This window comes from Rhodococcoides sp. S146-33 (genome assembly GCF_059489205.1).
Window position 1 is genome coordinate 112,899 of sequence record NZ_JCAJWY010000004.1, and the last position, 115,343, is coordinate 228,241.

The 115,343-nt window shown below is 64.8% G+C and carries 103 protein-coding genes, 2 tRNA genes and 1 pseudogene (2 of these 106 cut by a window edge); 37 read left to right on the forward strand and 69 right to left on the reverse strand.

Annotated features, from left to right (window positions below):
• The 5 genes from AC5WEY_RS18380 to hrcA all read right to left on the reverse strand — a co-directional run.
• Positions 1-325 carry the start of a PhoH family protein gene (locus tag AC5WEY_RS18380; RefSeq protein WP_057479915.1) on the reverse strand. It extends 719 nt beyond the left edge of the window, so only the first 325 of its 1,044 coding nucleotides appear in the window; its start codon is at positions 323-325; its stop codon lies beyond the left edge, outside the window.
• A 94-nt stretch (positions 326-419) separates the two neighbouring features.
• Entirely contained in the window at positions 420-1,175 is a 756-nt protein-coding gene (locus AC5WEY_RS18385) for an alpha/beta hydrolase family protein (protein ID WP_495646993.1), read from the reverse strand.
• Positions 1,172-1,945 carry a 16S rRNA (uracil(1498)-N(3))-methyltransferase gene (locus AC5WEY_RS18390; protein WP_495646994.1) on the reverse strand — a complete coding sequence of 258 codons (774 nt, stop codon included), beginning with the start codon at positions 1,943-1,945 and terminating at the stop codon, positions 1,172-1,174. Before AC5WEY_RS18390 ends, AC5WEY_RS18385 begins: the two co-directional genes overlap by 4 nt.
• A 3-nt stretch (positions 1,946-1,948) precedes the next feature.
• Complete coding sequence (gene dnaJ / locus AC5WEY_RS18395; protein WP_495646995.1) at positions 1,949-3,106, reverse strand: molecular chaperone DnaJ; 1,158 nt, start codon at positions 3,104-3,106, stop codon at positions 1,949-1,951.
• Between the two features lie 99 nt (positions 3,107-3,205).
• Positions 3,206-4,249: a heat-inducible transcriptional repressor HrcA gene (gene hrcA / locus AC5WEY_RS18400; RefSeq protein WP_032379171.1), complete on the reverse strand. Its 1,044-nt coding sequence runs from the start codon at positions 4,247-4,249 to the stop codon at positions 3,206-3,208.
• Positions 4,250-4,382: 133 nt separating this feature from the next.
• Between hrcA and AC5WEY_RS18405 the strand changes: the two genes are divergently transcribed.
• Positions 4,383-4,688 (forward strand): type II toxin-antitoxin system VapB family antitoxin, encoded by a 306-nt coding sequence (locus tag AC5WEY_RS18405; RefSeq protein WP_032379172.1) that lies wholly within the window; start codon positions 4,383-4,385, stop codon positions 4,686-4,688.
• Between the two features lie 11 nt (positions 4,689-4,699).
• On the opposite strand, the gene hemW is transcribed toward AC5WEY_RS18405, so the two are convergent.
• Entirely contained in the window at positions 4,700-5,911 is a 1,212-nt protein-coding gene (gene hemW, locus AC5WEY_RS18410; RefSeq protein ID WP_495646996.1) for a radical SAM family heme chaperone HemW, read from the reverse strand.
• Between the two features lie 352 nt (positions 5,912-6,263).
• Here hemW and AC5WEY_RS18415 point away from each other — a divergent pair, with 352 nt between their 5' ends.
• The 5 genes from AC5WEY_RS18415 to AC5WEY_RS18435 are packed head-to-tail and all read left to right on the forward strand — an operon-like array spanning position 6,264 to position 11,704.
• On the forward strand, positions 6,264-7,982 hold the full coding sequence (locus AC5WEY_RS18415; RefSeq protein ID WP_495646997.1) for a nitrite/sulfite reductase: 1,719 nt from the start codon (positions 6,264-6,266) through the stop codon (positions 7,980-7,982).
• Positions 7,979-8,689: a phosphoadenylyl-sulfate reductase gene (locus tag AC5WEY_RS18420; RefSeq protein WP_495646998.1), complete on the forward strand. Its 711-nt coding sequence runs from the start codon at positions 7,979-7,981 to the stop codon at positions 8,687-8,689. Before AC5WEY_RS18415 ends, AC5WEY_RS18420 begins: the two co-directional genes overlap by 4 nt.
• On the forward strand, positions 8,686-9,630 hold the full coding sequence (gene cysD / locus AC5WEY_RS18425; protein WP_057479973.1) for a sulfate adenylyltransferase subunit CysD: 945 nt from the start codon (positions 8,686-8,688) through the stop codon (positions 9,628-9,630). Before AC5WEY_RS18420 ends, cysD begins: the two co-directional genes overlap by 4 nt.
• Positions 9,630-10,934, forward strand: a complete 1,305-nt coding sequence (locus AC5WEY_RS18430) for a sulfate adenylyltransferase subunit 1 (RefSeq protein ID WP_495646999.1) — start codon at positions 9,630-9,632, stop codon at positions 10,932-10,934. The genes cysD and AC5WEY_RS18430 overlap by 1 nt, the downstream gene beginning before the upstream one ends.
• Positions 10,931-11,704, forward strand: a complete 774-nt coding sequence (locus AC5WEY_RS18435; protein ID WP_495647000.1) for a sirohydrochlorin chelatase — start codon at positions 10,931-10,933, stop codon at positions 11,702-11,704. The genes AC5WEY_RS18430 and AC5WEY_RS18435 overlap by 4 nt, the downstream gene beginning before the upstream one ends.
• Here AC5WEY_RS18435 and AC5WEY_RS18440 read toward each other — a convergent pair.
• From AC5WEY_RS18440 to AC5WEY_RS18465, 6 genes are all read right to left on the reverse strand, one after another.
• A complete protein-coding gene (locus AC5WEY_RS18440) occupies positions 11,632-12,681 on the reverse strand; it encodes a sulfate/molybdate ABC transporter ATP-binding protein (RefSeq protein WP_057479907.1) in 1,050 nt (349 codons plus the stop codon). The genes AC5WEY_RS18435 and AC5WEY_RS18440 overlap by 73 nt on opposite strands.
• Positions 12,681-13,481: a sulfate ABC transporter permease subunit CysW gene (gene cysW / locus AC5WEY_RS18445; RefSeq protein ID WP_495647001.1), complete on the reverse strand. Its 801-nt coding sequence runs from the start codon at positions 13,479-13,481 to the stop codon at positions 12,681-12,683. Before cysW ends, AC5WEY_RS18440 begins: the two co-directional genes overlap by 1 nt.
• Positions 13,478-14,371, reverse strand: a complete 894-nt coding sequence (gene cysT / locus AC5WEY_RS18450) for a sulfate ABC transporter permease subunit CysT (RefSeq protein WP_200936733.1) — start codon at positions 14,369-14,371, stop codon at positions 13,478-13,480. Before cysT ends, cysW begins: the two co-directional genes overlap by 4 nt.
• A gap of 6 nt (positions 14,372-14,377) precedes the next feature.
• Positions 14,378-15,400 carry a sulfate ABC transporter substrate-binding protein gene (locus AC5WEY_RS18455; RefSeq protein WP_495647002.1) on the reverse strand — a complete coding sequence of 341 codons (1,023 nt, stop codon included), beginning with the start codon at positions 15,398-15,400 and terminating at the stop codon, positions 14,378-14,380.
• A gap of 186 nt (positions 15,401-15,586) precedes the next feature.
• Positions 15,587-15,676, reverse strand: coding sequence for an Ms4533A family Cys-rich leader peptide (locus AC5WEY_RS18460; RefSeq protein WP_310180897.1), 90 nt, complete (start codon positions 15,674-15,676; stop codon positions 15,587-15,589).
• A gap of 176 nt (positions 15,677-15,852) precedes the next feature.
• A complete protein-coding gene (locus tag AC5WEY_RS18465; RefSeq protein WP_057479905.1) occupies positions 15,853-16,086 on the reverse strand; it encodes a hypothetical protein in 234 nt (77 codons plus the stop codon).
• Positions 16,087-16,179: 93 nt separating this feature from the next.
• Between AC5WEY_RS18465 and AC5WEY_RS18470 the strand changes: the two genes are divergently transcribed.
• Positions 16,180-18,225 carry a glycoside hydrolase family 15 protein gene (locus AC5WEY_RS18470; RefSeq protein ID WP_057479904.1) on the forward strand — a complete coding sequence of 682 codons (2,046 nt, stop codon included), beginning with the start codon at positions 16,180-16,182 and terminating at the stop codon, positions 18,223-18,225.
• A 13-nt stretch (positions 18,226-18,238) separates the two neighbouring features.
• On the opposite strand, the gene AC5WEY_RS18475 is transcribed toward AC5WEY_RS18470, so the two are convergent.
• A complete protein-coding gene (locus AC5WEY_RS18475; protein ID WP_495647003.1) occupies positions 18,239-19,246 on the reverse strand; it encodes a nitronate monooxygenase in 1,008 nt (335 codons plus the stop codon).
• A gap of 165 nt (positions 19,247-19,411) precedes the next feature.
• Between AC5WEY_RS18475 and AC5WEY_RS18480 the strand changes: the two genes are divergently transcribed.
• A complete protein-coding gene (locus tag AC5WEY_RS18480; protein WP_495647004.1) occupies positions 19,412-20,887 on the forward strand; it encodes an HNH endonuclease signature motif containing protein in 1,476 nt (491 codons plus the stop codon).
• Between the two features lie 120 nt (positions 20,888-21,007).
• On the opposite strand, the gene lepA is transcribed toward AC5WEY_RS18480, so the two are convergent.
• Complete coding sequence (gene lepA, locus AC5WEY_RS18485; RefSeq protein ID WP_371829190.1) at positions 21,008-22,855, reverse strand: translation elongation factor 4; 1,848 nt, start codon at positions 22,853-22,855, stop codon at positions 21,008-21,010.
• Between the two features lie 150 nt (positions 22,856-23,005).
• On the opposite strand from lepA, the gene AC5WEY_RS18490 reads away from it, so the two are divergent.
• Positions 23,006-23,575, forward strand: a complete 570-nt coding sequence (locus tag AC5WEY_RS18490; RefSeq protein ID WP_057479902.1) for a type II toxin-antitoxin system PemK/MazF family toxin — start codon at positions 23,006-23,008, stop codon at positions 23,573-23,575.
• A 48-nt stretch (positions 23,576-23,623) separates the two neighbouring features.
• Here the strand turns inward: AC5WEY_RS18490 and AC5WEY_RS18495 are convergent, their stop codons facing one another.
• Genes AC5WEY_RS18495 through AC5WEY_RS18505 form a run of 3 tightly spaced genes read right to left on the reverse strand, consistent with a single transcriptional unit; the run spans position 23,624 to position 27,132 of the window.
• Positions 23,624-24,466, reverse strand: coding sequence for a transglutaminase family protein (locus AC5WEY_RS18495; RefSeq protein WP_200936730.1), 843 nt, complete (start codon positions 24,464-24,466; stop codon positions 23,624-23,626).
• Positions 24,463-25,437, reverse strand: coding sequence for an alpha-E domain-containing protein (locus AC5WEY_RS18500; RefSeq protein ID WP_057479900.1), 975 nt, complete (start codon positions 25,435-25,437; stop codon positions 24,463-24,465). Before AC5WEY_RS18500 ends, AC5WEY_RS18495 begins: the two co-directional genes overlap by 4 nt.
• Positions 25,438-27,132, reverse strand: a complete 1,695-nt coding sequence (locus AC5WEY_RS18505; RefSeq protein WP_495647165.1) for a circularly permuted type 2 ATP-grasp protein — start codon at positions 27,130-27,132, stop codon at positions 25,438-25,440. It abuts the gene before it with no gap.
• Between the two features lie 215 nt (positions 27,133-27,347).
• Between AC5WEY_RS18505 and rpsT the strand changes: the two genes are divergently transcribed.
• Positions 27,348-27,608 carry a 30S ribosomal protein S20 gene (rpsT, locus tag AC5WEY_RS18510; RefSeq protein WP_027497522.1) on the forward strand — a complete coding sequence of 87 codons (261 nt, stop codon included), beginning with the start codon at positions 27,348-27,350 and terminating at the stop codon, positions 27,606-27,608.
• Positions 27,609-27,703: 95 nt separating this feature from the next.
• Here rpsT and holA read toward each other — a convergent pair whose 3' ends face one another.
• The 11 genes from holA to AC5WEY_RS18565 all read right to left on the reverse strand — a co-directional run bounded on the left by holA (position 27,704) and on the right by AC5WEY_RS18565 (position 38,394).
• On the reverse strand, positions 27,704-28,672 hold the full coding sequence (gene holA, locus AC5WEY_RS18515; RefSeq protein ID WP_495647005.1) for a DNA polymerase III subunit delta: 969 nt from the start codon (positions 28,670-28,672) through the stop codon (positions 27,704-27,706).
• A gap of 56 nt (positions 28,673-28,728) precedes the next feature.
• Positions 28,729-30,321, reverse strand: a complete 1,593-nt coding sequence (locus AC5WEY_RS18520) for a ComEC/Rec2 family competence protein (RefSeq protein WP_495647006.1) — start codon at positions 30,319-30,321, stop codon at positions 28,729-28,731.
• Positions 30,318-31,211: a ComEA family DNA-binding protein gene (locus tag AC5WEY_RS18525; protein WP_495647007.1), complete on the reverse strand. Its 894-nt coding sequence runs from the start codon at positions 31,209-31,211 to the stop codon at positions 30,318-30,320. The genes AC5WEY_RS18520 and AC5WEY_RS18525 overlap by 4 nt, the downstream gene beginning before the upstream one ends.
• Positions 31,212-31,311: 100 nt before the next feature.
• Positions 31,312-32,160 (reverse strand): DegV family protein, encoded by an 849-nt coding sequence (locus tag AC5WEY_RS18530; RefSeq protein ID WP_495647008.1) that lies wholly within the window; start codon positions 32,158-32,160, stop codon positions 31,312-31,314.
• Positions 32,157-32,927, reverse strand: coding sequence for a diglucosylglycerate octanoyltransferase (gene octT / locus AC5WEY_RS18535; RefSeq protein ID WP_495647009.1), 771 nt, complete (start codon positions 32,925-32,927; stop codon positions 32,157-32,159). The genes AC5WEY_RS18530 and octT overlap by 4 nt, the downstream gene beginning before the upstream one ends.
• Positions 32,914-33,567, reverse strand: coding sequence for a histidine phosphatase family protein (locus AC5WEY_RS18540; RefSeq protein ID WP_495647010.1), 654 nt, complete (start codon positions 33,565-33,567; stop codon positions 32,914-32,916). Before AC5WEY_RS18540 ends, octT begins: the two co-directional genes overlap by 14 nt.
• Entirely contained in the window at positions 33,564-33,953 is a 390-nt protein-coding gene (gene rsfS, locus AC5WEY_RS18545) for a ribosome silencing factor (protein WP_032379193.1), read from the reverse strand. The genes AC5WEY_RS18540 and rsfS overlap by 4 nt, the downstream gene beginning before the upstream one ends.
• On the reverse strand, positions 33,950-34,663 hold the full coding sequence (gene nadD, locus AC5WEY_RS18550) for a nicotinate-nucleotide adenylyltransferase (protein WP_235581867.1): 714 nt from the start codon (positions 34,661-34,663) through the stop codon (positions 33,950-33,952). The genes rsfS and nadD overlap by 4 nt, the downstream gene beginning before the upstream one ends.
• Positions 34,664-34,770: 107 nt before the next feature.
• A complete protein-coding gene (locus AC5WEY_RS18555; protein WP_495647011.1) occupies positions 34,771-36,186 on the reverse strand; it encodes a vWA domain-containing protein in 1,416 nt (471 codons plus the stop codon).
• A gap of 1 nt (position 36,187) precedes the next feature.
• On the reverse strand, positions 36,188-37,069 hold the full coding sequence (locus tag AC5WEY_RS18560) for an AAA family ATPase (RefSeq protein ID WP_057479893.1): 882 nt from the start codon (positions 37,067-37,069) through the stop codon (positions 36,188-36,190).
• Positions 37,070-37,113: 44 nt separating this feature from the next.
• Entirely contained in the window at positions 37,114-38,394 is a 1,281-nt protein-coding gene (locus AC5WEY_RS18565) for a glutamate-5-semialdehyde dehydrogenase (RefSeq protein WP_495647012.1), read from the reverse strand.
• A gap of 113 nt (positions 38,395-38,507) precedes the next feature.
• On the opposite strand from AC5WEY_RS18565, the gene AC5WEY_RS18570 reads away from it, so the two are divergent.
• Complete coding sequence (locus AC5WEY_RS18570; RefSeq protein WP_495647013.1) at positions 38,508-39,626, forward strand: NADH:flavin oxidoreductase/NADH oxidase; 1,119 nt, start codon at positions 38,508-38,510, stop codon at positions 39,624-39,626.
• Positions 39,627-39,630: 4 nt separating this feature from the next.
• Here the strand turns inward: AC5WEY_RS18570 and AC5WEY_RS18575 are convergent, their stop codons facing one another.
• The 9 genes from AC5WEY_RS18575 to AC5WEY_RS18615 all read right to left on the reverse strand — a co-directional run bounded on the left by AC5WEY_RS18575 (position 39,631) and on the right by AC5WEY_RS18615 (position 52,486).
• Positions 39,631-40,587 carry a D-2-hydroxyacid dehydrogenase gene (locus AC5WEY_RS18575; RefSeq protein WP_057479890.1) on the reverse strand — a complete coding sequence of 319 codons (957 nt, stop codon included), beginning with the start codon at positions 40,585-40,587 and terminating at the stop codon, positions 39,631-39,633.
• A gap of 2 nt (positions 40,588-40,589) precedes the next feature.
• Positions 40,590-42,017: an MFS transporter gene (locus AC5WEY_RS18580; protein ID WP_235581862.1), complete on the reverse strand. Its 1,428-nt coding sequence runs from the start codon at positions 42,015-42,017 to the stop codon at positions 40,590-40,592.
• Between the two features lie 114 nt (positions 42,018-42,131).
• Positions 42,132-43,394 carry a M20 family metallopeptidase gene (locus tag AC5WEY_RS18585; RefSeq protein WP_495647014.1) on the reverse strand — a complete coding sequence of 421 codons (1,263 nt, stop codon included), beginning with the start codon at positions 43,392-43,394 and terminating at the stop codon, positions 42,132-42,134.
• Positions 43,391-44,719, reverse strand: a complete 1,329-nt coding sequence (locus tag AC5WEY_RS18590) for an aminotransferase-like domain-containing protein (RefSeq protein WP_495647015.1) — start codon at positions 44,717-44,719, stop codon at positions 43,391-43,393. The genes AC5WEY_RS18585 and AC5WEY_RS18590 overlap by 4 nt, the downstream gene beginning before the upstream one ends.
• A 2-nt stretch (positions 44,720-44,721) precedes the next feature.
• A complete protein-coding gene (locus AC5WEY_RS18595) occupies positions 44,722-45,900 on the reverse strand; it encodes a M24 family metallopeptidase (protein WP_495647166.1) in 1,179 nt (392 codons plus the stop codon).
• A 224-nt stretch (positions 45,901-46,124) separates the two neighbouring features.
• Entirely contained in the window at positions 46,125-46,838 is a 714-nt protein-coding gene (locus AC5WEY_RS18600) for a GntR family transcriptional regulator (protein ID WP_235581861.1), read from the reverse strand.
• Positions 46,839-46,851: 13 nt separating this feature from the next.
• Positions 46,852-48,315 (reverse strand): NAD-dependent succinate-semialdehyde dehydrogenase, encoded by a 1,464-nt coding sequence (locus AC5WEY_RS18605; protein ID WP_495647016.1) that lies wholly within the window; start codon positions 48,313-48,315, stop codon positions 46,852-46,854.
• Positions 48,312-51,224: an FAD-binding and (Fe-S)-binding domain-containing protein gene (locus AC5WEY_RS18610; protein ID WP_495647017.1), complete on the reverse strand. Its 2,913-nt coding sequence runs from the start codon at positions 51,222-51,224 to the stop codon at positions 48,312-48,314. The genes AC5WEY_RS18605 and AC5WEY_RS18610 overlap by 4 nt, the downstream gene beginning before the upstream one ends.
• Positions 51,221-52,486 (reverse strand): aspartate aminotransferase family protein, encoded by a 1,266-nt coding sequence (locus tag AC5WEY_RS18615; RefSeq protein ID WP_057479886.1) that lies wholly within the window; start codon positions 52,484-52,486, stop codon positions 51,221-51,223. The genes AC5WEY_RS18610 and AC5WEY_RS18615 overlap by 4 nt, the downstream gene beginning before the upstream one ends.
• A 137-nt stretch (positions 52,487-52,623) precedes the next feature.
• On the opposite strand from AC5WEY_RS18615, the gene AC5WEY_RS18620 reads away from it, so the two are divergent.
• The 8 genes and pseudogenes from AC5WEY_RS18620 to AC5WEY_RS18655 all read left to right on the forward strand — a co-directional run bounded on the left by AC5WEY_RS18620 (position 52,624) and on the right by AC5WEY_RS18655 (position 59,936).
• The gene (locus AC5WEY_RS18620) at positions 52,624-53,451 is read left to right on the forward strand and encodes a ribokinase (RefSeq protein ID WP_495647167.1); all 828 of its coding nucleotides are present in this window, start codon (positions 52,624-52,626) and stop codon (positions 53,449-53,451) included.
• Positions 53,448-53,921, forward strand: coding sequence for a helix-turn-helix transcriptional regulator (locus tag AC5WEY_RS18625; RefSeq protein ID WP_495647018.1), 474 nt, complete (start codon positions 53,448-53,450; stop codon positions 53,919-53,921). Before AC5WEY_RS18620 ends, AC5WEY_RS18625 begins: the two co-directional genes overlap by 4 nt.
• Positions 53,922-53,931: 10 nt before the next feature.
• Positions 53,932-54,336, forward strand: a complete 405-nt coding sequence (locus AC5WEY_RS18630; protein WP_057479884.1) for a VOC family protein — start codon at positions 53,932-53,934, stop codon at positions 54,334-54,336.
• Between the two features lie 72 nt (positions 54,337-54,408).
• Entirely contained in the window at positions 54,409-56,526 is a 2,118-nt protein-coding gene (locus tag AC5WEY_RS18635) for a RecQ family ATP-dependent DNA helicase (RefSeq protein WP_495647019.1), read from the forward strand.
• 175 nt (positions 56,527-56,701) lie between these two features.
• A pseudogene (gene ectA / locus AC5WEY_RS18640) lies at positions 56,702-57,202 on the forward strand (diaminobutyrate acetyltransferase); the annotation flags it as partial.
• A 48-nt stretch (positions 57,203-57,250) separates the two neighbouring features.
• On the forward strand, positions 57,251-58,528 hold the full coding sequence (gene ectB, locus AC5WEY_RS18645; RefSeq protein WP_057479961.1) for a diaminobutyrate--2-oxoglutarate transaminase: 1,278 nt from the start codon (positions 57,251-57,253) through the stop codon (positions 58,526-58,528).
• Between the two features lie 40 nt (positions 58,529-58,568).
• The gene (locus tag AC5WEY_RS18650) at positions 58,569-58,967 is read left to right on the forward strand and encodes an ectoine synthase (protein WP_057479883.1); all 399 of its coding nucleotides are present in this window, start codon (positions 58,569-58,571) and stop codon (positions 58,965-58,967) included.
• A gap of 117 nt (positions 58,968-59,084) precedes the next feature.
• Positions 59,085-59,936 (forward strand): Sir2 family NAD-dependent protein deacetylase, encoded by an 852-nt coding sequence (locus AC5WEY_RS18655; RefSeq protein WP_495647168.1) that lies wholly within the window; start codon positions 59,085-59,087, stop codon positions 59,934-59,936.
• Here the strand turns inward: AC5WEY_RS18655 and proB are convergent.
• The 12 genes from proB to AC5WEY_RS18715 form a co-directional block, all read right to left on the reverse strand.
• Positions 59,909-61,048, reverse strand: coding sequence for a glutamate 5-kinase (gene proB / locus AC5WEY_RS18660; RefSeq protein WP_495647020.1), 1,140 nt, complete (start codon positions 61,046-61,048; stop codon positions 59,909-59,911). The two genes, AC5WEY_RS18655 and proB, sit on opposite strands and share 28 nt — an antisense overlap.
• Before the next feature lie 2 nt (positions 61,049-61,050).
• Positions 61,051-62,502 (reverse strand): GTPase ObgE, encoded by a 1,452-nt coding sequence (gene obgE / locus AC5WEY_RS18665; protein WP_032368196.1) that lies wholly within the window; start codon positions 62,500-62,502, stop codon positions 61,051-61,053.
• A 171-nt stretch (positions 62,503-62,673) separates the two neighbouring features.
• The gene (gene rpmA / locus AC5WEY_RS18670; RefSeq protein ID WP_032379202.1) at positions 62,674-62,937 is read right to left on the reverse strand and encodes a 50S ribosomal protein L27; all 264 of its coding nucleotides are present in this window, start codon (positions 62,935-62,937) and stop codon (positions 62,674-62,676) included.
• Positions 62,938-62,996: 59 nt separating this feature from the next.
• Complete coding sequence (gene rplU / locus AC5WEY_RS18675) at positions 62,997-63,308, reverse strand: 50S ribosomal protein L21 (RefSeq protein ID WP_027497555.1); 312 nt, start codon at positions 63,306-63,308, stop codon at positions 62,997-62,999.
• Between the two features lie 235 nt (positions 63,309-63,543).
• Positions 63,544-66,972, reverse strand: a complete 3,429-nt coding sequence (locus AC5WEY_RS18680) for a translation initiation factor IF-2 N-terminal domain-containing protein (RefSeq protein ID WP_495647021.1) — start codon at positions 66,970-66,972, stop codon at positions 63,544-63,546.
• Between the two features lie 502 nt (positions 66,973-67,474).
• Positions 67,475-67,888, reverse strand: coding sequence for a nucleoside-diphosphate kinase (gene ndk / locus AC5WEY_RS18685; RefSeq protein WP_057479881.1), 414 nt, complete (start codon positions 67,886-67,888; stop codon positions 67,475-67,477).
• Between the two features lie 67 nt (positions 67,889-67,955).
• Positions 67,956-68,345, reverse strand: a complete 390-nt coding sequence (locus tag AC5WEY_RS18690) for a DUF4233 domain-containing protein (protein WP_032379204.1) — start codon at positions 68,343-68,345, stop codon at positions 67,956-67,958.
• A complete protein-coding gene (folC, locus tag AC5WEY_RS18695; RefSeq protein ID WP_495647022.1) occupies positions 68,342-69,772 on the reverse strand; it encodes a bifunctional tetrahydrofolate synthase/dihydrofolate synthase in 1,431 nt (476 codons plus the stop codon). The genes AC5WEY_RS18690 and folC overlap by 4 nt, the downstream gene beginning before the upstream one ends.
• Positions 69,773-72,442, reverse strand: a complete 2,670-nt coding sequence (locus tag AC5WEY_RS18700; RefSeq protein ID WP_495647023.1) for a valine--tRNA ligase — start codon at positions 72,440-72,442, stop codon at positions 69,773-69,775.
• Between the two features lie 9 nt (positions 72,443-72,451).
• A complete protein-coding gene (locus tag AC5WEY_RS18705; protein ID WP_495647024.1) occupies positions 72,452-74,443 on the reverse strand; it encodes a prolyl oligopeptidase family serine peptidase in 1,992 nt (663 codons plus the stop codon).
• Positions 74,444-74,467: 24 nt separating this feature from the next.
• Positions 74,468-75,250, reverse strand: coding sequence for a SigB/SigF/SigG family RNA polymerase sigma factor (locus AC5WEY_RS18710; RefSeq protein ID WP_032379207.1), 783 nt, complete (start codon positions 75,248-75,250; stop codon positions 74,468-74,470).
• Positions 75,250-75,681 (reverse strand): ATP-binding protein, encoded by a 432-nt coding sequence (locus AC5WEY_RS18715; RefSeq protein WP_057479877.1) that lies wholly within the window; start codon positions 75,679-75,681, stop codon positions 75,250-75,252. The genes AC5WEY_RS18710 and AC5WEY_RS18715 overlap by 1 nt, the downstream gene beginning before the upstream one ends.
• Before the next feature lie 183 nt (positions 75,682-75,864).
• On the opposite strand from AC5WEY_RS18715, the gene malQ reads away from it, so the two are divergent.
• Both malQ and fdhD read left to right on the forward strand, forming a co-directional pair.
• Positions 75,865-78,015, forward strand: coding sequence for a 4-alpha-glucanotransferase (gene malQ, locus AC5WEY_RS18720; RefSeq protein WP_495647025.1), 2,151 nt, complete (start codon positions 75,865-75,867; stop codon positions 78,013-78,015).
• A 60-nt stretch (positions 78,016-78,075) separates the two neighbouring features.
• Positions 78,076-78,921: a formate dehydrogenase accessory sulfurtransferase FdhD gene (gene fdhD / locus AC5WEY_RS18725; RefSeq protein ID WP_495647026.1), complete on the forward strand. Its 846-nt coding sequence runs from the start codon at positions 78,076-78,078 to the stop codon at positions 78,919-78,921.
• Here fdhD and AC5WEY_RS18730 read toward each other — a convergent pair.
• Together AC5WEY_RS18730 and AC5WEY_RS18735 are read right to left on the reverse strand one after the other, a co-directional pair.
• Entirely contained in the window at positions 78,898-79,545 is a 648-nt protein-coding gene (locus AC5WEY_RS18730) for a CoA transferase subunit B (protein WP_495647027.1), read from the reverse strand. The genes fdhD and AC5WEY_RS18730 overlap by 24 nt on opposite strands.
• Positions 79,542-80,291: a CoA transferase subunit A gene (locus AC5WEY_RS18735; protein WP_495647028.1), complete on the reverse strand. Its 750-nt coding sequence runs from the start codon at positions 80,289-80,291 to the stop codon at positions 79,542-79,544. The genes AC5WEY_RS18730 and AC5WEY_RS18735 overlap by 4 nt, the downstream gene beginning before the upstream one ends.
• Positions 80,292-80,399: 108 nt before the next feature.
• On the opposite strand from AC5WEY_RS18735, the gene pcaH reads away from it, so the two are divergent.
• From pcaH to AC5WEY_RS18765, 6 genes are read left to right on the forward strand one after another with little or no spacing between them, the layout of a single operon-like run.
• A complete protein-coding gene (gene pcaH / locus AC5WEY_RS18740; RefSeq protein WP_495647029.1) occupies positions 80,400-81,116 on the forward strand; it encodes a protocatechuate 3,4-dioxygenase subunit beta in 717 nt (238 codons plus the stop codon).
• Positions 81,109-81,747, forward strand: a complete 639-nt coding sequence (gene pcaG / locus AC5WEY_RS18745; protein ID WP_495647030.1) for a protocatechuate 3,4-dioxygenase subunit alpha — start codon at positions 81,109-81,111, stop codon at positions 81,745-81,747. Before pcaH ends, pcaG begins: the two co-directional genes overlap by 8 nt.
• Positions 81,748-81,770: 23 nt before the next feature.
• Positions 81,771-83,120: a 3-carboxy-cis,cis-muconate cycloisomerase gene (pcaB, locus tag AC5WEY_RS18750; protein ID WP_495647031.1), complete on the forward strand. Its 1,350-nt coding sequence runs from the start codon at positions 81,771-81,773 to the stop codon at positions 83,118-83,120.
• Positions 83,117-84,286 carry a bifunctional 3-oxoadipate enol-lactonase/4-carboxymuconolactone decarboxylase PcaDC gene (pcaDC, locus tag AC5WEY_RS18755; protein ID WP_495647032.1) on the forward strand — a complete coding sequence of 390 codons (1,170 nt, stop codon included), beginning with the start codon at positions 83,117-83,119 and terminating at the stop codon, positions 84,284-84,286. The genes pcaB and pcaDC overlap by 4 nt, the downstream gene beginning before the upstream one ends.
• Entirely contained in the window at positions 84,283-85,104 is an 822-nt protein-coding gene (locus tag AC5WEY_RS18760) for an IclR family transcriptional regulator (RefSeq protein WP_495647033.1), read from the forward strand. The genes pcaDC and AC5WEY_RS18760 overlap by 4 nt, the downstream gene beginning before the upstream one ends.
• Entirely contained in the window at positions 85,097-86,308 is a 1,212-nt protein-coding gene (locus tag AC5WEY_RS18765; protein ID WP_495647034.1) for an acetyl-CoA C-acetyltransferase, read from the forward strand. The genes AC5WEY_RS18760 and AC5WEY_RS18765 overlap by 8 nt, the downstream gene beginning before the upstream one ends.
• Before the next feature lie 7 nt (positions 86,309-86,315).
• Here the strand turns inward: AC5WEY_RS18765 and AC5WEY_RS18770 are convergent, their stop codons facing one another.
• Both AC5WEY_RS18770 and AC5WEY_RS18775 read right to left on the reverse strand, forming a co-directional pair.
• Positions 86,316-88,148, reverse strand: a complete 1,833-nt coding sequence (locus AC5WEY_RS18770) for a sugar phosphate isomerase/epimerase and 4-hydroxyphenylpyruvate domain-containing protein (protein WP_495647169.1) — start codon at positions 88,146-88,148, stop codon at positions 86,316-86,318.
• Between the two features lie 56 nt (positions 88,149-88,204).
• A complete protein-coding gene (locus AC5WEY_RS18775; protein ID WP_495647035.1) occupies positions 88,205-89,098 on the reverse strand; it encodes a shikimate dehydrogenase in 894 nt (297 codons plus the stop codon).
• A 110-nt stretch (positions 89,099-89,208) separates the two neighbouring features.
• Here AC5WEY_RS18775 and AC5WEY_RS18780 point away from each other — a divergent pair, with 110 nt between their 5' ends.
• The 3 genes from AC5WEY_RS18780 (at position 89,209) to AC5WEY_RS18790 (ending at position 92,228) form a co-directional block, all read left to right on the forward strand.
• Positions 89,209-89,886, forward strand: coding sequence for a TetR/AcrR family transcriptional regulator (locus tag AC5WEY_RS18780; RefSeq protein WP_495647036.1), 678 nt, complete (start codon positions 89,209-89,211; stop codon positions 89,884-89,886).
• A gap of 179 nt (positions 89,887-90,065) precedes the next feature.
• The gene (locus AC5WEY_RS18785) at positions 90,066-91,424 is read left to right on the forward strand and encodes an MFS transporter (protein WP_495647037.1); all 1,359 of its coding nucleotides are present in this window, start codon (positions 90,066-90,068) and stop codon (positions 91,422-91,424) included.
• Positions 91,425-91,430: 6 nt separating this feature from the next.
• Positions 91,431-92,228 (forward strand): N-acyl homoserine lactonase family protein, encoded by a 798-nt coding sequence (locus AC5WEY_RS18790; RefSeq protein WP_495647038.1) that lies wholly within the window; start codon positions 91,431-91,433, stop codon positions 92,226-92,228.
• A 70-nt stretch (positions 92,229-92,298) separates the two neighbouring features.
• Here AC5WEY_RS18790 and clpX read toward each other — a convergent pair whose 3' ends face one another.
• The 5 genes from clpX to AC5WEY_RS18815 all read right to left on the reverse strand — a co-directional run bounded on the left by clpX (position 92,299) and on the right by AC5WEY_RS18815 (position 96,861).
• Complete coding sequence (gene clpX, locus AC5WEY_RS18795; RefSeq protein ID WP_032379220.1) at positions 92,299-93,579, reverse strand: ATP-dependent Clp protease ATP-binding subunit ClpX; 1,281 nt, start codon at positions 93,577-93,579, stop codon at positions 92,299-92,301.
• A 294-nt stretch (positions 93,580-93,873) separates the two neighbouring features.
• Positions 93,874-94,515 (reverse strand): ATP-dependent Clp protease proteolytic subunit, encoded by a 642-nt coding sequence (locus AC5WEY_RS18800; protein ID WP_008715342.1) that lies wholly within the window; start codon positions 94,513-94,515, stop codon positions 93,874-93,876.
• A 47-nt stretch (positions 94,516-94,562) separates the two neighbouring features.
• Positions 94,563-95,195 carry an ATP-dependent Clp protease proteolytic subunit gene (locus tag AC5WEY_RS18805; protein ID WP_495647039.1) on the reverse strand — a complete coding sequence of 211 codons (633 nt, stop codon included), beginning with the start codon at positions 95,193-95,195 and terminating at the stop codon, positions 94,563-94,565.
• Positions 95,196-95,295: 100 nt separating this feature from the next.
• The gene (tig, locus tag AC5WEY_RS18810; protein ID WP_495647040.1) at positions 95,296-96,675 is read right to left on the reverse strand and encodes a trigger factor; all 1,380 of its coding nucleotides are present in this window, start codon (positions 96,673-96,675) and stop codon (positions 95,296-95,298) included.
• A gap of 112 nt (positions 96,676-96,787) precedes the next feature.
• Positions 96,788-96,861: transfer RNA gene (locus AC5WEY_RS18815), tRNA-Pro, on the reverse strand.
• 170 nt (positions 96,862-97,031) lie between these two features.
• Here AC5WEY_RS18815 and AC5WEY_RS18820 point away from each other — a divergent pair.
• Together AC5WEY_RS18820 and AC5WEY_RS18825 are read left to right on the forward strand one after the other, a co-directional pair.
• A tRNA-Gly gene (locus tag AC5WEY_RS18820) sits at positions 97,032-97,105 on the forward strand.
• Between the two features lie 111 nt (positions 97,106-97,216).
• On the forward strand, positions 97,217-98,005 hold the full coding sequence (locus AC5WEY_RS18825; protein ID WP_495647041.1) for a DUF1542 domain-containing protein: 789 nt from the start codon (positions 97,217-97,219) through the stop codon (positions 98,003-98,005).
• On the opposite strand, the gene AC5WEY_RS18830 is transcribed toward AC5WEY_RS18825, so the two are convergent.
• Both AC5WEY_RS18830 and AC5WEY_RS18835 read right to left on the reverse strand, forming a co-directional pair.
• The gene (locus AC5WEY_RS18830; RefSeq protein ID WP_495647042.1) at positions 98,002-98,796 is read right to left on the reverse strand and encodes an Fpg/Nei family DNA glycosylase; all 795 of its coding nucleotides are present in this window, start codon (positions 98,794-98,796) and stop codon (positions 98,002-98,004) included. The genes AC5WEY_RS18825 and AC5WEY_RS18830 overlap by 4 nt on opposite strands.
• Positions 98,797-99,276 (reverse strand): ribose-5-phosphate isomerase, encoded by a 480-nt coding sequence (locus AC5WEY_RS18835; RefSeq protein ID WP_032379225.1) that lies wholly within the window; start codon positions 99,274-99,276, stop codon positions 98,797-98,799.
• Between the two features lie 16 nt (positions 99,277-99,292).
• Here AC5WEY_RS18835 and AC5WEY_RS18840 point away from each other — a divergent pair, with 16 nt between their 5' ends.
• Entirely contained in the window at positions 99,293-99,955 is a 663-nt protein-coding gene (locus AC5WEY_RS18840; protein ID WP_495647043.1) for a DUF429 domain-containing protein, read from the forward strand.
• Between the two features lie 61 nt (positions 99,956-100,016).
• Here the strand turns inward: AC5WEY_RS18840 and AC5WEY_RS18845 are convergent, their stop codons facing one another.
• A complete protein-coding gene (locus tag AC5WEY_RS18845) occupies positions 100,017-100,634 on the reverse strand; it encodes a mycothiol-dependent nitroreductase Rv2466c family protein (protein ID WP_057479859.1) in 618 nt (205 codons plus the stop codon).
• 157 nt (positions 100,635-100,791) lie between these two features.
• Here AC5WEY_RS18845 and pepN point away from each other — a divergent pair, with 157 nt between their 5' ends.
• Positions 100,792-103,365, forward strand: a complete 2,574-nt coding sequence (gene pepN / locus AC5WEY_RS18850; protein ID WP_495647044.1) for an aminopeptidase N — start codon at positions 100,792-100,794, stop codon at positions 103,363-103,365.
• 96 nt (positions 103,366-103,461) lie between these two features.
• On the opposite strand, the gene AC5WEY_RS18855 is transcribed toward pepN, so the two are convergent.
• From AC5WEY_RS18855 to AC5WEY_RS18865, 3 genes are all read right to left on the reverse strand, one after another.
• Positions 103,462-103,938: a DUF5130 family protein gene (locus tag AC5WEY_RS18855; protein ID WP_495647045.1), complete on the reverse strand. Its 477-nt coding sequence runs from the start codon at positions 103,936-103,938 to the stop codon at positions 103,462-103,464.
• Positions 103,925-104,176, reverse strand: a complete 252-nt coding sequence (gene ctaJ / locus AC5WEY_RS18860; protein ID WP_057479856.1) for an aa3-type cytochrome oxidase subunit CtaJ — start codon at positions 104,174-104,176, stop codon at positions 103,925-103,927. The genes AC5WEY_RS18855 and ctaJ overlap by 14 nt, the downstream gene beginning before the upstream one ends.
• Positions 104,177-104,258: 82 nt before the next feature.
• Entirely contained in the window at positions 104,259-104,921 is a 663-nt protein-coding gene (locus AC5WEY_RS18865) for an HNH endonuclease (protein WP_196249161.1), read from the reverse strand.
• 264 nt (positions 104,922-105,185) lie between these two features.
• Between AC5WEY_RS18865 and AC5WEY_RS18870 the strand changes: the two genes are divergently transcribed.
• A complete protein-coding gene (locus AC5WEY_RS18870) occupies positions 105,186-106,112 on the forward strand; it encodes a mechanosensitive ion channel family protein (RefSeq protein ID WP_495647170.1) in 927 nt (308 codons plus the stop codon).
• 44 nt (positions 106,113-106,156) lie between these two features.
• Positions 106,157-106,552 carry a globin gene (locus AC5WEY_RS18875; protein ID WP_495647046.1) on the forward strand — a complete coding sequence of 132 codons (396 nt, stop codon included), beginning with the start codon at positions 106,157-106,159 and terminating at the stop codon, positions 106,550-106,552.
• A gap of 13 nt (positions 106,553-106,565) precedes the next feature.
• Here AC5WEY_RS18875 and AC5WEY_RS18880 read toward each other — a convergent pair whose 3' ends face one another.
• On the reverse strand, positions 106,566-107,024 hold the full coding sequence (locus AC5WEY_RS18880; RefSeq protein WP_495647171.1) for a cupin domain-containing protein: 459 nt from the start codon (positions 107,022-107,024) through the stop codon (positions 106,566-106,568).
• Positions 107,025-107,236: 212 nt separating this feature from the next.
• On the opposite strand from AC5WEY_RS18880, the gene AC5WEY_RS18885 reads away from it, so the two are divergent.
• The gene (locus tag AC5WEY_RS18885; protein ID WP_495647047.1) at positions 107,237-108,820 is read left to right on the forward strand and encodes a glycoside hydrolase family 13 protein; all 1,584 of its coding nucleotides are present in this window, start codon (positions 107,237-107,239) and stop codon (positions 108,818-108,820) included.
• Here the strand turns inward: AC5WEY_RS18885 and AC5WEY_RS18890 are convergent.
• The 4 genes from AC5WEY_RS18890 to AC5WEY_RS18905 form a co-directional block, all read right to left on the reverse strand.
• Positions 108,817-109,506 carry a DUF8010 domain-containing protein gene (locus AC5WEY_RS18890; protein WP_495647048.1) on the reverse strand — a complete coding sequence of 230 codons (690 nt, stop codon included), beginning with the start codon at positions 109,504-109,506 and terminating at the stop codon, positions 108,817-108,819. The two genes, AC5WEY_RS18885 and AC5WEY_RS18890, sit on opposite strands and share 4 nt — an antisense overlap.
• The gene (locus AC5WEY_RS18895; protein ID WP_495647049.1) at positions 109,499-109,963 is read right to left on the reverse strand and encodes an acyl-CoA thioesterase; all 465 of its coding nucleotides are present in this window, start codon (positions 109,961-109,963) and stop codon (positions 109,499-109,501) included. The genes AC5WEY_RS18890 and AC5WEY_RS18895 overlap by 8 nt, the downstream gene beginning before the upstream one ends.
• Positions 109,964-110,018: 55 nt before the next feature.
• On the reverse strand, positions 110,019-114,845 hold the full coding sequence (locus AC5WEY_RS18900) for an NAD-glutamate dehydrogenase (protein WP_495647050.1): 4,827 nt from the start codon (positions 114,843-114,845) through the stop codon (positions 110,019-110,021).
• A 117-nt stretch (positions 114,846-114,962) separates the two neighbouring features.
• Positions 114,963-115,343, reverse strand: the 3' portion of a protein-coding gene (locus tag AC5WEY_RS18905; RefSeq protein WP_495647051.1) for an acyl-CoA thioesterase. Its footprint extends 36 nt past the window's final position; 381 of the gene's 417 nt are visible here — the last part of the coding sequence; its start codon lies beyond the right edge, outside the window; the stop codon is at positions 114,963-114,965.

The following is a 115,343-nucleotide window of genomic DNA, read 5'->3' on the forward strand; positions in this document are numbered from 1 at the left end:
CCAAGCTCAGCACCTCGGCCGGCGAGTCCGACACGCCCTCGGTGAGCATGGCGATCGAGCGGCGGACGGCGTCAGGAGTGAGCGGCTGGGCGCGCTTGGCCAGCGCGGCCAATTCGGAGATCACCCGTTCGGCGAGCGCCACGTCGGCCACTTTTCCGGTGAGCGTCACGGCGTTTCCTCGTACGTGGATGTCTGCCGTCAGCATCTGCTCGAGCGCCCGCAGGTTCTCGTCGGACTGTCCCAGCAGTGGCATCACTGCTTCGGGGGCGAGCTCCAAGGTGGACCGAACATCGCGCTCGGCGGGAAATTCGCTGTGTTCACTCACGTGGTGGCTATGGCCTGCTCTCTTGTTTCGACTCCGAAGACCTGGATCGGTGTTCGAATGAAGTTTAACGCCGCGACATCGATGCGCATTCCGATTACTCGCCGCTCCGGCCCAGCACGGCGTCGAGCGAGAGCACCCAACACCGCGAATCCGGATTCAGGAACGCGAAGTGGTCCTCGCCCGGGACGATGATCAGCTGCGCGTCGTCTCCGGCTGTTCTCGCCGTGTCGACGTACCGCTCGCTCTGCGCCGCCGGGACCTGGACGTCCTTCGACCCGTGCAAGCAGATCGTCGGGATACCGATGGGTGCGCGGGCAGCGGGCGAAGCCGATCGGTACAGCTCCGGGTCGTCCTCGTATCGAGCCTGCAGCAACGCCTCGACCGCCGGATTGGTGCGGCCCGATGCACCGCGTGGCTCGAGGTCGAGTACGCCGGCCTGCGAGACGATGCGCGACGGGCGGACCTTGGAGCCGGTTTCGCCGCCGAGCCACACCGCCAGGTGCCCGCCGGCGGAATGTCCGATGACGCGAACGTCGTCGATTCCGGCCGGGGCGTGGTGTTGAACCTCACCGGCAACCACGTCGAGAGCAGCGAGGACGTCGGACTGCATCTCGGGCCAATGCCCACCCGCGCCGACACGGCGATATTCGATGTTCCACGCCACCGCACCGGCTCCCGCGACCGCGCGCGCGAATTGGGTGCCCAGGTTCGATCCGTACTGCCCACTCCAGAATCCACCGTGTATCACCACGACGACCGGCGTCGACGCATCGACAGGCTCGGACGGGAGGTAGAGATGGCCGAATTGCTGCGCGTGATCGCCGTACGCAATCTTGATCCGTGCGCTCATGCGTTCCGAAAGTCCGGGGGCAGTTGCGTCCAGCGCGAGGTGAGTACTCCGAGGGCACCGAGGGCCACGGCTCCTGCCGTCGACGTCCTCAGCACCGTGGGTCCCAACACCACCGGGGTTGCCCCGGCCTCGGTCAGAGCAGCGACTTCCCGGTCGTCGAGGCCACCTTCGGGCCCGACGACGAGCGCGACCTCGGGAACCGAGTCGAACGGCAGTTCCCGAAACGCCGAGGTTGCACCCTCGTGCAGCACGGCGACGATCCCGCCGCGCGCAACGATCGCGCCGACCAGGGCGTACACGGCGATCGAATCGTGCAGCTCCGCAACGTCGGGGATGAATGCCCGACGCGACTGCTTGGCCGCTTCGGCAGCAGTGCTGCGCCACCGTGCAACGCCCTTGGTCGCTTTGGGTCCTTCCCAGCGGGCCACGCAACGCGCGGACTGCCACGGCACCACAGCATCGACACCGGCCTCGGTGGCCAGCTCGACGGCCAGTTCCGAACGATCTGCCTTGGGTAACGCCTGCACCAGCGTCACCATCGGGGTCGGCGGCGGCATCTCGCTGCGTGACTGCACGGTCAACTCGAGCCGATTCTTCTCCGCGGCGGCAACGACCGTGTCGGCCAAGCCGCCCGCTCCGTCACCGAGCAGCACCCGCTCGCCGACGCGAATGCGTCGCACCGTCGCGGCGTGATGCCCTTCCTTGCCGTCGAGCACGGCGAGCTCGCCGACGTTCGGCAACGGCGAGAGATAGAAGACCGTGGGGGCCATGGATCAACGACCGCTGAACGCTTCCCGCAACCGCGAGAACAGTCCACCGCTGTGTGCCGAACCGGTGGTGACGACCTCGGCCCCATCGCGGTCTCGCATCGACTTGAGCTGTTCGAGCAGATGGGTCTGCTTGCTGTCCAGCTTGGTCGGCACGATGACCTCGAGGTGGGCATGCAGGTCACCGCGAATACCGGAACGGAGCTTGGGCATTCCGTGCCCGCGCAGCACAGTCGTCGAATTCGGTTGTGTGCCTTGCTCGATCGAAATTTCGGTGGGCCCGTCGATGATTGCGTCGATGTTCACCGAGGTGCCGAGGGCGGCGTCCACCATCGGAACGCGCACGGTGCAGTGCAGATCGTCACCGTCACGGACGAACACCTCGTGCTGCTGTTCGACGATCTCCACGTACAGATCTCCCGCAGGGCCACCGCCCGGTCCGACCTCGCCCTGCGAGGCAAGACGGATCCGCATGCCGTTGCTCACGCCGACGGGGACCTTGACCGAGATGTCGCGACGCGAGCGCACTCGCCCGTCGCCGCCACACTTGCGGCAAGGATCGGGAATGGTCTCGCCCGCGCCGCGGCACGTGGGGCACGGCCGGCTGGTCATGACCTGGCCCAGGAACGAGCGTTGCACCGACTGCACCTCACCCGCGCCGCCGCAGGTGTCGCACCGGACAGGCTTGGAGTCACCGTTGGTGCCCGAGCCAGTGCACAGATCGCACAGGATCGCGGTGTCGACGGTGATGTGCTTGGTCACGCCCGTGGCGCACTCGTCCAGGGTGAGTTTGGTGCGCAGCAGCGAATCCGCTCCCGGTTGCACACGCCCCTTGGGACCGCGCTGAGACCCACCGGCACCGCCGCCGAAGAATGCCTCGAACACATCCCCCAGGCCACCGCCGAACCCGGCTCCGCCGAATCCACCGCCGCCGCCTCCGCCGCCCTGCTGCAGCGGATCGCCGCCGAGGTCGACGATGCGACGCTTCTCCGGATCGGAGAGCACCTCGTACGCGGTGGAAATTTCCTTGAACCGCGCCTGCGCGGCCTCGTCCGGGTTGACGTCCGGGTGCAGTTCTCGCGCCAGTTTTCGATAGGCGCGCTTGATCTCCTGGTCCGTCGCCTGCTGGCCGACGCCCAAAGTCCCGTAATAATCCCGTGCCACGTCGTCTCTTTCGTCCTAGAAGATGAATCTCGTTCGTTGCTGCTGCGTACCGGCGGCTCGTGCCCCCGCTGCCGGTTTTCGTTCGGTTCTCGCTCGTCTCTAGCGCTCGGCCAGGACCTCGCCGATGTACCTGGCAACCGCGGCGACCGACGCGATTGTTCCTGGGTAGTCCATCCGGGTCGGCCCCAGCACACCCATTCCTCCGAGGACCATGCCAGCCGACCCGTAGCCGGTGGAAATCACCGACGTTCCGCGCATCTCCTCGACCTGCGTTTCCTCACCGATTCGCACGGTCACGGTGCGAGTGTCCTGCGTCACTGCGAGCAGTTTGAGCACCACCACTTGCTCTTCCAATGCCTCGAGTACCGCTCGGAGCGATCCGGGAAACCCCGCGTCGCCGGCGAAGTCCGCGGCGTTGCGTGTCAGGTTGGCCGTACCGCCGAGTACCAAGCGTTCCTCGGGGTGCTCCACCAGCGATTCCACCAGCACCGTGGCCGAACGGATCATGGCGTCCCGTAGCCCGGCCGGAGCGTTCTCGGCGAGCTCGGCCACCGCTACGGAAGCCGCTGCCAGTCGCTTTCCTTCCAGGGCGCTGCCGAGCAGGCGGCGCAGCTGCGACAGGTTCTCGTCGTCGAGGACGTCACCGAGCTCGACGATGCGCTGATCGACGCGCCCCGAGTCCGTGATGAGCACGAGCAACAACCGAGCCGGGGTGAGCGCCACGACCTCGAGGTGCCGAACCGACGACGCCGACAGCGTGGGGTACTGCACCACGGCAACCTGCCGGGTCAACTGCGCCAGAAGTCGGACGCCGCGCCGCAGCACATCGTCGAGGTCGACGCCGTTCTCGAGGAATTCCAGAATGGCCCGGCGCTCGGCCGCCGACAGCGGCTTGACGTCGGCGATCCGATCGACGAACTGGCGATACCCCTTGTCGGTCGGTACCCGACCGGAGCTGGTGTGCGGTTGAGCGATGTATCCCTCGGCCTCGAGAACAGCCATGTCGTTACGCACGGTGGCACTCGAGACGCCGAGATTGTGTCGCTCGACCAGTGCGCGCGAACCGACGGGTTCCTGGGTGGACACGTAGTCCGCCACGATCGCTCGTAGAACCTCGAACCGCCTGTCGTCGGTGCTCGACATCGGTGCCCACCTCCGTTCTCGTTTCCAATCGTCGCTCGAGTCTAGTAGCCGAGGTACGCATGCTCGTGCAAGGCCTTACTGTGGTCCGAGTGGAAACGTTCTTTCGATTCGGTCCAGCGGCTCGGGGCTCGCGATGATCTTCAAGGGTGTTCGTGACGGTAAGCCGTACCCCGAGCACGGCCTGTCCATCCGCGACTGGTCGAGAATCCCGCCGCGACAGCTTCGCCTGGACGAAATCGTCACCACCACGAAGGTGCTCGAACTCGACCGATTGCTGTCCGAGGACTCCACCTTCTACGGAGACCTCTTCCCCCACGCCGTGCAGTTCCGTGGCGTCATCTATCTCGAAGACGGTCTGCACCGCGCCGTACGCGCGGCATTGCGAAATCGAACGGTGCTGCACGCCAGAGTGTTCGACTACGACGCTCTGAGTGCCTGAAGCCAGGTTTCTCAGGCGGACGCGATGCTGCGCACTACCGCGTCGGCGAGCAGTCGTCCTCGGTCGGTCAGCACGAGATGGTCGCCCTGCGCCGCCATCAACCCGTCTGCGACCGCCTGGTCGGCAGCGGCGCGCTCGGCCGGCGCGAGCACACTCACCGGCACGCCCGTGCGGAGTCGGACGGTCAACATCAGCTCCTCCAGGTGTCGGTCCTCGGCGCTGAGTAATTCGCTGCCGTGCACCGGTAGCACCCCGGTGGCCACGCGATCCGCGTATGCCGCCGGATGCTTGACGTTCCAGAACCGGGTCCCGCCGATGTGGCTGTGTGCGCCGGGCCCCGCGCCCCACCAGTCGCCGCCGTCCCAGTAGCCGATGTTGTGGCGACATTGCGCGGCCTCGTCGGTGGCCCAGTTCGACACCTCGTACCAGGACAGTCCTGCGGCGTTCAACGCCCTGTCGATGCGTTCGTACCGGCTTGCCAGCACGTCGTCGTCCGGGGCGGGCAGCTCACCGCGGCGCACTTTGCGGGCCATGGCCGTGCCGTCCTCGACGATCAGCGCGTACGCCGAGACGTGGTCGACGCCCGCCTCGAGCACGGCGGCAAGAGACTGATCGAGGTCGCTGTCCCGCTCGCCCGGAGTGCCGTAGATCAGGTCGAGGTTGACATGCTCGAACCCGGCCGCGCGAGCCTCCTTTGCTGCAGCGACCGCTCGACCCGGTGTGTGGGTGCGATCGAGAACTGCGAGCACATGCGGTGCGGCGGACTGCATTCCGAGAGAGACCCGGGTGAAACCTGCGGCGCGGAGTCGGTCGAAGAACTCCGGAGACGTCGATTCCGGATTCGATTCGGTGGTCACCTCGCCGCCGTCGGTGAGACCGAAACTCGACCGGACCGCACCCAGGACTTCGGCCAATCCGTCGCCCCCGAGTAGCGACGGTGTGCCGCCACCGACGAAGACGGTGTCGGCTGTCGGGACGCGGCCTGTTCCCGCTTCGATCAGAGCCGCGGCGATGTCGAGCTCACGGCGCAGGCCCTCCAACCAGGACTGCGGCGACGCCGACGTGCCCAGCTCCCCGGCCGTATAGGTGTTGAAGTCGCAGTAGCCGCATCGCGTGGCGCAGAACGGAACGTGCACGTAGATCCCGAACGCCCGGTCCCCCACGCCGTCGAACGCCTCGGTCGGCAACTCGAAGGTGGACGGGGCGGGTACGACGGTATTCACGGACTCCAGTCTCCCAGAGAGTGCGGGCCGTCTTCCCACCCGTCGCCGAGTGCACTGTCGACGGTCCTGCCAGCCTATTTACCCCGAAATCGGGGTAAATAGTCGCCGCAGTCTTCTGCCGCCCTGATGACGTGGCACAATGGCACCCGTGACCGACTCAGGAATTCGACTCGTGGCGCGCCGCCATGTCGATCTCGGCCGTGTCTGCAGCGCGTCGTGTCGACACACGACCGGCTGCTGACCCAGCCCTCCTTCGAGCACGTCCATTCGATCCACCGGTTCCGCACGTCTCGTCAGCGCACTACTGCGCCACGATCGGAGCCGGCCAGCACAGAAGATGCAGGAGCAATGCATGTCGTCGACCAGCGACGCGACCACCGACGCTGCCTCCGTCACACCACGGGAGCGCACGCCGCGGCCGACCAAGCGTCGTGCCGAGGGACAGTGGGCACTGGGTTACCGGGAGCCACTGAACGCCAACGAGCAGTCCAAGAAGGACGACAATCCGCTCAACGTGCGCGCCCGCATCGAGAACATCTACTCGAAGCAGGGTTTCGACAGCATCGACAAGGGCGACCTGCGCGGCCGTTTCCGCTGGTGGGGCCTCTACACCCAGCGTGAGCAGGGCTACGACGGAACGTTCACCGGTGACGACAACATCGACTTGCTCGAGGCGAAGTACTTCATGATGCGCATCCGGTGCGATGCCGGCGCTCTGAATCTCGAGCAATTGCGCACCCTGGCGCAGATCTCGAAGGAGTTCGGTCGCGACACCGCCGACCTGTCCGATCGTGAGAACGTGCAGTTCCACTGGATCGAGGTCGAGAACGTCCCCGAGATCTGGCGTCGGATCGAAGCAGTCGGGTTGAAGACCACCGAGGCGTGCGGCGACTGCCCGCGCGTCGTGCTCGGTTCTCCGCTGGCGGGTGAGGCCGTCGACGAGATCCTCGATCCCACCTCGGCCATCGACGAGATCGTCGAGCGCTACATCGGCAAGCCCGAGTACTCGAACCTGCCGCGCAAGTTCAAGACGGCGATCTCGGGCCTGCAGGACGTGGTGCACGAGATCAACGACTGCGCGTTCGTGGGCGTCGTACATCCCGAGCACGGACCGGGTCTGGACCTGTGGGTCGGCGGCGGGCTGTCCACCAATCCCATGCTCGCGCAACGCGTCGGGGTGTGGATCCCCCTCGCGGACGTACCCGACGTCTGGGAAGGCGTTGTCTCGATCTTCCGCGACTACGGATACCGCCGGCTTCGCACCAAGGCGCGCCTGAAGTTCCTCATCAAGGACTGGGGCATCGAGAAGTTCCGCCAGGTCCTCGAGGACGAGTACTTGCACCGGAAGCTCATCGACGGCCCGGCTCCCGAGAAGCCCGCTCGGCCCCGTGATCATGTCGGGATCCAGAAACTCAAGAACGGGCTCAACGCCGTCGGCGTGGCCCCCATCGCGGGCCGCGTCTCGGGGACAATCCTCGCCGCGGTGGCCGACGCAGCCGAGAAGGCCGGGTCGGATCGCGTCCGGTTCACGCCGTACCAGAAGCTGATCGTCCTCGACGTTCCGGACGACACGCTCGAGCAGCTGATCTCCGACCTCGATGCGCTGGGCCTGCCTGCCCGCCCCTCGCACTGGCGCAAGAACCTGATGGCGTGCAGCGGCATCGAGTTCTGCAAGCTCTCGTTCGCCGAAACCCGCAAGCGCTCACAGGTTCTCGTGCCCGAGCTCGAAGAGCGCTTGTCCGACATCAACAGTCGACTCGACGTTCCGATCACCATCAACATCAACGGCTGCCCCAACTCGTGCGCGCGATCGCAGATCGCCGACATCGGGTTCAAGGGTCAGTTGGTCGACGACGGGGACGGGAATCAGATCGAGGGTTTCCAGGTTCACCTCGGAGGCAGCCTCGGTCTGGACAGTGCGTTCGGCCGAAAGTTGCGCCAGCACAAGGTCAACAGCTCCGAGCTGGGAGATTACATCGACAGAGTGGTGCGCAATTTCGACAAGCACCGCGAGGACGGCGAACGGTTCGCTCAGTGGGCCGTGCGAGCAGACGAGGCGGATTTGCGATGAGTACCAGGCTGAATTTGACGGTAGAGGAATTGAAGGACATCGCCGAGCGCGGTGCCCGTGAGCTCGACGGCGCCAGCCCGCTGGAGCTGCTGCAGTGGACCGAGGACAACTTCGGTAACGACTTCATCGTCGCCTCCAACATGCAGGACGGTGTTCTCGTTCACCTCGCCGCACAGGTCCATCCCGGAGTGGACGTGCTGTTCCTCGACACCGGCTATCACTTCGCCGAGACCATCGGAACGCGCGACGCCGTCGAGTCGGTCTACGGCGTCAGAGTCGTCAACGCACGCGCCGAAAAGACTGTTGCAGAGCAGGATTCGATCGAGGGCAAGGACCTGTTCGCCCGCGAGCCCAATCGCTGCTGCGCGATGCGCAAGGTCGCGCCCTTGAAGAAGGAGCTGGCGAACTACAGCGCCTGGGTCACCGGCATCCGTCGGGTCGAGGCCCCCACCCGGGCCAACGCCCCGCTCATCTCTTTCGACGACGCCTTCGGCCTGGTAAAGATCAACCCGATCGCACCGTGGTCCGACGAGGAGATGCAGGCCTACATCGACGAACATTCGATTCTGGTCAACCCCCTCGTCGACGAGGGCTATCCATCCATCGGGTGCGCACCGTGCACCGTCAAACCTGCCCCCGGAGCCGACCCGCGTAGCGGCCGTTGGGCCGGCAAGGCCAAGACCGAATGTGGGTTGCACGCCTCATGACACTCGACCTCACCTCGGCCACCGTCGGTCGAACCCATCTCGATGCAGATCGGTTCGACACCCTCGACGCACTCGAATCCGAGGCCATCCATATCTTCCGCGAGGTGGCGGGCGAGTTCGAGCGCCCCGTCATCCTGTTCTCCGGTGGCAAGGACTCGACCGTTCTGCTGCATTTGGCAATCAAGGCGTTCTGGCCCGCTCCACTGCCGTTCGCGCTGCTTCACGTCGACACCGGTCACAACCTGCAGGAGGTGCTGGACTTCCGCGATCACGTCGTCGCGAAGTACAACCTGCGCCTGCACGTGGCCAGCGTCGAGGAGTACCTCGCCGACGGGCGCCTCACCGAGCGCCCCGACGGCATCCGCAACCCGTTGCAGACCGTGCCGCTTCTCGACGCGATCTCCGAGAATCGATTCGACGCCGTCTTCGGCGGTGCCCGACGCGACGAGGAGCGAGCCCGCGCGAAGGAGCGAATCTTTTCGTTGCGCAACGCATTCGGCCAGTGGGAGCCCAAGAAGCAGCGTCCCGAATTGTGGAACCTGTACAACGGCAGGCATTCACCGGGTGAGCAGGTACGCGTGTTCCCGCTCAGCAACTTCACCGAACTCGACATCTGGCGCTACATCGCCCGCGACGATGTGGAATTGGCGAGCATCTACTACGCCCACCAGCGCCCCGTGTACCAGCGCGACGGCATGTGGATGACCCCGGGAGTGTGGGGCGGACCGGCCGAGGGCGAAGAGCTGCAGACCCTGTCGGTGCGCTACCGCACCGTCGGCGACGGATCCACCACCGGTGCCGTGCTGTCCGAGGCCGCCGACAACCAAGCGATTCTCGCCGAGGTCGCCGCATCGAGACTGACCGAACGCGGAGCCACTCGCGGCGACGACCGCGTCTCCGAGGCTGCCATGGAAGATCGCAAACGAGAAGGATACTTCTGATGAGCAGCACAGGAACGCAGCTTCTTCGCCTCGCCACCGCGGGTAGCGTCGACGACGGCAAGTCCACTCTCGTCGGACGGCTGTTGTACGACACCAAATCCGTTCTGGCAGACCAGATCGATGCCGTCACTCGGGCTTCGGTGGACAAAGGATTGTCCACTCCCGATCTGTCGCTGCTCGTCGACGGCCTGCGTGCCGAGCGCGAACAGGGCATCACGATCGACGTTGCCTACCGGTACTTCGCGACGCCCAATCGCTCCTTCGTTCTGGCCGACACCCCCGGCCATGTGCAGTACACCCGCAACACCGTCTCGGGCGCGTCGACGGCGCAGTTGGTCATCCTGCTCGTCGACGCCCGCAAAGGCGTGATCACTCAGACCCGAAGGCATGCAGCGGTTCTGGCCCTCCTCGGCGTTCCGCGCCTGGTGCTCGCCGTCAACAAGATCGATCTGGTCGAGGACCCTGCGACCGTCTTCGCCGAGATCTCGGCAGAGTTCAATTCGCTGACCTCCTCGCTCGGCTGGTCCACCGAGGACGTCATCGAAATTCCGGTGTCCGCGCTGCACGGTGACAACGTCGCGGTCAAGTCCGACAAGACCCCGTACTACGACGGACCCACCCTCATCGAACACCTCGAGGCGGTACCGGTCGACGCCGAACCGCACCGCGTCGGTCTGCGATTCCCCGTGCAGTACGTGATCCGGCCTCGCACAGCCGACTTCCCCGACTATCGCGGGTACGCCGGGCAGGTCGCAGCAGGCACCGTGGACGTCGGCGACGAGGTCGTCATTCTGCCCTCCGGTACCAGAACCACGGTCGAGCGGATCGATACTGCGGACGGCGAATTGCGCACAGCTCACGCTGGACGCAGTGTCACGCTCGTCCTGGCCGACGACGTCGACGTCTCGCGCGGCGACACCATCGCCTCCCCGCAGGACGCACCGGAGCCGATCGGCGATTTCGAGGCCACCGTGTGCTGGCTGGCGGAGAAGCCGCTTCGCCCGGGGGCTCGCCTGCTGCTCAAGCACGGGACCCGCACCACGCAGGCCATCGTCGGGGCTTTGATCGAGCGATTCGACGAACAGCAGCTCACCGCACAGGAGAACCCGGAATCGTTGGAGCTCAACGAGATCGGCCGCATCTCGGTGCGGGTGGCCGAACCCATCGTGGCGGACGACTACGCCGTCAACCGACACACCGGCAGCTTCTTGCTCATCGATCCGGCAGGCGGCAACACACTGGCCGCCGGGCTCGTCGGCAACGCTCTGGCTGCAGTCGAGCTGGGGTCGGCAGTTCCGGCGTGACCGCACTGATCGCGGTTGCCCACGGCAGTCGTGACCCGCGCTCGAGCGCAACGGTCCTGCGCGCCGTCGACGTCCTGCGTCGGCGGCGACCGGATCTGGACGTCCGCGTCGCGTTCCTCGACCTCACCGAGCCCGGCGTCGGGCACGTCGTCGACGCGGTGGTCGACGACGGACACACGCGCATCGTGTGCGTCCCGTTGTTGCTGGGCAAGGCTTTTCATGCAAAGGTCGACCTCCCGGAGCTACTTGCCGACGCACGTGCCAGACATGCGCATGCGTCGATCGTGCAGGCCGACGTGCTCGGCGACGACAACCTGCTGATCGAGGCAGTCCGTGACCGCATCCTCGATACCGATGTCGCACTGAAGGATCCGACCGTGGGTGTCGCATTGGCTGCGGTCGGATCCTCGGTGGCAGCGGCGAATCAGCGAACCCGAGTGGTAGCCCAGAAATTGCTCGCCGGGACGAGCTGGGCCGGGGCCATCACCTGTTTCGCAACGTCCGTCGAGCCGTCTCCTGACGACGCCGTCGCGCAGTTGCGCACGATGGGTGCCACTCGCATCGTCGTGGCACCGTGGTTCCTGGCCCCGGGACTGCTCACCGACCGGATCGAAGCATCACTGTCGGATCGACCGGACGTGGTGCACGCCGACGTGATCGGAGCTCACCCAGCTCTGGCCGAGCTGGTATCGCGTCGCTACGACTCGGCCGTTGCCCGATCCACATCGGTGGCGTCGGCGATCGTCGGCACACGAGTCGCTCGCACGTAGACGGTCTCGCCCTCGCGAAGTCCGAGTGCTTCACTGTCGCCTCGGGTGATCTGCGCGGCGAACAGTTCACCGGTCGCCGCGTTCTTCAGCTCGACCTTCACCTCGAAACCGAGATGCACCACGCGCTCGACCACGGCACGCGTCACGCCGGCCGATTCTGCAGTACCGCTGGCCTGGGCCTGCGCCAACGACGGATCACGCCCGACGCGAATGTCGTGCGGGCGCACCAGAAGTCCGTTCAACTTGGCCACCTGCCCCAGGAACGACATGACGAAGTTGTTGGCCGGTCTGTCGTACAGATCCTCCGGGCTGCCGACCTGCTCGATTCGACCCTTGTTGAGCACCGCGATCCGATCCGCGACGTCGAGGGCCTCCTCCTGGTCGTGGGTGACCAGAACCGTGGTGACGTGCACCTCGTCGTGCAGGCGACGCAGCCACGTACGTAGATCGGCGCGCACCTTCGCGTCCAGCGCACCGAAGGGCTCGTCGAGGAGCAGCACCTGCGGGTCCACCGCGAGAGCGCGAGCCAGCGCCATACGCTGCCGCTGTCCACCGGAAAGCTGCGCCGGGTAACGACTCTGAAAGCCCGCCAGCCCGACGATCTCGAGCAGCTCGTCGACCTTCTTGGCGATCTCGGCCTTGGGGCGCTTGCGGATCTGCAGACCGAACGCCACGTTGTCTCGCACTGTGAGGTGCTTGAACGCCGCATAGTGCTGAAAGACGAAGCCGATCTCGCGGCGCTGCGGGCTGACCCATGTCACGTCCTGGCCGGCGAGCACCACCCGACCGGAATCGAGCTGTTCGAGGCCGGCGATCGAGCGCAGCAAGGTGGACTTGCCCGAGCCGCTGGGGCCGAGCAGCGCCGTCAACGAGCCCTTGGGGATGTCGATGCTGACGTTGTCGAGAGCAGCGAAATCGCCGTAGTGCTTGTTGGCACCGACGACGGAGATCTCGATCTCGGACGATTTCTCGGTCATTACTTCGTCCTCTTCTTGTCGAGAACCGTCATCAGCAACAGCACGATGACGGCGATCGCCATCAGCAGCGTGGACGCGGCGTACGCGCCCTGTTGGTTGAAGTCCTCGTACCGTGAATTGACCAGCAAAGTCAGTGTTTGCGAGATTCCGGGCAAGTTGGTCGAGACCATGATGACCGCACCGAACTCGCCGAGAGAACGTGCGACGGTGAGCACGACGCCGTAGGTCAGGCCCCACCGGATCGCCGGAAGGGTGATGCGCCAGAACGTCTGCCAGGAGCTTGCACCCAAGGTCGATGCTGCTTCTTCCTGCTCTTCGCCTATCTCGTACAGCACCGGTTCGACTTCGCGTACGACGAACGGCAGCGTCACGAAAATAGTCGCTATCACCATGCCGGGAAGCGCGAAAATCACCTTGAAGCCGAGACTTTCGACGCCTCCGAACCACCCGTTGGCACCCCAGAGAAGAATCAGCGCGACACCGGTGATGATCGGCGACACCGCGAACGGCAGATCGACGATCGCCTCGAGCACGCCTTTGCCGCGGAACCGCCCTCGTACCAACGCCAGCGCGGTGACCACACCGAAGACGACGTTGATCGGTACCACGATGGCAACGATCAAGAGCGACAGCTGCAAGGCCGATTGTGCCGCGGGAGTGGTGATCTGCTCGAAGAACGACACGACGCCGTCTTCGAACGTTCGGTACAGGATGGCAGCGAGCGGAAAGAGCACGAGTACAGCGAGATAGATCAACGCAATCAGGCGCAGCGACAGTTTTACGGGAAGACTGATCTTCACGAGAGCTGCTCCTCCCGTCTCGCCAGGCGGTTACCGATGATGCGAAGCACGAACAGCACAGCGAACGCAATAGCCAACAACACCACCGAGATTGCCGCGGCGTCGATCGGCCGGTCGTATTCGATCAGCTCGCGAATGTACTGCGAGGCAACCTGCGTGTCGTCGGGGATGTTGCCGCCGATGAGCACCACCGACCCGAATTCGCCGATCGCGCGGGCGAAGGCGAGGCCCCCGCCCGACAACACCGCGGGGAGCAGCACGGGCAGAACGATGCGCCGAAAGATAGTCCAGTTGTTGGCTCCGAGCGACGCGGCCGCCTCCTCGACGTCCTTGTCCAACTCGATCAACACCGGTTGCACCGCACGGACCACGAACGGCAAGGTGACGAACAACAGCGCAACGACGACCGCGGGCTTGGTTGCGTTGAACACCAAGCCGATCGGACTGGCCGGGCCGTACAGCGACAACAACACCAAACTGGCCACGATGGTCGGCAAAGCGAACGGCAGATCGATCAGGGCGTTGACGAATCGTTTACCCGGGAACTCGTCCCGAACGAGGACCCACGCGATGAGGGTGCCCAGGAACAGATTGATCACTGCGGCCGCGACGGAGACGACCAGCGTCACCTTGAACGTGGCGATGGCGCGGGATTCGGTGATCGCGTCCCAGAATCCGGCAAGGCCGGCGTCGAAAGACTGAACCGTCAACGCGGCCAGCGGAAGCAACACGATGACGCTGAGCCACAGCACGGCGACCCCGAGGCCGAGTGGTCCCACCGACCCGGGGCCCCTGAACTTTCGGCCTTCCCGCCCGGCACGATACCGAGGTCTCGTGCCGGGAGGGACGGGCGAACCCGCAGCTGCGGCTTCGGTGGTCGAAGATGACATCGATTTCTACCGAGTACTTTCCTGATAGATCGTCGCGATTGCGCCGTTGTCGCCGAACAGATCGGTGTCGACCTGAGTCCAGCCGCCGAGATCATCGATGGTGTAGAGCTTTTCGGGAGTGAAGAACTTGTCGGAGTACTCCGAGGCGATGTCCGGGTTCGTCGGGCGGAAGCCTGCCTCGGCCCAGATCTTCTGTCCCTCGTCGGTGTAGATGAAATCGTTCAGCGCATTGGCCCGATCGAGGTTGGCACTGCTGTTGATCACTGCCACCGGATTGTCGATGCGGAACGTGACAGGAACGTCCACGTGCTCCACCTGCTGACCCTGCTGATCGATGAGAAGTGCCTCGTTCTCGTAGCTGAGCAGCGCATCACCCTGCCCCTGCAGGAAGGCTTCTGTTGCCGCGCGGCCGGATTCGGGCTGAACCGGGAAATGATCGGAGACGAGGGTACGAACGAAATCGAGACCGGCCTGCTTGTCCTGGCCGCCGTTACTCTTCGCCGCGTACGGAGCGAGAAGATTCCACTTGGCCGAGCCGGAGCTGAGTGGACTGGGGCTGATGACCTGAACGTCGGGCTTTATCAGGTCGTCCCAGGTACGAATGTTCTTCGGGTTGCCCTCACGCACGACGATGGTGACCACAGAACCGAACGGCACGCCGCCGTAGGCATTCTGGTTCCAGTCCTCGTCGACCTTTCCGGCCTTCACGAGTCGAGTGATATCCGGTTCGACCGAAAAATTCACGATGTCGGCGGGTGCGCCGTCGGCCACCTTGCGGGACTGGTTGCCCGAGGCACCGTAGTCGGCGTTGATGGCGGTGCCCTCACCATTCTCGGTGGCCGCAAAAGCGGGACCGATTGCGTCCCAACCGTTCTTGGGGACGGCGTATCCCACCAGGGTCAATGCGGGACCGCTGGCGGTGTCCGATCCGCCGCCGACGACGTCACTCGATCCACCGCCGCACGCGGTGAGAAGAAGTGCTCCCACGGCGGCGAAGGTCGTCAGCAGGTAACGAGAGCTATGACTCATCGAAAGATGGCCTTTCATGAATGGTGTGTACGGAGAACGAAGTGGTCGAAGTAGTCACTCCCCGAGTCGAACCGGACACCACATCGGCAGCGCGACATCACCATGGCTGCAGCGGGAAACATGGACGACCCACGTCACGCGAGGCGGACACACGGATCGAGAAAACCGATTCGACGGAGGAAAGAATCAACAACAGTCGATATCGGCGACTGCCAACATGCCGACAGCAATCAACGCCAACTGATGGCGGACGCGGTACTCGGCGGCAGAAGACACGGTCAGAAATCTAGCAGAGGTTTCGGACGGACTCTAATTCAGCGGACGCGCCCGGCGACTAGACGGCGCAGCCGTCCGCCGAGTCGTTGTGACGGGGCCCTACCTCGTGAGCAGCCAGGCGATGACAACCAGCACCAGCAGCGCGATGAGCGCCAGCGTTACCCGAGACCGTGGCATTACTGTCCATCCTTCGTCGTGGTGGAGGCGGTACCCGTCGAATCCGCCTCGCGAGCAGCGCGAGCGTCGCGGCCGAGCAGGCGTAGGACCACCGCGAGCACTCGATCGAATACTCGCGCCAGCAGGAACGCCGTCGGCACGATGACCAGCAGCACGACAGTGGCCTGCGGTACGAACGGCAGGCCCGTCACCCACAGTTCGACGCCGTCCCACCATCGCGCAACCGGTTCCACCCTCGCAGCTTAAACCAGCACGTCCGGTGCTCACGCCACGCCGATCGACGACCAGCAGTGGACGACTGCCTTCGATAAGTCGATGATTACGCCATGACGGCATTCGAAGACGTTTCGCCCGTGCCTCCGGTGGCCGACGAGCCCGCGATGGGATCGGGCCATCCGGGGTTGGGCGGGATCGAAGTTCAGGGCGCATTGGGCAGTACCGATGCACCGGTGTCCACCCTGACGTCCTACCGCAGCGCCTTTCCGCCGATCGACGACTACGCGTTCCTCTCGGACTGCGAGACCACGTGTCTGATCGCGCGCAACGGATCCGTCGAGTGGATGTGCGTGCCCCGGCCGGACTCCCCCAGCATCTTCGGCGCAATTCTCGATCGCAGCGCCGGTCACTTTCGCGTCGGCCCCTACGGTCAGTCGGTCCCTGCGGCGCGCCGCTATCTGCCCGGCGGTCTGATCGTCGAGACCACGTGGCAGACCGAGACCGGTTGGTTGATCGTGCGTGATGCATTGGTGATGGGCCCGTGGCACAACACCGATCAGCGCTCTCGCACCCACAAGCGCGCACCGAGCGACTGGGATGCCGAACACATACTGCTGCGCACCATCAAATGTGTCAGCGGCACTGTCGAATTGGAGATGAGCTGCGAGCCCGCCTTCGACTACCACCGGGCACCCGCGAACTGGGAGTACACCGGCAAGGTGTACGAGGAGACCACCGCAACCTGTGAGGCGAGCGCGGACGGTGACCAGCCCACACTGAAGCTGACCACCAATCTTCGGATCGGGATCGAGGGCCGTGAGGCTCGAGCTCGAACCCGAATGACCGAGGGCGACAACGTGTTCGTCGCGCTGTCGTGGTCCGACCTCCCTGCGCCGCAAACCTTCGAGGAAGCTGCGAGCAAGATGTGGCGGACGTCGGAATGTTGGCGACAGTGGATCACGATCGGGCGGTTCCCCGACCACCCGTGGCGCGGCTACCTCCAGCGCAGCGCGTTGACATTGAAGGGACTGACCTACGCGCCCACCGGTGCCCTGCTGGCGGCATCGACCACGTCGCTCCCGGAAACGCCGGGTGGAGAACGTAACTGGGACTACCGCTACACCTGGGTCCGCGATTCGACGTTCGCACTGTGGGGCCTCTACACCCTCGGACTGGACCGTGAGGCCAACGACTTCTTCGCGTTCATGTCCGACGTGGCGACGACGGCGAACGGCGAGGTCAATCCGCTGCAGGTGATGTACGGCATCGGTGGCGAGAAGACTCTCGACGAGAGCGAGCTGACGCACTTGTCCGGATACGACGGCGCGCGGCCGGTACGCATCGGCAACGGTGCCTACGACCAAGAGCAGCACGATATCTGGGGCACCATGCTCGACTCCGTGTACCTGCACGTCAAGTCACGCGAGCACGTCCCGGAATTTCTGTGGCCGCTGCTCAAACGTCAGGTCGAGGAAGCGATCGCCAACTGGCGCAAACCGGACCGTGGCATCTGGGAGGTACGCGGCGAACCGCAGCACTTCACGTCCTCGAAGCTCATGTGTTGGGTCGCGCTCGATCGCGGCGCCAAGCTCGCCGACATCCACGGCGAGAAGGACTACTCGGACCAGTGGAACGAGATCGCGGACGAGATCAAGGCGGACATTCTCGAGCACGGCATCGACTCACGCGGAGTGCTGACCCAGCGCTACGGCGACCCGTCGCTGGACGCGTCGTTGCTACTGGCACCGCTGCTCCGGTTCCTACCGGCCGACGACGAGCGAATCCGTGCCACGGTGCTCGCCATCGCCGACGAGTTGACCGAGGACGGATTGGTTCTGCGCTACCGTACCGACACCACCGACGACGGCTTGGCCGGTGAGGAAGGAACGTTCACCATCTGCTCGTTCTGGCTGGTCTCCGCCTTGGTGGAAATCGGTGAACTCCCCCGTGCGAAGCACCTCTGCGAACGGCTGCTCGGTTACGCGAGCCCGCTCAAGCTCTATGCAGAAGAGATCGATCATCGCACCGGCCGTCACCTCGGTAATTTCCCGCAGGCATTCACGCACCTCGCTCTGATCAACGCAGTGGTCCACGTCATCCGAGCCGAGGAGGCACAGGCATCGGGCCACTTCCAGCCCGCTCACTCCAACCCTTGATCGAGTAGAGGTTTCAGCGGCCTAGCTGCTTCGCCCAGTCGGCGATCAGCTCGGCCGCGGGCTTTGCCTGAGCGCGGCGATGGCCGGTACCTGCCCACATCGACAGTCCCGACGGGTCGCCCACTGCTGCTGCCTTCGCGCGCATCGGCGCGGTCAGGTAGTGCAGATCGGGATACGCCAAGGGAGCGACGTCCGAGTTCGCCTGCATGAATTCGTTCACCAGACCCCGCGCGGGACGGCCCGAGAACGCCCTCGTCACTGCGGTGCCCGGAGCCAGTGTGAGCTGTTCGCGGTGCACCGGTTTGGTGCCGGCCTCAGGCGTGTTCAGGAACGCTGTCCCGAGCTGCGCGGCATGGGCGGCACCCGAATCCAGCAGTGGCGCAATGTCGTTGCCGTCCATCAACCCACCCGCTGCAATGCGAGGAAGTTCCGAGATCTCGCGGATCGCCAACAGCAATTCGGCCAACGGTTCGTCCGGGGACGACCCGTCGAACGTACCCCGATGTCCACCGGCTTCGGGCCCCTGCACAACGAGGGCGTCGACGCCGTTGGCGGTGGCCACCGACGCGTCGGACGCGGTGGCGACGGTGGCCCACACCTCGGTCCCGACGGCGTGCAGTTGGGCTACCTCGTCCGCATCGAACGTCGCGAACGTGCTCGAGACCAGCGGTACCGGGTGCTCGAGCAGCCATGCGAACTTCTCGGCGTAGAAGTCGTCTCGTCGCAGCAGCTCCCCTGGTTCGGCGTCGAACCGCTCGAACCACGGTGCCAGGTGCGCGGCGTAGCTGTCCACGTCGGCACCGGACGGCTCCTCCGGCAGAAAGAGGTTCACACCGAACGGCAGGCCCCGCACCGAATCGATTCGTGCGGCAAATGCTTCAAGTGTCAGCAAGGCGCCCGCGATCATGCCTATCCCGCCCGCCTCCGAGACCGCGCGAGCGAGCTCTGGAGTACTGGGGCCACCCGCCATCGGGGCACCGACAACGGGCACACGGAGCTGCTTCAAGATCGGCGTAGTCACAGGTTCGAAATGTACTCGCCGGCCACGGCCCCGTCTGTCGCACCCGACATGCGTCCGCTATCACACGCCACCGACAGAATCGCGGTATCGAATTCTTCTGCAGAGCAATAGTTTTCGATTGCAACATCATTGTGTATCGAATACATGTTCGATACACTTCACCCCATGACGACCGCGATCTGGCAACTGAGCGAAAGCGAACTCCTCGCGGCCGCCACCGCGGCGTCCCATGACATTGAAGTGCTCGAAGCCCACCGCATCGCCCTTGTCGCCGAAATCGACACCCGCGTCTCCCGCGAGAAACTCGGCTTCCCCGGACCCGCCGGCTGGCTCACCTCCACCACCCTGCTCTCCCCCGGCAAAGCCACCAAAATCGTCGCCCTCGCCCGCGGACTGAAGAACTTCCCCGATATCGCCGACGCCGTCGACACCGGCGGCATCTCCATCGACCATGCCGCCCTGATCCTCACCTTCGCCGAAACCCCACCGAAGAACCTCCCCCAAGAAGGCCAGGACCTCGCCCGAGCAGCACTGCTGACCGCCGCCACCGGACCCGAAGCCCGCACCGGACCACTGCGCGCCGCGATCACCACACTCCACGACACCTACGGCGACAAGAAACCACCCGACGACACCGACCGCAACGAACTCTTCGCCTCCACCACCCTCAACGGACGTCTCGTGGCGAAGATGGATTTCGACGCCATAACCGGAGAAAAGTTCCTCACCGCGCTCTCACCGTTGACCGAACCCCGCCCCGCCGCCGACGGCACCCCCGACGAACGCAGCCCCGCGCGGCGCAGAGCCGACGCCTTCGGACACATCCTCGACCGCTACCTCGCCTCCAGTAACCGACCGACCGAAGGCGGGGAAAAGCCGCACGTCAACCTGCACATCACCTTGCGCGACCTCACCAACCTGTGCCGCACCATGAACGCCGACAGCGACTCCGACTCCGACTCCGACTCCGACTCTGACACTGACACTGACACTGACACTGACACACCGAACTACGAGAACGGCAGCACCGCAACCGAATCCCACTGCAGCGGCGGTGGCGGCGACGGCAGCAGCAGCAGCAGCAGCGATGATTGCGGCAGCGGAAGCGGCGACGGGTGCGATAGTGGCAGCGGCGGGGGTTGCGACAGTTCGACCGGACCGGCCGCCGACCGCGGCGCGTATCGGGACCTGTTCGGTGACGGCACCACCGTCGGATGGCTCCCCTGGATGGGACCGCTCTCCCGCGAGACCTCCCGCCAACTGGCCTGCGACTGCATCCTGACCGCGATCGTCATGGACGAGAACGGTTCCCCGATCAACCTCGCCCGCACCGCCCGCACCGTGAACGCGAAACAGAAACGCGCCCTCACCGCCCGCGATCACGGGTGCGCGTTCCCCGGCTGCGGCAAACCCGCCGCCTGGCCAGAGGGACACCACATTTGGCATTGGACCGACGGCGGCCCCACGGACATGAACAACCTCGTGCTGCTCTGCGGATTCCATCACCGACTCATCCACCACAGCGACTGGGAAGTCTTCATCGGTACCGACAACCACCCCTGGTTCATCCCACCGGCCACCGTCGACCCCTACCGACAACCCCGACAATCCCACGCCCGCGCCGGCCCCCACATCGCCTGAGCACACATAAAAACAAGCCAGCCCCGCACCGAGAACACGGTGCGGGGCTGGAAAAGGTTGTGTCACAGCTACTTCGATACGAGCGAAGACACCTCGAAGTTGCCGGAGCGCATGCCTGCCCTACTTCTTGGGCTTGTCCGACGAAGACTCCGAGGACAGTGCGGCGACGAAGGCTTCCTGCGGCACCTCGACGCGACCGATCGTCTTCATCCGCTTCTTGCCCTCTTTCTGCTTCTCGAGCAGCTTGCGCTTACGGCTGATGTCGCCGCCGTAGCACTTGGCCAACACATCCTTACGGATCGCCCGGATGTTCTCGCGGGCGATGATGCGCGATCCGATGGCGGCCTGGATCGGCACCTCGAACTGCTGACGCGGAATCAGTTCCTTGAGCTTGGTCGTCATCTTGTTGCCGTAGGCCGCGGCATTATCCTTGTGCACGATTGCCGAGAACGCGTCCACGGCCTCACCCTGCAGCAAGATGTCGACCTTGACCAGCGCACCGGCCTGCTCGCCGATCTCCTCGTAATCGAGGCTGGCGTACCCGCGGGTGCGGGATTTGAGGATGTCGAAGAAGTCGAAGATGATCTCGGCCATCGGAATCGTGTAGCGCAACTCCACACGGGTCTCGGACAGGTAGTCCATGCCGCCGAGCTCGCCACGTCGTCCCTGGCACAGCTCCATGATGGAGCCGATGAACTCACTGGGCGAGATGATGGTGCACTTGACCATCGGCTCGAACACTTCCCGCGCCTTGCCCTCGGGCCAGTACGACGGATTGGTGACGATGTGCTCGGCACCGTCTTCCATCTCGACGCGGTAGACCACGTTCGGCGAGGTCGAGATCAAGTCGAGGTTGAACTCCCGCTCGAGTCGTTCGCGGGTGATCTCCATGTGCAGCAGACCGAGGAAGCCACAGCGGAATCCGAAGCCGAGAGCAACCGAGGTCTCCGGCTCGTAGGTCAGGGCCGCATCGTTGAGTTGCAGCTTCTCGAGAGCATCACGCAGGTCCGGGTAGTCCGAGCCGTCGAGTGGGTAGAGACCGGAGTACACCATCGGTCGAGGCTCGCGATAACCGGTCAGCGGCTCGGTTGCGCCCTTGCGGAAGGTCGTGACGGTGTCGCCCACCTTCGACTGACGGACGTCCTTGACTCCGGTGATGAGGTAACCGACCTCGCCGACGCCCAAGCCCTTGGTGGCCTTGGGATCGGGCGAGACGATGCCGACCTCGAGCAACTCGTGCGTCGAGCCGGTCGACATCATCGTGACCTTCTCGCGCGGGTTGAGCGCACCGTCGACCACTCGCACGTAGGTGACGACGCCGCGGTAGGTGTCGTAGACCGAGTCGAAGATCATTGCGCGGGCCGGGCCGTCCGGGTTTCCGACCGGAGCCGGGACCAGTTTGACGACCTCGTTGAGCAGTTCTTCCACGCCGACACCGGTCTTACCGGATACGCGCAGAACGTCGTCGGCCTCGCACCCGATGATGTGGGCGATCTCGGCCGCATAGCGATCCGGATCGGCAGCGGGGAGATCGATCTTGTTGAGCACCGGAATGATGGTGAGCTCTTTGTCGAGAGCCAGGTACAGGTTGGCCAGCGTCTGCGCCTCGATACCCTGCGCGGCGTCGACGAGCAGCACTGCACCTTCGCAGGCTTCGAGGGCGCGAGAGACTTCGTAGGTGAAGTCGACGTGACCGGGAGTGTCGATGAGGTGCAGCACGAACTCTTCGCCGTCGACAACCCACGGCAGCCGCACGTTCTGCGCCTTGATGGTGATTCCGCGCTCGCGCTCGATATCCATCCGGTCCAAGTACTGTGCGCGCATCGACCGGTCGTCGACGACGCCCGTGAGCTGCAACATCCGGTCTGCCAGCGTCGACTTACCGTGGTCGATGTGGGCAATGATGCAGAAGTTCCTGATCCTGGACGGATCGGTGAACGTCGTGTCGGCGAAGCTGGGCACTCGTATCCTTCGGCTGGCGTGTTCGAAATGAGCGAACGGGTATGTCCATCGTCCCACGCCGAGAACGGTGCGCCGTCCCCGGCTGTCCGAGTTCGGCTGCGAGGTCGCCACAGTCTGGGCTGTGAGCAGCAACGTGAGGGTGGCTACACTCGCCGCATGGCTGGCAACTGGAGCAGATTCGGCAAGGAACTGGGCAAGATCGCGATGCGTGAAGGCCCGCGACTGCTGCGTCAACTGCAGAAGTCCGGTGCCCTGCAGAAGGGCAAGGACGCGATCACTGGCACGACGACGAACACGTCCGCTCCGGCTCCTCGACCCGGCCGCCCGGTGGCGTCACAGACGAGGCCGACGGCCCAGCGCGCCCGCACCATCGAGTACTCCCCCGACCTGGACGGCAAGGCCGATCCGGGTGAAATCGTCTGGACCTGGGTGACCTACGAAGAAGACGCAAGTCAGGGCAAGGATCGCCCGGTGTTGGTCATCGGGCGTGAGGGCAACGACCTACTCGGTCTGATGCTGTCGAGCCAGAGCAGCCGGGACGGCGACCGCGACTGGCAATCGATCGGATCCGGTTCCTGGGATGCCGAGGGCCGACCGAGCTGGATTCGTCTGGACCGCGTTCTCGACGTGCCCGAAGACGGTATCCGCCGCGAGGGCGCGATCCTGGGCAAGTCCCAATTCGATTCCGTCGCAGCCCGATTGCGTCGAGACTTCGGCTGGAACTGACGTCGTGCGCGCTTTGCGTACCTACGGCTACGCAAAGCGCGCACGACGTCAGGCGAGTCGAGTGATTTCCACGACGACGTCGAGTGCCGTCGAACCGCCACCGGAGAAGATGCCCTTGAGCGGGGGCACGTCGGCGTAGTCACGGCCCAGTCCCACCGACACGTGCTGCTCGTTGACGGCGATCGCGTTGGTCGGGTCGTAGCCCCACCAGGCTCCGGTCCACGCCTCGATCCACGCGTGACTCTGCCCCTCGACGGTCGCGCCGATCGCAGCCTGCTTCTTCGGGTGCAGGTATCCCGACACGTACCGGCTCGGGATACCGATGCTGCGCAGCATCAGCAAAGTCAGGTGGGCGTAGTCCTGGCAGACGCCCTTCTTCTCCGACCACGCCTCGACCGCCGAGGTGTGCACCCCGGTGGTTCCCGGCACGTACGACATCTCCTGGTTGACCCAGTTCGAGATCTCGACCACCGATTCCTGCGGCGGCAGTCCCTTCGCCAGCTTCTTCGCCACCGAGGCGAGCTGACGATTCTTCGGTACGTAGACCGTGTTGTCGAGCACCTCGTTGAAACGGTCGGTGACCTGATCGCCGGCCAGTTCCTCCCACGAAGCGTTCTCGTCGGGATAGACGAACGGATCGGTCTCGACCACCGACGAACCGGTGACCTCGAGCTCGGTGTGCGGTGCGTGCAGGTCGAATGCCGTCACCGCCGTGCCCCAGTAATCGGTGTAGCGGTAGGAACGCGTCACCGGGTTGGTCTCCACCCGATTCAGAATGACGTTCTGCCGGTTGTCACTTCGCGGCGTCAACCGAGCTTCGTTGTACGACGACGTCACCGGTGCGTCGTACTGATAGCCGGTGGTGTGCACCACACGCATACGCCAGCTCACAGTTCACCTTCCAATTGATCTTCGTATGTGCCGGATCCGGCGTCCGTCCACGCCACCCAGGGCGCGGCATGGAAGTACTGCTTGGAGATGGCCTCGCCCAGTTCGCGGCAGGTTTCCTGCAGCGCCAGCAAACGATCCTGCAGATCGTCGAGAATCTCACCGGGCCGAAGGAATTCGAGTTCGCTGCGAGCGCGACCGAGTAGCCGCTGCGCTTCGGCACGAGCACCGACACGACTGTTCGGCTGATGATCGAGCTGATCGAGCGAGCGTTCCGCCTCGTTCAGTGCATAGAACACCGAACGCGGAAACAGCCTGTCCAACAACATGAATTCAAGAACTCGCTGGGCATCGAGCGCACCGCGGTAGGTACGCAGGTAGGTGTCGTGAGCACCTGCGGATCGCAGAACGGTGACCCAGGCCGGCGACGACGGTCGATCGCCCGCGCGCGAGAGCAGCAGCCGAACGATCATGTCGATGCGCTCCACCGAGCGGCCGAGCAACAGGAATCGATAGCCGTCGTCGTGACTGAGAGTCGAATCCGCGAGGCCGGCGAACATCGCGGCTCGTTCCTCGATGTAGCTGAAGAACTCGGCCGGACCGGTGCGCTTGGATGCTCGGATCCGTTCGTTCAGTCCGTTGTAGGTGGTGTTCAGGCACTCCCACATCTCACTGGACGTGACTTCGCGCGCGCCCCGGGCATTTTCGCGTGCGCTCGACAGCGAATCCACGATGGAGCCGAGGCCGTCACGGCTGAAGGCCACCAACTCGGTGAGCGACCACACGTCGAGCGAGACGTCCGGCTCGTGCTTGAAACCGAGCACTCGTAACAGCACTCGCGAGATGTGGTCGGGATCGACCGTGGCGTCTTCGAGAAGCTGGTGGACGGTGACGTCGAGAATGCGAGCCGTGTCGTCCGCTCTTTCGACGTACCGTCCGATCCAGTAGAGCGACTCTGCGTTGCGCGCGAGCATTTACTGTCCACCGCCGTTCGAGTCCGAGTTCGTTGCCTGCTGCTGTTGTTGCTGCTGTTGCTGATTCATCTGCTGGTCCATCGTCAGCTCCGGTCCCTGTTCGACCATCGGCGACTCGGGCGGAACGCTCACGATCTCCTCGCCTGCCAGTTCCTGCTCCTCCTGCGAGGTTCGGGTGGCGAGCACCCAGGTGTCCTTACTGCCGCCGCCCTGGCTCGAGTTGACCACCAACGAACCCTCCGGCAGCGCTACTCGGGTCAAGCCTCCGGGCAACACCCAGACGTCGTCGCCGTCGTTGACTGCGAACGGCCGCAGGTCCACGTGCCGGGGAACCAACCGGTCACCGATCTTGGTCGGCACCGTCGAGAGCTGCACGACGGGCTGCGCGATCCAGCCGCGCGGATCCGCGCGAACCTTCTTGCTGATGGTCGCCAATTCCTTCGGCGAGGCGTCCGGGCCGAAGACGATGCCGTAACCACCGGACCCTTCGACCGGCTTGATCACCAGTTCGTCGATACGGTCCAGGACCTCTTCGCACTCGTCGTCCAGCCAGCACCGGAACGTGTCGACGTTGGCGAGCAGCGGCTTCTCACCCATGTAGTAGTCGATGATCGTGGGCACGTAGGTATAGACCAGCTTGTCGTCGCCGACGCCGTTTCCGACGGCGCTGGAGATCACGACGTTGCCTGCGCGGGCGGCGTTGACGAGGCCTGCCACGCCCAGGACCGAATCCGGCCGGAACTGCATGGGGTCGAGGTAGTCGTCGTCGATGCGTCGGTAGATGACGTCGACCTGGCGCTCACCCTCGGTGGTGCGCATGTAGACGATGTTGTCCCGGCAGAACAGATCGCGTCCCTCGACGAGTTCGACGCCCATCAGCCGAGCGAGCAACGAATGCTCGAAGTACGCGGAGTTGGCCACACCGGGGGTCAGCACCACCACAGTGGGGTCGGCCTCGTTCAGAGCCGCGGCGGAACGCAATGCGCGCAGCAGGTGCGAGGCGTAATCGCCGACGGCACGCACGCGGTGACTGGCGAACAGATCCGGGAACACCCGGGCCATGGTGCGCCGGTTCTCCATGACATACGACACGCCGGATGGCGAACGGAGATTGTCCTCGAGGACGCGGAACGTGCCCTGAGCATCACGGACCAGGTCGATTCCGGCGACATGGATGCGCACGCCGTTCGGCGGTGTGATGCCGACGGCCTCGCGGTGGAAGTGCTCGCAGGAGGTGATCAGACGCTTAGGCACCACGCCGTCGCGAAGAATTTCCTGATCACCGTAGATGTCGGCGAGAAACATCTCGAGCGCTTTGACGCGCTGCTTGATGCCGCGCTCGAGCCGCGACCACTCCCCTGCGGCGATGACGCGGGGAACCTGGTCGAGGGGGAACGGGCGCTCCTGGCCGGACAGGGAGAACGTGATGCCCTGGTCGACGAATGCGCGTCCCAGTGCGTCGGATCTCGCGTCCAGGTCGGACGCGTTGGCCGGGGCAAGGGCTGTGTGAATGCCCTTGTAGGGAGTCCTGGTTCGCCCGTCCGAGTCGAACATCTCGTCGAAGGCGAGACTGTACTTTCCGACATCGGAGTAGCCCCCGAACACCCCGTCGACCTCGGGTTCGACGCGATCCGCTGACTTGGGTTTGGTCGCTTTGGCCTTGGTGGCGGCATGCGTTGCCGATCGCGGACTCATTATGGTCATGTTGCTACAGAGACTGGAGTTAGGCGCGGTAGAAGCGTTAATTTCTTGAAAAGCATCGTCACGCGTGCACCCAATTGGGTTTCGCCCCGCCGTGCTGGTATTCTCGATCTTCGGCGCAGGGCTCCAACGCTCTGCAGCAGACTTCGGGCATTCCAGCATGGATCGCCCTGACCGGAATACCGACGAAGACAAGAAGGATTTTACGCGTGGCCAATATCAAGTCCCAGAAGAAGCGGATCCTCACCAACGAGCGTGCACGCCTGCGCAACCAGTCGGTGAAGTCCTCCCTTCGCACCGTCATCCGCTCGTTCCGCGAGGCACAGGCTGCGGGCGACAAGGACAAGGCTTCCGAGATTCTCCTCGACGCCGGTCGCAAGCTCGACAAGGCCGCCAGCAAGGGCGTCATCCACAAGAACCAGGCTGCCAACAAGAAGTCGGCACTGGCTCTCGCAGTCAACAAGCTCTGATTCACCGCTGAGCTCGACCGAGCCCGCTGCATCCAACACGGAGGCAGCGGGCTTTCTCGTGCGCTGCACAGGTCACGATGCTGGAGCCGCGACTGCTACCGGCCGAGTCCCGCAACCTCCGACACCGCTTTTTCGACGGCATAGTCCGCGTCCGCTGCCTGTCCTTTGACGTCGGCGTTCAGTTGCGCCACAACCCGTAGTGCATGCGCGATGGATCGACCGTCCCAGCCTCGTGCCTGCCCCTGCGCCTTCTTGATCTTCCACGGCGGCATGCCCAGTTCGCCGGCCATACGGAACGGGTCGCCGCGACCGGCCGAACCCACCAGCGCGATGGTGCGTACGGCGTCGGCCAATGCGTCGGCCAGCAGCACGTGCGCGACTCCCCGATGCATCGCCCAGCGAACAGCCTCGAGCGCGCCGGCCCTGTCTCCGATCACCGCTTTGTCGGCGACGTCGAATCCGGATACTTCCGCCTTGCCCGAGTAGTAGCGGCGCACTGCGGCCAGATCGACCTTGCCGCCGGTATCGGAGACCAACTGTGAACAGGCCGAGGCCAATTCGCGGAGCTCGTTGCCGACCGATTCGACGACAGCCTCGATCACCTCGCCGCTCACGCGCACGTCGGCAGCGCGGAATTCACCGCGCACGAAGTCGATGCGTTCGGCAGGCTTGGTGAGCTTTACGCACTCGTGCACCTGAGCGCCGCACTTCTGCAGAGCACCGACCATGGCCTTGGCCCGACCGCCGCCGGAGTGCATGACCACCACGACCGCGCCCTCGGGCGGATCGGTTGCGGCGTCGAGTACGAGAGCGGCAGCGTCCTTGCCTGCCTCGGCCGCTGCCTCGAGCACAACCACGCGATCCTCCGCGAACAGCGACGGGCTGAGCAGTTCGGCGAGTTCCGGGGCACTGGCGTCGCCGGTACGCAATCGCGTGACCGGCAGGTCCTCCCCCGGAATCGCCGCATTGGCACGCACCTGGGCCACGATCGACGCCACCGCGCGATCCATCAGGAGTTCCTCGTCGCCGAGAACCAGATGCAGAGGAGCCACACTCGAAGTCACACCTGTGATCGTGCCATGTGGGGCAGACACGGCGAGCATCCGCTTCGACCGAACACTCACCACAGCACGTGCGCAGTCCACATGGCCAATGCCGCAATAGCCATCACCGCACCGAACCACCGCAGCACTCGACACCGCAACGCCACGAGCAGTGTGGCTGTTCCGAAAACCGCCAGTGCTGCACCCACGAGACCGTCGGGGACGACGAGGCCCGCAACCGGCACCGACGCGGCCCGCTCTGCCACCGTGATCAACCACCACAGCGGTGCCGACGCCAGCTGCGCCGTCAACTCCGCCAGTGACGTGCTGACGGTGGCGATCACGGCCGTCACGATGCCCACCACCGTGATCGGAGCGACGACCGGTGCGACCAGCACGTTCGCAACGATGCCCACCACACTGATCGTTCCCGTCATTGCCGCGACAACAGGTGCCGTCACCGCGTGCGCCGCTGCAGCGACGGCCACCACCTCCGCGGCTCCCCTGGGCCAGCCGCGGGCTCGGAGCCAGTCGACCCAGATCGGTCCGACCAGGACGAGTCCGGCGGTGGCGAACACCGACAGCACGAATCCGACGTCGACCGCCAGCCTCGGCCACCATGCGAGCAACCCCAGCACCGCGCCGCAGAGAGCCGGAACGGCCTGCCGCCGCCTGCCGGTGACGAGGGCCAACAACCCGATCGAGCCCATCACCGCCGCGCGAAGCACACTCGGCGACGGGCGGGCCACGATCACGAACGCAACGAGCACAATGAACGCGACTGCGACAGTCGCTCGGGGGCCGATCCCGATACTGCGCAACACCAACAGGACCGCACCGATCACAATGGAGAAATTGGCACCGGACACCGCCGTCAGGTGCGTCAGGCCCGCTGCCCGGAAGTTCTCGGCCACAGTTTCGTCCAATCGGGACACGTCCCCGACAACGAGACCGGGTAGCAGACCTGCGCGATCCGCCGGCATCGAATTCTGCGCCACCGCAGCCAAATTCGACCGAAAGGTGCCGGCCGTAGCAGAGATCGTGCCGGGCTCATCGACGGTGACCGGTGGTCCCGACACGCGGATCACCGCCACGGTCATGTCCGGCCGAATCGGTGTGCCGAGCCTGCCCCGGACGGTGATCTGTTGACCCGGCAGCAGTGCCGACCAGCTCGACTCCGGAGCGATGATCGACACGCGTCCGCCGACGTACAGCGCTTCGCCCCCGACGTCCACGCGAATCAGCTCAGCCTTCGTCATCACCATCGAGGGTCCTGCGGACGTCAGTCGGCGGGGGTCCTCTTCCAACCGCACCGACGCTGTGATCCACGCACGTTTGTCCGCGGCTGCTGCCACGGGATGATCTGCTACTGCGCACATCTGAAGCCAGATCGCTCCCCCGAAGCACAGTGCGAGCGCGATCACCGTGGCCACTCCCGCACCACTGGGACCGGATGCGGCGCATCGCCGCGCCAACCGCCGCAGCAGCAGCGAACCGAGCAACACCACCGCCGAGGTGGACACCGTGGCCGCCACCGCCGCGCCGGGGCCGCCGAGAATTCCGACCGCGGTGATCGACCAGCACACCACCACAGCCGGAACCAGCCGAATATCGAAGGGCAGAAACTCGTCGGTCTGCGCAGTGGCGGTCAGTACGGCGGCGGTGCTCATCCGATGTGCACGAGATCGCGGATCTTCGTCAGCCTTCCGGGCCCGATCCCGTCCACTTCGGCGAGCTGATCGACAGAGACGAAGCGGCCGTTGGTCTCTCGCCAACTCACGATCGACGTCGCGGTCACCGGCCCCACCCCGGGTAAGGCGTCCAACTCGGCCACGGTGGCGGCATTGAGGTCCACCGTCCCGCCGATCGGCGAACCCTCAGGCGGATCGGCCGCGACCCCACCGGCCACCATTCCACCGCCCGACGCCACGCCCTGCGTCGAGGACGTACCGCTCACCGGCGGGGGTGCCTGCGGTGGCACGACACCGACGACGATCTGATCGCCGTCGGCCACTCGCGCGGCCATGTTGAGTGCCAGGAGATCGGCACCCTCCACGGGTCCTCCCGCCGCGGCGATCGCGTCGGCGATTCGCGAACTCGGTTGCAGCCGAACCAGTCCGGGCTGTGTCACCAGGCCGACGACGCTCACGACCAGCTCGGCCCCCGCTGCCGGTACCGGTTCGGCCGGGACGTCCGGATCCCCCGTATCGGGAGCAACCACGGCCAGTGGCGGAGCGGGTGCAGGCGTCGGCGCATCTCGAAACACCGCGAACGCTGCGACGAGCACGACAAAAACTCCGGCTGCAGCCAGGGCGATGGCTCCCTGTCTTCCCGGGTCCACCCGCGCGGAACGCCATCGTTGCGGAAGTACGGACGACCACGGAGAACCGAGCCGCTGCGAGCTCGAGATGAGCCAATCCGGTTCCGGGGTCGTCACGTCAGGACTCGGTTGCTCCATCTCGACACGCGCGGGTATGCCATCCCGGCGTTCGAAATCAGGTTGTCTACGCACGGCATTCAGTCGCGCCACCGTGTGCGCCCGATCGTCGTCACCGCCCATGTATCAGGACGCTAGTTCCGGCGGCCGGGCTCACCCGCAACGAGACGCTGGTCGCGAATTGCCCTGTGCACAACCCGATACCTGTGGATGATCGGCGCGACTACCGGTTCGCCGGTGCCACCACGACGCCGACAGCACCGGGGCCGACATGCGCTCCCAGCACGGCACCGAAGGGATACACGTCGATGCTGGTGAGGCCTGGAATTCGAGAGACCAGCATCGCAGCGACGTCGTCGGCACGCTGCGCGCACGACATGTGGTGTACGGCCAGCGCAACCCCCGAATTGTCACCGACCTCGGCTGCGGCAGCGACGGCTGCGTCGACCAACTTGTTCAGCGCCTTGGACGAGGTCCGTGTCTTTTCCCTCAGCACGAGTGCGCCGCCACTGATGTGCAACACCGGCTTCATGGCCAGTGCGGTGCCGAGGAGGGCTGCGGCAGTGCCGATTCGACCTCCGCGCCGCAGATGGTCGAGGCGATCGACGACGATGAAGCATCTCGATGTGGTCGACGCAGCGACGGCGCAGTGGTAGACCGTGTCCAGGTCCGCTCCCCCGGCCGCCGCGCGAGCAGCAGCCAGCACGGCAAAGCCCAATCCCATTCCTGCAGACCCTGAATCGACCACTCGAACGGCAGGGCCGACCTCGTCTGCGGCCTGACGCGCTGCTTCCCACGTGCTCGAGAGCCCCCGGGAGATGTGCAGCGCCACCACACCGTCTCCTCGACTACGTTCGAAAGCCGCTGCGTATACGTCGGTCAGCTCGCCCGGTGACGCGCCGGCGGTGGTCACGTGATTCCCCGAGGTGGAGTGCTCGGGGATCTCGTCCACACCCTCGCGGTGGTCGACTCCGTTCACCAGCACGTGCAGAGGCACCAGGGAGATTGCCCGCTCGGCCGCAAGCGAAGCAGGCAGGCACGACGAGGAGTCGGTGACGACGGCGACGGTCATGGCTTCGGGGTCGCGGCGGGGATCTCGGTCGACGCCGAGACCGCCACCGGTCGCAACGCGTCGAGCATCGCCTTCGCCACCTCACGATGCGCGTCCCACCCCCAGTGGATGCCGTCGGGGTTCGCGTTCTCCGATTCGATGTTCGGGCGCACCGCGTCGGCGAGGTCGACCATCGGAACGTTCTTGTCCGTACTCCACGCCCGCAACGCGCGCACTGCGGGCTCACGGCCCGAGTGCACCCGCCCGTAAGCGTCGCAGCGATGCACCGACGGATAGGTGCCGACGACGGGAAGCTCGGGACGTACGTAGGCCAATGCGGCGCGGGCCTGCTCCAGATAGTCCACGCTCAGCCGCGGCGGCAGTGCAACGGGCCAACCCAGATGAGACAGAGCGGGTTGTACCGCCTGGTACCCCATGCGAACCACGCGTCGCAGCGCCGGTGGTCTGATGTATCGGATCTGCTCCCGCAGCGCGGTGGGCAAGGGCGAAGGTAGCGAATCCATGCCGCCGATGGCGAACACCACGGCACCGGCTCGGGGAATCGCGGCCCACACTCGCGGATCCTGGGTCAGAGCCCACCATGCGTCACGACTCGTCCAGCCGATGCGCGCCACCAATTCCACTGTCCAACCGAGTTCAGCGGCAACAAGATTGGGCCACAGCCGCGGGTCGTCGACCGGCAGCCCGCCCTCGGGTCCGTAGTAACTCAGCGAGTCCGCGAGCACGAGCAGCGCGGGGCGCACCGCCGTCCCGTCAGAGGACGTCACTGGCCACTCGCGCCGAGGCGTTCCACACGTCCAGGCGCCACGCGGGGTCAGCGCCGTCCCCGTGCGCGCCGAGCTGTACCCAGCTGGTGTTGGCCAGCCCACCGAGCACCGGCCAACGGTCTGTCGGCAGATCGAGCAACGCCGCCGTCAGTGCCGCGATCAGGCCCCCGTGCGCCACGAGTACCAGTGGACGCTGATCACCGTCGGCACCCCACTCGGCGACGCCGCTCAGAAGCTCGCGAACCAAGGGAATACTGCGACGGGCGACGTCGATACGGCTCTCCCCGCCCGGTGGAGCGATGGTGGCATCGGCCCGCCACGCCGGCCGAGCGCCGGGTGCGATGTCGTCGACCTCGGTGTGGGTGAGACCCTGCCACTCGCCGAGATGCGTTTCACGCAGACGCTCGTCCTGCGTCACCGAAACACCGGCAGCGTCGCCCAGGGCGACGGCAGTGTCGAGAGCCCGCCGCAGGTCGGACGAGACGATCCGAATCGGCTCACGCGTCGCGAGCTCGGCAGCGGCCGTCTTGGCTTGAGTGCGACCGAGCTCGGACAGATCGGTATCGAGCTGACCCTGCATGCGGTCGGTGGCGTTGTATTCCGTCTGACCGTGCCGAAGCAGGATGAGCCGTCGGATCATTGCTCCGATTCCGCAGCCGGGTGCTGTCCGAGACCGGGGACCTCGATGGTCGGGCAGTCCTTCCACAACCGCTCGAGGGCGTAGAAGTTGCGCTCTTCGTTGTGCTGGACGTGCACCACGATGTCGGAGTAGTCCAACAGAGCCCAGCGACCTTCCTTGGTGCCCTCGCGGCGGACCGGCTTGTGTCCGGCTTCACGCAGCTGATCCTCGATGTTGTCCACGATCGAGTTGACCTGACGCTCGTTGGGCGCAGAGGCGATCACGAAGCAATCGGTGATGTAGAGCTGGTCGGAGACGTCGAGGATCACCACGTCGCTGGCCAGTTTGTCGTCGGCTGCGAGCGCGGCGATACGCGCCATCTCGGCGGCTTCGGCTGTTGCAGTCACTTGGGTGTACTCCCACTCGTATGGTTCGGGTTCGCGGTCATTGCTCTGGTGACCGGCCCTTCCGGTTGCTTCTTCTGGGGTGCCGGCTCCGACATGGTGACGGATCCGTCGAGGCGCAGAGCGCCTCGTGGTCTGTAGAGATTCCTCTTCGAGATGTATTGCACGACGCCGTCCGGTACGAGGTACCACACAGGCCGATTCTCACCGGCTCGAAGTCGACAGTCCGTCGACGATATCGCGAGTGCCGGGATTTCCATCAATGTGAGGGTGCCGGCAGGCAACGACCGGAGGTGGTTGGCCAGATGTTCGACGCCCAGCTCGAACCCAGGACGCGAGACTCCGACGAACTTGGCGAGCTCGAACAACTCCTCCCAGTTCTGCCACGTCAGGATCGACTCGAGGGCGTCCGCGCCGGTGATGAAGAACAGCTCGGCATTGGGGTGCTGCGCCCGCAGATCGCGCAGGGTGTCGACGGTGTAGGTCGACTTCTCTCGGTCGACGTCCACGCGACTGACGGAGAACCGGGGATTGGACGCCGTCGCGATCACGGTCATCAGATACCGGTCTTCCGCCGGGCTGACCGTTGTGCCTTCCTTCTGCCAGGGGTTTCCAGTGGGGACGAAGATGACTTCGTCCAGACCGAACTTGTTCGCCACTTCGCTGGCAGCGACGAGGTGCCCGTGGTGTATCGGGTCGAAGGTGCCACCCATCACGCCCAAACGGCGAACGGACTGCTTCCCTGTGTCGTCACCGAGGTCGTATTCGTGCTGCACAACCGTCGATTCTACGTCCGGGCCGCTGCCGGGCGTCACATGCCTCACACCGGTAGCAGACGTGAGACCACGGTGGCGAGCTGCTGGGCGGATCGGCACTCGTGCATGGCGATCACGTCGGCGTACACCTTGGCTGCCGAATCGCCGGATCCCCACTGCGATTTCGGTTCGGGGTTGAGCCAGTACGCGTGCTTGGCCACCGAGACGATATGCGCCAACGCGGGCAGCTTGGGTTCGCGGTAGTTGGTGCGGGCGTCACCGAGAATCAACACCGAACTGCGACTGGTGACCGCATGCGCGTACTTCTCGTCGAATGTCGTCAGCGCATGACCGTAATCCGAGTGGCCGTCGTACGTCACCAGATCGGACTCCCGGACGATGCGGCTCATCGCAGCCCCGAGGTCGGAGCCGGAGTCGAAGAATCGCGTCACCTCGTCGGTGGAATCGATGAACGCGAAGATTCGAACGCGCGAGAACTGCTCTCGCAAAGCATGCACCAACAGCAGGGTGAAGTTACTGAAGCCCGCCACCGAGCCCGAGACATCGCACAGCACAACCAATTCGGGGCGAGCTCGACGCGGCTTGCGCTCCACCAAGTCGATCGGAATGCCGCCGGTGGACATCGACTTGCGCAGGGTGCGTCGCAGATCGATCGAACCGTGTCTGCTTCTACTGCGCCGCACTGCAAGTCGTGAGGCGAGCAGCCGAGCCAGCGGGGTGACGTTGCGTCGCAGCGCCACCATCTCCGCATCCGAGGCCCTCAGGAAGTCGACCTCCTCGGCCAGCTTGGGCACACCGTAGCTCGCCACTCGCTCACGGCCCAGCTTCTCGGCCGACCTCCGCCTCGTCTCGTTCTCGACCATCTTGCGAAGGTCGGCGATGCGCTGCGCTGCAGTACGTTTGGCCACTTCCGATTCGTAGTCGTCGGTGGGCCGATCCGGTGCGTCGTCGGCGCGGCCGAGCAGCCCATCGAGGATCTTGCGCAACAACGTATCGGGGGCAACGTCACGCAGGGCCTGATAGGCCGAGAACGACGGGCCGTTGGAGGACTTGTACTGGCCGAGCTCCTCGACCATCTGGGCTGCCAGCATCTGGGTCAGTTCGGCCGCCTCGGCCGAGTCGTCCGAGAGCAGTTCGACTATGAGTTCGCGCAACGCATCGATATCGACCTCGCCCGTGGCGGTGCGGGGAAGCGCGGTGTCGATCTGTCCCGAATCCCTGGTACCCGATGCCACCGGAAACCACAGGTCGAACAACGCGTCGAATACTCCGCGGTGCGTCGGTCGTCTCAGCAGCGCGCAGGCCAGCCCCTCACGGACCGCTTCCCGGTCCAACAGATCCAGCACGGACAGGACGCGTCCGGCATCGACGGTCTCCGATGGCCCCACCGAGATCCCACGCTTGCGTAACGCCTCGACGAAGCCGACCAGATGCCCGGGAATTCCGTGCGGGGCCAACATGTCAGTTCAACCGCAGTTCGGCTGCCGCGCGCACCTGGTCCGACTGATGTTTGAGCACCACGCCGAGAGTCGAGCGCACGGCATCCTCGTCGAGGGTGTCCATCCCGAGAGCCAGCAGCGTGCGACCCCAGTCGATGGTCTCGGCGACCGACGGCAACTTCTTGAGCTGCATCCCGCGCAGCACACGGACGGTCTTGATCAACTGCTCCGCGATCGCCTCGGGCAGTTCGGGCACCCGACTGGCCAGGATTCGACGCTCGAGGTCCGCGTCGGGGAAATCGAGGTGCAGGAACAGGCAGCGGCGCTTGAGGGCCTCCGACAGTTCGCGAGTGGCGTTGGAGGTCAGCACCACGAACGGAGTGCGCTCGGCGGTGATGGTGCCGAGTTCGGGGATGGTGATCGCGAAGTCGCTGAGCACCTCGAGCAGCAGTCCTTCGATCTCGACGTCGGCCTTGTCGGTCTCGTCGATGAGCAGCACGGTGGGGTCGGTACGCCGAATGGCCTGCAGCAGCGGCCGCGCGAGCAGGAACTCCTCGGAGAAGACATCGAGCTTCGTCGAATCCCAGTCGGCACTGGTCCCCGACTGAATTCGCAGAATCTGCTTCGCGTGGTTCCACTCGTACAGGGCGCGGGCCTCGTCGACGCCCTCGTAGCACTGCAACCGCACCAGCTCGGCACCCGTTGTCTGGGCCACGGCACGAGCCAGTTCGGTCTTTCCCACACCCGCCGGTCCCTCGATCAGCAGCGGTTTGCCCAGGCGGTCGGCGAGAAAGACAGAGGTTGCCGTGGCCTTGTCGGCCAGGTAGCCCGTTTCTGCCAGACGCTCGAGGACGTCGTTCACACTCGCGAACAGCGGCGGTGTCGTCGGTAGGGCGCGATCCACGTCACAACTCCTGATGATCGGGTCTGGTCGGTGCGGCTGAGGCGTCAGACATCTCGAACGTGCCCGTCGCCCCACACGGTCCACTTGGTCGAGGTCAGTTCGGGCAATCCCATGGGCCCTCGGGCGTGCAGCTTCTGAGTGGAGATACCGATCTCGGCACCGAAGCCGAATTGCTCACCGTCGGTGAAGGCGGTGGAGGCATTGACCATCACCGCAGCCGCGTCGACACGCTGGGTGAATTCGCGCGCGGCTCCGATATCGGCCGCGACGATCGCCTCGGTATGTCCGGTTCCGTATCGATCGATGTGCTCGATCGCCTCGTCGATGCCGCCCACGACCTTCAGCGCGATGTCGAGCGAGAGGTACTCCTGCGACCAGTCCTCGTCGTTCGCGGGCACCAGCCCGGGCAGGTCGCCGTGCACCGTGACGCTGTGCATCTGGAACGCCTGCAGCAGCCGCGGCACCATGGTGTCGGCGACCGCAGCGTCGACCAGCACGGTCTCGGCGGCGTTGCAGACACTGACTCGGCGGGTCTTTGCGTTGAGCACGATCTTCTCGGCAACGTCCGGATCGGCCGAGGAGTGGACGTACACGTGGCAGTTACCGACTCCGGTCTCGATGGTCGGCACCGTGGCATCGCGAACGACGGCAGCGATCAGCCCCGCGCCCCCGCGTGGGATGACCACGTCCACCAGACCGCGCGCCTGAATGAGATGGGTGACCGTGGCGCGGTCGGCACTGCCCAGCAGTTGTACGGCGGCCTCGGGCAGACCGTGTTCGCACAACGCCCCCTGCAGCGCGTCGACCAATGCTGCGTTGGACTGTGCCGCCGAGGACGAACCTCGCAGCAGCACCGCGTTGCCGGACTTGAACGCGAGACCGAACGCGTCGACGGTGACGTTGGGCCGCGCCTCGTAGACCATGCCCACCACTCCGAGAGGAACCCTCACCTGCCTGATCTCGAGGCCGTTGGGAAGGGTCGAACCGCGGATGACCCCGCCGATCGGATCCGGCAGTGCGGCGACCTGTCGCAGTCCTGCCGCGATGCCGTCGATGCGCGACGCGGTCAATTTCAGTCGATCCAACAGACCCTCGTCCGTACCCGCTCCTCGAGCGATCTCGATGTCGGCCGCGTTCGCAGCCAGGACCGAATCCGCAGCAGAAACCACGGCATCGGCGGCGGTATGCAGCAACGAGTCCTTCTCGGCGGTCGTCAGCAGTGCCAGCGCACGCGAAGCAATCCGTGCCCGACGAGCGGCCGCGTGCACGTTCTCACGCTCGTCGAGCGTCGTGGGCACCGATTCGGCCGAGACGGAAGCAGTCATGATCTACACACTAATAGGGCCCGGGAATGAACCTGCATCGCCGCGTCGTTGCAGCACGACGTGGAGATCACCGACGTCGACGGCGTCGATACCGACAGACCGGAGGAACACCTGTGAGTGCCTTGTTCGAGCCTCTGACCCTGCGCGAGGTCACCTTCCCCAACCGGGTATGGATGGCACCGATGTGCCAGTACTCGGCCGACGACGCGGGCGAGCACGTCGGTGCCGCCGGCGACTGGCATCGCACTCATCTGGTGAGCCGTGCGATCGGCGGTGCCGGCCTGATCATCACCGAAGCCACTGCAGTCAGCCCTGAGGGTCGCATCAGTCCATCGGACCTCGGCATCTGGAACGACACACAGGCAGACGCACTGGCCGAGATCGTCGCCGAGATCGCGTCCTTCGGGAGCGTTCCGGGCATCCAGCTGGCACACGCGGGCCGGAAAGCTTCCACAGCTGCTCCCTGGCTCGGCGGCAAGTCGCTGCCCGCCGACGATCCCCGCAGCTGGGAGACCATCGGTCCGAGCGCGATCGCCTTCGGCGATTACGCGACGCCCCGCGAGGCAACCGGCGACGACATCGCGAAGATCGTCGACGACTTTCGCTCTGCGGCGCAGCGCGCACTGAAGGCCGGATTCAAGGTGGCCGAGATTCACGGTGCGCACGGTTACCTGTTGCACCAATTTCTCTCGCCCGCCAGCAACACTCGTACCGACGCGTACGGCGGCGACTTCGCGGGCCGCACGCGGCTGCTAATCGAGGTGGTCGACGCAGTCCGTGAGGTGTGGCCGGCCGAGCTTCCGGTGTTCGTCCGTCTGTCCGCGACGGACTGGCTGGACGAGCCCGAGAACGAGGACCGCACAGCCGAATTGGAATCTCCGAGCTGGACGGCAGACCAGACGGTCGCCCTGTCGCAGATCCTCACCGAACACGGGGTGGATCTGGTCGATACCTCCACCGGAGGAAACGTGCACGCCAAGATCCCGGTCGGTCCCGGCTACCAGGTTCCGTTCGCACGGCGTACCCAGAACGAGACCACGATGCCCGCCGCTGCGGTCGGCATGATCACCGAACCCAAGCAGGCGGAGGACATCGTCTCGCTGGGCGAGGCGACAGCCGTGCTGCTGGCGCGCGAGCTGCTGCGTGATCCGTACTGGCCGCGGCGCGCTGCCCGCGAACTCGGTGTGGAGATGACTCCGGCCGTGGCACCGCAATACGAGCGCGCCTACTGAGGTCTCACGCCACGAATCCCAACTTCTTGTCCACGACGTTGATCAAGGGTTCGCCCCGAAAGTATCGACGCGCGTTGTCGGCGAACACCTTTGCGAGTTGCTGCTTCCACCCCGACGCGTCGCCGCTCATGTGCGGCGTGAGAATCACGTTCTCGGTCGTCCACAACGGATGGTCGGCCGAGAGCGGCTCGGTCTCGAACACGTCCAGCGCGGCACCGGCAATGTGGCCGGTGCCGAGATGCTTCAGCAGTGCCTCGGTATCGAGCAGCTCACCGCGGCCCACGTTGATCACCCGCGCGCCGGGCTTCATCGCGGCCAACACCGAATCGTCGACCAGACCCCTCGTCTGTTCGGTCAACGGGGCAACCAGAACCAGATAGTCGACCCGCGCTACCTGGTCCGCCAGATCATCACTGGCGTACACGGTGCCGAAATCTCGGTCGCCTTCTCGTGCAGTTCGACCCACGCCCGAGACCGACATCCCCACCGCACTCAGCAGAGTTGCAATGGCACGACCGATCGCTCCGGTGCCCACGATCATCGCGTGCGCGCCGTCGATACGTTCGGTCTCGCGGTGTTGCCAGATCTTCGAATGCTGCAGTGCACGTGAGCGTTCGGAATCCTTGGCGAACGCGAGGATCTGAGCCAGTACGAATTCTGCGATCGGTCGATCGAATACGCCACGCGAATTGGTCACGACCACATCGGATTCCACCAACTCGTCGAACATCAACGAGTCCACGCCGGCAGCGGCGATGTGGATCCACTTCAACGAACCGCACCGCGGCCAGGCGGATCGGACTGCAGGTGAGAAGAAATCCCACAGCAGCAACGCGTCGGCACCGTCGACCGCATCCGCAAGCGTGTCCGCCGTGGCATATCTGACAACGGCGACCTCCTCGACGGACTCGAGTCCGTCGGGAAGGTCGCCGGCATGCAGAACGACGAGAGTCGGTGCCACTGCTATTTCTTGTAGCCGACGAGTTCGACGCCGGATGCGGCAACCTCGTCGTCGTTGTCACCTGGGCACTGGGTTCCGCGCAGTGATCGTCCTGCCGTCTCGGGCATCAACAGGATCGGCACGAACGCGATGGCGGCGGCGATCATCATGTACCAACCCGGGACCAGGTTGGAACCGGTTCGGTCGATCAGGAACGTCAGGATCAACGGTGCCGTGCCACCGAAGAGCGCTGTCGACACGTTGTATCCGATTGCGAACGCTCCGTAGCGCACCTGAGTGGGGAACAGTGCGGGCAGTGTCGACGACACGCAGGAGCACATGATGACCAGCAACACCCCGAGACCGAGCAAGCCGATGCTCTGGCCGATCAGACCGGTGTTGATGATCAACAGGAACAGCGGAACGCTGAAGACGAAGTACCCCACGCACGCGACCAGAAGCAACGGCTTTCGGCCCACCCGGTCGGACAGAGCGCCGATGGGGTTGATGATCAACATCATGATGATCATGATGGCCACGAGGGTGAAGTTGGACTGAGTAGTGCTGTGCCCCAACGTGTCGCTCAGGTACGAGGGCAAGAACGTCAGCACCGTGTAGTAAGCGATGTTGAGCAGCAGCACGAATCCCATCAGGATCAGGATCCGCTGCCAGTACGTCATGGTGGCCTTGAGCGAGGTGACGGCTCCGCCTGCCCCCTCGTCGACCGTGCCTCCCTCCTCCTTCGCTTCGGCGAAGACCGGAGAATCTTCCAGCCGGGTCCGCAGCCACAGCGCAACGATGCCCAACGGCAGCGTCACCAGGAACGGAATTCGCCAGCCCCAGGCCTCCATGGTCTCGTCGCCGAGCCCGACGTTGAGCAGGGTGCACAGCGTTGCGCCGCCCACCGTGCCTGCGAGGGTGCCGAATTCGAGGAACGATCCGAAGAATCCGCGCCGCTTGTCGGGCGCGTACTCGGCCATGAACACTGCTGCGCCGCCGTATTCACCACCGGTGGAGAAGCCCTGCACCAAACGGCAGACGAGCAGAAGCAACGGTGCGGCGATGCCGATGGTGTCGAATGTCGGCAGCACACCGATCGCCGCCGTGGCCAACGTCATCATCGAGACGGTCAGTACGAGGACCTTCTGACGACCGATGCGGTCGCCGAGTGGGCCGAGCACGATGCCGCCGATGGGACGAATGATGAACGACGCGGCCAGCACAGCGAAGGTGGAGAGCAGGCTCGCTCCCCCGTCCTCGGACGGGAAGAAATTGGCGGCAATGTAGACGGCGAGATAGCCGTACACCGCGTAATCGAACCACTCGACTGCGTTGCCGAGTGCCGATCCGCCGATGGCGCGGTGGAGAATTTTGGTCTCGTCCGGGCTCAGGGTGTCGGTACTGGGGGGATATCCGGTCGGCGATGCTGCCGACCCTGAATTTTCGGTCACGGTCGAAATACCTCTCGCTTTTGTGGACAAAGTGGAGCGTCGGTGTGGTACTTCGCAGCATTCGACATTACGGCGATGCAGAACGTACGGTTCGGCCAACCCCCTCGTGCAGCGCTAAAGTCCTGGTAGTGCAGCAATTCTGGTGGCGATCAACGCGTACGCCCTTGCGCTGTCGGTCAATTGCCGCACGGCCACGGACTCGTCCGGTCGATGCGCCTGTTTTTCGATCTCCCCCGGACCGAGCACGACGGTGGGTATTCCCATCTGCTGTGCCACAAAACCACCATCGCACGATGCGGTCCAGATGTCAGTGAAACGCACAGGATTGGAGCCTGCGGAATGACCATCGAGCACAGGATTGGAGCCTGCGGAATGACCATTCGTTATGGATCCGTTGTCGATGACCGATTGCACTGCGGTAGTGACCAATCCGTCGTCGATGCTGGTCAGAAAGCCCGGCATCTCCATCGCGATACCGATCTCGACATCGATACCGGACCCGATGAGTCCCGCTGATTCGATGCGTGATCGCAGATCGCCGACGACGCCCGCGGCGCTCTCGCCCGGTAGGAGACGGCGGTCGACGGTGACGACACACCGGTCGGCGACCATCGACGTGCCCGTACCTCCCGCTATCGTCCCCACATTCCAGGTGGCCGGCCCCAGTTCGGGGTCGGGGTTCGCGTCGAGCTCGGCCTGGGAGCCGTCGATGATGTCGATGATGCGTGCTGCGGCCGAGATGGCGTTTGCGCCGTTGCGCGGTTGCCCCGCGTGCGCGGATCGGCCCCGAACCTCGATCTCCAGGTTCGCTGCTCCTCGGCATCCGTAGATGGTGACCAGATCCGTTGGCTCCGCCACCACGCAACAGCTGTACGTGCGGTGCTGCGGTTCGGCGACGAACGCTCGGATACCGAGTCCGGTGTCCTCCTCGTCGACCAGGCACGCCAACGTCATGGGGTACTCGTCCGCGAGACCGGAACGCAGCACAGCGGTCATGGCCGCCACCACCGCGGCCAGGCCGCCCTTCATGTCGCAGGACCCGCGGCCGACGATGCGGCCGTCCCGAACCACGGTGGAAAAGGGATCGGTGGTCCAGCCCGTACCAGCGGGGACCACGTCGGAATGGCCCACGAACAGCGCCCCGGGCCGCTCGTCGGATCCGATGGACACGAAAACATTGGGCCGACCAGGAGCGACCTCGACCGTCCGAACATCGAAACCCAGTGCGCGACAGTGTTCGGCAAGGACTTTTGCGGTCTTCTCCTCGGTATCCCCGGGATTCTCACCGCCCGCATCGATCAAAGCGGTTGTCAAACCGATGATGTCCGACTCATCGATCGAATCCAGAAGGGCACGTTCGGAACTCGTGACCGTCATCGAGTCGGGTCGGAGGCGAGCAGGTGCTTGGACTTCTCCACTGCCACCGCCAGTCTCCTGATTCCCTCGTCGATACGTTCGGGAGTCGACGAGGCGAAGCACAGCCGCAACGAATCGTGAAATTTTCCGCCCACAGACAATGCCGGTCCCGGAATGTAGGCCACTCCTTCTGCCAGCGCCGTCTCGAACAAGTCCTGAGTAGAGAAATCGACATCGTTGCCACGCAGCGTCGCCCAGAGAAAGAACCCACCCTCGGGGTCGGTCGTCGACATCGAGTCGCCGAAGTGTTTGTCGATGCTGTTCTGCATCGCGATCTTGCGTGGCAGATACACCGAGGCCAACGACCGAAGATGCTCGTCGAGCAGTCCGCGCCGGATGTACTCGGCCACCATCCGCTGGGCCGGCAGGTTCGTGCACGTGTCCATGGCCTGCTTGGCGTTGACGATCAGCTGCCGCGCCTCGGGGGCGGCGTCCACCCAACCCACCCGTAGGCCGGGCGCGATCATCTTCGAGAACGTGCGTACGGAGAAGATCAACGGATCGTCGGGACTGAGTGTGCCGAAACTGGGGATCGACTCACCCGAGAATCGGAGCAGACCGTAGGGATCGTCGTCGAGGATCACCGATCCCCACTTGTGCGCCAGCTCGATGAGCAGCTGACGACGCTCGAGCGACAGGGTCACCCCGGACGGGTTCTGGAAGTTGGGGATCACGTAGATCATCTTCGGCAACCGCCCGGCGCGCTCGACGAGCTCGGGCAATGCCTCGACGATGAGACCGTTACTGTCCATCGGGGCCTCGAGGATGTCGCCTCCGTAACTGAGTACGGTGGCGGTTCCATTGGTGTACGTGGGGCTTTCGACGATCACCAGGTCGCCCGGATCGACGAACAACTTGCACGCGATGTCGAGGCCTTGCATCCCGCCCGACGTGATCACCACTCGCTCTTCGGACGTGGGCTCGCCCACCGACTCCAGGTACGCGAGCAACGCGTCGAGCAGGCCCGGGTCACCCTCGGTGGCACCGTAGTCGAATGCGTCCGCGGTGAGCACGCTGCCGGCGATCTCGGTGAACGCAGCAGCCGGAACCGTCTCGGCGGCAGGAGATCCCATCGCGAAGCGCACGATGTCGTGTTTCTGCGCAGCGAGGAGCGATGTCGACGAATCGATCACCGATCCCACCAGCTTGTCGGTTCGCAGGGCCCAGGGAATGCTGGCAGGAGTGGAGCCTGCGGAACGACCTTGTGCGGCAGGAGTGGAGCCTGCGGAACGACCTTGTGCGGCAGGAGTGGAGCCTGCGGAACGACCTTGAGTAGATGCGGTCATGCTCACTCCTTCGTCAGTAGTTCTCGGGGGTACGCGGTGAAGGTTTCGAGGCCGGTCTCGGTGACGCGAACGGCCTCGGATACCTCGTATCCGTAGTCGTCCATCCACATTCCGCCGATGATGTGGAACGTCATGTTCTCGGCGAGCACCGTCTCGTCGTCGGTCCGCAGGCTCACGGTGCGCTCACCCCAGTCGGGTGCGTAGGCGATGCCGATCGAGTAACCGATGCGTGACGGTTTGTGCAGTCCGTGCTTGGCCAGGCTGGTGTTCCACACCTGCGCCAGCTCCGTGGCAGTGACGCCTGCCTGCACGGTTGCGAGCACGTCGTTCAATGCTTCCCCGGTGGACTTGGCAAGGTAATCCAAACGTGGACTTGGCTTTCCGAGCACAATCGTGCGTGCCATCGGAATGTGGTAGCGCCGAAACACTCCGGCCAGTTCGACAACGGTGGTCTCGCCCCGCACGAAGGGTTGATGCGACCACGTCAGGTGCGGGGTGTCGGCGCCGGCACCGGTGGGCAGCATCGGCACGATGGCAGGATGATCGCCGCCGAAGTCCGCAGTGCCCCGTACCTGTGCGTTCATGATGGCCGCGGCCGCGTCGCATTGCCGCTCACCCACCGAGATAGCCTGGTAGGCAGCCGACATCGCCGATTCACACACCTGTGCAGCACCGCGCATCAGGGCAATCTCCGCGGGTGACTTGACCACTCGCACCCAGTTGATGAGCTCGTAGGAGTCGGTGAATCGGTATTCGGGCAGCGACTTCACCAGAGCCTCGAATGCCTTGGGACTGAAATAGTACGAGTCCATTTCCAGACCCACCTGGCCGTGCTCGAAGTTGTTCACCAGTCCCAGTTCGCGCAGCTTCGCAGCAACCCATACGAACGGGTGAGTGTCCTTGCGCTGCACGAACGTTTCGGGGTAGCCGAACGTCCGATCCTGCGGCAGCCACGACGTGCGAAACGCGCCGTTGGCGTCCATTTCGCGGGCGAAGAAATACATGTCGCCCTCGAGCGGGACGTACAGCATCTGCGGGGTGTAGAACGAGAGCGCGTTGTAGCCGAGCAGGTAATAGAGGTTCGCGGGATCGGTGACTATGAGCGCCGTGAGGTTCTGCGCTGCCATCCGCTCTCGGACTGCAGCGAGCCGAGCGGCGTACTCCTCGTCGGTGAACGTGATCGGCGTGCTGTTCGGTACATCGGGGTACCGCGCCAGACCGGGAGCGGCCGGTCCATCGGTGTCTTCGGGTCCGATTGCGGTGACGTAGGCGGAGTCTGATGAGTCGTTCACGGGCACCCCCTTCGATGATGGAGATTTAGTAGATTGTTGACAATCAGGCTAGGCGCTGACGCCAGAGGTACGCAAGACTTCAGATGTAAATGCTGTGTTGCGCGCCGAGCGGTCTATCCCGGAGTGGCCAGAGCCGAGTGTTCGGCATGCTCCTCCACCATCGCCCGGGTCAAGTCGTGGATGGCGGTGTCCATGTGCTCGTGTACGCCCTTTTCCAGTGCGTCCCAATCGGATCCGAGAAGAAGATCGACGATCAGTTGATGTTCCTCCACCAACGCCTCGGGCCGGTAGTACGCGGTTTCGAGGTTGGCCATACAGATACGCGCCTCCGCGGCGAGGGTGGCGTACATCCGTGACATGCGGCTGTTGCGCGTCGCTGCGACCAGGGCGGTATGAAATGCGAGGTCTCGTTCGGCCAGACCTCGCCAGTCCGCCCGATCGATGAACGGTTGCATCTGCATCACGATGGCCGAGAGCTCGTCGGCGGCGGTGATCAGCCGGTCGCGATCACCGTGGACCAACGTCCACGCAGCACCGACCTCGATCGCCGCACGGGACTCGTAGATCTCGGTGACGTCGTCACTGCTCAGTTCGACGACGAATACGCCCCGGTTACGGTAGCTGACCAGCAAACCCTCTTGATTGAGACGCTGCAGTGCCTCACGCACCGGCCCCCGAGAAATTTCGAGTTCGGCGGCTACGTTGGCCTCGTTGATCTGCTCCCCCGGGGCATAGGAGCCATCGATGATGCGATCGCGAATCTGGTCGGCAATCACCATCGACGTGTTGCGTGCGTCGATGGGCGTCAGTCTTCTCGAACTGGGCATGATCGAAAGCCTCTCAGCCTCGGGGAATGGCAAAGTATTTGTACTCCAGGAATTCGTCTATTCCGACTTTTCCGCCCTCGCGGCCGAGTCCGGACTGTTTGACGCCACCGAACGGTGCCGCCGGGTTGGAGACCAGACCGGTGTTGAGACCGGCCATGCCCACCTCGAGCCTCTCCCCCATCCGTAGCGCCCGATCGATGTCCTGAGTGAAGATGTATCCGACAAGTCCCCATTCGGTGTCGTTCGCGAGGGCGATCACCTCGTCCTCGGTGTCGAACGGCACGATCGCCGCCACCGGCCCGAAGATTTCCTGCGACATCAGATCCGAGTTCGAGTCGACGTCCGTGAGCACTGTCGGCGGGTAGAAGTAGCCGGGCCCGTCCGGTGCCGCTCCCCCGACGATCGCACGCGCGCCACGACCGAGGGCGTCGTCGACGAGTCTCTGCACCTTCGAGCGACCCGCGTCGTCGATCAGCGGCCCCACCTGCGTGCCGTGTGCACTGCCTGCCCCCACTGTCAACGCACCCATGCGCTCGGCGAGCGTGTCCGCGAACTGTGCTGCGACACTGCGGTGTACGAAGAATCGATTGGCTGCGGTGCAGGCCTCGCCCATGTTGCGCATCTTCGCAACCATTGCTCCGTCCACGGCGCGTGAGAGATCTGCGTCGTCCATGACGATGAAGGGTGCGTTGCCGCCGAGCTCCATCGAGGTGCGCATCACCGTCGATGCAGCTTGCTCGAGCAGAATTTTGCCCACCGCAGTCGATCCGGTGAAGCTGATCTTGCGGGCCGCACCGCAGCTCATCCAGGAGCCCACGACACCCGCCGCATCGGTGGTGGTCACGACGTTGACGACGCCCGCCGGGACACCCGCGTCGTGCAGGATCCCCGCCAGCGCCAGCGCTGTCAGCGGCGTCTGCTCGGCCGGCTTGAACACCACGGTGCAGCCTGCCGCCAACGCCGGGCCGATCTTCCGAGTCCCCATGGCCAGCGGGAAGTTCCACGGGGTGACGAGGATGCACGGTCCCACCGGTGCACGAGTGACCACAATGCGGTTCTTGCCGTCTCCGGTGAGGGTGTGATCACCCGAGATACGCACGGCCTCCTCGGAGAACCACCGGAAGAACTCCGCGCCGTAGGCCACCTCACCGCGTGCATCGGCCAGCGGTTTCCCCATTTCCGCGGTGATGATCGCGGCGAGTTCCTCCGACCGCGCCATGATCAATTCGTAGGCCTTACGCAAGATTTCACTGCGTGCACGGGGCGCAGTGGCGGCCCACTCCGCAGCGGCATCGACCGCCGCAGCCATCGCATCCTCGGCTTCGGCGATGCCACCGTCGGCCACCGTGGCGATCACGTCACCGGTGGCGGGGTCTATCACATCGAACCTGGCAGCCGAGGCTGCGGCTGTCCAGGCACCTCCGATGAACAGGTCGGTGGGGGCCGTGATGGAAGGTCGAGTGAGACTGGTCGTCATTGCCGCGGTCCTTTCGTCGAACGTGGATCGAGTATCTGAGCCAGATGTACGGACGCATCACCGGTCAACTCACCCGTGAGTTGTCGCACCTGCATGTGGCAGCTGAATCCGTCCGTCAGAATCGGATCGTCGGGCTCGGTGGCACGAACAGCCGGTGCGAGAGCCTGTTCGGCGACCTTCATACTGAGCTCGTAGTGGCTTCTCTCGAAGCCGAAATTGCCTGCCACTCCGCAGCATCCGGTGGCTTCCCGCACTGCCTCGACACCGACGGAGGCCAGAGCGTTGCGTTGGGTCGCGTTGCCGAACACGGCGTATTCGTGGCAGTGGGTCTGGACCGTCACCGACGCAGGAACTTCGGCCGAGGGCACCCACCCCGCCGCGGCCTGATCGATCACCGCTCCCGCGAAGCTCTGTACCCGCGCCGCAACCCTTTTCGCGGCAGCCGTCGGTACCAACTCGGGCATGTCCTTACGGAATGCCGCCGCGCAACTCGGTTCGGTGACGACGATCGGCCGATCGGTACCGTCGTCGAGCTCAGCAACGGCTTTCGTGAGGTGCTTGCGGGCGGCCTTCAACTGACCCGTCGAAATCCAGGTCAGACCACAACACACGTCGGTACGACATTCGGTGCTGCGGCCGGAATCCTCGAGCACGCGCTGCGCCGCACCTGCGACCTCAGGGCGAAATCCCTGTGTGAACGTGTCGACGACCAACACCACGTCATCGGCGCGGCTTCCGCCGATCCGTATTTCGTGAGCCAGTTCCTTTGCCGACGCGAAGCGCGGCAAAGGCCGCTCGGTGGTCAGCCCACCGAGTCGAGCCGCCAGAGCCGCGATGCGCGGGGTGAGCAGACGGTTGAGCAGCGGTGCCGTTCGCTGCGTCACCTTCAGCCAGCGGGGCAACCAACCGAGCGAATAGTGCGACAGCGGCCGCAGTCGCCCCGCGTAGTGATGATCGAGGAACTCGGACTTGTACGTCGCCATGTCCACTCCGACCGGGCAGTCCGACGAGCAGGCCTTGCACGACAGGCACAGGTCCAGTGATTCTGCGACGTCCTTCGAGGCCCATCCATCGGCGACGGTCGGCGAGCTGCGCACCATCTCCTGCAGTACCCGGGCGCGGCCACGAGTGGAATCCTTCTCGTCACCTGTCGCGCGGAAGCTCGGGCACATGACGCCTCCGGAGGTGGTGCGGCACTTGCCGACACCGACACACGATTGGGTGGCGTGAACGAAAGGATCCAGATCCTCCCGCGTTCCGATCTGGTGCAGATCGAACGTCGTCTTCCATTCGCGCTGCGGAATACCCTGCAGCATCAGGTTGTCCATCATCGGCTCGGGCTCGGTGATCGATCCCGGGTTGAGAATGCCGCTGGGGTCCCAGATGCGCTTGAACCGCGCGAACGCGTCGAGCATGCGCGGCGAGTACATCACCGGCAGAAGTTCCGAGCGTGCCCGACCGTCGCCATGTTCGCCCGAGAGGCTGCCGCCGTGCTTGACCACGACTCGCGCTGCGGCGCGCAGGAAGTCGTACATCACCCGGCGCCCGGCGTCGGTGCGTTGATCGAACGTGATGCGTACGTGCATGCAGCCGGCACCGAAGTGTCCGTACATCACTCCGGTCAATTCGTGCTCGGCCAGTAGCGAATTCAGGTCGGCGAGATACGCCGACAGGTTTTCCGGTGCCACGGCGGCGTCCTCCCACCCGCCCCAGGACTCGACTCCGCTCGCCAGGCGGGTGGCCAGGCCCGCTCCGTCTTCGCGTACCCGCCACAGCGCTGTTCGATCGGCCGGGTCGGTGACGACGCGACCCTCCTTCAGTCGTCCGAGCCGGCCGAGCTCCTCGAGCAATCGGGCTGCTTTGTCCTCGACCTCGGCCGCGTCGGCCCCGTCGAGGTCGACGTACAGCCAGGCATTGCCCGCCGGCAAGCCTCGCACGGAGTCCGGTCCGCGCCGATGCTCCATCGTCCGCGCGATGTTGTCGTCGATCCCCTCCACCGCAGCCGGCGAGAATTCCAGAATCGACATGACGTCGGCGGCAGCTGCGACCACGTCCTGGTAGCCGAGGCAGAGCAGCAACGCGGCGGGCGGTACGGGCACGACCGTGACGGTGACCGAGACGATCACCGCACAGGTGCCCTCACTCCCGACGAGCGCACGCGCGACGTCGAACCCGTTCTCGGGCAGTAGATGCGACAGATGAAATCCGGAGACCTGCCGCGGAATGCGTCCCAACTCGACCCTGAACAGCGCCAGATTGTCGGCCGCAAGTGCGCGCAGCTCGTCCGAAATGCGTTCGGCCGCAATGACTGCTGCTGCGTCTTCGGTATCGACGGCCGACACGCCACTGCGGGTGACCCGCAATAGATGCCCCTCGGCTGTCACCACGTCCATCGCCACCGTGTGGTCCGAGGTACGACCGTAGCGAACCGAGTGATTACCGCATGCGTCGTTACCGACTGCACCGCCCACCGTGGCGCGTGTCTTGCTGGACGGGTCGGGGGCAAACGTGAAGGCCCCCGACGTGCGTGCCACGAGCTCACGCTGCAACTCCGATATCACGATGCCCGGTTCCACGACGGCGGTCCGTGAATCCGTGTCGACCGAGATCACCCGATTCATGTGACGGGAGAAGTCGAGCACGATTCCGCGGCCGATGGCGTTGCCCGCCATCGACGTTCCGCCGCCGCGGCCGATCACAGCGACTCCGGCCTCGGTGCACAGTGACACCACGGTGGACACCTCGTCGGCGCTGCGAGGGAACACGACCGCTGCAGGCGGAATTCGGTAGTTGGAGGCGTCGTAGGAATACTCGGCCACGCGCCGAGACGAGTCGTCGATATCGATCCCCGTCTCCCGCACTCGATGCACGAGTGCGGGGACATCGGATCGGATGGGCGCAGACGTCACAGCACGTTCTTCAGCGTTCGCGACAGCGCGTCGATACCCTGCCGCATCTCGTCGTCGTTCACGATCAGCGCAGGAATGATCCGGACCACGTTACCGAGCGCACCGCAGGTGAGCAGCAGCAGCCCTTCGTCGATCGCGCCTTGCTGGACACGGAGGGCGGCGGCAGCGTCGGGATTGCCTGCGCTGTCGACGAATTCGAGCGCCTGCATCAGGCCGAGTCCACGTGCGTCACCGATGGCCGAGTGCTCGGCCTTCAGTGCGAGCAGGCCGTCGAGCAGAACCTTGCCCTGCACGGCGGCATTGGCGACGAGACCCTCGTCGCGCACGACGTCGAGGGTGGCGACGCCGGCCGCGGCGGCGACGGCATTGCCACCGTAGGTTCCGCCCTGAGAACCCGGCCACGCCTTGCTCATCAGCTCGGTCGATGCCGCGATCGCAGAGATCGGAAATCCGCTGGCGAGCCCTTTTGCGGTGATGACGATGTCCGGCGTGATCGACGAGTGCTGGTGCCCCCAGAACTTTCCGGTACGCCCCACACCTGCTTGCACCTCGTCGACGATGAGGACGATGCCGTGGGTGTCGGCGCGTTCGCGCAGTCCCTCGAGGAATTCCGGCGGCGTGGGCAGGTAACCACCGTCACCGAGAACCGGTTCGATGATGAACGCGGCGGTGTCGGCGGGGCTCGACATCGTCATCAACAGGTAGTCGAGTTCCTTGAGCGCGAAGGCCACTGCGGTCTCGATGTCCCAGCCGTACCGAAACGCGTACGGGAACGGCGCGATGTGCACTCCGCCCATGATCGGCGAGAAACCGGAGCGGAATTTGGTTCCAGCGGTGGTCAACGATGCGGCCGCCACCGTGCGTCCGTGAAATCCCCCATGGAAGGCGATGATGTTGGGCCGGCCGGTTGCCATGCGCGCCAATCGAATCGACGCCTCGACGGCCTCGGAGCCGGAGTTGGCGTAGAACACGCTGTCGAGCCCGGCCGGCAATACCTCGCCGAGCTTGTCGGTCAACTCCAGTAGCGGTTGGTGCATGACGGTCGTGTACTGCGCATGGATGATCTTGCCCACCTGCTCGCGCGCGGCCTCCACCACGCGCGGATGGCAGTGTCCGGTGCTGGTGACACCGATTCCCGTGGTGAAGTCGAGGTACTTGCGCCCGTCCGTACCGATGATCCAGCTGCCCTTTCCGTGATCGACGACAATCGGGGTCGCCTGCTTGAGTGCCGGGCTGAGGTGGGTACGAGTCGACGCTGTCATGTCAGCCATCGTCACGCACGCGTTTCCGATTGTCAACAATCTGCAATTAGTATTTCCATCGACCCGGGCTCGTGGAGCGATACAGTTCGTTCGTGTCCGCCTCGAACCCGCGCATCGTCGTTCTCGGCAGCATCAACATGGATCTGATCACGCGCACTCCGTCCCTGCCCGATCCGGGCGAGACCGTGATGGGGACGTCCTTCACCACCACCCCGGGCGGTAAAGGGGCCAATCAGGCCATAGCTGCCGCGAAAGCCGGATCGTCGGTCATCTTCCTCGGAGCCGTCGGCGACGACGAATTCGGAGTGACGCTGCGCCACACGCTCACGGCCGCAGGGATCGACGACACTGCAGTGCGTACGGCTGCAGGTTCGAGTGGCATCGCCGCCATCACCGTCGACGACCACGCCGAGAACAACATCGTCGTCGTCGCTGGCGCCAACAGCACCGTGCGCGACCTCACCGACGACGACCGCGCCGCCATCGCCGGCGCGGATATCCTACTGTGCCAGTTGGAGATTCCCATCGATACCGTGGTCGCCGCATTCGAGTACGCGCACTCTCGCGGTGTGATCACGATGCTCAATCCCTCACCGGTACAGGTCTTACCCGATGCCCTGGTGGCAGCCACCGACATCCTCGTGGTCAACGAGGCCGAGGAAGCCCGAATCGGACACCGAGCGGGCGAGGTGAAACAGGTGGTCACCACGCTGGGAGCCAAGGGTGCTCGGTACCGCGGATCCGAATCGTTCGAGGTGTCGGCACCACGGATCGAGGCAGTCGACACCACCGGTGCCGGAGATGCGTTCGCCGGGGCGCTCGCTGCATCGTGGTCCGCCGGACCACGTGCGGCAGTCGAATGGGCAACCACTGCAGGCTCTTTCGCGGCCACGCGACCCGGGGCGAGCGCATCCTCGGGCACCCGGGCGGAGATAGACGCACTCCGCGATGCGGCGTCTCGATGAACGCTCCGGACGTGAACGAACTCCGACTGTTGCGCCGCGCACGTGATCGGATGGACCGCGACTTCGCCGAACCTCTCGACGTGCCGACCCTCGCCCGGACCGCACTGATGTCCACCGCGCACTTCAGCCGCCGCTTCCGCGAGGCGTACGGCGAGACGCCTTATGCCCATCTGATGACCCGAAGAATCGAGCGCGCAAAGGCCCTGCTGCGCCGCGGAGATGTGACCGTCACCGAAGCGTGCTTCGCGGTGGGATGTACCAGCCTCGGTTCGTTCAGTTCACGGTTCACCGAGATCGTCGGCGAGACGCCCAGTGCATACCGCGCCCGTGATCACCGCGACAGTCGAGCGGTGCCGAGTTGCCGAGCCATGATTCTGGGCCGGCCGATGCGTACCGCGGCTGCAACCGACACCGACACCGACACCGAACCGAGCAGAATCGGAGAAGCAACGACGGCTGGGGCGTTCTAGCCTGTGCTTCATGACACTCTCACTGAGTCACGTACACATCTACACCGATGACCCCGACGCCTCCTTGGCCTTCTATCGCGACGCCCTCGGACTCGAGGTGAAGAGCGAGGTCGCCAACGACGGTTATCGCTGGATCACGTTGTCTCCCAACGATCAACCCGAGATAGAGATCGTGTTGTCACAGCCGCACGCGGGCCGCTCGCAGGAGCTCGGCGACCAGATCGCGGCCCTGCTCGCCAAGGGCGAGATGCCGGGCTTACTCTTTCGTGCCGATGACCTGGACGCAGCGTTCGAGAAGATCCGAGCTGCGGGTACCGCCGAGATTCTGCAGGAACCGACGAGTCAGCCGTGGGGTGCGCGCGACGCGGCCTTCCGCGATCCCGCCGGAAACATGGTGCGTGTCAGCCAAGCCTGACTGGAGCCTGCGGAACGAACGACGAGCACGCAGCACCGTTCCTTGTCGTACCGATGCTGCACGATGGACGGTATGACGACAGCGACGCACGCGACCGTGGGCAACTTGCGCGATGACGCCGAGAGGTTGCTGCGCGAGCTCGCCGGGCCCGACGCTGTGCTTCGGGACGACCAGTGGACGGCGATCGAGGCCCTGGTGGTGCACCGGCGACGTGCCCTGGTGGTGCAGCGAACAGGCTGGGGAAAGTCTGCCGTGTACTTCATCGCCGCGAAGCTGCTGCGCGCTCAGGGACTGGGTCCCACGGTCATCGTCTCTCCTTTGCTGGCGCTGATGCGTAATCAGGTGGCCTCTGCTGAGCGCGCAGGCGTTCGAGCAGCCACGATCAACTCGGGGAACATGACCGAATGGGACGATATTCACCAGCAGGTCAATTCCGGTGAGCTCGACGTGTTGCTGGTCAGTCCCGAGCGTTTGAACAACCCCGATTTCCGCGATCAGGTGCTGCCGTCCCTGGCCGGGGACGCCGGCCTCGTCGTGGTCGACGAGGCGCACTGCGTCTCCGACTGGGGCCACGATTTCAGGCCGGACTACCGGCGTATTCGTACTCTGATCGCCGAGCTGCGCGACGGTATCCCCGTACTCGCGACCACTGCCACGGCAAACGACCGTGTGGTCGACGACGTCGCCGCGCAATTGGGCGTCGGCGGCGGTGACACCCTGGTGCTGCGCGGCGGGCTCGCCCGGGATTCGCTGCGCATGGCGGTGGTGAAGATCGACAACGCCACCGAACGGGCCGCATGGCTCGGCGACCATCTGAAGACTCTGCCCGGGTCCGGAATCATTTACACCCTCACGGTGTCGGCGGCCAAGGACCTCGCGGCGCTGCTGACCGATCAGGGCCACGTCGTCGCGTCGTACACCGGTCAAACGGACCCGACCGAACGCGAATCGCTCGAGGGTGATCTGCTCGCCAACCGAGTCAAGGCACTCGTCGCCACGTCCGCGCTCGGCATGGGGTTCGACAAGCCCGATCTCGGTTTCGTGGTGCACATGGGGGCTCCGTCGTCTCCGATCTCGTACTACCAGCAGGTCGGCCGTGCCGGACGCGCCACGGATCGAGCAGACGTGGTCCTACTCCCCGGCCACGAGGATCGACAGATCTGGAGCTACTTCGCCTCGGTCGCGTTCCCTCGCGAGCATTTGGTGCGGCAGGTCATCGATGCCTTGAACACCGAGAAGGCTCAGTCGACGCAGGCGTTGGAGCCCCTGGTCGAGCTCAACCGCAGCAGGCTCGAGATGGTCCTCAAGGTCCTCGACGTCGACGGAGCGGTCAGACGCGTTCGTGGCGGTTGGATGGCCACCGGTGAGCAGTGGACTTACGACGCGGCCCGCTACGAGCGCCTCGAACAAGCGAGAGACCGCGAACAACAAGCCATGATCGACTACCAGAGCACCGACGGGTGCCGGATGGAGTTCCTGCGTCGGCAGCTCGACGATCCCGACCTCGGCGCACCGGGCAGCGAGTCCGATCGTTGTGGACGGTGCGACAACTGCACGGGTGATCATCTGTCTGCTTCCGTCGACGCCGCCTCGGTCGATTCGGCGAGAGCACGGCTGGATCGGCCAGGCATCGACCTGCAGCCGAGAAAGCAGTGGCCGAGCGGCATGAAGAAGCTGGGGGTGTCTCTCTCGGGCAAGATCGCCGATCCGCATCAGCCGGGACGCGTCTTGGGTCGACTGACCGACCTGGGCTGGGGTAGCCGCCTACGGGCTCTGCTCGACGCGCCCGACGCCCCCGCCACCGAAGCTCTCGAGAAGGCCTGCATCACAGTGCTGGCCAACTGGGACTGGAAGCAGCGGCCCGCTGCCGTTCTCGCCCTCGACTCCCCCACCCACCCACTCCTGGTCCGGTCGATCGCCGCGCGATTGGCAACCGTCGGAAAATTACAGGATCTCGGGGTGATGCAGGTCAGGCCCGGTCACCCACCGGTATCGGCCGCGAATTCAGCGTTTCGTGTCGCCGGGCTGGTGGACTCGTGGGATGTTCCGGACGTATCGTCCGTGCCAGGGCCGATTCTGTTGATCGATCTGCTGACCGACACCGGGTGGACGTTCACCTGCGCCTCGGCTGCTCTGACATCAGCGGGCGCATCGGACGTGTTGCCGTTCGCCCTCGCAACGCCGAAATAGAGATACTCGGCGAGTCGAGGTTTGTACCGCGCATTTCTGGGTACCGCCTGCCGGGCACCGATTGTGTGAGCATCATCACATTCGGCGGTTAACCTGGGAAATTATGTCCGATTTCGGGGTCGATTTCCCGGGGCAGTCGATATGCCACGGCGACCTTGTTACGTTCGTATTTCCCATGAAGCCCGCATTGCTGAGAGGTACCCCGCTCACTGCGCCGGACGCAGTGAAGTTTCGTAAGCCACAGATTTCCGACGGAGTCCGGCTCTGGGAGATCGCAAGAGATTCGCGAGTTCTGGATCTCAATTCCAGTTACTCGTACGTGTTGTGGTGCCGTGATTTCGCGGCCACCACTGTCGTATCCGACATCGACGGCCGCGCAGTCGGTTTCGTCACCGGATACATCCGCCAAGACGCCCCGCGCACACTGTTCGTGTGGCAGGTCGCCGTGGATGCGGACCAGCGTGGCAAGGGACTTGCCGGTCGCATGCTGATGGAGCTGCTCGACCGCCTCGAACCACAGGGCATCACGCATCTGGAAACGACGATCAGCCCGGACAACGAAGCGTCCATCGCAACCTTCACCGGCCTCGCACGTAAGCGAGGCACCGACATCGTCAAGTCGGATTTGTTCGCGCCCAACGATTTCCCTGATAGCCACGAAGCCGAAGAGCTCTACACAGTAGGCCCCGACGCATCGCGGAATTACGAAAGGAACAAGCAGAACATGACCGAAAAGAACACCGTGACAACAGAGAAGCCCGATGTCTTCGAGACCGTCGAGTCCGGCGTACGTAGCTACAGCCGCCAGTGGCCCGCCGTGTTCACCACCGCGAAGAACTCGGTGATCACCGACGAGAACGGCAACGACTACCTCGACTTCTTCGGTGGCGCAGGAGCACTCAACTACGGCCACAACAACGACATGATCAAGAGCGCGTTGGTCGACTACATCACCAGCGACGGCATCACCCATGGGCTCGACATGTCAACCGTGGCGAAGCGGGAGTTCCTCGAGTCGTTCAAGAAGAACATCCTCGATCCCCGCGGTCTCGACTACAAGGTCCAGTTCCCCGGACCGACGGGTGCCAACACAGTCGAAGCGGCACTCAAGCTCGCCCGCAAGGTGACCGGCCGCGAAGCGATCATCAACTTCACCAACGCATTCCACGGCATGACACTCGGCGCGTTGTCGGTCACCGGCAACTCGATGAAGCGAGCTGGCGCCGGAATCCCGCTGGTGCACACCACTCCGATGCCGTACGACAACTACTTCGGCGGCGTCACCGAGGACTTCCAGTGGTTCGAGCGTGTACTCGACGACTCGGGCAGCGGATTCAACCGCCCGGCCGCGGTCATCGTGGAGACCATCCAGGGCGAGGGCGGCATCAACGTCGCGCGTCCGGAGTGGTTGCGCGCGTTGGCAGAACTGTGCTCGCGACGTGAGATCCTCTTGATCGTCGACGACGTGCAGATGGGCTGCGGACGCACCGGCCAGTTCTTCTCGTTCGAGGAAGCCGGCATCACCCCGGACATCGTCACCCTGTCCAAGTCCATCGGCGGCTACGGAATGCCTCTGGCGCTGACGCTGTTCAAGCCCGAACTGGACGTCTGGTCACCGGGTGAGCACAACGGCACCTTCCGTGGTTTCAACCCGTCGTTCGTCACGGCGAAGGCGGCCATCGACCACTACTGGTCCGACGACAAGTTCGAGAAGGAAACCCTCGCCAAGGGCGAGCACATCCAGGACCGATTCATCAAGCTGTGCGCCAAGTTCGACGGCATCTCGACCCGCGGTCGCGGGATGGTCCAAGCCCTGGCGTTCGATGACGCCGAGCTGGCCGGCAAGGTGTCACAGCTCTGCTACGACGAGCGTCTGCTCGTCGAGACCGCAGGCCCCAAGGACGAGGTTGTCAAGCTTCTTCCCCCGTTGACCACGACGATCGACGAACTCGATCGCGGCCTGGACATCATCGAAAGTGCTGTGGCAAAGGTCCTCTCCTAGAGACCCGTTCGCACGCACCGATATCGAAGGAGGACATCGCATGATCGTTCGCACCACAGAGGAAATCACCGGTACCGACCGCGACATCTCGAGTGAAGACGGCAACTGGCGCAGCAAGAGAATCATTCTCGGCGGCGACAAGGTCGGATTCTCGTTCCACGAGACCACGATCCAAGCCGGCACGGTGAACAACTTCCACTACGCCAACCACGTCGAGGCCGTCTGGCTGATCGAAGGCGAGGGAACTCTCACCGACCGCGAGACCGGAGAGACCTACGAACTCGGTGCGGGGTCGATGTACCTGCTCAACGGACACGAACGCCACACGGTCGAGCCGCGTACCCAGATGCGCATGCTGTGCGTGTTCAATCCTCCCGTCGTGGGGAACGAGACCCACGACGAGAACGGCGTGTACCCCCTCGTCGAGGTACCTGCGTAACACCGGCACCTCACATGGCCCGCACCGACGCTTCCGCGTCCGTGCGGGCCGTTTGCGTCGGCAAGGGTGCCCGTCACGCACTCGATCGCTACTCTGGACGAAGTGAACGTGCCACCGATGTCCGCGGCGACGACCGACCGACTGACGTCACTGCTAGGGGGTAGGACGATCACCGTGGTCAGCGGTGCAGGCATGTCCACCGATTCGGGTATTCCCGACTATCGTGGCCCGCAGTCGCCACCCCGCAACCCGATGACGTTCCAGCAGTTCATCGGGGACGCCGAGTTTCGTCGCCACTACTGGGCCCGCAACCACGTCGGATGGCGGCACATGGATGCCGCAGTACCCAACGATGGACACCGAGCGCTCGCGCGGCTCGAACACGCAGGCGTGGTGACCGGAATCATCACCCAGAATGTCGACATGCTGCACACCAAGGCCGGCAGCCGGAACGTCATCGACCTGCACGGCGTCTATGCCCGGGTGCGCTGCTTGAACTGCAACCGGTTGATCTCACGGTTCGAGCTGGCCCGAAGGCTCGATCGCGCCAATCCCGGCTTTCTCGAATCCGTCGCACCCGCCGACGGTGTCGAGATCGCTCCCGACGCCGACGCCATCATCTCCTCGACCGCACACTTCCGGATGGTCGATTGCGAAATATGTTCCGGCATACTCAAACCCGACATCGTCTACTTCGGCGAAAGCGTGCCCAAGCCGCGCGTTGCCGAGGCCTACGATCTGGTGGACCGAAGTGACGCACTGTTGGTGCTCGGCTCCTCGCTGACAGTCATGTCCGGCCTACGTTTCGTCAGGCACGCGTTCAAGACCGAAAAGCCGATCGTCATCGTCAATCGCGGGACCACTCGCGGCGACGAATTCGCCTCTCTCACAGTGCATGCGGGTTGCTCCGAGACCGCAACGGCGCTGGCCGACACCCTCGATCAGGCAGGAACCAGATCGTCGGCGTGAACCACCGGCCGCTGTAGCTCCGCGGCCAATTCACCCGTCGACCGGCCGAGCATTCCGGCCAGCTCGCCCGAGTCGTACGCGACGACCCCGCGGGCCACCAGTGTGCCGTCGGGGTCCACGAGCGAGACCACATCTCCACCGTGAAACGCTCCCGTCACCGACGTGACACCGGCGGACAGCAAAGACCTTCGACGCTCCACGACCGCTCGCACGGCCCCTGCGTCCAGGTGCAGTTCACCTGCTGCATCGGCGGCATGCCGCACCCAGAACTTGCGAGCGGACAACCGCGTCGGCCGAGCTGCGAATGCGGTACCCACCTCGGACGACGTCAGCGCGTGCGCAGCGTCGGACGCCGCAGCCAGCAGCACGGGAACACCCGCGTCGGCCGCCAGGCGGGCAGCGGACAGCTTGGAGGCCATTCCGCCGGTACCCAGCGCTCCCCCGGATCCGGCGACGACTCCATCGAGATCCTCCGGGCTCGACACGTCCGGAATCAGCGTGGCGGAACCCTTACGGGGATCGCCGTCGTACAACCCGTCGACGTCCGAGAGCAGGAACAGTGCGTCCGCACCGACGAGATGTGCCACCAGGGCTGCGAGGCGATCGTTGTCGCCGAAGCGAATCTCTGCGGTGGCGACGGTGTCGTTCTCGTTGACGATGGCGACCGCACCGAGCGAGCGCAGTCGATCCAACGTGCGCTGCGCATTGCGGTGATTGGTTCGACGCGCGATGTCCTCGGCGGTCAGCAGCACCTGCCCCACCGTGCGTCCGTACCGATGGAACGACGAACTCCAGGCGTTGACCAGAGCAAGCTGTCCTACGCTCGCCGCGGCCTGCTTCGTTGCGAGATCACGCGGGCGCCGGGTGAGGCCCAGCGGTGCCATTCCTGCACCGATCGCACCCGACGAGACGACCACCACGTCGGTGCCGCTCCGCATCCTCGACTCGATGGCATCGGCGAGCAGATCGAGCCTGCCCAGATCGAGACCGGTGTCGAGACTGGTGAGCGCCGAGGATCCGATCTTGACCACGATGCGCTTGGCGTCGGCAATCGTGCGACGGGTATCGGTGAGAGCCGTTACGGGCGAATCGGATTCACGCACCGACACCACGTCTACTCCTGTTCGGTATCGAGCCCGCGACGTACCTGGCGGGCATGCTTGCGTTCGGATGCGCCGATGCGCTCGACCTGATCGAGTCGAGCATCGGTGCCGCGGCCGGTCATGGTGATCTCGACACCGGCCGGAGTCTGCGGCTCCCAGTCGAACGAAACGTCGCCGATGGTGACCGAGGCACCCGGTTGGGCACCGGCCTTGATCAACGCATCCTCGACGCCGAGGCGTGCGAGACGGTCTGCGAGGTAGCCGACGGCCTCGTCGTTGGTGAACTGCGTCTGGCGAACCCACCGCTCGGGGCGCGTTCCCCGAACGATGAAGCCGTCCGGGATGTCCGGGTCCTTGACGACCTTGAAGCTGTCGTCGTTTCGAGCGACCGGACGCAGCACCTGACGACGCGGCTCCGGTGCCGGGTGGGCCGTGCGGTAGTCCTCGACGAGCTTCGCCAACGCGAACGTCAGTGGCTTGAGGCCGGCGCGCGTCACTGCGGAGATGGTGAACACCGGCCAGCCGCGGGACTCGAACTCGGCGGTCACCATCTCGGCGAGTTCCGCACCCTCTGGGATGTCGGCCTTGTTCAGTACGACGATGCGGGGTCGGTCGGCGAGGTCGCCGAGGCTGGCATCGCCGGACAGGGCCGGCTTGTATGCGGCCAACTCGGCTTCGAGAGCGTCGACGTCGGAGATCGGATCACGACCCGGATCCAGTGTTGCGCAATCGACTACGTGTGCGAGCACGGCGCAACGCTCAAGGTGTCGCAGAAAGTCCAGCCCGAGACCGCGCCCCTGACTCGCACCGGGAATCAATCCGGGTACGTCCGCAACGGTGAACGTGGTGTCGCCGCTGGAAACTACGCCGAGATTCGGTACCAGTGTGGTGAAGGGGTAGTCGGCGATCTTGGGCTTCGCTGCGGAGAGCACCGAGACCAGCGACGACTTGCCGGCCGACGGGAAACCGACGAGACCGACATCGGCGACGGACTTCAGCTCGAGGACGAGCTCGCGCTCGATGCCCTCTTCGCCGAGCAGCGCGAAACCGGGTGCCCGACGAGCCTTGGATGCGAGTGCAGCGTTGCCGAGACCACCACGTCCGCCCGGGGCCGCGTCGAAACGTGTTCCCTCACCGATCATGTCGGCGAGGACGTTGCCCTTCTTGTCGAGAACCACAGTGCCGTCGGGAACCTTGAGAATCAGGTCCTCGCCGTTGGCACCCTCACGGTTACCGCCCATGCCCTGAGTTCCGTTGCCCGCCTTGGCATGGCTGGAGAAGTGGAAGTCGAGCAGAGTGTGGACGTTGCTGTCGACGACGAAGATGACACCGCCACCCTGTCCGCCGTTTCCGCCGTCCGGACCACCGAGAGGCTTGAACTTTTCGCGGTGAACCGAAGAGCAGCCGTTGCCACCTTTGCCGGCGCTGACGTGCAGCACCACGCGGTCGATGAATCGTGACATAGCTGTCTTCGATCCTTTCTGAGAAAAAGCAGGAGAAAAAAGCGATAGGGGCGGACCGGTCTCGTGACCCTGGTCCGCCCCTATCGGGAGCTGTGAACGTACGCCGTGAGTGTCCGACCGAGCAGTTACAACTCGGATCGATCACCTACCAGCGCGAGCGCTGCAGAAGGACTAGGCCTCTACAGCGACCGGAACGATGTTCACGGTCTTGCGTCCGCGCTTGGCACCGAATTCGACTGCGCCGGGAGCGAGTGCGAACAGGGTGTCGTCGCCGCCACGGCCGACGTTGACGCCGGGGTGGAAGTGCGTGCCGCGCTGACGGACCAGGATCTCGCCTGCGCCGACGGTCTGGCCGCCGAAGCGCTTGACGCCGAGGCGCTGTGCGTTCGAGTCGCGACCGTTACGGGAGCTTGATGCACCCTTCTTATGTGCCATGTTGCATACCCTCCTCGGGGTGAATCAGCTGAAAAGAACTCGGGTCCGGTGAGACCTGGTTACTTGATGCCGGTGACCTTGAGGACAGTCAGCTTCTGCCTGTGTCCCTGACGCTTGTGGTATCCGGTCTTGTTCTTGAACTTGTGGATGCGGATCTTCGGGCCCTTGGTGTGCTCGACGATCTCACTGGCGACCGAGATCTTCGCCAGCTTGTCTGCATCTGTGGTCAGGTCGGATCCGTCTACGACGAGGACCGGAGCAAGCGAGACAGCAGTGCCGGGCGCTCCCTCGATCTTCTCGACCTTGACGAGGTCACCAACAGCGACCTTGTACTGCTTTCCGCCGGTCTTGACGATCGCGTACGTTGCCATCGGAGGGCTACCCCTTGCTTCTTCGAACTTGCTCGCGCTGCGCATGGCAACACGACTGGTCTGGTATTACGTGTTTGCTTGCTCCCACACGGCCGGTAGCGACGTTGACCATCACGACCGACCCGAGAACCGTTGTCACCTGCAGGACCACTACGGCACAGCAGAACGGTGTCACCGGGAGCGACTTTCCAAGGTTACGGCAGAGAGACGGCCAGGGTCAAACTGCCCTCTCCTGCTAGACGTCGATGTCCACCGGGGGCCCGGCGGGCCGTGCCGCGGCGCGCCGCCTGCGAGGTCGTGCTGTCGGCACCTCCACCGGCTCGACGGGTTGCTCGGCCGCCGACGTCAGCGGTTCCGACACCTCGGCTTCGGTGGCCTCTGCCCCACCGACAGAGGCGGCGTCGCTCGAAACCGGCACCACGAGAACCACACCGGCGTCCGGTGCCGCACTGGTCGGAGCAGCCGCCTTCCGCGCGACCCGGCGTCCACGCCGAGCCTTCGGTGCCACCGGTTCGACCTCGGCGGGCGGCTCGGCGGCAGTCCGGTCGGCTGCCGACTCGGTGGTCTCGGCAACGAGAGCGCCGTTCGACTCCGCATCGGCGACCGATGCGGCAGCAACGTCGACATCCTCGGCAGAGACAACCGTCACCTCAGCAGCTGCCTCCGGAGTCTCACGTGCAGGCGGTGTCTCGACATCGGCGGGGCTGACGTCGGCCACCACGTCGTCGTGGTGTGCCGCCATCGCCAGGGCGACAGGGTGCGCCCGCTTGATCGACGGGTCGACAACGGGATGCTCGGCCCCGTCCACGGCTCCCGACTGGGAGTTCGCGGTGGTGCGCTCGCTGCCGTCGTTCCCGTCGGCCTTGTTGTCCTTGCCTCGTCGCCGCCTGCTGCTCGTGCCCGAGCTGCTCGACTCCGAGCGCGACGAATTCGAGCGGCCGTCGTTGTCCGGCTTGGCGTCGATCGGGAACGGATGCACGATGATGCCGCGTCCCTGGCAGTGCTCACAGTTGGTGGAGAACGCCTCGACGAGCCCGGTGCCGAGCTTCTTTCGAGTCATCTGCACCAACCCGAGCGAGGTCACCTCGGAGACCTGGTGACGCGTGCGGTCACGACCCAGCGCCTCGGTCAGTCGACGCAGCACCAGATCACGGTTGGATTCGAGCACCATGTCGATGAAGTCGACCACGATCATTCCGCCGATGTCGCGCAAGCGCATCTGACGGACGACTTCCTCGGCCGCCTCGATGTTGTTGCGGGTGACCGTCTCTTCGAGGTTGCCGCCCGAACCGGTGAACTTGCCGGTATTGACGTCGACAACGGTCATCGCCTCGGTGCGATCGATCACCAGGGTGCCGCCGGAAGGCAGCCACACCTTGCGATCGAGGGCCTTGGCCAGCTGCTCGTCTATGCGGTGCGCGCCGAAGACATCGACCGAACTGCCGTTGGCCTCGTACCGATGCAGCCGCTCCATCATGTCGGGAGCGACGGTCTCGACATAGTTCGACGTGGTCGTCCATGCCTTGTCGCCCTCGATGACGAGCTTCGAGAAGTCCTCGTTGAACAGGTCACGAATGACCTTGACGAGCATGTCGGGCTCTTCGTAGAGGGTCTGCGGCTGCACACCCTTGCCGGTCTCGGCATTGGCCGAGCGCTCCTCGATGCTCGCCCACTGCGCCTGCAGTCGCGTCACATCGCGGGCAAGTTCTTCCTCGCTGACGCCTTCGGCCGCGGTCCTGATGATCACGCCCGCCTCGGGAGGAACGATGTCCCGGAGAATGTCCTTCAGCCGCTTGCGCTCGGTGTCGGGCAGCTTGCGGCTGATGCCGGTGGAGCTACCGCCGGGCACGTAGACGAGGAAGCGTCCTGCGAGGGAGAGCTGCGTCGTCAGACGAGCGCCCTTGTGCCCTACGGGATCCTTGCTCACCTGGACGAGAACCTGATCGCCCGGCTTGAGAGCCTGTTCGATCTTTCGCGAGTTGCCACCCAGGCCGGCGGCGTCCCAGTTGACCTCACCGGCGTACAGCACACCGTTGCGGCCACGGCCGATGTCGATGAAGGCGGCTTCCATGCTCGGCAACACGTTCTGGACGCGTCCGAGATACACATTTCCGACCATGGACGCGGTGGCGCTGCTGGTGACGAAGTGCTCCACGAGCACGCCGTCCTCCAGCACAGCAACCTGTGTGGTCAACGGGTGCTCAGGGGTGGCCTTCTCGCGCACGACCATGACCCGGTCCACGGACTCACGCCGCGCCAGGAACTCGGATTCGGTCAGAATCGGCGGTCGACGACGACCGGCATCGCGACCGTCGCGTCGCCGCTGACGCTTGGCCTCGAGTCGGGTCGAGCCGGTGATCCCCTGGACCTCGTCCCTGGGCGCGCGGCTCTTGTTCCGCGGCTCCCGCTCGTGCACGACGGTGTTCGGCGGGTCGTCCTCGGACGCTGCGGCCTCGGCCGCTACCTCGGCTCCGGTCTTACGACGACGGCGGCGACGGCGACGGCGGCTGGAACCGTCTCCTTCCGAACCACCGTTGTCGGCGTCGTCGTAGTTGTCCTGCGCATCCGAATCCGACTCGTCGTCCTTGTCCTCGGCCGAGGCATCCGCTGAGCGGGTGTCGTCCGCGGAATCGTTCGAGTCGGAGTTCTGGCGATCCGAGGATCGGTTTCGGGAGCGCGACCGACGCGAACGTCGGCCCGATCCCGACTGCTGGTCGTCACCGGCAGAGGACTCGTCCGTGTCCGCGTCGAGTCCATCGGTCGACTCTGCGTCGGCAGAGTCGGTGCTGTCGGTGCCGGTGTCGCTGCTGGAGTCGTCGTCCGCATTCTCGTCGGTCGAGTTCTCGTCCGAGAACTGTTCTCCACGACCACGCCCCCGGCCGCGACGCCCCCGCCGCCGGCGCCGTGGCTGCGACTGGTCATCGTCGCCGTCGTCGTCCGTGGAACTGTCGGACGCAGTCGACTCGTCGGTCTCGGTCCCGTCGGTCCGAGATTCGGCCGCCTGGACCCCGGCGGTCGTCTCGGCCGCGGAGGTCGTGTCGGCGGTCTCGGTGGCGTCGGCGTTGGCCGCCTCGTCCTTGGGCGCTGCCTTGCGACTGCGCCGACGACGTGCCGGGGGCTCTGCCGGTGACTCGACGGACTCCGGTGCCGCAGCATCCACGGCGGCGGGCTGCAGAAAGAGCGGGGTGGCAAACGTGGTTGCCGTGGGCTGGTCGGTCGTCGCCGCAGGCTGGGCAGCCCCGGGTTCGGCCGCGGCTGCGCTGGTGAACAGCTGGGGCTCGGACCACGAGGTCTCGGGCGACGGCACGTCGACGGGAGGGACCTCGGACGGAGCGCTCGACTCGGGCCGTTCGGCGGGCGAATCGACCACCGGTGCTGCGGGAGCGTTCACCGAGTCGCGGACGGACTCCGCAACGTCGCGGCTCAAGCTCGACTGGGCGCTGCGCGCTTCGATGCCGAGTTCACCCAGGGTGACGAGCAACTGCTTGCTGGTGACCCCGAGAATCTTGGCCAGTGCATGTACACGCAGCCTGGTGGGGAGCTCGATGGTGTCGGGTTGCGCCTGGGACGCCATGCCTGTTTCCACAGGGGGCACCGCATCGTCGCGCTCCGGACCTCCCACGTTCTCGTTCTGTACATCTTCGGGCGGGCTTTGATCGGCCACGTAGTCTCCTCGGGCCCCCGGGCGCGTTCATCCGATGACGGGTGTGACGCGGCCACGCGAGGGCAATCCTTGTGTACTCACGTCGGGTTGGACGTCAGCTGTTCTGTCTCGCTCCGCATTCGAGCCGATGACCACGTCGGAGTTCTCGGTGGTCGACGACAACGTGTGCAGTGCCTGGCTGGATGGTGGTGTCCCGGCGATCCGAGCGCCTGATCATCAAGCAAGAACGCGAACGAGCCTGTCTCTCGTTCGAGCATCTGCGATGACGGGCAGCGGATAGACGACAGTCATCCGATCGAATCCACGACACGGGTCTAGCGAACTTCGGTGAAGCCGTGACTTCGGTGGAGCGTGAAACCTGTACGTACTCGTGCTGTGGAGTCGATCTCCGTCGAGTATCCCATACGCGATGATGCGTACTCGCCACGCCGCACCGATCGGGTACCGAGCGGTTGCGGCGTGGCTGCGCGGATGCGTTGCTGTACTGCCGAGGATGGGACCGTCAGACCAGGCCTGGGAACCAGAGGGCGATCTCGCGTTCGGCCGACTCGACGGAATCCGACCCGTGCACCAGGTTCTGCTGACCGTCGAGCGCGAGGTCACCTCGGATGGTGCCGGGTACGGCCTTGGCCACCGGGTCGGTGCCTCCGGCGATCTGTCGGAAGGCGGCGATGGCACGGGGGCCTTCGAGAACGGCGGCCACGACGGGTCCGGACGTGATGAACTCGAGCAGATCGGGGAAGAACGGCTTGCTCTCGTGCTCCGCGTAGTGAGCCGAGGCCAGTTCACGGGAGACGGTCTTGAGCTCGAGTGCAACGATGCTCAGACCCTTCTTCTCCACGCGGCCGAGGATCTCTCCTACGTAACGCCGGGCAACTCCGTCGGGCTTGATCAGTACAAGGGTGCGGTCGGTCACGTCGACGACAGTAGTGGACCCGAGCCCAGCCGGACGCGGCGCATCGCCGAAACAGGTGCGATCCCTGTCAGTCCCGCTGCCCCGGCAGCATTCCGCGCCGGATCCGTTCGGTGATGTCGCGGCGCAGGTAGAGCAGATACAGCCAGACCGCGATGAAGATCAGGCCGACGGCTCCGATCGAGAGGTGGAACACGGCCCCGGCCAGCACGAACAGCTGAAGAATCAGATTGAGCTTCATCGCCCACGGCTCCCCCTGCTTGCCGGCCGCGAGAATCATCACGACCGCCAGCGCCACGATGTACGTCGTCGAGAACCAGGTCGCGCCGCCGCCGAGGGTCGCCACCACCGGCAACGCCAGCAGTGTGACGATGGCTTCGAGGACGAGGGTTCCCGCCACGACGCCGCGGAAGCCCTTCCACGGGTCGTTCGTGGGTGGTCGAAACTCTGGCTCGCTCACGCGGGGTCCTTTCCGAACAGAGTGCGAGCTGCGCCGACGGTCACCACGGATCCGGTGACGACCACCCCGGCACCGGAGACTGCTTCTCCCGGCTCGGCGACTTCCTCGGCCAAACCGATGGCTGTCTCGAGGGCGTCGGGCAGGGTCGATGCCACGACGACGCGTTCGTCGCCGAACTTGGCCACGGCGATGTCGGCCAGTGCGTCCACATCCATCGCCCGTGCCGACCCGTTGTGGGTGACGACGATGTCGTCGAAGACCGGCTCGAGTTCGTCGAGAATGGCTCCGACGTCTTTGTCCGCCATGACGCTGACGACGCCGACAAGTTTGCGAAAGTCGAACTCGTCGTTGAGGGCCGCTGCGAGGGCTGCGGCTCCGTGCGGGTTGTGCGCAGCGTCGAGGAACACGGTGGGGGCATTGCGGACCCGCTCGAGTCGCCCCGGATTGACGATTGTCGCGAATGCGGCGCGAACGGTGTCCTGATCGAGTTGACGATCCGGGCCGGCACCGAAGAACGCCTCGACCGCCGCCAGCGCGAGGGACGCATTGTGAGCCTGGTGTTCGCCGTGCAGCGGAAGAAAGATGTCGGTATACACCCCGCCGAGCCCCTGAAGTTCCAGTTGCTGACCGCCCACTGCGATCTGCCTGCCGAGCACGGTGAATTCCGATTCCGCTCGCGCTACCGCAGCGTCCGCTTGCACTGCCGCCCGCAACAGAACATCCGATACTTCGGGCTTCTGCTTCGCCAGGATCGCGACGGTGTCCCGTGGCACGAGCGACTCCGGTGCCTTCTTGATGATCCCCGCCTTCTCCCCTGCGATCGTCGCCAGGTCGTCGCCGAGGAATTCGACGTGGTCGAGCCCGATCGGGGTGATCACCGCGACCTCGCCGTCGACGACGTTGGTGGCGTCCCAGCGTCCGCCGAGCCCGACCTCGATGACGGCGACCTCCACCGGAGCCTCGGCAAACGCGGCAAACGCCATTGCCGTGACCACCTCGAATTTGCTCATTCGTGGTCCGCCCGCGGCCTCGGATTGCGCGTCGATCATCTCGACGAACGGTGCGATCTCGTTGTAGGTGTCGACATAGAGCCGCGGAGACACAGGACGCCCGTCGATACTGATCCGCTCGGTGGCCATCTGCAGGTGCGGGCTGGTGGTGCGGCCCGTGCGTCGGTGGAAGGCAGTGAGCAGGGCATCGATCATGCGCGTGACCGAGGTCTTGCCGTTGGTACCTGCCACATGGATCGACGGATACGCCTTCTGCGGCGAGCCGAGAAGGTCCATCAGCGCCGAAATCCGAGCCGTCGACGGCTCGATCTTCGTTTCCCCCCAGCGCTTGTCGAGCTCGGCCTCGACCAGCGCCAGTTCGGCGAGATCGACCGGACTCGGCGGCGGCGTCGGTAGGGCGTCGTCGGGCTCGGTCACTTAGTTCCCCATCGATTCGATGCGCGCGGTGATCCGGACGATTTCTTCCAGGGCGATGGACTGTCGCGTTCTGATCTTGTCCACCACCGCATCCGGGGCCTTCGCGAGGAACGCCTCGTTACCGAGCTTGCCGGTGGTCTGCGCCAACTCCTTCTCGGCGGCGGCGAGATCCTTCACGAGTCGAGCGCGTTCGGCGACCAGGTCGACGGTGCCCGAGGTGTCCAGCTCGACAACCACAGTCGCTTTGCTCAGTCGCACCTCCACCGACGCCGTGGCCGCGAAGTCCTCGGCCGGTTCGGTCAGTCGGGCCAGCGCGGTGACCGCCGAGATCTGTCCGTCGAGATCGGCTTCGGACACTCCGACGATGCGGGCCGCGACCTTCTGGGACGGCTTGAGTCCTTGATCGCTGCGGAATCGGCGAATCTCGGTGGTGAGTCGCTGCATATCCTCGATGCGTTGTGCTGCAATCGGATCCAGAGAATCGCCGGCAGGGCTCGGCCACGCCGCAATCACCAGTGACTCGCCGCCGGTGAGGACCTTCCACAGCGTCTCGGTGACGAACGGGATCACCGGATGCAGCAGGCGCAGCAACGCGTCGAGCACGTTCCCGAGCACTCCGCGCGTGGTGGCGGCGATGGCCTCGTCGGCGAACTGAACCTTGGCGATCTCGAGGTACCAATCGCAGACCTCGTCCCAGGCGAAGTGGTAGAGCGCCTCACAGGCCTTACTGAATTCGTAGCGATCGAACGCCGAATCCACTGCTGCGCGAACCTGTTCGAGCCTGTCCAGGATCCACCGGTCGGCGTCGGTCAGCTGGGCACGCGGAGGTAGGTCTGCCGGTGCCGCACCGTTCATCAGGGCGAACTTGGTGGCGTTGAAGAGCTTGTTCGCGAAGTTGCGCGAGGACTGCGCGTGGTCCTCGCCGACCGACATGTCCGCACCCGGGTTGGCACCGCGAGCGAGCGTGAAGCGCAGCGCATCCGCACCGAATCGGTCGACCCAATCGAGCGGATCGATTCCGTTGCCGCGCGACTTGGACATCTTCTTGCCGTACTGATCGCGAATCAATCCGTGCAGGAACACATCTCGGAACGGAACCTGCGGTCCCTGCTTGCCCGCGGTGATCGCATCGTCGGCTCCGACGTAGGTGCCGAACATCATCATGCGGGCGACCCAGAAGAAGAGGATGTCGTACCCGGTGACGAGAACACCGGTGGGATAGAACTTCTCGAGATCAGCAGTGGCTTCCGGCCACCCCATCGTCGAGAAAGGCCAGAGTCCGGACGAGAACCAGGTGTCGAGGACGTCGGGATCCTGCTCCCAGCCCTCGGGTGCACTCTCTCCCGGTCCGAGGCAGACGGTCTCACCGTCGGGTCCGTACCAAATCGGAATCCGATGCCCCCACCACAACTGGCGCGAGATGCACCAATCGTGCATGTTGTCGACCCAGGAGAACCAGCGCGGTTCCTGGCTTTTGGGGTGAATGACGGTATCGCCGTTGCGCACTGCGTCGCCGGCAGCTTTCGCCAGACCGTCGACCTTGACCCACCACTGCAAGGACAGACGCGGCTCGATCGGCTCGCCGCTGCGCTCGGAATGGCCGACGCTGTGCAAGTACGGACGCTTCTCGGCGACCACGCGGCCCTGTTCGGCGAGAGCTTCACGAACCTTGACGCGCGCCTCGAAGCGGTCCATACCGTCGAATTGTGTTCCGGTGTCCGTGATTCGGCCGGCCTTGTCCATGATCGACGGCATCGGCAGCGAGTGCCGCACACCCATCTCGAAGTCGTTGGGGTCGTGTGCCGGGGTGATCTTCACTGCGCCCGTGCCGAATTCGGGATCGACATAGTCGTCGGCGATGATCGGGATCTGCCGACCGGTGAACGGGTGCTCGAGGGTGGTACCGACCAGAGCCTTGTACCTCTCGTCGTCGGGGTGCACCGCTACCGCGGTATCGCCGAGCATCGTTTCCACTCGCGTGGTCGCGACGATCACATGCGGCTCGGAATCCTCGAGGGAGCCGTAACGGAGCGACACGAGTTCGCCCTCGACGTCCTCGAACTTGACTTCGATGTCGGAGATGGCCGTCTGCAACACCGGCGACCAATTGACGAGCCGCTCTGCGCGGTAGATCAAGCCGTCGTCGAACATCCGCTTGAACATGGTCTGCACGGCCTCGGACAGACCGTCGTCCATGGTGAACCGCTCGCGGCTCCAGTCGACACCGTCGCCGATGCGTCGCATCTGGCCGCCGATGGTTCCGCCGGATTCGCGCTTCCAGTCCCAGACCTTGTCGATGAACAGCTCGCGGCCGAACTCTTCCTTGGTCTTTCCGTCCGCTGCGAGCTGCTTTTCCACCACGGTCTGCGTGGCGATGCCCGCGTGGTCCATGCCCGGTAGCCACAGCACCTCGAACCCGAGCATCCGCTTGCGGCGGCTCAGCGCATCCATCAGGGTGTGATCCAGAGCGTGCCCCATGTGCAGGCTGCCGGTGACATTCGGTGGAGGCAGCACGATGGAGTACGGCGGCTTGCCGCTGGCGGCGTCGGCCTCGAAGTACCCGGCGTCGACCCAGGAACGGTACAGCTCGGCCTCTACTTCACTCGGGTCCCAGTTCTTGGGCAAGCGGTCTGCTGGATTGTCGGGTGTCTCTGGCACGGAACTGGTCACCGGGCGATTCTAGTGGCCGAGGATTCGCGGCATCGACGCGCTCTCACCCAGTACGTGCTGCGACAGGAATGCCAGCACCACCTCGTACCAGACCTTCGCATGCTGCGGGCTGAGGATCCAGTGGTTCTCGGCCGGGAAGTAGAGGAATCGGTGCTCGGTGTTGCCCTCGTCGTCGGCGGGCAGACCCGACTCGCTGAGCAGCTCGTACCACAACCGGAGCCCCTCACCGATCGGCACGCGATAGTCCTTGTCGCCGTGGATCACCAGCATCGGCGTCGCGATGTCCGCCACGAACAGGTGCGGGGAATTCTCCACGGCCATCTCCGGCGACATCTCCCGCGCCCAGTACCACGGTGCGTCCGTCGTCGGCCCGAATTGATCGAGTGCCCACAGACTCGCGTGGGTGACGATGGCATCGAACCGGTCGGTGTGACCCGCGATCCAGTTGGCCATGTATCCGCCGAAGGATCCGCCCATGGCAGCGGTGCGGGTGTGGTCGATGTCGGGCCGCTCGACGGTAACGTCGGTCAACGCCATCAGATCGGTGAACGGGGCTTTGCCCCACGCGCCCCACCCTCGCTGCACGAACTCCTGGCCGTAGCCGGTGGACAATGCCGGGTCAGGCAGCAACACCGCGTATCCACGGGCGACCATCAGCCACGGATTCCATCGCCACGACCACGTGTTCCAGGAACCGAGCGGGCCGCCGTGCACCCACAGCAGCAACGGGGCGGGTGCGGCCTCGGACGCGCCGTCCGGCAGCGCCAGCCAGCCGCGCACTCGGGCGCCGTCGGCGACGATCGTGTCGATCTCCGTGAGAGTTCCGGGCAACGGGCCGTGATCGATGCCTATGTCGAATGCACTGACGGTGCCGTCGGAGAAGTCGATCGACACCGGATGCGGCGCAGCCAGATACGAGGCGGCCAGCGCCAACACCCGGGTGCCGTCCGAGGACACGTGCACATGTGTGTAGGCATCGTCCGTCTGTGTGAGCCGACGCGGTTCCGCGCCGTCGCGTACGACGAAGATCGGCGACCGCCCGTCGTCGTCCGCAGTCACGAGCAAGCCCGATCCGTCCGGGAGCCACACCGGGTCGCTCGGCCAGCGATCCCAGCCGGGTGCCAGATCCGACACCGAAGAGTCCCCGAAGTCGTATCGATGAACAGTCAGTCGAGGAGCATCCTCGGGGGTGGACATAGATTCGCGCACGAACGCCACGGACGATCCATCGGGTGAAATGGCCGGGGCACCGAGATCGGCCGCGGCGTCGTCGACGATCGTGGTTCGCTCCCCCGTCTCGGTGTCGATGCGCACCAACACGGTTCGCACCGTCGCCAAGGCACCGGGTACCGACCAGGTGGACACGACGAACGAACCGTCGGCACTGACATCGAACGCCGCCTCGTGCAGGCCGGTCCGCGCATCGGGGGTCAGGTCACGAAGTGCCGTCGCACCGTCCGCCGATCCAGCGAACAGATGTGGAGTCGCCGGACCCAGATCGTGATCCCAGTACCGCACCGGAACGCCGGTGTGCAGAATGGCATCCACCTTGTTCGCCGTCCGCTCAGTACGCAGAGCGTCGTCGTCCTCCTCGGTGGACGACGAGCCGAACACAGATGAGAATCCGACGACGCCGGCCCCCGTAGCAACGGCCCGAATTCCGCTCACTCCCGCAGATCGAGTCTCGAGCACTCTCGCCTCGCCCCCTGCTGCGGGCAGAATCCACAACCGAGCCGGATCGTCCTTGCTCGTCTTACGCGAGAACAACAGGTCTCCGCCAACGGTGAACACCGGTGCGCTCTCGCCTAGCTCGCCGTGAGTGATGCGTCGAGCAGGCTTCCTGCCGTCGACATCGAGCTCCCACAACGACGTCCGACATGCCGTACGCGAATCATCGAGTGCAGCAACAGCTATCACCGCTCGCGAGAAATCAGGGCTCACCGCCAGATCGGTCACTCGCCGAGCACCGATGTAGGAGTCGACGTCGTCGTAGATACTCATGCACCGAGCCTAGCCAAGGCAGACTCAGTCCTCGCCGAGATCCTCGCGAAGCTGGGCGAGAGTACGAGCCAGAATCCGCGAGACGTGCATCTGCGAAATTCCCACCTTCTCCGCGATCTGCGTCTGGGTCATCGACCCGAAGAACCGGAGCACCACGATGCGCCGTTCCCGCTCGGGCAGCTTCTCCAGGGCTGGACGAACGGCAAGATAGCTCTCCATCTTTTCCAGTTCGGGATCGTCCGCGCCGAGGGTGTCCATCAACGGGAGGCGGTCCTCGCTGACCACCGAGTCGACCGACACGGTCTGGTACGCGCTGCGCGCAAGCAACGCCTGTGACGCTTCTTTGACGTCGATTCCGAGTTCGACGGCGATCTCACTGGCCGTCGGTGCTCGACCCAATTTCTGCGACAGCGATCCCACCGCCTGCGAGATCATCGAGTTCAGTTCCTTCATGCGCCGCGGCACCCGAACCGACCATCCCGCATCGCGGAAGTAGCGACGAGCTTCGCCCATGATGGTGGGCACGGCGAACGAGACGAAGTCCGATCCGCGCTCGATGTCGAATCTGTCGACAGCGTTGACCAAACCGAGACGGGAGACCTGCAGCAAGTCCTCGTGGGCCTCACCGCGACCCCCGAAGCGGCGTGCGATGTGTTCGGCGAGCGGGAGGCAACGGGTGATGATGCGATCACGCAGTACCCGACGCTGCGGCGAGTTCTCGTCGAGCGCCTGCATCTGCTGGATCAGGGCGACCACATCGCTGTAGTCGTCGGACTCTCGCCGCGTGCTTCGTTCGTGCACCGGCACTAGATCGTGCTCCTCCGCTTGACCACGTCGATGGCAACCGTTCGAGCCGCATCGCTGTCGTCTGCGTCGTGTGCGCGCAGCTCGATGGAATCGGTCAGGGTTTGCAGAACGTGCCAGCCGAAGCTGTCCTTCTTCGGCACCGACGCGGCCGCCACCGTGGACGTGACGACGATCCGGATCCCGGAGTCACTCACCGAGAACAGGCACGAGAGCTCGGAACCATCCACCGAACCCTTGATCAGCTGCGAACACACTTCGTCCACGACCAGCTTGACGTCGGCGATGTCGTCGAGCGTGAAGTCGCTCAGTACGACGAGAGTTTCTGCGACGGCGCGTACCACGGGTAGCTGATCGGCCTCGGCGCGCACCCTCAGCTCGACCGGTGCACCGGAACCTCTCTCCAGTTCTTCGATCTTGCTGACCCCAGCCATCCGCACTCCCCATCGTCGCCGCGCACTGTTTTACCGTTTGCCGGGCAAGACTACCCAGCCGACCAGGTTTCAATCCTCACGGTTCGGGAATCGGATCGTCCCGCGCCGCAGCCGGACGAACGATCGATGAACGACCCGGCGGCCCGGGTGACGCATGGGCGGCGAACTGGCACGATCGACATCGTGGATCACTCGCAGGCACTTCGCACTCTCGCCCGACGTCTCGGCACTTCGACCTCGTACCGAGGCTGGGACGACACCGAACACGAGGTGAGCGACGACACGCTGCAACAGGTGCTCACCGCACGTGGCTACGCCACCGAGTCGGCCGAGGACGTCGACCGAGCACTGGCCGATATCGACAACGCACCGTGGCGACGGCTGCTACCTCCGGTGGTCGTGGCCACGCAGGGAACCGATGCCGTGGTGTGGGTACATGTGCCGCACGGCAATCCGGTGGAGGTCTCGATGGTCTCCGAGGACGGCGAGACCATCGCCGTGCCGCAAGCCGATGTGTGGGTCGATCCCCGCGACGTCGACGGCCGCCTGATCGGTCGGGCCACGTTCGTGATTCCCGGCAGCGCACCCCTCGGATGGCACACTCTGACGGCGACGACGATCAGCGAGGACAACACGGTCCGAACATCGGAAGCCGTTGTAGTGGTCACACCGAAGTCGTTGTCACCCAACGCCGAACTGGCGGACCGTCAGCGAACGGGGCTACTCACCCAGCTGTACTCGGTGCGATCGAGACGGTCGTGGGGAATCGGCGATCTCGGTGATCTCGAGGACATGGCCGAGATCGCCGGCCGCGAACACGGATTCGACTACCTTCTCGTCAATCCACTGCACGCCGATCGACCCACCACCCCGGTGGAGGCTTCGCCGTACTTGCCGACCACGCGCCGATTCTTCAACTCGCTCTACATTCGGGTCGAGAACATTCGCGAGACCGCACAACTCTCGCCGAAGCAGTTCGGCAAGGTGCACGACGCAGCGAGACGGTTCGACAAGGCGAACACACGAACCAAGAAGCTGAATCGAGACCGGACGTTCACGGCGAAACTCCGTGCCCTGGAACGCGTTCACAAGGTCGAGCGCAGCCCGGCTCGCGAATCCGCGTACCGTGCATTCGTCGAGCGCGAGGGCAACGGTCTCCGCGACTTCGCAGTATGGAGTGCGCTTGCGGAGAAATTCGGCCCGCAGGATCCGATCTGGACCGATCGAGCGGCGCATCCGCGAACCGACTTCGTCCGAGAGCAACGCGCGAAGCTGGCCGATCGCATCGATTTTCACATGTGGCTGCAGTGGATCTGCGACGAGCAACTCGCCGCCGCGCAACGCGGTGCGCTCGACGCGGGGATGGACATCGGCATCATGCACGACCTTGCGGTCGGTGTGGCCCGAGGCGGAGCCGACGCCTGGGCCCTCGGCGACGTGCTCGCCTCGGGCGTCACGGTGGGCGCGCCGCCGGACAATTTCAACCAGCAAGGCCAGAACTGGAACCAGCCGCCGTGGGACCCGGACCGCCTCCGAGAAATGGCGTACATCCCGTATCGAGACATGCTGCGCACGATCCTTCGTCACGCCGGCGGCATCCGCGTCGACCACATTCTGGGCCTGTTCCGACTGTGGTGGATTCCGCAGGAGGCCGAGAATGCCGGTGGCGGAACGTATGTCGAGTACGACCACGAAGCACTGATCGGCATCCTGGCGCTGGAGGCAGAGCGGGCCGGCGCGGTGGTGGTCGGTGAGGATCTCGGCGTCTTCGAACCGATGGTGCAGGAATATCTCACCGAACGCGGCATTTTCGGCACCTCGATCCTGTGGTTCGAAGCCGACGATTCCGGACCGATCGCGCCCGAGGAATACCGCAGTCTCTGCCTGACCTCGGTGACCACGCACGACCTACCACCCACGGCCGGGTATCTCCGAGGTGAGCACATCGACCTGCGATCACGCCTCGGCCTGCTCGAGCGCGACATCGAGGCCGAGAAGGAGGTCGACACACGCAAGCGCGAGGCGGTTCTCGATCTGGCGCGCGATCGCGGGTTGCTCGACACCGACACCGCAGCCGACGATCATCGAACGGTGGAAGCGCTGCACCGACTGGTCCAGCGCAGCCCGTCACTGTTGATCGGTGTTGCTCTGGTCGACGCCGTCGGCGAACATCGCATCCAGAACCAGCCGGGTACCGACGAAACCCAGTACGAGAACTGGAAGGTTCCGTTGGCCGACGCAGAGGGCAGGCGTGTGCTGGTCGAGGATCTCGTCGACCATCCCCGGATGGTGTCGTTGACGGCGGCTATGGCCACCGAGTCGACGGACCGATGACACCGAGGTCCACAATCGAAGAATGAACTACCGCATTCGCCACGAAGACAGCCGGTACTGATGGGGCGCATCACTGCTCGCAGGCCGGTGGTCCGCCTCCGGAACGGACACCGCGTCGAGCGCCCGGACACCCTGGTGGTGGAAGAACCGCTCGAGTTGCGGGTCGACGGCAAGGCATTGGCCGTGACCATGCGCACCCCCGGACACGATGTGGAGCTGGCACACGGCTTCATGCTGACCGAAGGCGTGATCGCCTCGGGAGCCGACATCGCGGCAGCTCGTTATTGCGACGGGGTCGACGACGAGGGCGCGAACACGTACAACGTCCTGGATCTCACGCTGGCCCCGGGCGTCGCGCCCCCGGAGACCGGAGTCGAACGGAACTTCTACACGACGTCGTCGTGCGGGGTGTGCGGTAAGGGATCCTTGGATGCAATTCGACTGCGCACCAAGCACTCCCCCGCGGCCGACACGGTCGTCGTCACCTCGGAGACCCTCGCCGGGTTGCCGGACACCCTGCGCGCTGCGCAGAAAGTCTTCGATGCGACCGGAGGTCTACATGCCGCGGCACTGTTCACCGCCGACGGCGAGATGTTGGTGTTGCGGGAGGACGTCGGACGCCACAACGCCGTCGACAAGGTCGTCGGCTGGGCCGTGACCAACGATCGAATTCCCTTGCGCGGCACGGTACTGATGGTCAGTGGCCGCGCCTCGTTCGAACTGGCACAGAAGGCCGTCATGGCCGGCATACCGATCCTCGCGGCAGTCTCGGCACCGTCGTCGCTGGCGGTGGACCTCGCGACCGAGTCGGGTCTGACGGTCATCGGATTTCTCCGAGGTCGGTCGATGAACCTCTACTCCCACACCGACCGCGTCGAGGTCTCAGACGGTGCTGTCGACCAGTAGTTCGGCCGCAGTAGCGTTCACGACGTCGTTCACGGACACACCCGGTGCGGTCTCGACGAGACGGAGACCGTTCTCGGTGACGTCCAGGACGGCCATGTCCGAGATGATCCTGTGCACGCAGCCCTTACCGGTCAACGGCAAGGTGCACTGTTCGAGAATCTTCGGTTCGCCCTTGCGCGAGACGTGCTCCATCATCACGATCACGCGCCGCGCTCCGTGCACCAGATCCATCGCGCCGCCCATACCCTTGACCATGTGCCCGGGGATCATCCAGTTCGCCAGATCGCCGGTGGCACTGACCTGCATCGCACCCAGCACTGCGACGTCGACCTGGCCACCGCGGATCATTCCGAACGACTGCGCGGAGTCGAAATAGGAGGCACCGGGAAGGACGGTGATGGTTTCTTTCCCTGCATTGATGACCTCGGGATCCAGTTGGTCCTCGGTGGGGTACGGGCCGACTCCGAGGACTCCGTTCTCGGAGTGCAGGATCACCGAGATGTCGGTGGCGATGTAATTGGGTACGAGCGTGGGCATGCCGATGCCCAGGTTCACGTACTGTCCGTCACCGAGTTCCTGTGCCACCCGAGCGGCCATCTGTTCGCGGGTCATCTTCTCGCTCATGCTCGTACCGTCCTCTGCTCGATGCCGACCTGGACCGGGCCTACGTGGACCACCCGCTGCACGTGGATACCCGAAGTGTGCACTTCGTCCGGCCCGATCTCGCCGGGCTCGACGAGATGCTCGACCTGCGCGATGGTGATCCGACCCGACTCTGCGGCAGGTGGATTGAAGTTCCGCGCGCTGGCGTGGAACACCAGGTTTCCGTGCCGATCGCCCTTCCAGGCGTGCACGAGCGCGTAGTCGGCGACGATGCCGCGCTCGAGAACGTAAGTGAGGCCGTCGAATTCGCGCGTTTCTTTGGGCGGACTGGCCAGGGCGATACCTCCGCTGCCGTCGTAGCGCAGCGGGAGTCCACCGTCTGCAACCTGCGTCCCGACGCCTGCCGGGGTGAAGAAGGCCGGAATTCCGGCACCGCCGGCGCGCAATCGTTCGGCAAGAGTGCCTTGGGGTGTGAGTTCGACTTCGAGTTCGCCGGACAGATACTGCCTCGCGAACTCCTTGTTCGACCCGACGTAGGAGCTGATCGTTCTGCGAATACGGTGCTGTGCCAACAGAACTCCGAGACCGAATCCGTCGGTTCCACAGTTGTTGCTGATGGTCTCGAGGTCGGTGGCACCCTGCGCGAGTACTGCGTCGATCAAGATCTCGGGCACTCCGACCAGTCCGAATCCGCCCACGGCAAGCGAGGATCCGTCCGGAATGTCCGATACGGCTTCGGTGGCGCTGGCCACGACTTTGTCCAACATGAGATCCACGCTACCCGAAAACGTGCGTTATGTGAACACCTTGCCACCATGCGAACACCACCGTAGGGTGGCTATCGCGTAGATCACCACGATCGTGAGGAACCCTCGATGCTTCATCTCCCGCCCGAGTATCGGGATCAAGCGGGCGTCAACGCCCCGCGAGACTTCGCCGAATACCGCACCACGGCTCTGCGACACCCAGCGCAGCCCTTGACGCTGCTCCCCCAGCGACTCACCGAGATCACCGGACCGGTACTGGGAGAAGGCCGGGTCACCGTGGCCGATGCCGATCTGACTCTGGCGAACGGCGGCGAAGCTCAGGGTCAGCGCATCATCGTGCACGGCCGAGTACTCGACAGCGACGGCAAGGCAATCCCGAACACTCTCGTCGAGGTGTGGCAGGCCAACGCGGGCGGGCGATACCGGCACTCCGGTGACCGTTGGCCGGCACCCCTGGATCCGCATTTCGACGGAGTCGGCCGAGTGCTCACCGACCAGCAGGGCCGCTACCGATTCACCACGATCAAGCCGGGTGCGTACCCCTGGGGCAATCATCACAATGCGTGGCGTCCCGCCCATATCCACTTCTCGTTGTTCGGGCAGGCGTTCACCCAACGGTTGGTGACTCAGATGTACTTCCCGGACGACCCGATGTTCTTCCAGGACCCGATCTACAACGCGGCACCCGAGGACGCTCGTGCTCGCATGATCGCCGCGTTCGACTACGAAGCAACGCAGGAGAACTGGGCCCTCGGCTTCAGGTTCGACATCGTGTTGCGCGGCCGAAAAGCCACCCTCTTCGAGGAAGACGACCACGATGACTGACCCCGAGTTCGCGCCGCGCTATCCCGTGGTCGCCGGAGCCGATTTCACCACCGCGTCCTTCGGACAGACCCCCTCGCAAACGGTGGGCCCGTACGTCCACATCGGACTGCTGTGGCCCGACGGTGAACACGTTGTGCCGCCGGGTACGGACGGAGCTGTCACGGTGACGTTCACTCTGATCGACGGCTCGCGAACACCCATGTCCGACGCCATGATCGAGACCTGGCAAGCCGATGCCGACGGCCGGTTCGATCACCCCGACGACCCGCGGGGCGCGGTTGCGCCGCGCACCGACGGCTTTCGCGGATTCGGGCGCACGTTCGCCGACGAGACTGGGACGATGTCCATCACAACGATCAAGCCAGGACCGTTACCGGCCGAGAACAACGCCGTCGAGGCCCCGCATATCGATGTCGGAATCTTCGCCCGTGGGATGCTCGAGCGAGTCGTGACGCGGGTGTACTTCCCCGACGAAGCCGAGGCGAATGCCGTCGATCCGGTGTTGTCCGCCTTGCCCGAGCACAAGCGTGTCAGACTCGTTGCACGGTCGGTCGACGGCGGCTATCACCTCGATATCGTGCTGCAGAACACCGACCCGGACGGCGACGAGACCCCGTTCTTCGAGCTGTGACAATCGATTCACGAAGGAGGACAATGACATCCGAGCGAGGTGCACTGTTCGACCCGACGTTCGGTAGCGCCGTCGTCGCGCCGCTCGTCGGCGACCGCGCCTGGGTGACAGCGATGCTCGATGTCGAAGCTGCGCTCTCACGCGCCGCGGCCTCGGTCGGACTGGTGGACGCCGAACATGCGGACATCGTCACCGCAGCCGCCGGAGAACTCGGGACGACCCTGGACATCGCACAACTCGGAGCCGACGCGGCCGCCGGTGGAAATCCGGTCATTCCGCTGGTGACGATGCTTCGTGAGGCGGTGTCCGCGTCCGCAGTTCCCGGGAGTGCAGTGCATCCCGGTGCCACCAGCCAGGACATCATGGACACGGCACTGATGCTGATCTCGCGAAACGCGCTCACCGTGATCGAGAACTCGCTCGGCGACGCGTGCCTCGCTGCACGCGATCTCGCGCTGGCGCACCGGACCACACCCATGGCAGCGCGCACGCTCGGGCAGCAGGCCCTGCCCACCACCTTCGGCCTCGTCGCCGCGAACTGGACGGCGGGACTGCATCGTGCGCGCACCCGCCTGACGGCCGTTCGGCAGGCCTGTTCGGTTCAATACGGAGGAGCCGCAGGCACTCTCGCGGCCGTGCATCCGTACGGCCCGTCCATCGCGGCCGCGCTGGCTGCCGAACTGTCACTGGCTCCGCAGGTCGCGCCCTGGCACACCGAGCGCACGGCAATCGCGGATCTGGCCTGCGCTGTGGGCACGGCCGCCGGGGCGATCGGGAAGATCGCCGGGGACATCGTGTCGATGTCGGCCACCGAGCTCGGCGAGGTATCCGAGGACGCGCCGGGAGGATCCTCGGCGATGCCGCACAAACGAAATCCTGTTGCTGCCATCACTGCTCGCGCCGCAGCCCGTCGGGTACCGGGGGCGGTGTCCACGGTGCTCTCGAACATGGATCACGAATACCAGCGCGCCGCGGGAGCCTGGCACGCCGAGTGGGAGACGATCACGGACCTGCTGCGTCTCACCGGCGGCGCAGCACATCGGATCGCCACCAGTCTCGGCGGACTACACATTCATCCCGAGGTGATGGGTCGTAATCTCGATGCGACGGGCGGAGCCCTCCTCGCCGAACGGGTCACAGCAGCCCTGGCGCACCATACGAACGATGCCCGGGACATCGTGACCGCTCGATGCGTTGCCGGAGCACCGTTGGACACCGATCCGGCGATCACCGAATTTCTCACACCGTCGACGGTCCGCGAGTTGCTCGACCCAGCCGCGTATCTCGGCCACGCGTCCGATCTGGTCGACACCATCCTGGCCGAGCTCACCCTCGACACCGACACCACCTCAGAATCGAAGGACTCACGATGACCGTCGCACTGGCACACCAACTCGTCGACGGACCGAGCGCCGACGCCGAGACCGTCGTGCTGATCGGTTCCCTCGGCTCCGATCGATCGATGTGGAACCCGCAAGTCGGCCCGCTCTCCGCCTTGTTCCGGGTACTCGCCGTCGATCTCCGTGGGCACGGGGCGTCACCGGTGCCGTCCGGCCCGTATTCCGTCGCGGATCTGGCCGAAGACGTGCTGGCTCTCCTCGATTCATTGGACCTGAAACGCGTTCACCTGGTAGGTCTCTCGCTCGGAGGTGCCGTCTCGCAGTGGATCGCCATCCACCGACCCGAGCGAGTGCGCACTCTGACCCTGCTGTGTACCTCGGCCAAGTTCGGTGAGCCCGCGCAGTGGCTCGATCGCGCGGCCTCGGTCCGCGCGGCCGGAACCGCCTCGTTGGCCGACGCCGTTCTCGACCGGTGGTTCACTCCCGAACTCGCCGCTCGCGACACCGATCTCGTCGACCGGCATCGGCAGATGATCGTCGAGACGTCCGACGAGGGCTACGCAGCATGCTGTGAGGCGTTGTCCGACTGGGACTCTCGCGCCGACCTCGGCCGAATCAGCGCCCCGACCCTTGTGATCGCAGGCCGTCAGGACCCCTCGACCACGCCGGAGGATCTGAAGATCATCGCCGACGGCGTCGCCGATTCGACGTTCCGAGTGCTCGACCCAGCCGCACACCTGGCCAACGTCGAGCAGGCCGGACCCGTCACCACAGCGATTGCCGCACACATCGGATCGGCTCCCTACGCTGCCGGCCGAGCCGCGGCCCACGAGACCGGCATGGCGGTGCGGCGCAGTGTCCTCGGCGACGCTCACGTCGACCGAAGCATCTCCGCGCGAACCGAATTCACCGCGCCGTTCCAGGATTTCATCACCCGCACCGCATGGGGTGACATCTGGAATCGTCCCGGACTCGACCACCACACCCGCAGACTGCTGACCCTGGCGATTCTGACGGCCGTAGGCAACCAGCACGAGCTCGACATGCACATTCGCGCGGCGCTGCGCGCGGGGCTGGCACCGGACGAGCTGGGCGAGGTGTTTCTGCACACCGCGGTGTACGCGGGAGTTCCGAACAGCAACAGCGCATTCGGCCTGGCGAACGCGGCCATCGCCGAGACCGATTCGGGTACCTCGTGAACTCCGGGGAATCGCCGGCACCGTCCTCGGACTACGTCCAGTCACTCGGCCGCGGTCTTGCGGTGATTCGAGCGTTCGACGCCGAACATCCGCGTCGGACGCTCTCCGATGTCGCGAGAGCAACCGAACTGACCCGAGCCACGGCCCGACGGTTTCTGCTCACGCTCGTCGAGCTCGGCTACGTCCGTACCGATGGTTCGATGTTCTGGCTCACTCCGCGGGTGCTCGAACTCGGGTACAGCTATCTGTCCAGCCTGTCCCTGCCGGAAGTCTCGGGACCGCATCTGGAGGCTCTCGCAGAACGGGTACGAGAATCGTCCTCGGTGTCCATTCTCGACGGTGACGATGTCGTATACGTCGCCCGAGTACCGGTGAGCCGCATCATGACTGTCGGAATCAACATCGGAACGCGATTTCCTGCGTTCGCCACCTCGATGGGCCGGGTACTGCTCGCAGGCCTTCCGGCCGACGAGCTCACTGCCTATCTCGATCGAGTTCGACTGACCCCGCTCACCGGCAAGACGATCATCTCGTCCGACGCCCTGGCACGCGAACTCGAACGAGTGCGGACCGAGGGCTTCTGTCTGGTGGACCAGGAACTCGAAGAAGGACTGCGATCGATCGCCGCACCCATCCACGACGGTAACGGGGCAGTCGTCGCCGCGGCGAACGTCTCGACTCAAGCCGCGCGTCATTCGGCGGATGCAGTGCGCACCGAACTGCTCCCGGCCTTGCTCGACGCAACCCATGCCATCGAGACCGACATGCTCCGGGTCACTACCGGACCCAACGACAAGCGAGGAAACACCCATGCCTGACGCCGTGATCTGCGAACCCCTGCGAACCCCGGTCGGCCGCTTCGGCGGTCAGTTCCGCGACATCTCCGCCCAGGCTCTCGCCGGCACCGTCATCGCCGAACTCGTTGCCCGGACGGGCATTTCCGGTGCCGACATCGACGACGTCATCCTGGGTCAGGCGTCCCCCAACGGTGATGCACCGGCGATCGGACGCGTCGCCGCGCTCGATGCCGGCCTCGGGATCGACGTCCCCGGAATGCAGATCGACCGCCGTTGCGGCTCCGGCCTGCAAGCGATATTGCAAGCCTGCATGCAGGTGCAGTCGGGGGGCAACGATCTGGTTCTGGCCGGCGGTGTCGAGAGCATGAGCCAGACCGAGTTCTACGCCACCGGTATGCGGTGGGGCGTCAAGGCGGAGTCCGTGGCCCTGGCCGACCGACTCGCGAGAGCACGAGTGACCGCAGGCGGCAAGAATTTTCCCGTTCCCGGCGGCATGATCGAAACAGCAGAGAATCTTCGCGCCGAGTTCTCGATCAGCCGTGCTGATCAGGATGCGTTGGCGGTCCAATCCCACCAGCGCGCGGTCGCCGCGCAGAACAGCGGAGTGTTCGCCGAGGAGATCGTCGGAGTATCCGTGCCCCAACGTAAGTCGGACCCACTGCTCGTCACCACCGACGAACATCCTCGTGCCGACACCACCGTGGAGTCTCTGGCGAAGCTGAAGGCGATTCGCGCGTCGATCGATCCCGAGTCGACGGTCACGGCCGGAAACGCCAGCGGACAGAACGACGGTGCCGCGCTCGCGATTGTCACCACTCCGGAAAAGGCTGCTGCGCTGGGCCTTCGACCACTGGCCCGACTGGCAGGATGGGGTGTCGCCGGTGTCGCTCCGCGCACCATGGGCATCGGGCCGGTACCCGCCAGCGCGAAAGCGCTCGGACGCCTCGGCCTGACCCTCGCCGACATGGGAATCATCGAGCTCAACGAGGCTTTCGCGGCCCAGGCCCTCGCCGTCACCCGGTCGTGGGGAATCGAACCCGACGACGCGCGGCTGAACCCGCACGGTTCCGGCATTTCGCTCGGCCACCCGGTCGGCGCCACCGGTGCCCGAATTCTTGCCACTGTGCTTCGTGAGATGGACCGCCGGGAGGTTCGGTACGGACTCGAGACGATGTGCATCGGTGGCGGCCAGGGATTGGCTGCTGTGTTCGAGCGAATCGGCTGACCAGCTGTCAGTTCTGCAGTTGCGCCGCCAGTCGCACAGCCGAATTGGTCTCCCCGTAGCCCTCGTAACCGCCCACGCGCTGAACCACCTCGAAGAACAGGTCGTCACCCACGGTTTCGGTGAAGAAGTGGAAGAACTCACCGCCTGCGGCGTCTGCATCGTACAGGATTCCCAGGCGCTGCATCGCGTCGAGCACAGCGGAGTCGAGGCCGAATCGCGCGTCGAGATCGCGATAGTAGTTCGGAGAGATGCGCAGGGGCGTCAGCCCACGTTCGGTCATCGCCGTCGCGGCGGCATAGATGTCCTCGCACCCGAACGCCACATGTCCGACGCCACCGCGGCGGGCGGCAGGCAGTGGATCCGCGTCGGACGGGCGGCCGGGAACCATGTTGAGTGAGAGACGAATCGTGCCGCCGTCGGTAGCCAGGGTGAGGGCCTGGCTTCGCACCAGGCCGATCGCGTCGACGACGTCCTGTCCGTCGCGAGGAACCATGCCGAAGACCGAGCGCAGCAGCAGCATCACCCCGTCCCAGCTCTCGGCCGGTACGGCGAGCGCGATGTGGTCCACTCCCGACACCACTGCGGTGTTCAGCCTCGACTCCGTTCTGGGGACCAGATCGAACGCGGACTGCCAGGCGCCCGCACTGTCTCGGTTGCGCAGGTCGAGTGATGTCGCACCCGTCACGGCCAGACGCACCACCGCGTCGGTCGCGTCGGCAACACCGGGCATGGTGACGGTGGATGCGGTGACGCCGAGGGCGCGGGCCCGCGTGAGCCACAGATCGGGCCGCTCACTACGGACGCCGATCTGAGCCAGCGCGGGCAGGTGGGCCGGGACGCCGGGCGCAGTCCACAGCGTGTCCACGGTGGTGTCGACCGCCACCGCAAGTGGGCCCTGGGTGAACAGCGACAGTCCGTGTTCGCTGTGTGCGGCGGTCAGGTCGAAACCCAACTGGCGCAGGACGGTACCCAGCTGCGCTGCCTTCGCCGGCCCCGCCGCTATCCGGAGGGATACGACATTCTCGATCGGACCGGGCGGCGGAGGCGAGAACAGATCCGTTTCTACAGAGGGTGTTTCGACACCGCGTACTTGCTCCTGCAGGTACAGCAGGGAGCGATGGGCGTCGGATGCCGTTCTCCCGGTATCGGAATGCCGAAAGACGTCGTTGAAGATCTCGAGCGACCACGGGCCGGTGTATCCGGAGGCGACCACGTCCGCGCCGAAGCGAGCAAGATCGAAGTTGCCCTGCCCGGGGAAACACCGATGGTGGCGGCTCCACTGCAGCACATCCATCACCAGGTGAGGTGCATCGGCCAGCTGGAGGAAGAAGATCTTCTCGCCCGGGATGTCGCGAATTCCCGCGGGATCGTCACCGCGGGAGAGGATGTGGAAGCTGTCCAGGCAGGTTCCGAGGGCCGGATGGTCGACCTGTCGAACGATGTCCCAGGCATGACCGTAAGTATCGACGTGAGTGCCCCACGCGAGCGCCTCGTACGCCAGTCGCATTCCACGCCGGTGCGCACGCTCGGCCAGAATCGCCATCTGTTCGATCAGAACGCCGTCCTCGCGCACCGCTCCGGCCAGCGGCGAGGAGCACACCAGGAGTAGATCGCATCCCAGCTGTTCCATCACGTCGAACTTGCGCTCGATGCGAACGAGGTTGCGGACGAACTGATCCGGGTCCGCCGAGTCGGCGTCTCGAAAAGGTTGATAGAGATCGAGTGTCAGCCCCAGATCGGCGGCCTTCTTCGCGATGTCCTCGGGGAGGTCGGGTGAGCTGATGAGATCCGGCTCGAACACCTCGAAGCCGTCGAACCCGGCCTCGGCGATGGCACGCATCTTCTCGTCCAGGGATCCGCTGAGCGAGACCGTGGCCACGGATGTGGCGATCGCGTTCACGCGAGGGCCCCGGCAGTAGCAGCAGCACGATCCTCGTGCTCGATCAACGAACGCATGTGGGCGATCATGCGGTCCGCATCGGCGGTTCGTCCGGTAAAGATCTCGAAGGCATCGGCGGCCTGAAAGACTGCCATGCCGGTGCCGCTGAGCGTGCGACAGCCCACGCCGGCTGCAGTCGAGAGCAGTTCGGTCTCGGCCGGTCGGTAGACAACTTCGGCGACCCACATGCGCGGGTGCAGGAGGCGCTCGGGCACGGCCGATCCCGGATGTTCCACCATGCCGATCGGAGTGGCGTGCACCAGGCCGGTCGCGGTGTCGAGGACGCGTCCGAGGCTGTCGAGGCCGGACGCGAACATCTCGACAGAGGGAAAAAGAATCGACAGAGAATCCCGGAGCTGTTGTGCTCGAACAGGTTCGGCGTCGACCAGGGTGAGCCTGGCTGCTCCGCGGCGCGCCATCGCATACGCAACTGCCGCCCCTGCTCCCCCGGCACCGAGTTGGACCACGTCGGCCAGGTCGGCACCCGGCAAGCCGCGGCCGAAGTTGCGATCGAATCCGGACCAGTCGGTGTTGTGGCCGATGGCTCGGCCGTCCGCGAACACCACGGTGTTGACGGCTCCCAGCCGAGCAGCGTCTTCGGAGAGCTCGTCGAGGCAGCCGAGGACGCGTTGCTTGCACGGGTGGGTGATGTTCAATCCGCGAAACCCGAGGTCGGCCGCGGTCTCCACCAGACGAGGCAGGTCGTCGACGGTCAACCCGCGGCGATCGAGGTCGATGATGCGGTACTGGTAGGTCAACCCCTGCTCCATCCCCTCCTTCTCGTGCATCGCAGGCGTGAGCGACTTGCCTATACCCGTCCCGATCAGCCCGCAGAGCAGGGATTCCGGCATGTCGATCTCCTCGAGCCTTAATGTACGAATTGGTGAGTTAGCTCGACGGTACTACTCCATGGGCCCGCGCCCAACCCTTTCCGCACAATCGACGGCGATAGAGTTGATCCATGCCTGCGCGCGCACCCGATCCGTCCGACGACGGCAGCGGACCCACCGTCAAGCGTCGACGCAACAGCGACCTGACCCGTCACAACATCCTCGAGGTCGCGACCGAGGAGTTTGCAGACAAGGGTTTTGCCGGAGCACGAATCGACGAGATCGCCGAGCGAACGCACACCACCAAACGAATGTTGTACTACTACTTCACCGACAAGGAAGGGCTGTACAAGGCAGTCCTGGAGCGGTCGTACCTGCGCATCCGCGAGCGGGAACGAGCGGTGGACGTCGAGGGACTCGGGCCGGTGGAGGCCATTCGGGCCATCGCGTCGCTCACCTTCGATCATCACGAGCAGAACCCCGACTTCATCCGGTTGGTGTCCACCGAGAACATCCTGCGCGGCGAGCACATCACCACCTCGGAGGCGTTGAGCAATCTCGGCAACCCGGCCGCCGAACTGTTGGGCGACATTCTCACCCGCGGGCAGGCCCAGGGGCTCTTCCGCACCGATGTCGATGCCCTCGACATCCACATGGCGATCAGCAGCTTCTGCGTGTTCCGACTGTCCAATCGCTACACGTTCGAGGCCCTGTTCGGCCGAGATCTGACCGATGTCGCACACCGAGAACGCCTGCGCTCCATGCTCGGGGACATGATCATCGCGTTCCTGACCTCGCCTTCTCGTTGATATTTGCGCTCTCTCGGTAGGTCTCGTCACTTCAGGGGTTGACACGTGGCATGGATCACGTTCACTATTCAGAGGCACCCGGTGTTAACCGTTTAGTACATTAGCGGTCCGATCGCCGTAGAACGCGTCGTCGACCAGCGCCTGAGCTCCCCCGCCTCACGAAGAGAGACACGAGAACGATGGATTCGCACACCCCTGGTACCCACCCGACGCCACTTCGCCCCGGGGCGAACCCGCGCAAAGCGGCGACCGCCGCGTGGGTCGGAAGCGCCCTCGAGTACTACGACTTCTTCATCTACGGCACCGCAGCCGCCCTCGTCTTCGGCCGCGTGTTCTTCCCGGGCTCCGACCCGGCGACCGGAACTCTGCTGGCCCTGGCCACCTTCGGCGTCGGCTACCTCGCACGTCCGCTCGGCGCCCTGGTCCTCGGCCACATCGGTGATCGTTACGGTCGCAAGAAGGTCATGGTCGCCACCGTCCTGTTGATGGGTATCGCGACCCTCGGTGTCGGCGTCCTGCCCTCCTACGAATCCATCGGAATCGCCGCGCCGATCATCCTCGTCCTGCTCCGACTCGCGCAAGGATTCTCCGCCGGCGGCGAGCAGGCGGGTGCCAACTCGATGACACTCGAGCACGCTCCGGACAACCGGCGTGCGTTCTTCACCAGCTTCACTCTCAGCGGTACTCAGGGTGGCCAAATCCTCGCCACGGCGGTGTTCCTGCCCGTCGCCATGCTTCCCGAGGACCAGCTGCTCAGCTGGGGTTGGCGAATCCCGTTCTTCCTCAGTGCTTTTGTCGTCGTGGCCGCGTTCCTCATCCGTCGTTCCCTCGACGAGACCCCGGTGTTCGAGGAAGAGGTCGCATCCAACGAACCGCAGCGCCTGCCCTTGGCCGAACTTCTGGCCGACCATTGGCGCGCCGTTCTTCGCGTCATGTTCGCCGCTGTCATCGCCTCTGTCAGCACCATCTTCACCGTCTACGCGCTGTCGTATGCCGTCAATACCGTTGGCCTCGAACGCACTCCGATGCTGTGGGTCGGCGTACTCGCCAACGTCGTCGCACTGTTCGCGCTGCCCTTCTTCGGTTCGCTCTCCGACCGCATCGGCCGCAAGCCGGTGTTCCTCTTCGGATCGATCGGCTGCGCCATCCTCATGTTCGGCTACCTCTGGTCCATCTCGATCGGCAACTACGCACTGATCTTCGTCCTCGGCATCGTGATGTTCGGATTCGTGCACAGTGCCACCGGTGGCGTCTGGCCCTCGTTCTACGGCGAGATGTTCCCGGCTCGGGTGCGTCTGACCGGCACCGCTCTCGGTACCCAGATCGGTTTTGCCATCGCAGGATTCGCGCCGACCATCGCCGGAGCGATCGCCGGTGCCGAGATCAGCGCCTGGCTACCGGTCGCCATCGTTACCGCGGTGTTCTGTGCAGTCAACGTCGCCATCGTCTCCACCTCCAAGGAAACGTTCCGGACCCCGACCGAGGAGCTCGGTACGAAGCCTCGTATCGCGGATGCCGCTACCGCGAACTCGCACTGACCATCGATGATCGACGACGTGCGGCCTGACACGGCAGGCCAGTGGCGGGTGTTCGCTGTGCAGTACGCGAGTCGAACCGCAGTGCGCAGCAGCCACTTCCACTATGCCGACGACCGTGGCGGCGAGCCACACCCCACCGCCTACTACGTGTGGCTCGCCGTATCCCACACCGACACTGTTCTGATCGACGCCGGTATTGCACCGTCCACAGCGAGTGGAATGCCCGGGCTCGAGTACTTCGGCTCCCCGCTCGACATCATCGGTCGCCTGGGCATCGCGCCCGGCGACATCGATCTCTGTGTGTTGACCCATCTGCATTACGACCACACGGGAATCGTCGCCGACATGCCGCGAGCCCGCTACGTCCTGCAGCAACGCGAACTCGAGTACTGGAACGGTCCGTGGGCCGAACGAATCGGCCAAGAGCAGTGGTTGCACTCCCGACCGGATATCGATCACGTGGCCGCGAGCTCGCGACTCGACCTCGTGGACGGCGACAGTGAGCTGCTCCCCGGCCTGTCGGTGCACTCCGTCGGCGGCCATACCGCGGGAATGCAGGTCGTTCGACTACGTACCGCGCGCGGGAACGTCGTGCTGGCCTCCGATGCCAGTCACTTCTACGAGAACATCGAGTCCGACAGCCCATTCGCGATACTGCACTGCCTACCGGACATGTTCGGGGCCTTCGACAGAATCAAGGAACTGGCCGATGGTCCCGAGCACATCGTGCCCGGTCACGACCCACTGGTGTCCGCGCGATTCACGTCGATCGAGCGTCATCCATACGTTGTGAGAGTCGGCTGAACAGGCCACAGACGACACGAGCCCCGATCATCGTTTCGATGATCGGGGCTCGTGGTGTTCAGTGGGACCGTCAGGCCGACTTGTCGCGACGCTCCGGTCGCTCGGGCTTGCGCGGCACGATGGTCGGCAGCACGTTGTCGTTGACAGTCTCCGCGGTGACAACGACCTTCTCGACGTCGTCCCGGCTGGGGATGTCGTACATCACCGGCAGCAGAACTTCTTCCATGATGGCGCGCAGTCCACGAGCACCGGTACCGCGAAGAATCGCCTGATCGGCAATTGCGTCCAGGGCCTCGGCAGTGAACTCGAGCTCGACGCCGTCCATGTCGAACAGGCGACGGTACTGCTTGACGAGCGCGTTCTTCGGCTCTGACAGAATCGTGACGAGCGATTCCTTGTCCAAGTTCGTCACCGACGCGATCATCGGCAGTCGGCCGATGAACTCGGGGATCAGTCCGAACTTGATCAGATCCTCTGGCATGACCTCGGCGAAGTGATCCTGGGTGTCGATCTCGGCCTTGGAGCGAACCTCGGCCCCGAATCCCAGACCTCGCTTGCCGACACGATCGGACACGATCTTCTCGAGGCCGGCGAAAGCACCGGCGACGATGAAGAGAACGTTCGTGGTGTCGATCTGGATGAATTCCTGATGCGGATGCTTGCGACCGCCCTGCGGCGGCACACTGGCCTGAGTTCCCTCGAGAATCTTCAGCAGAGCCTGCTGAACGCCCTCGCCGGACACATCTCGCGTGATCGACGGGTTCTCGCTCTTACGAGCGATCTTGTCGACCTCGTCGATGTAGATGATGCCGGTCTCGGCCCGCTTGACGTCGTAATCGGCGGCCTGGATCAGCTTGAGCAAGATGTTCTCGACGTCCTCGCCCACGTACCCGGCCTCGGTGAGCGCGGTGGCGTCGGCGATGGCGAACGGCACGTTGAGCATCTTGGCCAACGTTTGCGCAAGATATGTCTTTCCGCAGCCGGTCGGTCCGAGCATCAGAATGTTGGACTTGGCCAGTTCGACCGACTCGCCCCGCACATCACGGGCCTTGTCGCCGGCCTGGATGCGCTTGTAGTGGTTGTAGACCGCAACGGCCAGCGTGCGCTTGGCAGCGTCCTGACCGATCACGTAGTTCTCGAGAAAATCCTTGATCTCGGAGGGCTTGGGTAGGTCGTCGAGCTTGACTTCGCTCGATTCGGCCAACTCCTCCTCGATGATCTCGTTGCACAGGTCGATGCACTCATCGCAGATGTACACCCCTGGTCCAGCAATGAGCTTCTTGACCTGCTTCTGGCTCTTGCCGCAGAACGAGCACTTCAGCAGATCGCCACCGTCACCGATGCGTGCCATTCGGAGGTTCCTACTTCCTTGTCCGCGTACGCCCCACGCCGTCCGACAGTGCCGAGACGCCGTGGGCTACTTCCCGGGCTTTCGTGATGCCGATATCGCTCGCCCAAGTTCTTGGGTGCGACGCTACCCGTGTTCGCCGAACATGGGCGGGTTGTTTCCGGTGATTCGCCACCCGATTTCGTCTGTTCCGACATTCGGGCCGTAGATCACGATCGCCGGGCGGAGTTTTTCACTCACACCCGGCGCCGGAACTCGAGCCGGACCGTCACGGCCCGACCGGTGAAACTCGCTGTCCTACTTCTGTGCGGACAGCTTGCGGTACTCGAACACGGTGTCGATGATGCCGTAGTCCTTGGCCTGCTCCGCGGTGAGGATCTTGTCGCGATCGGTGTCCTTGCGGATGACGTCGGGGTCCTTGCCGGTGTGGCGGCCGAGGGTGGTCTCCATGAGTCGACGCATGCGTTCGATCTCGGCGGCCTGGATCTCGAGGTCCGAAACCTGGCCCTGGATTCCGCCGCTCGAGGGCTGGTGGATCAGCACTCGTGCGTTCGGCAGAGCTGCGCGCTTGCCGGGGGTGCCGGCGGCGAGTAGTACCGCGGCAGCCGAAGCCGCCTGGCCGAGGCACACTGTTGCCACGTCGGCGCGGACGTACTGCATCGTGTCGTAGATGGCCATCAGCGAGGTGAACGACCCACCGGGCGAGTTGATGTACATCGTGATGTCACGGTCGGGGTCGAGGCCCTCGAGCACCAGCAGCTGTGCCATGACGTCGTTGGCAGACGCATCGTCGACCTGGACGCCGAGGAAGATGATGCGCTCCTCGAACAGCTTGTTGTACGGGTTCGACTCCTTGACGCCGTAGCTCGAGTGCTCGACGAAGGACGGAAGGATGTACCGCGAGGACGGCAACTGATTGGGATCGAACAGGTTTGTCATCGTTTCTCCAAGATGTGAGTGATCGAGGGTCGCCGGTAGCGGCCGAATTACTCGCCGACTCCGCCGGCCTGCCGCGCGCGGCTGACGACGTGATCCACGAACCCGTATTCCTTGGCCGCCTGTGCCGTGAACCACCGGTCACGGTCGGAATCCTCGGTGATCTGCTCGACGGTCTGGCCGGTGTGCTGAGCGATGAGCTCGGCCATCTCACGCTTGGTGTGCGCGAACTGCTCGGCCATGATCGCGATGTCGGAAGCGCTGCCGCCGATACCGGCCGAAGGCTGATGCATCATGATGCGCGCGTGCGGCAGGGCGTACCGCTTGCCCTTCGCACCGGCCGAGAGCAGGAACTGGCCCATCGAAGCGGCCAGACCCATCCCGTAGGTGGCGATGTCGCACTCCGCGAATTCCATGGTGTCGAAGATCGCCATGCCCGCGGTGACCGAACCACCGGGCGAGTTGATGTACAGCGAGATGTCGCGAGTGGCATCCTCGGCAGAGAGCAACAGGATCTGGGCGCACAACTTGTTGGCGATGTCGTCGTCGACCTGGGTACCGAGGAAAATGATGCGGTTTTGAAGCAGACGCTCGTACACGGAGTCGCTGAGATTCAACCCTGCTGCGGCCGAAGTCATGACGGGACTCTGCTCGTGCGAAGCCGCCGGATTCTGAACAGTCACGGTACCTGCCTTTTCATAACAAATCGTTGGTTCCTGACACAGACACTAACGAAAGACGGCGGCCCCGGAGTCCCGGAACCGCCGTCGTTCGCTGTGAGCGTTACTTCTCTTGTTCGCCCTCGGAAGAATCAGCTGCTTCGACCTCGTCGGGAGCATCGGCAGGGCTGCCGAACAGCTCTGCCGTGTCGACGCTGGCTCCGTTGGTGTCGGTCACCGTGACACGCTCGACGACCGAAGCAAGAGCCTTGCCGCGCTTGACGTCGGCGAACACGGCACCGAGCTGGTTGGCCTGCTGCACCTGCTGGATGAACTGCTCGGGCGGCATGCCGTAGCGCTGCGCCTGGAAGATGATCCGCTCGGTCAGCTCGTCCTGGCCGACCTGAGTGTTCTCGGCCTCGGCGATGGCGTCGAGCAAGAGCTGAGTGCGTACCGACTTCTCGGCACCCTCCTTGACGTCCTTGTCGAACTCCTCGCGGCTCGAACCCTGCGACTCGAGCAACTCGGCGAGCGCTTCCTCGTTGTGATCGAGACCGTGAATGGCCTCGTGCACCTGGGAATCGACCTCGGCCTTGACGACGGCCTCGGGAGCCGGAATCTCGAGCGTGTCGAGCAGCGTCTCGAGTACCTTGTCGCGGATCTGACCGGCCTGCTCGACCTTCGCGACCCGCTCGACACGCGTCTTCAGATCGGCGAGCAACTCGTCGAACGTATCGAACTCGCTGGCGAGCTGGGCGAACTCGTCGTCGGCCTCGGGCAGCTCGCGCTCCTTTACGGACACGACCTTGACCGTGACGACTGCTTCCTTGCCTGCGTACTCCCCGGCGACCAGGGTGGAGGTGAACTCCTTCGACTCGTCCGCGGAGACGCCGATGATTGCGTCGTCGAGTCCTTCGATGAGCTGGCCGGAGCCGACCTCGTGGGACAGTCCGCTCGCGGTTGCCTCTTCGACGTTCTCGCCGTCGACGGTGGCCGAGAGGTCGATCGAGACGAAGTCACCGGACTGGACGGGACGATCGACACCGGTCAGGGTGCCGAAACGCTGGCGCAGCGACTGCAGCTGCTCGTCGACGGCCTCGTCTTTGACCTCGAGCGGGTCGACGACGACGCTGATGGTCGAGTAGTCCGGCAACGCGATCTCGGGACGCACGTCGACCTCGGCCGTGAACGTGAGCTCGGTGCCGTCTTCGATCTTGGTGATCTCGATCTCGGGCTGGCCGATGACCTTGACCTTCTCGTTGGTCACGGCCTCGGAGTAACGAGCGGGAAGAGCGTCGTTGACGACCTGCTCGAGTACCGCACCGCGGCCGACGCGCGCTTCGAGCAACTTGGCCGGAGCCTTGCCGGGACGGAATCCGGGGAGGCGGATCTGCTGAGCCAAAGCCTTGTACGCGCGGTCGAAATCAGGCTTGAGCTCCTCGAAGGGCACCTCAACGTTGATACGGACTCGCGTCGGGCTCAGCTGCTCGACGGTGCTCTTCACGGGACATGCTCCTTCTGGTAATTCTTGCTTGCTGGTGGTGCGTACGGTGCTGGCTTGCGGTCTTACCTCGCTCACCGCGAACACGGCGAACCGTGCCTGCGGCCCTCATTTGTCGGGGTGACAGGAATTGAACCTGCGACCCTCCGCTCCCAAAGCGGATGCGCTACCAAGCTGCGCCACACCCCGTCGTACCCACACCATTGAACAGCAACCGATAGTAGCCCCTCATCGGCGCCCCACCGATGGCGTTCGAGCGAACCCGGCGCGGCATGCCGGTTTGGAATCCGGCAATGGCTTTGGGTACAGTCTTGAAACGCAGGCGACGGAACTGGCGATCCCACGACTGTTGTTTGCATGCCGATGTAGCTCAATGGTAGAGCCCCTGTCTTCCAAACAGGCTACGCGAGTTCGATTCTCGTCATCGGCTCCACCGAAAAAGCCCCGCACTGTCAGTGCGGGGCTTTTTCGTGTCCGCGTACCCTGAAACGGAGTCCGAATTGTCCGAACGAACCGGACATGCACCGTCGGCGGAAGGCCCGAAATGGAAATAGTCCTGATCGTCCTCGTCATCGCCGTAGTGGCCTTCTTGGTGCTGCGAAGCAAGAAGAACGCGGCTGCTGCGGCCGAGACTGCGCTGGCCGACGCCAAGGCCGACGCCCGCCAGTCGATCGAACGCCTCGGCGGCCAGGTCTACAACCTGGTCGGCACCGACACACCGTCCAAGCAGGCCCTGGCCGACGCGTCCGAGCGCAACATCGCCGCCGGGTCGCAGATCGACCAGGCCACTACCCCCGAACAGGCCCGACTGGCCAAGCAGACGGCGCTGGAAGGGCTGTACTACATCCGCGCCGCGCGCCTGGCGATGGGCATGGACCCCGGCCCGGAGGTGCAGGGCATCGACGGCCAGCAGCAGGCGGGTCGAGTCACCGAGGAGCGCAAGGTCGACTTCGAGGGCCGGGAGATCGCGGCTTCACCGGATCCGTCGGACCGCACCCCGAACTACTATCCAGGCGGCCGAGTTGCAGGCCGTCCGGTCCCTGCCGGCTGGTACTCCGAGCCGTGGTGGCGGCCCGCCCTGGTCGCCGGCGCGTGGGGAATGGGCTCGATGTTCCTGTTCTCGGCGATGTTCTCCGGCATGGCCGGAGTTCCGGACGAGACGGCGGCGGGCGGAGACATCGGAGCCGACGGCTCCGGCGATGGGTCCGGCGGCGACGACTACACCGGCGACGATGCGGGAGCGGGTAACGACGGCGGCGGATTCTTCGACGGCGGAGACAGCGGTGGCTTCTTCGACGGCGGCGGAGGCGGAGGCGATTTCGGCGGGTTCTAGGTGGCCTGACACACGGGGCACCAGAACAGGTTTCGCGCCTGCATCGTCGAGTGCAGGATTTCCGTGCCGCACACTCGGCACGGAAGGCCCTGCCTGCGGTAGACGTACGAGCGGGGTCGACGGGCACCGTAGGTGTCTCCGTGATCGTCCTCGGGCCGGATGGTGATGATGCGACCGCGTCGAACACCGATCTTCATCAGCTCGACGAGGTCGAACCAGATCGCGTCCCACTCTCCACGATCGAGGTCCTTCCCCGGTCGCATCGGATTGATCTCATGACGAAAAAGGATCTCGGCGCGATAGACGTTCCCGACACCGGCCAGCACCTTCTGATCCATCAGCAGAGTGCCGATTGCGGTGCGCGACTTGGAGATTCGTACCCAGGCGGCGTCGGAGTCGGCGTCCTTACGCAGCGGGTCCGGCCCCAGGCGCGCCACCAGGGCGTCGACCTGCTCTTCGGTATAGATCTCACAGGCGGTGGGACCGCGAAGATCGGCACCGAACTTCTCCCCCACCATGCGCAGACGCACAGCACCCACCGGATCGTCCAGTGGCACTGCATGTTCGGTGAACTTTCCGTACAGGCCGAGGTGAATGTGCACGATCAGATCGGTCTCGTAGCGGTGCAGCAGATGTTTGCCCCAGGCCTCGGCACTCTCGAGCACGAGTCCATCGATCAACGCGGCACCGGAGGTGAACCGTCCCTGAGGACTGCTCGCCTCGACCGGTGCCCCGCCGAACCGTCGTTGATGCAGCCGAGCGAGTCGGTGCAGGGTATGACCTTCGGGCACCTAGGCGGGCTTTCCCGGAACCTCGGGTGCCTCGCCACTACGCTCGTACTCGGACAGGATGTCGATGCGGCGCTGGTGGCGCTCTTCGCCCGAGAACGGAGTGCCGAGGAAAGCGTCGACGATGGCGAGCGCTTCGGGCAACGTGTGCATGCGGCCACCGATGCCGATGAGCTGAGCATCGTTGTGCTCGCGAGCCAGCTTCGCGGTCTCGACGCTCCACGCCAGTGCGCAACGAGCGCCCGGCACCTTGTTCGCAGCGATCTGCTCGCCGTTTCCGGATCCGCCGAGCACGAGGCCTCGGCTGCCCGGGTCTGCGACGACGCGACGTGCCGCGTCGATGCAGAAGGCCGGGTAGTCGTCGACGGGGTCGTAGTCGAAGGCACCGCAGTCGACGGGCTCGTGCCCGGTTGCCGTCAGGTGTTCGATGATCTGATTCTTGAACTCGAGGCCGGCGTGGTCGGCACCCAGGTATACGCGCATGCCTAGAGTCTGACAGGTGAACTCACGAGCCGAGAAATTCGCCGGTGTCGACGGTGCGAAGGGCGCGTGGGTCGTTGCGGTCTTCGACGGCGCGAGGCTGACGTGGAACGGGTGCACCTCTGTGGCCGAGGTACTGGAGCACACCCGAGACTGCGCGCGAGTGGGCGTCGACATGCCACTGTCTCTGCCTGCGGACGGGTATCGGATCAGCGAGCTGGAGGCGAAAGCGTTTCTCGGCCCGGCACGAAGCTCGATATTCCACACGCCCGTCGCCGGCGTTCTCGACGCTTCTACATACGAGCAGGCCTGCGCACTCTCGCGGAAGATCACCGGCAAGGCGATCAGCAAGCAGACCTGGCACATCCTGCCCGCTGTACAGGCATGGCGCGACGCGGAGTTCGATCCGGACATCTACGTCGAGGTACATCCCGAATGTTCGTTTCGGGCAATGTCACCGGCGACGACGTTCACATCGAAGAAGAGCGGCCGCGGCGTCGGACAGCGTTTGGCTGCGCTCGCGCGGTGGATCGAGCACCTCGACCTGGCAGATCTGCCGGCAGGACCCGCCGTCGACGACTTTCTGGATGCCGCCGCAGCCGCGTGGTCGGCCAGACGATTCCACGTCGGCGAGCACCGAGTGTTCGGTACCGCCGACGCGTCGGATCGAATAGTCGCCTGAGTCCCTCGTGCGTGAAAATTCGACTCCTGCTACGAATTTCCGCGCACGTGGGTGTGCACCCTCAATCGAACTGCGGGTCCTCGTCACGGGTGCGCTTGAGCTCGAAGAAGTGCGGGTACGACGCGAAGATCACCGAGGCGTCCCACAGCTTGCCCGCCTCCTCGCCCCGCGGGATGCGCGAGATCACCGGGCCGAAGAATGCGACTCCGTTGACGTGGATCGTCGGGGTGCCCACGTCCGGGCCCACCTTGTCCATTCCGGCGTGATGGCTGGTGCGCAGGTCCTCGTCGTAGTCGGTGCTCTCGGCTGCCTTCGCGAGATCGGCAGGCAGGTCCAGTTCGGCCAACGACTCCGCGATGACGACGTCGAAATCCTTGTTGCCCTCGTTGTGGATTCGCGTACCCATGGCGCTGTACAGCGGGGAGAGGATCTCGTCCCCCTTCAGCTTCGCGGCGGCGATCGCCACTCGAACCGGACCCCACGCCTTCTTCATCATCGCGGCGTATTCCTCGGGCAGATCGCGACCCTCGTTGAGCACGGCCAAGCTCATGACATGGAAGTTCACGTCGATGTCTCGTACCTGCTGCACCTCGAGAATCCAGCGCGAGGTGATCCAGCACCACGGGCACAGTGGGTCGAACCAAAAATCCGCGGTGTCTTTCTGTCCTGAACCGGCCACTGTCTACTCCTTGGAAGTCGAGGTCAACATCTCTTCTTGCGATAACAACCGCCCACCGCGCATACATTCCGCCCTACCGGTCGGCCAGCGCGAGCCACTCGTGACGTGATGGGATGGACGGCACTACCCATAACTACACGAAGAGGTGTCGACTGAAGTGGTTGCTCCCAACCTGACGCGTGACCAAGCCTCCGAACGTTCGGCGATCATCGGGGATACGAAGTACGCGATCGTTCTCGATCTCACCGACGGCGAAGGCAATCCGGGCGAGAAGACGTTCCGCTCGCTCACCACCATCACGTTCGCGGCCACCGCCGGATCGTCGACTTTCGTGGACATCGTTGCGGGCACGATTCGCTCCGCGACGCTCAACGGCACCGCCCTCGACACTGCGAACTACGACGAGTCGACGGGAATCGCCCTCGACGATCTGGCCGAACACAACGAACTCGTGATCGACGCGGACTGCCTCTACTCGCATACCGGCGAAGGCCTGCACCGATTCGTCGACCCGTCGGACGGTTCGGTGTACCTGTACTCGCAGTTCGAGACCGCCGACGCCAAGCGCATGTTCGCCTGCTTCGATCAACCCGATCTCAAGGCCACCTTCGACCTGAAGGTCACCGCTCCCGAGAGCTGGACCGTGATCTCCAATGCCGCGCACGGTGCCGAGCCTGCCGCCGGAGAGCACGTATTCGACACGACCCCGCTGATGAGTACCTATCTCGTCGCGCTGATCGCGGGACCCTACGCGGAGTGGACCGACTCCTACACCGACGAGCACGGCACCATTCCGCTCGGAATCTACTGCCGCGCAACGCTTGCCGAACACATGGACGCGGAGCGCCTGTTCACCGAGACCAAGCAGGGCTTCGGTTTCTACCACGAGAACTTCGGCACCCCGTACGCCTTCGGCAAGTACGACCAGCTCTTCGTGCCCGAGTTCAACGCCGGTGCCATGGAGAACGCCGGTGCCGTCACGTACCTCGAGGACTACGTCTTCCGGTCCAAGGTGACCCGCGCCTCCTACGAGCGTCGCGCCGAGACCGTGCTGCACGAGATGGCCCATATGTGGTTCGGTGACCTGGTGACCATGACCTGGTGGGACGATCTGTGGCTCAACGAATCGTTCGCCACGTTCGCATCGGTTCTCTGCCAGTCCGAGTCCACCGAGTACACGAACGCATGGACCACGTTCGCCAATGTCGAGAAGGCGTGGGCGTACCGCCAGGATCAGCTGCCCTCGACGCATCCCATCGCTGCAGACATCCCCGACCTCGCCGCGGTGGAGGTCAACTTCGACGGCATCACCTACGCCAAGGGCGCGAGTGTGTTGAAGCAATTGGTGGCCTACGTGGGCAAGGAAGACTTTCTGGCCGGGCTGCGGGCCTACTTCGTCGACCACGCCTTCGCCAATGCCACCTTCTCGGATCTGCTGTCCGCCCTGGAGAAGTCGTCGGGGCGCGACCTGTCCGACTGGGGCACACAGTGGCTGCGGACCACCGGCCTCAATACCCTGAGCCCGGACTTCGACGTCGATGCCGACGGTAAGTTCACGCGCTTCGCGGTTCGGCAGAGCGGTGCCGCACCGGGTGCAGGCGAGCATCGAGTGCACCGCATCGCCGTCGGCATCTACGACGACGTCGACGGCAAGCTGGTGCGCACCGACCGAGTGGAACTCGATCTCGATGCAGCCGAATCGACGAATGTCGATGCGCTGGTCGGCGTCTCGCGAGGCAAGCTGGTTCTGGTGAACGACGACGACCTGACGTACTGCGCGGTACGTCTGGATCCGGACTCGCTCGATACGCTCCTGTCTCGGATCGGCGACATCGCCGAACCACTCCCCCGCACCCTCGCGTGGTCGGCAGCGTGGGAGATGACTCGATCGGCCGAGATGAAGGCCCGAGATTTCGTTGCCCTCGTCCAGCGCGGGATCGGCGGCGAGACCGAAGTGGGTGTGGTGCAACGCCTTCTGCTGCAGGCACAGACCGCCATCACCAGCTACGCCGACCCGGCCTGGGCAGCCGAGCACGGCACCCCCGAGTTCGCCGACGCACTGCTCGAACTGGCCCGCACGGCCGAGGCAGGCTCGGATCATCAACTGGCCTTCGTCAACGCCCTCACCGGTATCGAACTCGGTGACCGCCACATCGAGGTGCTTCGCGCGCTCCTCGACGGCGATGTCGACGGGCAATCCCTGTCCGGCCTCGACGTCGACACCGATCTGCGGTGGCGAATCCTCACGGCGCTGGCCGGGGCCGGGGCGATCGACTCCGACGGGCTTGATTCGCCGGTCATCGATGCGGAAGCGAGCGCAGACAACACGGCCGCCGGAGCGCGGTCGGCTGCGGCTGCGCGAGCCGCGCGACCGAGCGCAGAGGTCAAAGAGCAGGCCTGGGCGACGGTCGTCGACGACGACTCGGTGCCGAACATCACGGCGCGCTCGATCATCGGTGGCTTTGCGGGACCCGGCCAGGGTGAATTGCTCGAGCCCTACGTCGCCCGCTACTTCGATGCCATCGAGGGGGTCTGGTCTCGTCGATCCAGCGAGGTTGCGCAAACCGTCGTGATCGGGCTGTACCCCTCCTGGTCGATCAGTGAACAGTCACTGGCGGCCGCAGACGGGTTCCTGGACGGCGAACTGCCTCCGGCGCTCCGTCGTCTGGTGATAGAGGGACGGGCAGGGGTCGTTCGGGCCCTTGCAGCGCGGGAGTTCGACGCGAGCTGATCGCTCCCACAGACGCGACCAGGGCCGGTCGCTTCACCTCGAGGTGAAGCAACCGGCCCTGGTCGTCAGAGCGCGCTCAGGAGTTGAGTGCGAACGCTAGGGACTGAGGATCGACGCAGCCATCACCCGCACGGAGGCAACCAGACCGTCGATCAGGTTGCCGTCGCGGAACGGGCCGAGAGCGGCGGTCACACCCAACTGCGCAACCCGGTCGGTCGCGCGGTTCGATACTCGCTTACCACTGCGAATCTCGAGGGCGTGCCGGTTGGGGTCGACGGCGATCAGAATCGATCGAACGGCGTCGGGTGTTCCCGGAAATACCGACTCGACACCTGCGGCCGGATCGTCTCCGAGATCACCGATGTAGATGTTGAACCGAATCTTGGTCTGCCGAGTCGCCTCGGTCAGCGCGTCGTCGAGGGCCACCAACTCCTGCGTCGCGAAAGGCAGGTGCTCCGGATTGACCGTCCCGAACTCGTGAGCAGCCGAGACGCGACCGCTCGCGGTCACAGCAGCCCCGAACGGCAGATCTTCTTCCCTGATGTCGCTGCGGACGAGTTCACCACTTGCCACTTGCAGCACCTCCGATCGAGTCGGCTGCGTCGGCATCGTGCGATCCGTGGCCTCCGAAGGGAGTCACCTCGTCCGTTGCGCTCCACAGCAATGGCTCGCGCGTCCACTCGTCCGTCAGTCGGTAGGGAGGAACATCCATACCGGGCTGCTTGTCGGTCAGGTAGGACAACGCGCCGATGATTCCGATCACCGCAGCCGGAATCACCCCGAAAATCAGCGTGGTCTCAAAAATGCTCACAGGGTGTGACGTTAGTCGACAATTGCGCGTCGGACCACGTCGGGCCCGGTGTTGTGACCGAAATGGTCACACCGGTCGACCGTCAGGCCGCACCCTCGCCGAGATACGCCAGCCAACTAGGGTCCAACTCCTTCGTCGTCGCCAACAGACGCCAGTGCGGGCCCTTCGGTGGCACCAGCTGCGCGCGCAGCGTCCACCCGATCTCGCTGAGGAGTTTGTCGGCCTTGCGGTGATTGCATGACGCGCAACACGCGACACAGTTCTCCCACGAGTGACCGCCCCCGCGGCTGCGCGGTACCACGTGATCGACGGTCTCGGCCTTGCTCCCGCAGTACGCACACCGGAAGCGGTCGCGATGCATCAGCGCGGCCCGAGTCATCGGCACTCGGGCGCGATACGGAACGCGAACGAAGGTCCGCAGCCTGATCACCGACGGCACCTGCACCGAGAACCCGGCCGATCGAATGAACGGTCCTTCCGGATCGTCGTGCACCACGTCGGCCTTGCCACAAACGAGAAGAACCACCGCCCGGCGCATCGGAAGCGCGGTCAGTGGTTCGAATGTGGCGTTGAGGAGCAGCACACGGCGCTTGACCCACGCCGGCACGGCGTCGTCGCCCGTGGCATCGTGGGCCGTCGGCACCACGCGCAGCGGAGAAGCCCCCGAGGCCGTCTCACGCTGGTCGTGCGCGATGCGGCCCTCAGTGGGCGGGAGTTGTCGGTGGCGATGTTGAGAGTTCTTCATGCGTTACTCCAGAAGCAGTCGGCGCCCGCGCATGGCTTGCGTGGAACACGATTCACAGTGGAACACGAATGCACCGCCCGCGCACAGCCTTTTTCTTCGCATTTCCTGTTGCCGATCGGTGAACATTTCGCATCGCCCCGCACGCGGCGGCCGAACGACACCGCCATGCGCTGCACGACTGGCGAGAATTCTGGGTCTCCGTAGACTTTTCGGGTGTCTGCATCAACCCTTCTGTCCGCATCACCCCTTTCCGAACCGTCGCTTCTGCGGGAGCTCGACACCCGAGCCTTCGAGCTGACCGATACCGGACGGGACTGGCTGGTGGATCGTCCGCTGCAAATTCTCGGCTACTTGATCCTGGCCGTCGTTCTTCGTCTCGTGCTGCACCGGATGATCGCGCGCTTCACTCGCAACGAAGTCGGTAAATCACCGATGCTGCTGAGGCCACTGCGGGACCGGTCATCCAGCTCCGTCCAGGGCGCGATCCTCAACGAGCGGCGAAAGCAACGCGCCAGCACGATCGGCTCGGTGCTCAAGTCCGCAGTCTCGGTCATGATTCTCACGTGGTTCGTGCTCTCGGTTCTCGACGTTGTCGGCGTCAACGTGGCACCGTTCATCGCGTCCGCGGGCATCGTCGGCGTCGCACTCGGATTCGGTGCCCAGAACCTGGTGCGAGACTTCCTGTCCGGAATTTTCATGCTGCTCGAGGATCAGTACGGAGTGGGCGATGTCGTCGACCTCGGTGAGGCCACCGGCACCGTCGAGAGCGTGGGTCTGCGGGTCACCACGATCAGAGATATCAACGGCACGGTGTGGTACTGCCGAAACGGCGAGGTTCTGCGCGTCGGCAACATGAGCCAGGGCTTCGCGGTCGCCGTTCTCGATCTACCCGTATCGCACACGGCGAACATCGAGCAGGCGTGCGAAGTGGCCGAACGCACCACTGCGTCGATGGTCGAGTCCGGCGATTTCGACAACGACATCCTCGAACCGCCCGAGCTGCTCGGAGTCAACGCGGTCACCGCAGACACCGTCACCATCCGCATCACGATCAAAACGCGTCCAGGACGCCAGTGGGCCGTCCAGCGTCGCCTTCATCAGGACATCCTCGAAGCATTCGACGATGCCGGCATCAAAGCGCCGTATGCGTTGGGCCGTCCGGGTGGGGTCGCGGCCGACTCCGGCTCCTGAGGGACAATGGTCGGTAGAAACGACGAGAAACAAGAAAGAGTGTGATGACCGAACCGCAGCAGACGTTCTACGACGCGGTCGGCGGGGCCGAGACGTTTCGCTTGCTCACAGCCAAGTTCTACGAGGAAGTCGCCAAGGACGAGATCGTGCGCCCGCTGTATCCCGAGGAGGATCTCGGGCCGGCCGAACGGCGGATGCGAATGTTCCTCGAGCAGTACTGGGGTGGTCCGCGCACCTACTCGGACGAACGTGGGCATCCTCGTCTGCGGATGCGGCACAACCCTTTTCGTATCGGACCGATGGAGCGAGATGCGTGGCTCCGATGCATGCACATCGCGATCGCGTCCATAGACGCGACGGTGTTGGACGCAGCACACCGCGCGCAGCTCATCGATTACATGGAGATGGCCGCGAATTCGATGGTCAACTCGGCGCTGTAGACAAAGCGGCCGGTTACAGCGATCCGACCCGCTGTGTGTTCGCTCCCGTCGAGCGGCTACCGAGTCGGGCACGCAGGCCTCCTGCAACCTTGAGCGCAAAGCTCAACGGCCGGGGCAGATGTTGCCGGAGGATGGCGTGTTTGCGCACGTAACTCTCCACGTGCCATTCGGTCCACGTGCCCGCGCGAAAAAGCGCCGCATCGCCCGCGACCAGGGTGCGCGGTGCGTGATCGTCACTCGAGACGGTCACCGAACCGTCCATGATGTGCACTATTTCGTCGACCGCGAAGAACCAGCGGAAGCGGCCGGCCGTGCAGTCCCAGACATTGGTGGTCGTCGTGCCGTCGGTGCTCTTGGACCACTCGGCGACGCGCGCGTGGGGACTACCTTCGAGAATCCAGGTCGGTTCGATGGGGCTGTCGGCGAGCGCAATATCTCCGAGCCGTACGGCTTCGATGGTCGACATCGTCATGGCGTGGGTCGCGTCCTCACCGTCGGGCGCGGCTCGACGCCGCTGCTGGTTTCCGATGCAGAACATACAACACTTTCCAAAGCCGCAGGCACGTGTCGGTCATGTGAATGAGCACAAAGCTTTACTCGGCGTTGACCCGGGGTGTCCGGTCGAGCCGACGCGAAACGCCCCTGAATCGTTGAACGGCCGGGCGTTTGGCACTATTGCCACTTGTGACCGATCCGATCGAGAGCTCCGAGTTGTTGTGGTGGCAGGACGCCGTCTTCTACCAGATCTATCCCCGGTCATTCGCGGACTCCAACGGCGACGGGGTCGGTGATCTCGACGGTATCCGGGACAAGCTCGGCTATCTCGAATTGCTGGGGATCGACGCCGTGTGGATCGGCCCCATCACCCGATCGCCCATGGCCGATCACGGATACGACGTCTCCGATCCCCGCGACATCGACCCCCTGTTCGGAAACCTCGAGATCTTCGATGCGCTGCTGGACGAAGCACATGCCCGCGACATCAAGGTCACGATGGATCTGGTACCCAATCACACCAGCATCGAGCACCCGTGGTTTCGATCGGCTCTGACGGCACCGCGCGGCAGTGCCGAGCGTGCGCGCTACATCTTTCGCGACGGCCGCGGTGACGACGGTGCACTACCGCCGAACAACTGGCCGAGCATCTTCGGTGGTCCCGCCTGGACACGGGTGGACGAGAAGGACGGCTCTCCCGGTCAGTGGTACCTGCACATCTTTGCGCCCGAACAACCGGACCTGAACTGGGACAACCCCGAGGTGTTCGACGACTTCGCGCGCACTCTCCGATTCTGGCTCGACCGAGGTGTCGATGGATTTCGCCTCGACGTCGCACACGGCATGGCCAAACCAACAGACCTGGCCGACATGAGTCTCGAACTCAACGCGCTGATGAAGAACGACGACGACGACCCTCGGTTCAACAATCCTCACGTGCACGACCTGCACCGACGCATCAGAACCGTCATGGACGAATTTCCAGGAACGGTGACCGTCGGCGAGATCTGGGTTCAGGACAATGTCCGGTTCTCCGAGTACATCAGGCCCGACGAGCTGCACCTGGGGTTCAATTTTCGTCTGGCAAGTGTCGATTTCGAAGCCGAAACCATTCGCGACGCCATCGCCAACTCGCTCGCCGCTGTCGAACTCGTCGACGGCACTCCGACGTGGACGCTGTCCAACCACGACGTCGAACGAGAGGTAACCAGGTACGGGGGCGGGGACGTCGGCCGCGCCCGCGCTCGAGCCATGATCCTGGTCGAATTGGCACTTCCGGGAACGATCTTCGTCTACAACGGTGCCGAGCTCGGGCTGCCCAACGTGCAGCTGCCCGACAACGCGCTCCAGGACCCGGTGTGGGAGCGCTCGGGGCACGCCGAACGGGGACGCGACGGATGCCGGGTGCCGATGCCCTGGGAAGGACACGAACCGCCGTTCGGGTTCTCCGCCACCGATCGAACCTGGCTGCCGATGCCGCCGGAGTGGGACGGGCACACCGCCGAAGCGCAACTCGAAGATGTCCATTCGATGCTGAGCCTGTACCGCACGGCGTTCGAGCTCCGCGCTCTGCGTCCGGAATTCACCGGTGCCGGAATCGATTGGTACGGCGCGCCCCCCGGCTGCTTGGCATTCCGTCGACGCGGCGGCCTCATCTGTGCCCTGAATGCATCCGACGAGCCGATCCCCCTGCCCCCTGGCGAGTTACTGCTTGCCAGTGCACCACTGGTGAACGGCCGGCTCGACGCCAACGCTGCCGCCTGGCTCGTCTAGCGCTCCACGGTCAGCGACAACTGGTGCCCCGCGCGGCGAACGTACACCGAACCGTGTCGGGCATCGAGGCGCAACCACACCCGCGAGACGCGTACCCGAACCACCTCGTCGGCGGCGATACGGTCCGGATCGACGTCGACAGTCATCGGGTCGCTGCCGCTGTGGGGAACGAATCCCATTGCCGTCAAGGCGAATACGGTACGCATCGAGATCGATACTTCGTCGACGTCGCCGGCGACATGCAACACCTCCTGTTCGAGCAGTGAGCTCGGCGGGCCATGGCTGCTACCGTGCTCCTTCGCCAGTGCCGCGCCGCGTTGCGCAAGCCCGACGAGTACCCGGGCGGGCACATCGTCGAGGTGCTCGAATCCGCTGTCCGGGGGTAATGCTCCACGCCATGCAGAGTCCATCGAGAATCCTGGGTCCACCACGCCGTCGCCCGCGTGCTGCAGCGCGGCTGCCAACACGTCTGCACCCGCGCACGTATCGTCGGGCACCACGGTGCCGGTGATCACGCGCGCCGCCAGGGCATCGAATCCAGTGCTCGCCCAACAGGACACGCCCCCGCCCGCTCGTGTTCTCATACGAATCACCGCCGCCTCGTCCAAGCGCAATGCCTTGGTGCAGAACGTCGCCAAGTTCTCTCGATCGACCGCGTCGGGAACGGTCAGTACGCGCTCATACACGCTGCCAGCTCACCAGAAACGCGCGCTCTTCCGGGGTGAGTCGGCGCAGCCGCTGCGCATCGATATCGAACGCTGCGATCTGCGTCGAGGCCACCACGGCCGCTGGAGTATCCAGCGACGCACCCTCCGCCCGCACCTCGTATCCCACGACGAAGTCCACCGCACGGACCGCATCGATCCACATGAACACATCCAGGGGGCCGTCCTCGTGTCGAAGCTGGCCTCGATACTTCACGTGCAGATCCGCGATCACCGCTCCGTGGCGCAGATTTGCCGTCGGCCTGCCGTCCACCAACAGCCATGGGATGCGAGCCTCTTCGAGGAGCGTCACCATCCGGGCATGGTTGATGTGTTGGTACACATCCATATCCGACCACCGCACATCCACAGCGGCATGAAAGCCCACCCGCTGGGTTGCAGGTCGCTTGTCGGACAGATGGTCGTCGGGCACACTCACGTGATCGTTTCCTCTTCTCGGTCGAGTGTCGCGGATTCCACTGCTCCGTATTCGGTCAGGGCATCATGTTGCGAACCTGGCGGGCGGCAACTGACAGCGTTGCCAGGTCCAGGGTTCCCGACTCGGCGATCTCGGTCAATGCGGCACGCGACCGCGCCAGGCGTGAGGAATTGGTCGATTCCCACTCCGCGATCTTCTCCGCCACCGACTCGTCCGGTTCGCCGCCGGCCAGCACGGCCTGCGTGATTCCGCGCAGCGAGGAATACAGGTCGTCGCGAAGAGCCAAGCGCGCCAACGAGTGCCAACGATCTCCGCGGGCCAGTTTGGAGACGGCCGAGAGCAGCCAGTCGATTCCGATGTGTGCGTCGAGAGCGAAATACAGCTCGGCCACTTCGGCCCCGTCTCGATCGACGATGTCCGCGATATCGATGATGTCGAGTAGGCAGTACACGTCGAGCAGTCCGTAGATGCTTCGGGCGAGCCCGACCGGTGCACCTCGTTCGATTGAAGCTGCCGACCGCACGTCCAGATCACTGGCCTGGTGCCCGGAGATCCACGTGGACACCGAGGGTTGCAGAGCCCGCACCTGACCGGCGTACCGACTGATCTCTGCTCCGACAGCCAGGGGCTGTGGGCGGTTGGCCAGCAGCCAGCGCGACACCCGGTCGAGCATGCGACGCGATTCGAGCAGCAATTCGGCCGAGACTGCAGTCGGCACATCCGCGGCCCGGATGGCATTCCACACCTCGTCGAGTCCGAAGATCTCGGTAGCTGCAGCGAACGCCCGAATGGCGTCGGTGCCCGCCGCACCGGAATCCTCGGTCAGCCTGTAGGGGAACGTGATTCCGCCGCAATCGATGGCCTCGTTCGCCAGTGTCGTCGCCACCAGCTGACGCCGGAGCGGGTGCGCCTTGATCGCCTCGGCGTACGGCTCCCGTAGTGGTTCGGGGAAGTACTTGGGCAACCGCGGAGCGAAGACGTCGCTGTCGGGCAGCTCGCTGTCGAGCAGTTCCGCTTCCAACGCCAGCTTCACATGCGCCATCAAGGTGGCGAGTTCCGGTGACGTCAGTCCTCGACCGTCCTGCTTTCGTCGGCGTAGATCGGCCTCTGCCGGCAGGGCCTCGAGCTCACGGTCGAGTCCCCGACGTACTTCGAGATCCTCGATCACCCGGCTGTGCACGGTGACGAGACTGGGCGCATCGAACCTGGACGTGCCGAGCAGTTCGTTCTGCATGATGTTGTCCCACAACACCAGTCGGCCCACCTCGTCGGTCATGGAGGCAAGCAGTTCGTCTCTGTCCGCACGTGCCAGGTTGCCGTTGGTGATGGCCGTCTCGAGCAGGATCTTGATGTTGACCTCGTGGTCGGAGCAGTCGACGCCCGCAGAGTTGTCGATGGCGTCGGTGTTGATCTTGCCGCCGGCTGCGGCGTATTCGATGCGCCCCAGAGCGGTGGCGCCGAGGTTGCCACCCTCCCCCACGACGGCGGCCCGTACATCGATTCCGTCGACGCGAACCGCGTCGTTGGCCTTGTCGCCCACCTCACCGTTGGTCTCGGTGGATGCCTTGATGTAGGTGCCGATTCCGCCGTTCCACAGCAGATCGGCGGGAGCCTTCAGAATCGCGTTCACCAGTTCCGGCGGAGACAACGACTCGACCGAGTCCCCGAGCCCGAGCGCCGCACGAGCTGCCGCGCTGATGGGGACCGACTTGCGCGTCCGCTCCCACACTCCTCCGCCCTCGCTGATCAGCGACGTGTCGTAGTCCGCCCACGACGACCTCGGCAACGCGAACAAGCGCTCTCGCTCGGCGAACGCCGACTCCCGCTCCGGGTTGGGATCGAGAAAGATGTGCCGATGATCGAAGGCGGCGAGCAGGCGAATGTGCCGGCTCAACAGCATTCCGTTTCCGAAGACGTCTCCGCTCATGTCGCCGACGCCGACAACGGTGAAATCCTGACTCTGCGTATCGATTCCGAGCTCGCGGAAGTGCCGCTTGACGCTTTCCCACGCGCCCTTGGCCGTGATGCCCATGGCCTTGTGGTCGTAGCCCGCCGACCCACCGGAGGCAAACGCGTCGCCGAGCCAGAACCCGTACTGCGCGGCAACGTCGTTGGCCATGTCGGAGAACGTTGCTGTGCCTTTGTCGGCGGCGACGACGAGGTAGGTGTCGTCTCCGTCGCGGCGCACGACGCCCTCGGGCACCGACACCGAACCTGTTGCACGATCGAGATTGTCGGTGATGTCGAGCAGCCCAGCGATGAACAATCGATAGCAGGCTTTGCCTTCCTCGGCGTATGCCTGGCGATCCGTGTCGGCATCGCCGGTGACCATCGGTGGTCTTTTGACGACGAATCCGCCCTTGGCACCGACCGGGACGATAACGGCGTTCTTGACCATCTGAGCTTTCGCCAGCCCGAGAATCTCCGTGCGGAAGTCCTCACGTCGATCCGACCATCGCAGGCCACCGCGGGCCACGGCACCGAACCGTAGGTGCACTCCCTCGACGCGGGGCGAGTAGACGAAGATCTCGAATTTTGGCTTCGGCTTGGGCAATTCGGCGATCGACTGCGGATCGAACTTGAGCGAGAGGTACTGACGACGGCCGCCGTCGGATCCCATCACGAAGTAGTTGGTGCGCAGTGTCGCGCGGATCAGCTCGAACATGCTCCGCAGAATGCGGTCGGCGTCGAGGCTGACGACCTGATCGATCAGCTCCCCCAGCTGGGTGCCGATCGTGTGCGCGTTCTGCTCGGAGCTCACCTCGGGGTCGAACTGCGCCTCGAACAAACCGACGAGCAGCCGGGCCGTGCGCGGGTGCGTCAGCAGTACGCCCTCGATGTTGAACTGACTGTAGGGAAAACCGGCCTGGCGCAGGTACTTCGCGTACGCACGCAACACCACTGCCTGCCGCCAGTGCAGGCCGGCGCGCATCACCAGTTCGTTGAACCGGTCCGCCTCGGCCTGCCCGCTCCACACCGCTGCGAATGCATCGGTGAAGCGGTGCTGAACCCGGCTTTCACGATCGGCGGTACCCGCCTCGGACAGCTCTGCGTCGATGTCGCCGTCGATCGCCGAGCGCAGCATCTCTCGTGAGGCCGACAGCCCGAAATCGTATATCCAGCAAGACATTCCGTCCGGTCGCACCACCGGGTAGGGCCGTTCGTCGTCCACCTCGACACCGAGGCTCTGCAGGATGGGCAACACCTGAGACAACGAGACGCCCGCGCCGCCGATGTACAGCGAGAAACGCCAGCTGCCCACCGCGGACTGCTCGTTGCGGTAGAGCTGCATGTCGATCGACTCGTCGCCGAGCGCTTCGAGGCGAGCAATGTCGGTCACGGCTCTTGCCGGACTGAAGTCCTGCTTGTAGGCCTCCGGGAACGCATCGGTGTACCGAGCGATACGCAACGGATCGACCGCCCGGTCGAGAGAGACGGCATCGCCGAGAGAATCTTCCCAGGTTCTGGTGGTTTCGGTGAGGGCCGTTTCGATCCGAGTGATGTCCTCGGTCGACAGCTCCGTCGCCGCTGTCCCGGGTGCCCGACGGACGGTGACGTGCAACAGCGCCAGATCCGATTCCGTCACGCGCGCTGTGTAATCGAGCGCCGTTCCGCCCAATTCGCGGAGCAATCGATCCTGGATGGCGAGACGGACACGGGTGGTGTAGCGATCTCGCGGCAGATACACCAGTGCAGAGACGAACGAGCCACTGGCGTCGGGCCGGACGAACAGCTTGACCTTGCGGCGACGGCCGAGAGCCAGTACAGCGCTCGCCGTCTCGAACAGCCACGACGCCGTCGTGGCGAACAGTTCCGAGCGCGGCATCGATTGCAGCACTTCGAGCATGGCCTGACCCGAGAAAGATCCGAGATCGTGGCCTGCGCGGGCTATCACCGAGCGCACCCGACGCTCGATGACCGGAATGTCGAGCACATTCTCGTGCAGAGCGGTCACGGTGAAGACGCCGACGAAACGATGTTCGGCGGAGTCCTCGGTGTCTATCACGCTGACGAAATAGGGGTAGACAGCGCGATGAACGGTGGCCGGATACGCACCCTGAGTCAGCGCAACCAGATCGCGATTACCTACCGGCTCGGGTCCGTCTCCGTGCTGCGCTGCATCGCGCATGACACCGAGGCTGCTCGATGCCACGCCCGTCGCCGTGCGGGCACCGTCGTCGCCGGCGATCGTGTACCGGCGATAGCCGAGCAGTGTGTAGTGGCCGTCGCCCAGCCAGCGCAGCAGAGCAGCCGCGTCATGGTGCTCCACCGCCGACTCGGAGCCGTCGTCTCCCACGGTGTCCAGTCGATCTGCGACAGCACCCTGTACCCGACGCATCTCCTCGGTGTCCCCGACGACCTGGCGAACGTCGGCCAGGACTCGACTCGTATCGTCTACCAGCCGGGCCAGGACGTCGTCGGGTGTGGACGGGTGCAGCTGCACATGTATCCAGGATTCCGCCACGCCGTCGGGGCGGAGTCCGACGAGCACTCCCTCGTTGTTCCGATCGACCGAAAGGATGGGGTGCACCACGTCGGTGTATTCGATGCCGAGGCGCGCGAGCAGCGACATGATCGACTCGATGAGCAGCGGCATGTCGTCGGTGACGATCTGCAGGTAGCTTCCGGCCGCCTGATGGGCGGCAGAGTCCGACTCACTCGGGCGGTGGACGGCCACATTCGCAGTGTGCGGCTGCCGGAGGGCGGCGAGTCGAACATGTCTCCGGAAGGACGTGATGTCGGGGGTGTGCGCCGATACGCCGACTGCGGTGGCGTCGGTGTGCTCGAAATACTCCGCACGCAGTGTCGCCAACTCGGCCACAAGCCTGTCGTCGAGCCCGTCGGCCCAGTCGTCGTCGGTCAGGTCCAGCGAGCGTGACATGTTTTCGAGTACTCCCTCGTGAGGATCTCCCGACGCCCGCCGATCGCCGGTCGTCGATGACCCCTCGACCCTAGTGCGGAAGACCCTGTAACCGCAGAGATCTCGCGAACCAGCGCGTCAGGCTCTGTCGGTGTGCAAGTACGTGCTCAGCATGGTTCGTTCGGACTCGCTCAGGGGCCGCGACGAGGACATCTCGAGGTCGAAGGCAACCATCCGCGCCTCCGCATCCGCGCACGTCGTTCCGTCCCGATCGGTCACCACGTGCCGGACGGCGTAGGAGGTAGTCCCGACGCGGCTGATCCACAGCTCTATCGTCAACGGTCCCGAGTCGTCGAGTATCGGATGCAGGAAATCGGTGGTGAGCTTACGAACCACCGCTGCGCCCCTTTGCCCCGAACCTCCCAAGACCGCGTTCAGGAACTGAACGCGGCCTTCCTGGAGGTATTCGACGAACCGGGTGTTGTTGACGTGCCCGAGGCGATCGGAGTCTCCCCACCG

What these genes read in the sequence shown, in the direction of transcription:
- ectB (WP_057479961.1), top strand. Translation starts at nt 57,251, where the DNA reads ATGACCGAAAAGAACACCGTGACAACAGAGAAGCCCGATGTCTTCGAG.
- AC5WEY_RS18865 (WP_196249161.1), bottom strand. Translation starts at nt 104,921, where the DNA reads ATGAAGAACTCTCAACATCGCCACCGACAACTCCCGCCCACTGAGGGC.
- AC5WEY_RS18900 (WP_495647050.1), bottom strand. Translation starts at nt 114,845, where the DNA reads ATGTCACGCTCGCTGGACCTGACCGACGACGACTGGGCCGACGGGCTC.
- rplU (WP_027497555.1), bottom strand. Translation starts at nt 63,308, where the DNA reads ATGGCAACGTACGCGATCGTCAAGACCGGCGGAAAGCAGTACAAGGTC.
- fdhD (WP_495647026.1), top strand. Translation starts at nt 78,076, where the DNA reads ATGGGGCGCATCACTGCTCGCAGGCCGGTGGTCCGCCTCCGGAACGGA.
- AC5WEY_RS18790 (WP_495647038.1), top strand. Translation starts at nt 91,431, where the DNA reads ATGATCGACGACGTGCGGCCTGACACGGCAGGCCAGTGGCGGGTGTTC.
- AC5WEY_RS18525 (WP_495647007.1), bottom strand. Translation starts at nt 31,211, where the DNA reads ATGGGCGGTGACGACGATCGGGCGCACACGGTGGCGCGACTGAATGCC.
- AC5WEY_RS18620 (WP_495647167.1), top strand. Translation starts at nt 52,624, where the DNA reads ATGGATCTGATCACGCGCACTCCGTCCCTGCCCGATCCGGGCGAGACC.
- pcaB (WP_495647031.1), top strand. Translation starts at nt 81,771, where the DNA reads ATGACATCCGAGCGAGGTGCACTGTTCGACCCGACGTTCGGTAGCGCC.
- AC5WEY_RS18405 (WP_032379172.1), top strand. Translation starts at nt 4,383, where the DNA reads ATGATCTTCAAGGGTGTTCGTGACGGTAAGCCGTACCCCGAGCACGGC.
- AC5WEY_RS18630 (WP_057479884.1), top strand. Translation starts at nt 53,932, where the DNA reads ATGACACTCTCACTGAGTCACGTACACATCTACACCGATGACCCCGAC.
- AC5WEY_RS18615 (WP_057479886.1), bottom strand. Translation starts at nt 52,486, where the DNA reads ATGACAGCGTCGACTCGTACCCACCTCAGCCCGGCACTCAAGCAGGCG.
- pcaH (WP_495647029.1), top strand. Translation starts at nt 80,400, where the DNA reads ATGCTTCATCTCCCGCCCGAGTATCGGGATCAAGCGGGCGTCAACGCC.
- obgE (WP_032368196.1), bottom strand. Translation starts at nt 62,502, where the DNA reads ATGTCACGATTCATCGACCGCGTGGTGCTGCACGTCAGCGCCGGCAAA.
- AC5WEY_RS18730 (WP_495647027.1), bottom strand. Translation starts at nt 79,545, where the DNA reads ATGAGCGAGAAGATGACCCGCGAACAGATGGCCGCTCGGGTGGCACAG.
- AC5WEY_RS18470 (WP_057479904.1), top strand. Translation starts at nt 16,180, where the DNA reads ATGACGGCATTCGAAGACGTTTCGCCCGTGCCTCCGGTGGCCGACGAG.
- AC5WEY_RS18835 (WP_032379225.1), bottom strand. Translation starts at nt 99,276, where the DNA reads ATGCGCGTATACCTGGGTGCCGACCACGCCGGCCTCGAGTTCAAGAAT.
- AC5WEY_RS18705 (WP_495647024.1), bottom strand. Translation starts at nt 74,443, where the DNA reads ATGAGTATCTACGACGACGTCGACTCCTACATCGGTGCTCGGCGAGTG.
- AC5WEY_RS18490 (WP_057479902.1), top strand. Translation starts at nt 23,006, where the DNA reads ATGGCTGGCAACTGGAGCAGATTCGGCAAGGAACTGGGCAAGATCGCG.
- AC5WEY_RS18780 (WP_495647036.1), top strand. Translation starts at nt 89,209, where the DNA reads ATGCCTGCGCGCGCACCCGATCCGTCCGACGACGGCAGCGGACCCACC.
- clpX (WP_032379220.1), bottom strand. Translation starts at nt 93,579, where the DNA reads ATGGCACGCATCGGTGACGGTGGCGATCTGCTGAAGTGCTCGTTCTGC.
- AC5WEY_RS18505 (WP_495647165.1), bottom strand. Translation starts at nt 27,132, where the DNA reads ATGAGTCCGCGATCGGCAACGCATGCCGCCACCAAGGCCAAAGCGACC.
- AC5WEY_RS18605 (WP_495647016.1), bottom strand. Translation starts at nt 48,315, where the DNA reads ATGACGACCAGTCTCACTCGACCTTCCATCACGGCCCCCACCGACCTG.
- AC5WEY_RS18785 (WP_495647037.1), top strand. Translation starts at nt 90,066, where the DNA reads ATGGATTCGCACACCCCTGGTACCCACCCGACGCCACTTCGCCCCGGG.
- AC5WEY_RS18540 (WP_495647010.1), bottom strand. Translation starts at nt 33,567, where the DNA reads ATGATCCGACGGCTCATCCTGCTTCGGCACGGTCAGACGGAATACAAC.
- AC5WEY_RS18635 (WP_495647019.1), top strand. Translation starts at nt 54,409, where the DNA reads ATGACGACAGCGACGCACGCGACCGTGGGCAACTTGCGCGATGACGCC.
- AC5WEY_RS18420 (WP_495646998.1), top strand. Translation starts at nt 7,979, where the DNA reads ATGAGTACCAGGCTGAATTTGACGGTAGAGGAATTGAAGGACATCGCC.
- AC5WEY_RS18385 (WP_495646993.1), bottom strand. Translation starts at nt 1,175, where the DNA reads ATGAGCGCACGGATCAAGATTGCGTACGGCGATCACGCGCAGCAATTC.
- AC5WEY_RS18800 (WP_008715342.1), bottom strand. Translation starts at nt 94,515, where the DNA reads ATGACAAACCTGTTCGATCCCAATCAGTTGCCGTCCTCGCGGTACATC.
- AC5WEY_RS18875 (WP_495647046.1), top strand. Translation starts at nt 106,157, where the DNA reads ATGACCGAACCGCAGCAGACGTTCTACGACGCGGTCGGCGGGGCCGAG.
- AC5WEY_RS18715 (WP_057479877.1), bottom strand. Translation starts at nt 75,681, where the DNA reads ATGGCTGGGGTCAGCAAGATCGAAGAACTGGAGAGAGGTTCCGGTGCA.
- pcaDC (WP_495647032.1), top strand. Translation starts at nt 83,117, where the DNA reads ATGACCGTCGCACTGGCACACCAACTCGTCGACGGACCGAGCGCCGAC.
- AC5WEY_RS18555 (WP_495647011.1), bottom strand. Translation starts at nt 36,186, where the DNA reads ATGTTGGCCCCGCACGGAATTCCCGGGCATCTGGTCGGCTTCGTCGAG.
- pcaG (WP_495647030.1), top strand. Translation starts at nt 81,109, where the DNA reads ATGACTGACCCCGAGTTCGCGCCGCGCTATCCCGTGGTCGCCGGAGCC.
- AC5WEY_RS18880 (WP_495647171.1), bottom strand. Translation starts at nt 107,024, where the DNA reads ATGACGATGTCGACCATCGAAGCCGTACGGCTCGGAGATATTGCGCTC.
- AC5WEY_RS18480 (WP_495647004.1), top strand. Translation starts at nt 19,412, where the DNA reads ATGACGACCGCGATCTGGCAACTGAGCGAAAGCGAACTCCTCGCGGCC.
- AC5WEY_RS18565 (WP_495647012.1), bottom strand. Translation starts at nt 38,394, where the DNA reads ATGACTGCTTCCGTCTCGGCCGAATCGGTGCCCACGACGCTCGACGAG.
- AC5WEY_RS18600 (WP_235581861.1), bottom strand. Translation starts at nt 46,838, where the DNA reads ATGCCCAGTTCGAGAAGACTGACGCCCATCGACGCACGCAACACGTCG.
- AC5WEY_RS18735 (WP_495647028.1), bottom strand. Translation starts at nt 80,291, where the DNA reads ATGTTGGACAAAGTCGTGGCCAGCGCCACCGAAGCCGTATCGGACATT.
- nadD (WP_235581867.1), bottom strand. Translation starts at nt 34,663, where the DNA reads ATGGGTGGCACCTTCGACCCGATACACCACGGGCACCTCGTCGCTGCC.
- AC5WEY_RS18775 (WP_495647035.1), bottom strand. Translation starts at nt 89,098, where the DNA reads ATGCCGGAATCCCTGCTCTGCGGGCTGATCGGGACGGGTATAGGCAAG.
- AC5WEY_RS18770 (WP_495647169.1), bottom strand. Translation starts at nt 88,148, where the DNA reads ATGCGTGCCATCGCCGAGGCCGGGTTCGACGGCTTCGAGGTGTTCGAG.
- cysD (WP_057479973.1), top strand. Translation starts at nt 8,686, where the DNA reads ATGACACTCGACCTCACCTCGGCCACCGTCGGTCGAACCCATCTCGAT.
- rpmA (WP_032379202.1), bottom strand. Translation starts at nt 62,937, where the DNA reads ATGGCACATAAGAAGGGTGCATCAAGCTCCCGTAACGGTCGCGACTCG.
- AC5WEY_RS18585 (WP_495647014.1), bottom strand. Translation starts at nt 43,394, where the DNA reads ATGACGGTCACGAGTTCCGAACGTGCCCTTCTGGATTCGATCGATGAG.
- hrcA (WP_032379171.1), bottom strand. Translation starts at nt 4,249, where the DNA reads ATGTCGAGCACCGACGACAGGCGGTTCGAGGTTCTACGAGCGATCGTG.
- AC5WEY_RS18765 (WP_495647034.1), top strand. Translation starts at nt 85,097, where the DNA reads ATGCCTGACGCCGTGATCTGCGAACCCCTGCGAACCCCGGTCGGCCGC.
- AC5WEY_RS18655 (WP_495647168.1), top strand. Translation starts at nt 59,085, where the DNA reads ATGTCCGCGGCGACGACCGACCGACTGACGTCACTGCTAGGGGGTAGG.
- cysT (WP_200936733.1), bottom strand. Translation starts at nt 14,371, where the DNA reads ATGTCATCTTCGACCACCGAAGCCGCAGCTGCGGGTTCGCCCGTCCCT.
- AC5WEY_RS18390 (WP_495646994.1), bottom strand. Translation starts at nt 1,945, where the DNA reads ATGGCCCCCACGGTCTTCTATCTCTCGCCGTTGCCGAACGTCGGCGAG.
- AC5WEY_RS18455 (WP_495647002.1), bottom strand. Translation starts at nt 15,400, where the DNA reads ATGAGTCATAGCTCTCGTTACCTGCTGACGACCTTCGCCGCCGTGGGA.
- AC5WEY_RS18650 (WP_057479883.1), top strand. Translation starts at nt 58,569, where the DNA reads ATGATCGTTCGCACCACAGAGGAAATCACCGGTACCGACCGCGACATC.
- AC5WEY_RS18500 (WP_057479900.1), bottom strand. Translation starts at nt 25,437, where the DNA reads ATGCTCGCGCGCAACGCAGAGTCGCTCTACTGGATCGGACGGTACGTC.
- AC5WEY_RS18430 (WP_495646999.1), top strand. Translation starts at nt 9,630, where the DNA reads ATGAGCAGCACAGGAACGCAGCTTCTTCGCCTCGCCACCGCGGGTAGC.
- AC5WEY_RS18825 (WP_495647041.1), top strand. Translation starts at nt 97,217, where the DNA reads ATGGAAATAGTCCTGATCGTCCTCGTCATCGCCGTAGTGGCCTTCTTG.
- AC5WEY_RS18415 (WP_495646997.1), top strand. Translation starts at nt 6,264, where the DNA reads ATGTCGTCGACCAGCGACGCGACCACCGACGCTGCCTCCGTCACACCA.
- AC5WEY_RS18590 (WP_495647015.1), bottom strand. Translation starts at nt 44,719, where the DNA reads ATGACCGCATCTACTCAAGGTCGTTCCGCAGGCTCCACTCCTGCCGCA.
- AC5WEY_RS18530 (WP_495647008.1), bottom strand. Translation starts at nt 32,160, where the DNA reads ATGACCGTCGCCGTCGTCACCGACTCCTCGTCGTGCCTGCCTGCTTCG.
- AC5WEY_RS18520 (WP_495647006.1), bottom strand. Translation starts at nt 30,321, where the DNA reads ATGAGCACCGCCGCCGTACTGACCGCCACTGCGCAGACCGACGAGTTT.
- AC5WEY_RS18625 (WP_495647018.1), top strand. Translation starts at nt 53,448, where the DNA reads ATGAACGCTCCGGACGTGAACGAACTCCGACTGTTGCGCCGCGCACGT.
- AC5WEY_RS18440 (WP_057479907.1), bottom strand. Translation starts at nt 12,681, where the DNA reads ATGACCGAGAAATCGTCCGAGATCGAGATCTCCGTCGTCGGTGCCAAC.